This window comes from Streptomyces sp. NPDC051636 (assembly GCF_044453765.1).
Classification (GTDB): domain Bacteria; phylum Actinomycetota; class Actinomycetes; order Streptomycetales; family Streptomycetaceae; genus Streptomyces.
In genome coordinates this window covers 55,477-164,101 of the sequence record NZ_JBITDA010000014.1, presented here as the reverse complement: position 1 = coordinate 164,101, position 108,625 = coordinate 55,477, and the positions used below count along the sequence as shown (strand labels likewise).

Sequence of the window (108,625 nt, the reverse complement as noted above, 5' to 3'; positions counted from 1 at the left end):
CATGCTCTGTCGCCCCTTCTGAGCGGAAGCTCCGACTTCCGCGTTCAGCCCCGCCCTGCTCAGGGCATTCGTGCGCCGGCCCCGCCGGGCCGCGCACCCACGCACTCGCACGCCCCGCCGCACCTGCCCCGGAGGAGAAAGAGCATGAGCCGCAGCGACGTCCTGGTCGACGCCGACTGGCTCCAGGAGCACCTGGACGACCCGACCATCGCCATCGTCGAGGTGGACGAGGACACGTCCGCCTACGAGAAGAACCACATCAAGAACGCGATCCGCATCGACTGGACCAAGGACCTGCAGGACCCCGTCCGCCGTGACTTCATCGACCAGGAGGGCTTCGAGAAGCTCCTGTCGGAGAAGGGCATCGCCAACGACCACACGGTGGTCCTCTACGGCGGCAACAACAACTGGTTCGCCTCGTACGCCTACTGGTACTTCAAGCTCTACGGCCACGAGAACGTCAAGCTCCTCGACGGTGGCCGCAAGAAGTGGGAGCTGGACGCCCGGGAGCTGGTCGACGGCACCGAGGTGCCCGAGCGCGCGAAGACCGAGTACAAGGCCAAGCCGCAGAACACCGCGATCCGCGCCTTCCGCGACGACGTCGTGGCGGCGATCGGCTCGCAGAACCTGGTCGACGTCCGTTCCCCCGACGAGTTCAGCGGCAAGCTGCTCGCGCCTGCCCACCTCCCGCAGGAGCAGTCGCAGCGCCCCGGTCACGTCCCGACCGCCAGGAACATCCCGTGGTCGAAGAACGCCAACGACGACGGCACCTTCAAGTCGGACGAGGAGCTCAAGGAGCTCTACGCCGAGGAGAACGTCGACCTGGCCAAGGACACCATCGCCTACTGCCGCATCGGTGAGCGCTCGGCGCTGACCTGGTTCGTCCTGCACGAGCTGCTCGGTGTGGAGAACGTCAAGAACTACGACGGCTCCTGGACCGAGTACGGCTCCCTCGTCGGTGTGCCGATCGAGCTCGGCGCCAACAAGTAACCCACCCGACCGACCTTCCGGTCAGACCGAGACCCCCTCAGGAGAAAGACATGTGTGGAGCGAAGGCCGGCGGCCCGGACGCCTCGACGATCAAGCCCGGTGAGACCACGATCCAGGGCCAGGTGACCCGCGACGGCGAGCCGGTGGTCGGTTACGTCCGCCTGCTCGACTCGACCGGCGAGTTCACCGCGGAGGTCCCCACCTCCGCCACCGGACAGTTCCGCTTCTACGCGGCCGAGGGCACCTGGACCGTCCGCGCCCTCGTCCCCGGCGCCACCGCCGACCGCACGGTCGTCGCCCAGCAGGGCGGCCTCGCGGAGGTCGCGATCGCGGTCTGAGCCCGCGACAGGGCCGCGCCCCACGGGTTGGACGCCTGGGGTGCGGCCCTTCGCCGTACCCGGGCCCGGGTAGGGCGCCCCGCACTGTTCGCGCTGAGTGGTCGGTGCCGATCTACGCTGGAAGCATGTACGCCCGACGCCGTCACGTGGCCTTTCTTTGATGCGTCCCTGGCACTGCTTCGCAGGCTGCGGGGCGCTGCGCCGGGCTCCGCCCGTCGGGGTGGGTGGGTAGGGGTCGCCGGTTGGGTGCTCCGGTGCTCGCGCTGAGTGGTCGGTGCCGATCTACGCTGGAAGCATGTACGCCCGACGCCGTCACGTGTACTTCGCCATGATGGGCACCTGCATCGTGCTGTTCGTCCTGGCCTGGGGCGTGGTGCGCATCTGGTCGGTGCCCGCCGCGGTCGGCATGTGTGTGGTGGCCATGGTGATCCCGCCGGTGGCCGCGATGATCGCCAACCGGCGCGGCCCCGAGGACCGCTGGTGGGACGATCCCTCCGGCGATCCCCAGTCCGACGAGTGGTGGGACGAGCTGGACGGCAAGAAGCGCAGGTGAGACGGGTGTCTCAGTAGACGAGCGCCTGTGTGTCGTCCCCCAGCGCCTCCTGTACGAAGACCTGCGCGCCCGCGATCCGTACGCCCTCCAGGACGTCGTTCTCCGTGATGTCGCGGCGGGCCGCGCACTGTGTGCACAGGGTGACGCTGCCGCCGGTCAGGATGGAGTCCAGCAGGTCGGGCAGCGGGGCCGCGTGCGGCAGCTCGAACTCGGCGGCCCGGCCCGGCAGCGCGAACCACGCGGACTCGCCGGTCAGCCACAGGGAGACCTGGACCCCGCTGGCCACGGCCACCGCCGCGACCGTGAACGCCTGCGAGCAGCGCTCGGGGGCATCGGCCCCCGCGGTCACCTTGATCACGAGCTTCTTCGCCATGCCGGAAGCGTAGCCCGGGCCGTCACCGGAAGCGCCGGCCGACCCTTGGCCTCCCAGGCGAGGGTCGCGCCTGTTCAGATGTGTGTGCGGAAGAAGGTGACGATGGCCACGACGAGGCCCGTGACGCTGATCGCGGTGAGGACGCCGCTCCAGAAGGCGTCGCCGGATCGGATACGGCGAGTACGGACGCGGCGGCCACGGGCACGTGCGGGAGGGGGTTCTTCCGGCGGTTCGGGCCGGTGACCGGGCGAGAACGGGGGCAGGACGAAGGCCGGGTACTCCCGCACGTCGGCGGGCCGCTGCCGGTCGGTCACGGGCGGTGCTCCTGTCGCTGGTGCTGGCGCAGCAGCACGTTGGCGTCGGTCTCGGCGCTGCGGTCGTGCACCGCCTGCGCGGCCTCCCGTAGGCCGGCCAGTTCCTCGCACGTCGGGCAGCCCCGCACCGGCGCGGGCGGACGGCTGGTGTCGTCGGCCGTCCACGTGCGCTCGTTCGCCGCCCGCACACCGGCGCTCAACAGCTCCCGGGCCGTGGCGGGACGCAGCGCGGCCGGGTCGGCCTGCCACTCCCGCCCGCCGCCGACGGGGCGCAGCAGCGCGTACGGCCCGGATCTGTCCTGGTACTCGCCGACCTTGCGGGTGGCCGGGTCGTAGACGACCGCTCCGCGTTCCAGGGCCTTCGGCTCCATGGGTCTGCTCCTTTCCACCAACACCTGCGCACAGCGCGACGACTGGATTACGCTGCGTGTTCCGACCAGTACGAGCATGGCCCCTGATCAGGGCCATCACGCTGTGGACGAGGTCTCCTTCTCCGCCTCCGGGCAGTAGTTCCACACCTTCCACGGCGTCTTCCACAAAGGAGCGCGATGCCGCCGAGACGGGTGATCACGGGACGGAGCCAGGAGCCGAGGAAGCGGTTCGCGGAGGAGTTACGGCTGCTGCGCACGGAGCGGGGTGAGAGCCTGCGGAAGCTCGGCGAGGTGCTGGGCTGGGACTGGTCCCTGTTCGGGAAGATGGAGAGCGGCCAGACCCTGGGCAGCCCCGAGGTGGTCCAGGCACTGGACCAGCACTACGGGACGCCGGGACTGCTGCTGGCGTTGTGGGAGCTGGCGGTGGGGGATCCGACGCAGTTCAAGGAGCAGTACCGGCGGTACATGCTGCTGGAGGCCGAGGCGGTGAGTCTGTGGCATTACGGGGTGAGTGTCCTGCCTGGATTGCTTCAGACCGAGGGGTACGCGCGTGAGGTTCTGGCACTGGGCGGCGCCAGAGGCAAGGAGCTGGATCAGCAGGTCGAAGCGCGCACAGGACGGCGGCAGCTGCTGGAGGGCGACGATGCGCCGCCGTTCCGTGCCCTTCTGGCGGAGGCGGTGCTGCGTACGCCGCTACGCGACGAGCGTGAGTGGCGGGAGCAGTTGGGGTACCTGCTGGAGGTGTCGGATCGCTCGAACATCACCGTGCAGGTGCTGCCGCAAGGCTCCGGGCTGTACGGGCTGGTGAGCACAGCCGTGATGTTCCTGCGGCTGCTGGACGGGAGAACGGTGGCGTACACGGAGAACGCCCACCGCGGTGAACTGGTGGAGGAGAACGGCTCAGTTGAGCGGCTGCAACGTGCGTACGATGCGATGCGTGACGTGGCTCTGAACCCGGTCGAGTCGCGCAAGTTCGTCCTGCGGATGTTGGAGGAAGTGCCGTGCGAGCGATCGATCTGAGCACCGCGACTTGGCGCAAGAGCTCTTACAGCAATCCGGACGGCGGCGAGTGCGTCGAGGTCGCCGACAACATCCCCTCCGTCCTCCCTGTCCGCGACAGCAAGGACCCCTCCCGCGGAACCCTCCTCTTCGAGCCCGCCGCGTGGACCCGCTTCCTCGACGGAGTCAAGGGCGGCGCACCTCACTGAGAGGGCCGGGTTCCGGCCGCGTAAGCTGGGGCCCGGCTCTGTGTACGCCCACCCTCGCTCAAGGAGCACCCGTGGAGATCTTCTTCGAAACCCTGCTGGTCCTGGTCTGCGTCGGCGTTCTCGCCTTCGCCGGGCTGACCGTGAAGAAGCTGTACCAGGGCCAGCGCTGACCCACACCTAGGAACTGCCGCTCATGATCGAGATCCCGTCCGACCTCCACAAGGACCTGGTACCCCTCGCCTTCCTGCTCGGCAACTGGGCCGGCGCGGGCGTCCACGACTTCCCCGGCTCGGAGAAGTGCAACTTCGGGCAGGAGGTCACCTTCACGCACGACGGCCGGGACTTTCTGGAGTACCGCTCCCACACCTGGGTGCTGGACAACGACGGCAACAAGGTCCGCCCGCTGGAGTCGGAGTCCGGCTTCTGGCGGATCGACGCGGGCCGCAAGGTCGAGGTCACGATGACCCGCGACGACGGCGTCATCGAGATCTGGTACGGCGAACTGGCCGACAAGAAGCCGCAGATCGACCTGGTCACGGACGCCGTGGCCCGCACGGCGGCGTCCCGCCCCTACAGCGGTGGCAAGCGTCTGTACGGCTACGTCAAGAGCGACCTGATGTGGGTCGGCGAGAAGCAGACCCCCGAGGTCGAGCTGCGCCCCTACATGTCGGCCCACCTGAAGAAGGTCGTCACCCCCGAGGAGGTCGAGCGCTGGGCCAAGGCCCTCCCGGACGACCTCCCGGACGACGGGATCGCGTTCTTCAAGTAGCCGAGCGGCGGAAAGCGGCCGGCCACGGTCCTCACCCGGACCGGTACGGTCGGCCGGTGGGCCCTGGTGACCGGGGAGCAGCACCAGTGGCTGTCCACACAGTGGTCAGGCTGCGGCTCGGCACCCCCGACCTGTCTCTGGCGGCGTACCTCACCGGGTATCTGAGCGCGGGCGCCGCCCAGAGATGGATGAAGAGGCGCTCGGCCGGTGCGACGACCCCCTCGATCAGTCTGCGTGACCTGGGCATCTCCCGGTGCTCCGCCCTCCGCTCACCGAGCAGGAAGCCATCGGCGAGACCCTCGCCGCTCTGGACGAAGAGGTCCGCATCCATACCGGGATCGCCCGGGCGGGCGAGTACCGCGCTCTGCTCGCCGACCTGCTGATGGCGGGGCGTGCCGTTCGGACCCGACCCGGGTCCGTGAGGGAGCCCTAGACTGGACGCCGTGGTGAGCACCGACTGGAAGAGTGACCTCAGGCAGCGCGGCTACCGGCTGACGCCGCAGCGGCAACTCGTGCTCGAAGCCGTGGACACCCTGGAGCACGCGACCCCCGACGACATCCTCAGTGAGGTGAGGAAGACGGCGTCGGGGGTCAACATTTCCACCGTGTACCGGACGCTGGAGCTCCTGGAGGAGCTCGGTCTGGTCAGCCACGCCCACCTGGGGCACGGCGCTCCCACCTACCACCTGGCCGACCGGCACCACCACATCCACCTGGTCTGCCGGGACTGCCAGAACGTCATCGAAGCCGATGTGTCGGTGGCCGCCGAGTTCACCGCCAAGCTCCGCGACACGTTCGGGTTCGACACCGACATGAAGCACTTCGCGATCTTCGGCCGCTGCAAGGACTGTACGCTCAAGGACTCTTCGCTCAAGAGTTCAACAACCAGGTCGTAGGCTTACCGGTATGAAGAGCCCCCTGCTGTCCCTGCCCGGCGCCGTCCCTGCCGAGGGCGTGGACGAAGGCGTCGCCGCCCACTACGGCGACCTGTTCCGCGAGCAGCGCGCCCTCGCCGACGGCACCGGATTCGTCGACCTCTCCCATCGCGGAGTCGTCACCGTCACCGGCGAGGACCGCCTGAGCTGGCTGCACCTGCTGCTCACCCAGCACGTCAGCGAACTCCCCGTCGGCCAGGCCACCGAGGCGCTGATCTTGTCCGCGCACGGCCACATCGAGCATGCCCTGTACCTGGTGGACGACGGCCAGACGGTCTGGGCCCACGTGGAGCCCGGCACCCAGGACGCGCTGATCGCCTACCTGGAGTCGATGAAGTTCTTCTACCGGGTCGAGGTCGCCGACCGCACGGCCGACACCGCGGTGGTGCACCTGCCGGCCGGTTCGATCGCGGAGGTGCCCGAGGGTGTCGTGGTACGGCAGACGGCGTACGGGCGTGACCTGTTCCTCCCGCGCGCGGACCTGGAGTCGTACGCCGGGTCCGCCGGCCCGCCGGCCGGGATCCTCGCCCACGAGGCCCTGCGCGTCGAGCGGCACCTGCCGCGCCTCGGCTTCGAGACCGACCACCGCACCATTCCGCACGAGCTGGGCTGGATCGGCACCGCCGTCCACCTGGAGAAGGGCTGTTACCGCGGCCAGGAGACCGTCGCCCGGGTGCAGAACCTGGGCAAGCCCCCGCGCCGGCTGGTCTTCCTCCACCTCGACGGCAGCGAGGTCCACCTGCCGACGCCCGGGACGGAGATCCGGCTCGCCGACGAGGGCCCCGACGGCCGCAGGATCGGCTTCATCACCACGTCCGTACGGCACTACGAGCTCGGCCCGGTGGCCCTGGCCCTGGTGAAGCGCAACGTGCCGGTGGACGCGCGGCTGGTGGCGGGGGAGACGGCGGCGGCGCAGGAGGTCGTCGTAGAGCCCTGAGGCGAGTCCTGGGACGGGCCCTGAAGGACAGGCCCCGGGAGGGGCCTGAGACGCGTCCCGGGTCACATCTCCAGCAGGACGGTGAACGGGCCGTCGTTCGTCAGCGACACCCGCATCCGCGCGCCGAACCGGCCCGTCGCCACCGTCGCGCCCAGCGCGCGCAGCTGGGCGACCACCTCGTCGACGAGTGGCTCGGCCACGTCGCCGGGCGCGGCCGCGTTCCAGGTGGGCCGGCGGCCCTTGCGGGCGTCCCCGTAGAGGGTGAACTGGCTGATGACGAGCAGTGGGGCGTCGATGTCACTGCACGACTTCTCATCCTGCAGCATCCGGACGGACCACAGCTTGCGGGCGAGCTGGGCCGCCTTCTCCTTGGTGTCCTCGTGCGTGACCCCGACGAGGACGCACAGCCCCTCGCCGACGATCTCGCCCACGGTCTGTCCGTCCACGACGACGCTCGCGCCGTCCACCCTCTGCACCACTGCACGCATGCGGACCATGATGCCGGGTGCCAGAGGCATGTTCCCAGCGGGCCCACTTTTGATCATTAACCCACCCATCTGGGGCCGTTCAGGGGTACTCGGGGGTACTCGGTTACATAGCGGCCAGTTGGGGTGGCACGATGCTGCCGTAGCCGGTCGAGGGGACGGTAGAGGCACATGAGCACACCGATTACCGGGGGGCTGGAGTTGCAGGGGATGCAACGCCCGCCCGCACAGCGCAGCGACAGCCCGGCGCTGCCCGCACAGCCGCCCGAGCACGACCTGACCCGGCTGAGCCTGCCGGAGCTGCGCACGCTGCGCCGGGACGCGCAGCGCGACGAGGCGGATCTCAGCTACGTACGGAGGCTGTTGCAGGGCCGTATCGACATCCTGGGCGCCGAACTCGCCCGCCGCGGCCCGGCGTCCGTGGTCGCCTCGGACGGCCCGGAGGGCGCGACCGTGATGACCTCCGTGGTGGCCCGCCTCGCGGAGATCCTCACCGACGCCCCGGCCCGCCACCGCTCCTCGGCCCGCCACGTCACGCTGGGCACCCCGCACAACGAGGAGTACCGCCGCCTGGCCGCCGACATGCTCGCCGAGGTCGAACTCTCCGACCTCCAGGCCCGCACGGACGTCGAACTGGGCACCGCGATGGGCCGCCTCGTCCGGTACGAGCAGGAGGTCTCCCGGCGCCGCCAGCACCTGCAGCGCACGGCGGACGACTGCAGCGCGGAGATCGCCCGGCGGTATCGGGTGGGGGAGGCGCAGGTGGACGACCTGCTGAGGTGAGGCGGCGCCTCGCGCGGTGCGTGCGGGCGGGCGGAAAAGCCCGCGACACCGCTCCGCCGCGCACCTACCGTGGCCCGCATGACCGACGTACGCCCTGTCCGGGAACCCGAGTTGGCCGACTGGCACCGCGCCCTGAACACCGGCTTCCTCAGCCCACCGACCATCGCCCCGGAGCAGCTCGAGGCCCGGCGGAACCACTTCGTCCCGGGCCGCCTCCTCGGAGCCTTCGACGGTGACCGCTGTGTGGCGACCTTCCGCTCCTTCGCGCAGGAAGTCACCGCGGTGGGCGGCGCGGCCGTCCCCGCCGACGCGATCTCCAACGTCACGGTCACTCCGACCCACCGCCGCCGCGGCCTCCTGACCCGCATGATGAGCCAGGACCTCGCCGCGGCGAAGGACCGCGGAGACGTGGTCGCCACACTGATAGCCGCCGAGTACCCGATCTACGGCCGCTACGGCTTCGGCCCGGCCACCTGGATGACCGAGTGGACCGTCGACGTCCCGCGCACGGGCCTCGACCCCCGCCGCCCGGTCCCGGCGGACGGCGGTCGTATCGACCTGGTCGACGCGGAGGACGTACGCAAGCTCGGCCCCGAGCTGCACGACCACGTCCGCCGGGCCCAGCCCGGCGCGGTGAGCCGCGACGAGCTGTGGTGGAAGGTGGACACGGGCGTGGTGCGCTTCCGCGGAGGCGAGTGGACCGAGCCCTTCCACGCCGTCTACCGCGCGGCGTCCGGCGAGGTCGAGGGCATGGTGTCGTACAAGGCGGACGACACCTGGCACGACAAGCTGCCGCACAGCACGGCCGACGTGAGGTGGCTGATCGCCTCCACTCCGGCCGCCGAGCGTGCCCTGTGGCACTACCTCTGCTCGATCGACTGGGTCACGAAGGTCAAGAGCGGCTGGCGCTCCCCCGACGACCTGCTGCCCTTCTTCTTCCCCGACCCCCGGGCGGCCAGGATCACCACGCAGGCGGACTGGCTGTGGGTACGGATCCTGGATGTCGTACGGGCCATGGAGGCGCGGACGTACGAGGGCGAGGGTTCGCTGGTGCTGGAGATCGCCGACCGGCAGGGGCTGGCCGGCGGCCGGTTCCGGCTGGAGGCCTCGCCCGAGGGCGCGTCCTGCACCCCCACGGCCACCGAGAGCGCCGAACTCGCCCTGGACATCGGCGACCTGGCCCGTGTCTGGCTGGGCGACGAGTCGGTGGCGCGGCTCGTGGCGCTCGGCCGGGCCCGGGAAGACCGAGCGGGCGCCGCCCGAGTGGCCGACGCCCTGCTGCGTACGTCCGGGCGACCGTGGTGCCCGGACCTCTTCTGAGGGCTCCCTCCTGCCGGGAACGGTGCTGACTCATCCGTAGCGTGCTTGTTCAGTTGTGGCTGTGCGCATCCGTGTTGAGTTGTCGCTGTTCAGTTGTGGCTGTGCTCGGGCCGGGCTCCCGGCTCCCCTCCGGAAGGGAACCCGGTGGGCCAACCAACCGGGGATTGACCATGTTCTCCAAGTTGGCTGCCAACTCCACAGTACTTATCTCCGCTTGGACGCGTCTCATAACCACCTTTCACTGAACTGCCACAAGATGGCGGGAAGTTGTACTGTTTGACCGTGGACCCGGAACACGCCTCCGCCAGTGGACGGACGAGGTCACCACGGCCACAGAAGTCGCACCGCGAGGTGGCCGACGAACTGCGCGCCCGGATCAGGTCCGGTGTGCTCAGGCCGGGCCAGCGCATGCCCACCCAGGCCAAGCTCGCGGACGAGTTCGGTGTCGAGCGCGGGGCCGTACGCCAGGCCCTGCGCATCCTGCAGTCGGAGCACCTGCTCACCAACGTCACCAAGGGCAGCCCCGCCACCGTGGCCCCCGACCTGGGCCACCGCCGGGTCCCGGCCGGCCCGTCCGCCCCGCCCCAGCCCACCATGGTGGGCCTGGCCCCGCGGATAGCCGCCGCCTTCGCGGCCCCGCACGTCGAGATCGACGCCCTGTGCCTGACCTCGGTCTCGCTCACGCTCGCGATCGGCGAGCCGCTGCGCCAGATTCACGCAGGGCGTATGAAACCGGCCAAGATCGACGTCCGCGTCCTGCTGCCGAGCCGCGACATCGACCTGGCCTTCCCGGCCCCGGTGGACGCCTCGGCCGCGGGCCTGCTGCACCGGCGCTGGCTGGACCAGCGCAACGCCCAGGGCCAGGTGCTCCAGCACAACCTGCTGGCGCTGCGTGCCACGCACGGCATCGACGTGCACGTCTCCTTCCGTGCGCTGCCCTTCACCCCGCCGGTCAAGCTGTATCTGCTCAACGGCGCGGAGGCGCTGTTCGCGTACTACACGCTGACGCGGCGCGAGCGGGAGATCGGTCACGAGCACCTGGAGACGTACGACGCCGAGGGCACGCGGTCGATGCTGTTCGCCTTCGAGCAGGGCGCCGGACTGCGGGACGCGACCTTCGTCGAGCAGTCCCACCTGTGGTTCAACGCCCTGTGGGAGACGATCAGTTCGGACCTCGTGCTCACGGCGTGAGCGGTTCAGGGGGTGGGCCCCGCCAGCAGGACGGCGAGCAGGACGGCCCCGGCCGAGCTGACGGCCGGGCTCTTGGCCTTCAGGCCCACGGTGAGCAGCAGCAGGCCGACGAGGCCGGTGGCGCCGTACTTCCACTGCACGAGCTGTTCGAATCCGACGACGAAGACGGCGGAGAGGAGGGCGAGGGCAGGCACGATGGTTCCCCCTTCAGGTTGCCAGGAAGCAAAACTTCCGCCAACTTGACCAAGTTGGCAACCAACTCTGATTAAGTTGTCCCCACTTGGTACCCATCCATAAACAACCTACGGACAACTGCCATTGGATAGACGCAAGTTGTAGCGTTTGGTCGTGACCCAGGAGAACGTGGCAGTGAACGGCAGCAGAAGACTCACGCCCCAGGAGATCGCCGACGCCCTCCGGGAACGGATCCGGGTCGGAGACCTCAGGGCGGGGGACCGCCTGCCCACCCAGGCCGAGCTCGCCGAGGAGTTCGGCGTGGAGCGCGGCACGGTACGCCAGGCCCTGCGGGCACTCCAGGACGACGGCCTGCTCAGCAACGTGAGCAAGGGCAGCCCCCCGCGCATCGCCGAACCGGCCCCCGCCCGCGACGAGCCCCAGCCGACGATGGTGGGCCTCGCCCCCCGTCTCGCCGAGGCCTTCTCCGCATCCCACGTACGCATCGACGCCGCCTGCCTGACCGCCGAGACCCTCATGCTGGCCCTGAGCGAACCCCTCCGCATGATCCACGAGGGCCGCGCCCGACCCGAGCGCATCGACGTGCGCATCCTGCTGCCGTCCCGGGACATCAGCCTCGCCTTCCCGGTCCCCGTCGACGGCCGCGGCGACGACGACCCGGTGCACCAGCGCTGGCTCGCCATGCGGAACGCCCAGGGCCAGGTCCTCAGGTACAACCTGCACGCCCTGCGCGGCACCCACGACATCGACGTGAACGTCACCTTCCGCGCGCTGCCCTTCACCCCGCCGGTGAAGCTCTACCTCCTCAACGGCACGGAGGCGCTGATCGGCTACTACATGGTCACCCGCCGCGAGGAGTCCACGGACAGCGGAACCCTGGAGATGTACGACACCCTCGGCTCCCAGTCCCTGCTGTTCTCCTTCGAGATGAGGCGGGGCCAGCGGGACGAGGCGTTCATACAGCAGTCGCAGAAGTGGTTCGACGCCCTCTGGGAAACCATCACCTCGGACCTGACACTCTCCTAGTGACTCCTGATACGAAGCGGAATGAGCGGAACGATCCGGGGACCGCCGGGACCGAGGACACGGCGGAAGCGATCCGGGGCGTGATCACCCGGGCGAAAGTGGTGCTGTGGGACTTCGACGGCCCCATCTGCCGCCTGTTCGCGGGACACAAGGCGGAGCGGGTGGCCGGCGAACTGGTGGAGTGGCTGGAGAGCCGCGGCCTGCACGGGCTGCTGACGGAGCGGGAGCGGCAGTCGCTGGATCCGCAGTTCCTGCTGCGCGCCGTGGAACGCCGGCACCCCGGCTCCGACCTGGTGGCGGAACTGGAGGAACGTCTCACCCAGGAGGAGCTGCAGGCCGCCGTCTCCGCGATGCCCACCGCGTACGCCGACCCCCTGATACGCACCTGGTCCGCGGTCGGCTCCCGCCTGGCCATCACCACGAACAACTCCCCCCGCGTGGCGCGCGCCTACCTGGACGGCCGCGGCCTGACCGGGTGCTTCTCCCCCCACATCTACGGCCGCACCCAGGACCTGCGCCGCCTCAAGCCCGACCCGTACTGCCTCACCCGTGCCCTGAGCGCGACCGGGACGGCGCCCGCGGCCGCCCTGATGATCGGCGACTCGCCCACGGACTGGGAGGCCGCCTCCCGGGCCGGCATTCCCTTCCTCGGCTACGCGCGTAACGACCGCAACGAGAAGCGCCTTCGGGCGGCCGGCGCCGAGCACGTCGTCCGCACGCTGGAGACATTGCTGCGAATTGTCCGCCAGCAGGGCACAAGTGTGTGTCCAGGCGCCGTCGAGTGGGACCCGGTTCTATGAACAAAACGCGTCTGGCGCGATGCGGAGCCGGTGGCGGAGTACCGTTCTTCCACTTCTGCATCCTCCGGAAGGGGCCTACGAGAGAAACGGGCAATGTCACCCGAATCGGATTCCCATGCTCGGTTGAACGCGGTCGAGGCGAGTGGTGGCGACGAGAGTGTGGTCGAGGGCCCACTCCACGGATATCACCACGAGACCTACGTCTTTCCGCTGCCCGGCGAGAAAAGCGGACCCGGCCCCCGGCCGCGATGGAAGTGCCGGGAGCCACGCCCCGGCCTCCTCTGGTTCGACCGGCGGTGTTTCGCCTCGGAGGAACAACTGCTGAAGGGGCTCAGCGGCCGCATCGACGGCATTCCGGACATCATCGAGGACGGCGGCCTGAAGCTCCAGCGTTTCATCGAGGGGCGGACGCTCGGATCGGTCTGCGCATCCGGCCTCGCGGTTCCCGAGGAGTTTCTCCGGCAGATCGTCGGCCTCTTCCGCCAGCTGGTCGTGGTGACCCCGGAAACCCTTTCCGTCGACCGGCGGTGCAAAGCCGAGGACCGACCGGACGACGGTGACAGCGACGGGTTCCTGGAGCGGCTCGTCTGCTTCACCGAGGAACAGGTCTACCAGCGCAACCTGACGGGATTCGAAAGGCTCTTCAAGGATCTCGGCGTGGACGCCGAGTCGTTCAAGCACCTGCGGAAGCATGTCTCGGGTCTTCGCGAACGCCCTTTCTGTCTGCTCCACGCCGACCTGCACCGCGAGAACTTCATCGTCGACGACGACCGCGTCCTGTGGACGATCGACTGGGAGCTGGCGATGGTCGGCGACCCGCTCTACGACCTCGCCACCCACCTGCACCTGATGCGGTACCCGGCCCGCCAGGCCCGCGCCGTGGCGGAGCGGTGGGCCGGCGCGGTCGAACGCGCCCGCCCCGGCAGCGCGGCCGGCTGGCGGCACGACGTCCCCCTGCTCCTCGGCTACAAGAGGGCCCAGTCGCTGTTCACCGACGTGATCCGCGTGGCCCTGTCCCTGGACGGCGGGCCGGAACCGCACTGGCGGCAGCTCGTCCAGGCTGCCCTGAAGCTGCGCCGGGTCCTGGCCGACGCCGCCCTGCCGCTGGGGCTCGAGTCGGTTCCGGGCCCCAGGCGGATCGTCACGGCACTCGTGCGCCGGCAGCGCGAGCACGGGAGGACCTCTGCGTAGGCTCGCCGTCATGGATGAGCGGATCGGCCTGCGCGAGCGCAAGAAGCGGCGGATGTACCAGGACGTGTCGGACACCGCCGTACGGCTGTTCCTTCAGAAGGGCTTCGACGCCGTGTCGGTCGCGGAGGTGGCCGCCGCGGCCGGGATCTCCAAGCCGACGCTGTTCCGGTACTTCCCGGCCAAGGAGGACCTCGTCCTGCACCGGATCGCCGACCACGAGGACGAGGCGGCCCGGGTGGCCGCCGGGGCGGCCTCGCCGCTGGCGGCGCTGCGGCGGCACTTCCTGGACGGGCTGGAGCGGTGCGATCCGATCACCGGGCTGAACGACGATCCGGACGTGCTCGCCTTCCACGAGCTGCTGTACGGGACGCCGGCTCTGGTGGCGCGGCTGTACGAGTACCTGGAGCGGTCCGAGGCCGCGCTCGCCGAGGCCCTTGGCGGCGGCCTGGACGCGCGGCTCGCCGCCGGACAGATCGTCGCCGTGCAGCGGATCCTCGCGCAGGAGAACTGGCGGCGGATCGCGGCGGGGGAGCGGGCCGCCGAGGTGCGGCCGGAGGCGGTGACGGTGGCCGAGCGGGCGTTCGGGTGGCTGGAGGCGGGACTGCCACGGCTGGGCCCGTCGACTAAGACTCAGTAAAATATGTAACTGAGTTACGTTTTCTGGGTAGGTTGGGGGCATGACGTCAACCGAGCTCGCCCTCCAGGACTCCCTCCGCAGCGAACGCTCCTTCCACGACGCCTGCCGCGCCGCCCTCGCCGGCATGGCCGCCGGCGCCGACGAGCAGGTCGTCACCGGCGAGGACGTCTCCGCCTCCGGTGCCGACGCCGAAGTCCTCGGGTACCGGCTGCGCAGCCAGGCCAAGGCCCTGCGCGAACTCCCCGAGGGACCGCTGTTCTTCGGACGCCTGGACTTCGGCCCCGCCGATCCCGAGCACGCCGGGCAGCGCTACCACATCGGCCGCCTGCGGATCACCGAGGACCCGGCCGCCCCGCCCCTCGTGGTCGACTGGCGCGCCCCGGTCTCCCGCGCCTTCTACCAGGCGAGCGCCCTCGATCCGCAGGGGGTGGCGGTCCGGCGCCGCTTCGGCTGGTCCCCCGGCAGCCGCGGCGACTCCGCAGACCTGACCGGTCTGGAGGACGAGCACCTGGGCCGCGGCGAGACGGGGAGCGGCGAGATCGTCGCCCGCGAGATCGAACGGCCCCGTGTCGGGCCGATGCGGGACATCGCCGCGACCATCCAGCCCGAGCAGGACGACCTGGTCCGCGGCGGCCTCACCGAGTCGGTCTGCGTGCAGGGCGCTCCCGGCACCGGCAAGACCGCCGTCGGCCTGCACCGCGCCGCCTACCTGCTCTACACCCACCCGCAGCGCATCCAGCGCGCCGGACTGCTGATCCTCGGGCCCAACCGCACCTTCCTCTCCTACATCTCCGAGGTGCTGCCCTCCCTCGGCGAGACCGGCGTACGGCAGTCCACCCTGCGCGACGAGATCGCGCTGCACCCGGTCACCGGCACCGACGCCGAGCGGGCCGCCGTCGTCAAGCACGACGCACGTATGGCGGAGGTGCTGCGCCGGGCGCTGTACGCGCGCGTGTCGGCCGAGGGGGTCGAGTCGCTCGCCGTGGCGGACGGGTCGTACCGGTGGCGGGTTCCGGCCGACGAACTGGTGGAGATCGTCGAAGGGGTGCGGGCCGAGCAGCCGCCGTACGCCGTCGGGCGCGAGCGGGTGCGGACCCGCGTGGTGCGCTGCCTCCAGGCACAGGCCGAGCGGCGGGCCGGGCCGCGGCCGAACGCCTGGGTGCGGAAGATCGAGCGGGCGCGGACCCTGAGCGCGTACGTGGACGCGGTCTGGCCGAAGACCCGGCCGGAGGAGGTCGTCGCCGAACTCCTCACCGACCGTGCGGTCCTGGCCCGGGCCGCGGAGGGGCTCCTCGACCCCGACGAGCAGGAGGCGCTGCGGTGGGCCCGGCCGCCGCGCTCGTACACGTCCGCCCGCTGGTCGGCCGCCGATCTGGTCCTCCTCGACGAGGTCGCCGGGCTCATCGAGCACCCCGAGGGATACGGGCACATCGTCGTCGACGAGGCGCAGGACCTCTCCCCGATGGAGTGCCGGGCGATCGCCCGCCGGGCCGCCTTCGGCTCGCTGACCGTGCTCGGGGACCTGGCCCAGGGCACCACGCCGTGGGCGGCGCGCGCCTGGGACGTGACCCTGCGGCACCTGGGCGAGCCGGACGCGGCCGTGGTGCCGCTGACCACCGGGTTCCGGGTGCCGGCCGCGGTCCTCGGACTCGCCAACCGGCTGCTGGCCCGCCTGGACGTCGCCGTCCCGCCGGCCCGCTCCCTGCGAACGGAGGGTGAACTGCGGATCCGGCGGGCCGACGACGTGCTCGGCGCGACCGTGGCGGCCGTACGGGAGGCGCTCACCCGGGAAGGCTCCGTCGGGGTCGTCACGGCGGACGCGGACCTGGCCCGGGTGCGCGACGCCCTCGCGGCGGCCGGCATCGGGACCGCGGGACCGGACGAACTCGGCGCCCGCGTCACGCTGGTGCCCGCGACCGTCGTCAAGGGCCTGGAGTACGACCACGTCGTCGCCGTCGAACCGGCCGCCGTCGCGGAGGCCGAGGAACGCGGGCTGCACCGGCTGTACGTGGTGCTCACCCGGGCGGTGTCACGGCTGGACGTGGTGCACGCGCGGCCACTGCCCTTCTAGACGGGCGGCGGGCGGCTACCGGGCGGCGCCATCGAGAAGGGGCACCAACTGCTCCTCCTCGTAGGTGAGATGGGCCTCCAGCTCCTCCGTCAGCCGCACGACCTCGGCGCGCGCGTCGGGCGACTCCTCGGCGGCGACCGCCCGGCGCAGCTCGCCGACGAGCGCGGCGATCCGCTCGTGCTCCAGGCGCAGTCGCTCCCGGACCGGGGCGAACTCCGGGTGGCGGGCGGCGAGGAAGGGGAACAGGGCCGTCTCCTCGCCGGCGTGGTGGTTGTCCAGCCCCTGGCAGAAGGTGAGGCAGTTGACGCGCAGCTGCGCGCCGAGGGCGCTGCCGCCGTTCGTCATCTCCTTGCGGATCAGGGCGAGTTCGCGCCGGAAGACGTCGTGCACCAGCCTGATCGCCTCGCCCGGTGAGCGGGCCTCGATGTTCGGCGGGCCGCCGTTGGCGATCTGCTCCAGCGCGACGACCGGTATCACCCGGCCGGCCTTGCGCTGGTACTCCGCCCAGCCGGGGTCGGACTCCACGGCCCGCGCGAAGGCCCGCTCGCGTTCCTCGCCCACCAGGACGACGGCCCGCGCCTCGTACGTGAACACCCCGCTCTCGACGGTCACCCGGGGGTGAGCGAGGAGGTTGTGGTACCAGTCCGGCTGCCGGGGCGAGCCGCCCGCCGAGGCGATGACCAGGACGCGGTCACCGCCGTCGGGGAGGTAGCCGACGGGCGTGGTGTGCGGGGCGCCGGTGCGGGCGCCGGTGGTGGTGAGCAGCAGGAGACGGCCGCCTTCGAAGGGGCCGCCGACGCGGCCGTGGTTCGCGCGGAACTCGTCGATGATGCGTTGGTTGAAGTCGTTGGGCACTCTCTCTGCTTTCTTCCTCTGCTGTCGGTTTTCGCGGACGCAGAGGAAGAGGCGGGCTCCTGGCCCGCCACGGTCTCACTCAGAGGCCGGGCACCCAACTCGCTCACGGCACAAGGCCGACCCGGCAGTCATGGGTGAGACGCTACTGTCCCTCCATGACTGACGCCAGCGCTTTTCCGGGGCGGTGATCCTGGCCGGTGACGCTGCTCTTCCTGGACGTCGACGGGACGCTGCTGCCGTTCGGCGCGGACGACCCCTACCCCGTGTACGACACGGGCGGTGTGCCGCCGGCGGCCGTCGCCGACCACCCCATCCTCACCCGGATCGACCCCGCCCTCGGCCCCCGGCTGACGGCGCTGGGCTGTGACCTGGTGTGGGCCACCACCTGGCTGGACGACGCGAACGCCTATGTCGCCCCCTGGCTCGGCCTGCCCCGCCTGCCCGTCGTGGACTGGCCGGACGAGGACGAGCCGCCCGGCCCCCTGCACTGGAAGACCCGGCCCCTCGTCACCTGGGCGGCCGGCCGCCCCTTCATCTGGCTCGACGACGAACTGACCGACACCGACCGCGCCTGGGTCGCCGCCCACCACCCCGGACGCGCCCTGCTGCACCGGGTCGAGCACCGGTACGGGCTGACCGATGCCGACTTCGGGGTGGTGGAGGGGTGGCTGGGGGGTTCCGGGGCGGGTGTCCGGTCTCGCTGAAGGTGAGGCAGCGTGCGTGCCTGACCTGGGGGGGCCTCAGTCCGAGCGAGACGGGGGCGGGTCGACTGTCTCGCTCAAACCGAGGTCTTCTGCGTAGGGGCAGCGACGATCAGCAGCGCGGCGAACGCGATGGGGGCGGCTGTCTGGTAGCCCATCCAGACTTCGCCACCGGCGCTGCTGCCCTGCCACGCCATCAGTAGGCCAGCCAGGGCCGTCAACACCCAGCCGCTGTCGTAGGCGATCATGAGCCGCGTGTAGGTGCGCATCGACCGGCTGCGCGTGTATCCGATCTCGACGCCGCCGCCGATCAGCAGGGCCACGCCTGAGACGACCATCAGCCAGGCTGGCGCGCCGAGTAACCGGCCGAGCGGGGCAGCGCCGGCGATGTGGACAGCGGCGAGCAACACCTTGAAGGCGCCATCGGCGATGGCCCCCACCGTCTGGCGGGTCACCCGCGGTGCCACGACCTGGGCCATGAGTGTTCCTCCTCGAAGCTCATCCCACTGGTTCTGTAACGAGATTACGGCAATAATCAAACTATGAGAATGACGAGAGCGGAGGCCAAGGAACGCAACCGCCGCGCCTTGCTGGACGCTGCGTTCCAGGTCGTGTCGCGGGACGGGTACCGGGCCAAGCTCGATGAGATCGCCGAACGCGCCGACCTGACCACCGGCGCCATCTACTCACTGTTCGGGAGCAAGAACGGCCTGGTGGTGGCCCTGGTCGCCGACTACCTGCGGCCGTACTACGAGGAGATCGAGCAGGCGGTTCCCGCGGAACTTGATCTGCTGGAAGCGGTCGACGCCTTTGCCCGGCACTACCGGCGCAGTTGTGACACCCCGGATGCGCTGTCCCGCCTGTCGCTCCAGATCACCTTGCTGGACATGGCGCTGCATGACCCAGAGCTGGGGACCCAGCTCGCCACATCCATCCGGTCGCAGGAGGACCATTTGATTGCGCTGTTCACCGGAAGGTCGCACAACGGAAGCGTCGTGACGTCGCAACAGGCACAACGTCTGACCACCGCGCTCAGGGCACTGTTCGTCGGCCTCAGCCAGGGCGTTCCCCTCGGCCTTGCCCCTGGTGCCGACGAGCAGTACTTCGCCGACACTGCCCGCGCTCTGGCATCCGGGATGTCTCTCCTCGATCACGATGCGGGCGGTTCGTAACGGTCACTGCAGGAGAGCCGCGCCAGTTTCACCTTGCGTGAGACGGGGTGTGTCGCAGAAGTCTGCGCATGATGAGCGGAGGCCACCACTCTGGGGCGCCTGGTGCGGCCGACGCGATCCGCATCAGTTGACGTTCCTGTTCGTCCATCCGTTCCTTGATTCTCTCGGCGACCAGCGTGGCTTCGCGTCTGAACCATGGATGGCGGTCGTCCTCAGTTGTCGTTCCGGTGACAACCGCCGCTCGAACGTCCGGAGCGACGAGGTCGAGAAGACGTTCGGTCCTGTTGACGGCGTATCCGTGCTTGGCCAGCTCGTGCCAGAAGCCGACGCATTCCTGGTAGGCAGCGAGAACCGTTCGGGGGGTCCGCCGTCGAAAGCGCCGATGGAGTCTCCACTGCTCGTGGACGAGCTCAGGGGCCCGGTTGAGGCTGAACTGGCCGTCGATGAGGCCGGAGAAGTTGGCATGTAGTGCCCGTGATGGGTGTCCGTCCATCGGCGGTGTTCGACACAGAGGTGATGGTGTCCACTGATGACCCGGATGTCGGTTCCGGGGCGGGTTTGTAGGGCACCCGGCCACGTGGCGCGACACACTATTGCAAGCGGATGCTTGCAATTGTTAGCGGCGGTGGGGCATGGTGGAGGCATGGCATCGCTCAACGTCGGCAATCTCGGTGACTACCTGCGCGAGCAACGGCGCAACGCGCAGTTGTCGCTCAGGCAGCTCGCCGATGCCGCCGGGGTGTCCAATCCGTATCTGAGCCAGATCGAGCGCGGGCTGCGCAAGCCGAGCGCGGAGGTGCTGCAGCAGGTCGCCAAGGCGCTGCGGATCTCCGCCGAGACGCTGTACGTGCGGGCCGGGATTCTCGACGCGGAGCGGGACCGGGACGAGGTGGAGACGCGTGCCGTCATCCTCGCCGATCCCACGCTCAACGAGCGGCAGAAGCAGGTGCTGCTGCAGATCTACGAGTCCTTTCGGAAAGAGAACGGATTCGGGGGCGACACCGCGGACGAGGACATCACGGACGAGGACAGCGTGAGCGACGCCGCCGCCGTGCGCGGCACCCGCACGGCCGGTGGCAGTGACGCCGATGCCGGCACAGATCCGCAGCAGACGGCCAGTTGAACCGGACCAGGGCGCCGGCCGCCCTGCTGCGGACCCCAAAACCCTCAGCCGAACGTGAATCCGGGAGGACCATCACCATGGCCATCACCGACGACCTGCGCAAGACCCTCAGCGACCCGACCCCGCTCTACTTCGCCGCCGGCACCGCCGACCTGGCCTTCCAGCAGGCCAAGAAGGTGCCCGCCCTGGTCGAGCAGCTGCGCGCCGAGGCCCCGGCCCGCATCGAGGCCGTGCGCAACACCGACCCCAAGGCCGTGCAGGAGAAGGCCGCCGCACGGGCCAAGGAGGCCAGTGCCCGGGCCAAGGAGGCGCAGGAGAGCCTCCAGGCCAAGGTCGCCGAGTTCTTCGGCACCATCGACGGCGACCTGAAGAAGTTCGGCGAGTCCGCCCAGGATCTCGCCCTGCGCGGCGTCGGCGTCGCCGCCGAGTACGCCGTGAAGGCCCGCGAGACCTACGAGAAGGTCGCCGAGCACGGCGAGCAGGCCGTGAAGACCTGGCGCGGCGAGGCCGCCGAGGAGATCGAGGAACTCGCCATCGCCGTCGAGCCGAAGGGCGAGACGAAGGCCGAGCCGGCCGCCGCCAGGCCCTCCGAGCAGCGGCCCGCCGAGGCGAAGACCGAGCCCGCCGACGCGAAGAAGCCCGTCGCGAAGAAGGCGCCGGCCCGCAAGACCACCACCCCCCTCAAGAAGACCACGCCGCCCGCCAAGTGACCGACGGCGCGTGCGCGGGCCGGGCACCCCTGGGGTGTCCGGCCCGTTCTACGGGTACGGTGGCCGCGTAGGAATCGGCAGACAACGGGCGGTGGCAGCATGCTGATGTTGGGCTTCGCGGGGTTCTTGGGACTGCTGAAGATCGTCCTGATGGCCCTCGCCGCGTTCGGGCTGTTCGACGCCGCGTTCCGGCGTGAGGACGCCTTCCGCGCGGCGGACAAGCAGAACAAGGTGTTCTGGCTGATCATGCTGGGCATCGCGCTCGTGGTGAGCTACCTGTTCTCGATCCTGTCCATCCTGCCCATCGCCGGCCTGGTCGCGAGCATCGTCTACATCGTCGACGTGCGCCCCGCGCTCCGGCAGGTCTCCGGCGGCAGTGGCTGGGGCCGCCGCCGCGGCAGCAGCAGCGACGGTCCGTACGGGCCGTACAACGGCGGCCGGTGAGGCCCGCGCCGGTTACGGCCCCCGGTCCGTTACGGCACCGGGTCCGTCAGGGCCCCCGGTCCGTTACGGCACCCGGTCCAGCAGGACCACGGCCACGTCGTCCGTCAGCTCCCCGCCGTTGAGGTCGCGGACCTCGTTGACCGCGGTCCGCAGCAGGTCCTCGCCGGTCAGGCCCCGGGCGAGCTGGCGGCGGACCATCTCGACCATGCCCTCCTGGCCGAGGCGTTCCCCGCCCGCGCCGACCCGGCCCTCGATCAGGCCGTCGGTGTAGAGCATCAGGCTCCACTCGGCGCCCAGCTCCACCTGCATCCGCGGCCAGCGGGCGCCGGGGAGCAGGCCGAGAGCGGGGCCGTTGTTGTCGTACGGCAGCAGTTCCGCGGGCCGCCCGGGGCGGGCGATCAGCGGGGACGGGTGGCCGGCCAGGCACAGGCCCGCGCGGCGGCCGTCGGGGGAGATGTCCACCGCGCAGAGCGTCGCGAAGATCTCGTCGTCCGCGCGCTCGTGCTCCAGCACCTGCTGCAGGGTGTTCAGCAGCTCGTCCCCGCACAGGCCGGCCAGCGTCAGCGCCCGCCACGCGATGCGCAGCTCCACGCCGAGCGCCGCCTCGTCCGGCCCGTGGCCGCAGACGTCGCCGATCATGGCGTGCACGGTGCCGTCGGGCGTGCGTACGCAGTCGTAGAAGTCGCCGCCGAGCAGGGCGCGCGAGCGGCCCGGCCGGTAGCGGGCGGCGAAACGCAGCGCGGAGCCCTCCAGCAGGGGCGTGGGCAGCAGGCCCCGCTCCAGGCGGCGGTTCTCCTGGGCCCGTACCCGGCCCTCGGCCAGGCGCCGCTCGGCGGAGTCGGACCGCTTGCGCTCCACCGCGTACCGGATGGCGCGGCTCAGCAGCCGTCCGTCCAGTTCGTCCCGGAAGAGGTAGTCCTGGGCGCCCACGCGTACGGCCTCGGCGCCGCGCTCGGCGTCGCCGGACGCGGTGAGCGCGAGTACGGCGTGCCGGGGCGCGAGCTCGAGCACGTGCCGGAGCACGGCGAGCTCGTCGTCGCCGGCTGTGCCGCCGGGGGCGGGCAGCGCGAGGTCCAGCAGGATGCAGTGGACGTCGTCGGTGAGCAGCCGCTCGGCCTCGGTGAGGTTGCGGGCGGTGCGCACACGGATCGGCTTGCCGGCCGAGTCCAGCAGTTCGGGCACGATCGGCGAGCCGCCGGGGTCGTCCTCGATCAGCAGCAGGGTGAGAGTGGTGCCGGCCGCGGTGGTGTGTGCGGCGGCCGGGTCGCGGTTGGCCTCTTCCTTGAGGGGACCGCCGGCTGTGCGCGCGGCATCCTGCGCCTGACCACTCTCCGCGGCCGGGATCGCTCTCTGCCGCGGTATGGGTGCGGGCATCGTCCTGGGTTCCTTCCCTCCCCCCGAGGGCATGGCGGGGCGAGGGACCTCGACCCACCCGACTGGGGACCATAGCGGTACTCGCCACCACAGCGGAATGGTGTGAGCTGGGCCGCTCGGCAGGCAGCCAGTGTCATATGCCGCGTTCCCTATCGCAGTTGGACAGGCTGGGGCGGGATCGGGGATGACGAAGGTCACGTCCCGCCGGGGTTTGGGCGGCTGTTGGGCGTGCGCTGGGTCACATGGCGTGCATCACGCCACCCTTCGGGGCATCCGGGCCCCGGGGCCTGACGGTCCCCCGGTCTCACGCGTCCGGCCGTACCACCCCGAGGATCGGCATCGAGCCCGCCCCCGCGAGCGTCACCGTCCGTCCCGGGCGCGGGGCGTGGATGACGGCGCCGTCGCCCGCGTACATCCCCACGTGGCTGGCGTCGTCGAAGTAGATGATCAGGTCGCCGGGGCGCATGTCCTTGACGTCGACGTGCCTGAGCTGCTTCCACTGCTCCTGCGAGGTGCGCGGGATGGGGTGCCCGGCGTGCGCCCAGGCCTGCGAGGTCAGGCCGGAGCAGTCGTACGCGTCGGGGCCCTCGGCGCCCCATTCGTACGGCTTGCCCATCTGGTTCGTCGCGAACTCGACCGCCTTCTTGCCCTGCTCGGACGCCTTGCCGCTGACCTCGTCGAGGATGCCGGTGTCCAGCCAGGCGGTCTGCGCCTTGAGGGCGGCCTGCTGCTCCAGCCGGGCGAGGCGCTCCTTCTCCTTCTTCTCCAGCCTGTTCTCGAGCTTCTCGGCGGCCGCGATCTGCTGCTTGATCTTCTTCTTGGCGGCGGCCTTGGCCTTGCGGCCCGCCTCCAGCTTCTTCCACTGGGCGGAGGCGTCCTTCGCGTACTGCTTCAAGTCGGTCTGCGTCTGCGTCATTTCGGTGATCAGGCCCTTGGTGGCCCGCTGGCCCTGGAGCATCCGCCCGGCCCCGTCGAGGAACTGCTCCGGGTCGTCGCTCAGCATCAGCTGGGCCTCGTCGGGCAGTCCGCCGGTGCGGTACTGGGCGCGGGCGGCGGCGCCGGCCCGGTCCTTCAGCTTGTCCAGCTTCTTCTGGCCCTTGACGATCTTCTTCGCCAGCTCGACGATCTCGGCCGACTGCTTCTCGGCCTTCTCCTCGGCGGCGTTGTAGGCGTCGGTGGCGACGGCCGCGTTATGGTAGAGCTTGTCGAGCTTCTCGCGGACCTTCTCAAGGTCCTTGCCCGTCGGGGGAGTCGGGGCCGCGCTGGGGGAGGCCGTCGGTGTCGGGCCGGGGCTCGCGAACGCCGTGCCCGGCGCCGCCAGCACGGTGACCGCGCAGACCACGGTCACGGCAGCCGTGAGCAGACCGCGCTTGCCCGTCCCCATACCCCTGCCCCCAACCTGATTTACCGTCAGTAACTTACGGACGTCTGGGGGATCGTGCCACGGCGCGGCACAAAACGACAGAGGTCGTGCCCGGTGGGGTGCCTACCCCCCTTTCCCTCCCCGGCATGACGATCTCCCCGCCGGTGTGACGAACAACTCACGGAGATCGTTCCCCGGGGTGGGGCGGGGCGGGGCGGCAGAGGCGGGGCTCAGCCCCGCGGCGCCAACGCCCCCCACGCCACGGTCACTTCCCCCTGGCGCCACCGCGCCGGCGAGTCCGTCACCGGCCAGTCGGCGGTCAGGTCCCGCACCGTACGGATCCAGCGCTGACGGGCGCCGTAGGAGGCGTAGGGCGCGGCGGCGGCCCAGGCGCGGTCGAAGTCGCGCAGGAAGGCGTGCACCGGCTCGCCGGACACATTGCGGTGGATGAGCGCCTTCGGCAGCCGCTCGGCCAGATCGGACGGGCGCTGGAGAGAACCCAGCCGGGTCGCGAAGGTGACCGTCCGCGGTCCCTCCGGGCCGAGCGCGACCCACACATGCCGCCGCCCGATCTCGTCGCAGGTCCCCTCGACCAGCAGCCCGCCCCGCGCCTGCCCGTCCGCCGGGGCGAGCCGCGCGCACAGCCGCTCCCAGACGGCGGCCACCTCGTCCTCGTCGTACTGCCTGAGGACGTTGGCGGCCCGGATGAGCTGGGGCCGCCCGGGGACGGGGATCTCGAACCCGCCGTGCCGGAAGCGCAGCCCCTCGCGCTCGTACGGTTTCGCCGCCGTCACCCGGGCGGGCTCGATCTCGACGCCGACGACACGCGCGCGTGGCGCTGCCGCGCGGAGGCGGGTGAGGAGTTCGACCGCGGTCCAGGGCGCGGCCCCGTACCCGAGGTCGACCGCGACCGGTTCGGCGGCCCGGCGGAGTTCGGCGCCGTGGGTCGCGGCGATCCAGCGGTCCATGCGGCGCAGCCGGTTGGGGTTGGTCGTCCCGCGTGTCACCGTTCCCACGGGGCGGGTGGCTGCGCGGGCTGTCATGTGTACGAGGGTAAGCGGGACGGGGTACCCGGTCGGCCGCACGGGCTCACGCGGCCCGAGGTCGAACACGTGATCGACTCCGGGTAATGATTGGGCAAAGCCGCGTGATCGGGAAATGGAGCGGCGCCGGTCGCTGTTGCTCCCCCTGGAGGGTGCCGTCCGTCCTCCGACCGGCATGCCCGCAGCAAGGAGGAACGCCACGTGAGCCAGTACGTCAGCAGGCTCGGGCGTCGCTCTCCGGCGGCTCCCTCGCGGCTCAGGCTGCACCGCAGGCCCCGCCGTGTCGCCATGCTCTCCGTGCACACCTCACCGCTCCACCAGCCCGGCACCGGCGACGCCGGCGGCATGAACGTCTACATCGTGGAGCTGGCCCAGCGCCTCGCCGCCCTCAACATCGAGGTCGAGATATTCACGCGGGCCACCGCCGGAGGCCTCCCGCCCAGCGTCGAGCTGGCCCCCGGCGTCCTCGTCCGGCACATTGACGCCGGCCCCTACGAGGGCCTGGCCAAGGAGGACCTCCCGGCCCAGCTGTGCGCCTTCACGCACGGCGTGATGCAGGCCTGGGCCGGCCACCGCCCCGGCCACTACGACCTCGTGCACTCGCACTACTGGCTCTCCGGTCACGTCGGCTGGCTCGCCGCCCAGCGCTGGGGCGTCCCCCTGGTCCACGCCATGCACACCATGGCCAAGGTCAAGAACGCCAACCTGGCCGACGGCGACACCCCCGAGCCCGCCGCCCGCGTCATCGGCGAGACCCAGATCGTCGCCGCCGCCGACCGGCTGATCGCCAACACCGCCGAGGAGGCCGGCGAACTCGTCCGGCACTACGCCGCCGACCCCGCCAAGGTCGCCGTCGTCCACCCCGGTGTGAACCTCGACCGCTTCCGCCCCGCCGACGGCCGCGCCGCCGCCCGTGCCCGCCTGGACCTCCCGCAGGACGCCGTGATCCCCGTCTTCGCGGGCCGCATCCAGCCGCTGAAGGCCCCCGACGTGCTCCTGCGCGCGGTGGCCGTCCTGCTCGACGAACGCCCCGGGCTGCGCTCCCGCATGGTGGTCCCCATCGTCGGCGGCCCCAGCGGCAGCGGCCTGGCCAAGCCCGAGGGCCTGCAGAAGCTCGCCGCGCGGCTCGGCATCGCCGATGTCGTACGGTTCCGCCCACCCGTCGGCCAGGACCAGCTCGCCGACTGGTTCCGGGCCGCGTCCGTGCTGGTCATGCCCTCCTACAGCGAGTCCTTCGGCCTGGTCGCCATAGAGGCGCAGGCGGCCGGGACGCCGGTGCTGGCGGCGGCGGTCGGCGGGCTCCCGGTGGCCGTGCGGGACGGTGAGACCGGGTTCCTGGTGCGCGGGCACAATCCGGCCGACTACGCGCGCGTGCTGGGCCGTTTCGCCGACGAGCCGGAGCTCCCGGCCCGCATGGGCGCGGCCGCCGCCCGGCACGCGCGATGTTTCGGCTGGGACGCCTCGGCCGCCGCCACCGCGGAGGTGTACACGGCCGCCACCCAGTCCCACCGGCGTCGCGTACGCTCCCACCATGGGTGATGCACAGAAGGCCGCCGCACAGGTCATCGAGGGCGCCCTGAAGGACGCCGAACTGGAGTGGGAGAGCCCCGAGCCCGGCAACTACGTCGTCAAGCTCCCCGGCGCCCGCAAGCTGTCGACGACCGTCTCCCTCCTCGTCGGCCGCCACTCCTTGTCGCTGAACGCCTTCGTCATCCGTCACCCCGACGAGAACGAGGCGGCCGTCCACCGCTGGCTGCTGGAGCGCAACCTCAAGCTGTACGGCGTGAGTTACGCCGTCGACCGGCTCGGCGACATCTACGTCACCGCCCGCCTCCCGCTCGCCGTCGTCACCGCCGACGAGGTCGACCGCCTGCTCGGCCAGGTCCTCGAGGCCGCCGACGGCAGCTTCAACACGCTCCTGGAGCTTGGCTTCGCCTCCGCGATCCGCAAGGAGTACGCGTGGCGGGTGTCCCGGGGCGAGTCCACGCGGAACCTGGACGCGTTCAGTCATATGACCCAACGCCCGGCTGACTGACTCCCTGCCGCCCTCTTCCCCACACCGGGGCTCCATGGCATGCTCGCGCCCAACGTAATTCTGAACGTCGTTCACATCCATGAAAGAGCCCCATGGAAGGACGTACGGAGATGGGCAACGCGCACCTCACCAGACGGGCCCTGCTGGGCGGCGCCACGGCCGTGGCCCTCGGCGCGGTGACCGGCACGACCGCGGCGGCGGCCACCCCCACCGGCGAAGTCCCCGCCCTCTGGCGGGAGTTCACCCGCACCCCCTTCACCCACCCCCAGATCCCCTACGTCGGCCGGGCCGGCTTCCGGACCGGCGCCACCCGCTTCCCCCGCCACCCCGTCGTCGCCGACGTGACCGACTTCGGCGCCGTACCGGACGGCACCACCGACTGCGCCCCCGCGATCAACCGTGCCGTCGCCGCTGCCGGGCGGGCCGGCGGCGGCACGGTCCTCATCCCGCCCGGCGTCTTCCGCATCGACGGCCTGGTCCGCATCGGGTACGACGACGTCGTGCTGCGCGGCGCCGGGAGCTCACGCACCACGCTGTACGCCACCAGAAGCCTCACCGAACTGATCGGCGTCTACGGCTCCCGTTACGGCGGCACCAAGTCGGCCTGGTCATGGGCGGGCGGCCTCATCTGGCTGGCGCCGGCGGCACGTTGGGACTCCCTGGCCGCCGCCGTCAAGGCACAGGCGTGGCCCTTCGAGGGCTGGACCGGGAACAAGCGGGACGAGTGGACGACCCTCACGGCCGTCGCGCCCGCACGGCAGGGCGACTGGACGGTCACCGTCGCCGACGCCTCCCGGCTGCGCCCCGGCGGTCTGGTCCTGCTCCGCATCGCCGACGACGCCGCCCACACCCTCCTGCAGCACATGTCGGGCGGCGGCCCGGGCCCGGCGGCGTACTACTGGGGGGACAAGACGAAGCTGCTGTCCTACATCCCCTACGAATGGCCCGTCCGCATCGCCCACGTCCACGGCCACGAGGTCACCCTGGAACGCCCGCTCCCACTGGACCTGCGACCCGAATGGAACCCGCAGTTCACCACGCATGTACGGGAGTTGACGGGGGCGGGAGTCGAGGGCCTCACCCTGGAGGCGGTGCAGACCCCGCAGTCCCCGCACCTCCTCGACAAGGGCTACAACGGGGTCGTCCTGCAGTGCGCGTACGACTGCTGGGCGGACGACGTCACGGTCCGCAACGTCGACAACGGCTTCGGACTGGTGGCCGCGTCCGCCTGCACCCTGCGCCGCACCCGGGTCGGCGGCCGGGGCGCACACCACCCCTACTTCTGCCGTGAGGGCTCGCACGACAACCTGATCGAGGACTTCACCATCGAACAGCGCACGGTCCCCGCCCCCGCGGACACCCAGCTGCACGGCATCAACGTGGAGGGGTTGTCGTCGTACAACGTCTGGTCGCGCGGCGAGATGCAGATGGGCACCTTCGACTCGCACCGCGGCCTGCCCTTCGCCAACGTCCGCACCGACATCACCGTCGGCAACAACGGCCGACACGGCGGCGACGCGAACGCGGGGCCGCTGTTCGGCGCCCGGTTCACCCACTGGAACATCCGCGTCACCAACCACCGCGCCGGCCTGATGAAGATCGACGGCGTGGCCCCCCACAGCGCCACCGTCGGCCTCGACGAGTGCACCGAGTTCGACCAGACCGACGTACCCGACTTCACCGGGGACCTGCACAGCCGCCTGGAGCTGTACCCCACGACGAACACGGTCCGCCCCCGCAACCTGTACGAGGCTCAGCGCGCCCTGCGCCGGTAGCGCCCCGGCGTCACGCCCACCAACTTCCTGAAGTGCCGGGTGAGATGCGCCTGGTCGTAGAACCCGACCGCCGCCGCCACCTCGCCCGGCGCCAGCCCGTCCAGCAGCAGCCGCCGTGCCCGCTCGACCCGGCGGGACATCAGGTACTGGTGCGGCGCGATGCCGTACGCCCCGCTGAACGCCCGTACGAGATGGGCGGGATGGGCGTGCAGCAGGCCGGCCGCATCCTCCAGCGAGAGCCCGCGCGTGACCCGCTCGTCCAGCAGCTCACGCAGCCGGCGGGCGAGCGCGGGGTCGGGGCGGACCTCATGGGCACCGGCCCGGGACGTCAGGTGCGCGCGCAGCCGCTCGCCGACGAGGCTCAGCCTGCTCTGGGCCTCCAGCTCGTCACCGGGCAGCGCGAGCACGCGGTGCAACTGCCCGACCCGCCGCCGCAGTACGGGATCACGCAGGTCGGGCCCGTCGACCGCGGGACCGATGAGATGGTCCCCGAGGTGGGTGGCGTCCAGGTAGAGGACGCGCTTGCGGAAGCCGTGCGGGGTGGCGGGGGAGCCGTTGTGCGGGACGTGCGGGGGCAGGAGGGAGACCGTGTCGTGCGGGGTGCCGTGCTCGTGCCGGTCCAGGTCGTACCGTACGGCGCCGTCGTCGACGATCAGCAGCGTCCACGCCTCGTGGACGTGCATCGGGTAGGCGTACTCGGTGAAGTGGGCGTGGAAGACCTCCACGACACCCGGGACGCGCGGGCGCCAGGCGGAGACCACGTCGCGCTGGGCGGGCATGCAAAGAACGTACAAGACGGGGGCGCGGGGCGGTCGGCACTCTCGTCGCATGGACAACGAACCGATCTGCTTCGACACGAAGATCGCTGTACTGCTGCGTGAGGACCTGGAGACCTGGCAGCGGCTGAACGTCACCGCGTTCCTGGTCAGCGGCCTCGGTACGCCGGTCCCCGAGGTGATCGGGGAGCCGTACGAGGATGCCGACGGGGTGCCGTACCTGCCGATGTTCCGGCAGCCGGTGCTGGTCTTCGAGGGCGCGAAGGAGACGCTGTCGGCGGCGCACGGGCGGGCACTGTCCCGCGCCCTGCCGCGCGCCGTGTTCACCTCGGACCTCTTCGCCACCGGCAACGACCGGGACAACCGCGCGGCGGTCCGGGCGGTGGGGACCGCCGGCCTCGACCTGGTGGGGCTCGCGGTGTACGGGCCGAGGAACGCGGTGGACAAGGTGGTGAAGGGGGCGCGGCTGCATCCGTGAGGGCGGGGCGGCCTCAGGTTGTGGGCACCTCGCGGTCGGCGCCACAGTCACCCCGCCCCGAGGTGGTCGATCACGGCGCCGGACATCAGGGGCGCGACCAGTGCGGCCACCCACCAGGACAGCGTGTACATCACCTGGTACCGGCCACGCCCGTGCACGGGCGACAGCCGGACGACCAGGCCCGTCTGAACCGGGGCGTCGACGATCTCCGCACGGGTTCACACGCACACCGTGAGGGCGAAGACGCCGACCGGCCCGGCGAAGGCGGTGAGCCCGAAGCCGTACCCGGCGAGGAGGCCCGTGAGGGGAGGCGACCAGACCGGCGTACGAGGCCGAATACCAGCGGTCCGGAGTCAGGTACAACGCCATGAAGGTAGCGTTTTGCTAGACCGTACGCAAAGGGCGGCGTTCGTTGTCCGTGATCTGGCGCTCGGTGCGTTCATGGAAGCGCGGGATTCGATGAACGGACCGAGGGCGCGAAAGCGCCCGCCGGGCCGTAAGCGGGCTCCGACGGGCGTCTCGGGCTTGCGCAGCGAGCGGTGTACTCAGGCGAGCGAGCGATCGGCGATCCGGCCGACGTGTTCAGCGAACGTCTTGTCGGCGTGGGGCGTGATGGTCCTCAGAGCGACCATGCCTGTGAGGATGACGTCGCAGAGTTCGGCCTGCACGTCTTCCCATGTGTGGCTGTTGCCCTTGCGGGGGTTGGACCCGTAGGCGCCGTGAACGGCTTCGGCGACCTCGCCGGCCTCTTCCACGATCTTCAGGACGCGTAGAAGCGGGGCGGTGTCGGCAGGCGCGGCGCTCTTGTCGTCGAGCCACGCGACGAGCCGTTCGACGGTGTCCCAGGTGTCTTGCATGGGTGGTGCTCCGTGTTCTCTTCGGGGTCCGGTGGTCACGAGGTCTGCGGGCGCGGTGCGGGGTTGGTGCGGTTGTCGACGCTACCGGGGGCGGCCGTGAGCTCGTCGGCGATTCGGCGCGCTACGTCCGCAGGGGTGGTGTTGGTCGTGTCGAGCAGCAGCGGGCGGACTTCTATCGTCATGAGGGTCTCGGCGGCCTCGGCGTAGAGCTCGACCTCGCGTGTTGGTCCGGTAGGGTCGTCGTGGAAACGGTGACGCCTGCCGCGCTCAGCGAGACGCGTGGTGATCGCCTTGGGATCGGCGGTAAGAATCACGGCTAGGTCGGGCAGCAGGACGTGCCGGTTCAGCGCAAGCACGAACGGCTCGGGCACGCCGTCGAGCCGTTGCAGCACGAGACTGGATGCGAGGTAGCGGTCGCAGATCACGGTCGTGCCAGACCTGAGCGCCGGTTCGAGCTCGACCTCGATGTGCTCGTACCGGTTCGCTGCGACGAGACAGGCGAGTGCGTGGCCGTGAATGTGGTTCGCCTTGGCTCGGGTGAAGTCGCCGAGCTCGCTCGTCGAGGGCTCGGTCGTCGTGTGGACGTCGAGGCCGCGGTCGTTCAGCAGGCGGCCGAGCTCTGCGACGGTGGTCGACTTGCCGACGGCACTCGGGCCGTCGATGCTGACGAACACTCCCGGGTGCGAGTTCGTCACGCGACCACGCCCATGCGGTTGCGGTCGTGCTGCTCGCGGGTGAGGTTGGCGAGTGTGGCGCGCAGCTTGGGCAGAGGGACCGCGCCGAACTGCACACCGACGGAAAAGTTGAACTCATCCCGGGCGCGCATGCTCTCGTCGGCGCCATCGGCGGTGAGGTCGACGTCGGAGTACGCGAGCAGGCTCTCGGGCTCGTGTCCGGCATCGGTCAGTGTCTTCCAGATGGGTGTTCCGGGGTAGGGGCGAAACTCGAACACGCTCGCACGGAAACGTCCCAGGGTGCGGTCGGCGATCGTCCACAGGTTGTGTATGTGGCGCACGGTGGCGTCGAGGTCTTCCTGCTCCTCCCCGGGGTACCCGAGAATGAAGTAGCCCTTTACACCGATGCCGCGTTCGAGCAGGCGGGCCGCGACCTGCTCGGTCATCTCGGCCGTGATCCGCTTGTCCATCCCAGCGAGCACACGGTCGCTGCCCGACTCGATGCCGAGGGCGACCTCGCGCAGACCGTTCGCCTTGAGGGTGACGAGCATGGCGTCGTCGAGGCGGTGGAATACGTTGATCCGCCCGGTGGCGTCCCACACGAACCGGTCACCGATCCTGTGTCGGGTGAACGCCTCCATCTGCGGAACGATCACCCGCCGCGCGCCGAGAAAGAGGTCATCGACGAACCGGTACGCGGTCGTCCCGTAGGTCTCGTGCAGGTGGTCGAGCTCGTCGACGATGCCCTCGGGCGCGCGGGGCCTGATCTTGATGTCGGGGTTCGCCGACACGGCGGCGCCGCAGAATCCGCAGTCGTACGGGCACCCGCGCGAGCCGACGATGTTCGCCTCGGTTCGGCCGTCGTCGGCGACGTATGGGTCTTGTGGGAGGAACGCCCGGTTCACGAGCGGCAGGGCGTCGATGTCCGGGCTAAGCCACTCGGCGGCTTTCCCGCGCGCGATGCCGGCGGCGTGGGTGCCGAGCAGCCGGTCGCGCCACATGACCCCCGGCAGTTCGGCGCGGCGGCGCTCGTCGTCCAGCAGCGCGGCGACCCGGGACTCGCCCTCGCCGACGACCAGGGCGCGCAGGTTGCCCATGCGGGGGTCATCGAGGATGCGGGCGGGCATCGCGCGGGCGTGGTGCCCCCCGACCATGAGCGCGATCTCGGGGTTGAGGCCGGCGGCGATCCGGGCCGACATCTCGTACGTGGGCGCGAGTAGGTTCATGCCGACCCATCGGGGACGTGCGGCGTTGATGATGCGCACCGCCTGCTCGACGCCGAGGCCGTGAGCTTCGGCGTCGAGAACACCGACGTTGTACCCGCCGACTTTCTGCGCGTAGGTGGCGATGTAGGCCATGCCGAGGACGGGCAGCGTGTAGTCGTTCACACGGGGGCGCAGGCCGTAGTCGCGTAAGGGGGCGTTCACGAACAGGGCGTCGAGGGTCCGGTCGGGGTCGGCGCCGGCGATCAGGTCAGGGGCGGTGCTGGGTTCCTCCGTGCTGAGCGGTGCGGGCATGGCTCCCCCAGGTGAGCGTCATTAGGGTCAGGGTGTGCAGTGAGGTGCGGTCCGGCGCCCAGAGGCGCCACAGGGCCTCGAACTCGCGGTCGGAGCTCGGGAGTTGCAAAGTCGGTGCTGCTTTGCGCGCCCAGGTGCGCACGGCGAGGTCGCCGTGCGGGTAGACGGAGTGGTCGCCTGTGAAGTCCGCGGCTGCTGCCGCCGCGGTCCATTCGCCGACGCCGTGCACGGTAGTGCGCAGTTCCTTCGCGAGGCTTTCGGCATCGAGGGTGCGCCACTGCTCGCCGTGCTGCCTGTATGCCTCGGCTGCGGCTCGCAGCTTCGCCCGGTTGAACGCCGCGCCCACAGCTTTGAACGCCTCGTCGGACAGGCCGAGGACGACGTCGGGGGTCGGCATGAGGGCGAGCGTGCGCTCGCCGGCCTGCACATGGCGCCCGTACGCCCTACAGAACGCCTCGTGAATCTTCCTGGCCTGCCCTGCCCGTACGACTTGGCGCAGGATCGCGGTAGCGATTGCGTCCCAGAGCGAGGGGTTGTTCAGTCGCTGCACGGTGCCCAGCTTGGTCAACTCGTCGACGAGGGGCTGCGCGTCCGGGTGGCGAGGAAGGTTGATGGCGGAGGTGTACGCCACGGGCGGCGTGTCGGCGTCAGACGCGTCGACGGAGTGCAGCATGAGGCCGCCGCCGTTCCAGTGAGCGACCCACGTTGTTCCGCTGTGCTCGACGGCACGCACGGCGCCGGTGGGGGTCGGGTGCCATGCAGGGTGTTCAGTGATCATTGCGGTACTCATGAGATCAATTCCGTTCGCGCGGCAGGGCAGTTGACCGGACACGATATGCCCGGGGCCATGCTGAGATAGCGCAGCGGGCGCACGGACCACTCGGCGACCGCTCCACCGTGGAGTACAACGGTGAACCCGCAGGGATTGCCGGTGTGCAGCAGGGCAAGGGCATGCATCCAGCCGGATTCGACCCACTCGATTGCGCGCATTGTCTCGCGGGGGGTCATGCCGGCAGCGTGTGCCGTGCGGACCTGAATTCGAATGGCACGTACAGCGTCGCGAGCGCAGGGCAGGATGCGCGGTGCGACGACCGGTTCGGGCACTGGCGTGATCGTTGAGGCGTAGCGCAGGACCTCAAGGAGAAAGCCGTGCTCGATGCTGGCCTCGATGGGCGGGGGGATGGGCAACCTTGTTCCGTTGACGCCGGTCGCATTGTCTACGGCGCGCATCGCTTGCCCTCCTGCCGAAGTGTCATGGTTGCCCCCTGGAGGGGCGCAAGGGGGAAGCGCTACCAGGGGGCAACCTCTCGGGGGCGTTCCCCCAAGGGACGCAGGAACGGGGGAACTTGCGCAGGTTTGGGCACGGTCCTGCCGTCGATCGGCCCTCGTCTGCGACGCAGAGCGACGGTACTGCTACGCGGGAGAGGTGGGCAAGTGTGCCCCGGGGCATACTTGCGTACTGGCATATGACAATGCCCCCCGCCCGGATGGGCGGGGGGCATCGTTGGTCCGGTCGCTTAGCCCGACGTCGGGCGACGGTCTTACTCGACGAGGTGGTCGAACTCGCCGGCCTTCACTCCCAGCAGGAACGCTTGCAGCTTTTCACGGCTCGTCACAACGACCCTGCTCGGGTCGTCGCTTTCGCGCATCAAGATGCCGCCGTCATGCTCTGCGAGCTCGACGCAGTTTTCCCCACCGCCCCCGGAGAAAGACGACTTCTGCCACTTAATTTCCGATGCGCTCATTCCCTGTTTCTCACAGTTCCCTTGCGATGTGATGGATGATCTGCCGCGACGCTTCCGGGTCGAGCGATGCGTGCTCGGCAATGTCGAGCAGCGTGCGGTACTTATGCAAATCTGCCTCGGCGTCGAGGAAGCTGCCTCCAAAAGCGCTGTCGATCTGCACCGTGTCCAATTGAGGGACGGGGCCGCTTGCGTAGAGCACGGGCTGCGTTACCTCGATGAACTCTTCACTTGTGAACGGAATAACCCGTACTGTCACGCTGGGCCACTTTGAAACCTCGATCAGGTACTCAAGCTGCTCACGTGCCACCTTGCGACCGCCGAACCGCATCCGTAGGGCCGCCTCATGGATGATCGCGGTGAAGGGTGGTGGATCTTCGCGCTGAAAGATCGTGGCTCGCTTGAGGCGGTGCTCGACGCGAACCTCGACTTCGTCTGAGGGTAGCCTCGGAGTCACGCCCGAGAAAAGGGCGCGAGCGTAGTTCTCCGTTTGGAATAGGCCGGGCAACGTCACGCTTTGAAGAGATCGCATGGCGTGGGCGTGGTGCTCCAGCTCGGCCATGTCCAAGAAACCGGGGGCAAGAATGCCCCGGTAGTCGTCAAACCAGTGTTTCCCTCGGTGTTCCTGAGCTATTTCACATAGAGCCTGAATCAGGGCTTCGTCGGTGCATTGGTAGAAAGTCGCAAGACGTCGAATGCGCTCAGGGCTAACGCCCACTCGGCCAGCCTCAATGTGGCTGATCTTGGCCTGATCGACAGACAGCAGGCCGGCGGACTCACGGGCCGTCTTGTCCGCGCGTTCGCGCAGCTTCCGCAGCTCTTTCCCGAGCCGCGCCTGCCGCGCGGTCGGGTTGTCCCTCGGTGGCATGCGTCCCTTCCCCTTGTCTGCCCTGAGTGTGCCCCGCCACGGTGCCACGGGTCCACCTAAAGGCACCAGCAGAGGGGGGCACCCTTGCTCCGGGGCATGGTTGACCCCTACAGTCCTGGCAGCACCGCGCCACGCCAGTAAGACCGAAGTGCAGCCGCGGGGGCGCGCTGCTGCGCGCCGGTCACGGGAGCGGCCAAGCCACGCATGGCGAGCGCGAGCACAGGACGCGTTGGGAGACGACGACATGAAGAGAACTGCCTTAGCACCTCCCGCACCACCGCCCGTGACGGGCGCGAGCTACCGCTTCACCGCTCCGAACCTGGCCACGACACCGAAGATCGCCCGAGACTGGGTGGCGCTCGTGCTCCGAACCGCGAACCTCGCGCGGCTCGTCGAGCCGGCCCGGGTCTGCACTTCCGAGGTGGTCACCAATGCGCACTGGCACAGCCGCACCCCGTTGATCACCGTCGACGTGACCCTCGCGCGCTGGCTGACGACTGTGATCGTGCGCGACAACAACCCGAACGAGCTGCCGCTGCTCGTTCCCTCCGACCGGTACACACGCGATGAGCACGGGCGCGGCCTGCTGCTGGTGAATGCCCTCGCCGATCACTGGAGCGTCCGAGTTCTGGGCCCTTACGCAAAGGCCGTCTACTTCACGCTCGTCGATCACGAAGGGGTCGCCGCAGATGATTCCCACTGACCGCGTGTTCTGGGGCGTGTTGATCCTCTCCGTGAGCGCGTTACTGCTCGCGTTGCTGATCATGTGGGCGCTGCTGCCCAACCCGCATCGAGGGTTCACACCCCCGCCGCTCGACCGGGACGGCTTTACCTATACCTGCTTCTGCTGGCAGGACACCGTGCGCGTCACGATCCTCGCCGATCCGCCACCCCGGGCGAAGCACGCGCGCCGCGCACGCGCCCCACTGGGTCACCGCCTCCGCCCGAACTCGTCTCCCAACGCGAGGGCGGACGGCGGCAGGAAGGGGAAAGCTCCCATACCCGCGCCTGTGTAAGGGCGCGCGCATGGTGATCCCCTAGAGAGGACCCTCGACGCTCTGCGGCTGTCGGGGGTCCTCTCGCATGCGCAGCAACGACCAAAGGCGCCCCCGCTCACCGGCACAAGGCCGGGGAGCGGGGGCGCGCTGGTGTCTACGTCTCGTCGTCGGGGGCGATACGGCGGGTGCGCTCGTCGACTCGGTCGACGGCGTCGCGCAGCGATGTGCCGCTGTTGGGGTGCAGCTCGTGATTGACGCGTTCGAGCGTGGCCTCGATAGTGCCGAGTCGGCTCATGACTCCGGGGCGGGCCGGAACACCCGGGCGGGCCGGTGTTCCCTGCCAGTCGTCGACGAAGTCCTCGACCTTGCCGGCGATGCGGCGCACGGATCGAGTCGCCCGCCACACGAGGGTGAGTGCACCCGTGATGGCAACGACCGCGCCGCACCAGATCACCGCGGCGTCGAGGGAAGCGACGCCGGTCGTTGCTGGGCTCACTCGGTGGGGTCCTCCTTCTGCGACAGGGCGAGCAGTCGGTCGTCGCTGCTCGGCTCGGCGCGCAGCCATGCGGGCAGCAGGCCCTCGACGACGGGCAGCGCCATCACGCGCGTGATGCCCGCGGCGACGGCGAGTGCGACGCCGACGCCGGCCTCGGTCTGCGGGATTCCGGCGGCGTCGATGATCAGGGGCAGTCCGGCGGCCAGGGCGAGCACGGTCTGCACGACGGTTCGTACGGTGCGGCGGTTGGCATCGGTCATGGGTTGTGCCTCACTTCGTGAAAAGGGGAACGGCCCACCCGCGGCGGGCGGGTGGACCGCGGGGCGGGGCGGTCGGGTCAGACCTTGGGGACCTTCAGCGCGTCCCAGGAAGCGCGGCCGGGCCACCCGTCGGCGTCGTCGCCGCGGTAGCCGAGGTGGCGCTGCCACCGTGCATACGACTGGCGATCGGCCTCGGTCCACTGGGGGCCGGGGCCCTCGCGGTAGGCGGAGCAGCCGACGGCGACGAGTCGCCGCCCCATGGCGGTGACGATCGGCGAGCGGGGGTGCTTCTTGAACCACTCGACGCCGGGGAACGGCTCGTACGCCGGCGGCTTGGGCTTGGGCTGCGTGGTGCCGCCCGGACGCGGGGCGCCCTTCTGCACCCATGCGTACAGCGCCGGTCCGGGGCAGGCGGTCGCGTATCCGTCGCGGTGTCCCTTGATCTCGTTGCCGGCGCCGCCGCTCTTGCGCAGCCACTCGACGGCGTCGCGCAGCCCAGCGAGCTGCTCGTCGGTCGGCGTGGTCAGACCGGAGCTGCCGACCATGGCGCACACGGCGTAGTGCGCGGCGTTGAGCGAGCTGTTCCCGTTGGCGCCGGTCTTCTTGTGGGCACCGCGGCCCTCGTACACGTAGCCGTGCGGGCAGACGATCGCGTTGTACGCAATGTCGCTGTAGTTCTCTTTGGTGTTGGCGAGGTGGCTCGCCTGGATCGCGCGGACGCGGCCGGCGCACTGCCCGTGGTTCTCGGGCTGGGCGAGGGATGCGGGCACGGGTGTGCCCTCGTAATGGATCTTCACCCCGCGCGTGCTGGCTATGTAGGTGAGCTCGTAGCGGGAGGGGCGGGCGCCCCACTGAGAGCGGGAAACGAACTGCAAGGGTGGCCCTCCTCGGGCATGAAAAAAGCCCCGGCCAGTAGGCGCGGGGCGGGATGTGAGGCGGGGCGGTGCTCTACGCGAGCGCGGCCCAAAATCGGTTAGCGCCGTTCTCCATGGCGCTGACAGTGATCGATGCCGGAGCCGAGGCGGCGCCGGTCGAGTAGACGCCGAAGCGGCGCACGGCGCTGTATCCGAAGACATTGGGCGGGGCGCCGGCCCCGGACTCGGCGGCGAGCATCATCGGCCCGTCGCCCGTCGTGGTGTTGTACTGAAGTCGCCAGGCCACGTAGTAGAGGCCGGCCGCGGCGGAGTACGCGGCTGTGAGTGGCGAACTGATCGTCGCCCCGCCCTCGTTGTGGACCTCGGCCGGCTCGTAGGTCGCGGTGGACATGTCGCCGGTCGCAGCCACGCGGGTACCCGACGAGTTGTAGATCGCCGCCCATGACCCTGTGGTGAGCCCGCCGGCGTATCCGGTGGCGAACCAAACGATGCGGTTGACCGTGGCGGCGGTGCGGAGGTTGACGGCAGTGACCCGGATGGGGCCGGACCCCGGGTAGAGACCGGTGGACTGCGCGAGGGCAGGGTCGAATGCCCACGCGAGCAGGCCGTGATCGGCGGGTGACCACTCGCCGGCGAACGCCGCGGCGTCGACGTAGCTCTTTCTCGTGATGTGGTTCGCGCTCGTCGGGGCAGCGGTCGACGAGGGGACCGTGCTGAACGTCTTTGCACCACTGATCGTCTGCGTGCCGGCGAGCAAAACCGCGGTGCCGGCGGCCTCCGCTCCCACGTCCGCGGCCGTGTGGGTGTGCGTGGCCGAGGCCGCGCCCACATCGCCGGCGTTCAGGATGACGTCGCCCTGCTTGCCGTTGACGGACGTCACCGCGCCGCCCCCCGACGTGGCAGGGAGCTGCGCTGCGGGCACCTTGCCGTCGGGGCCGAGGGTGGCGACGCCGCCGGCGGTGCCGGCCGCAGTGCTCGCAATCGCGCCGACGTCGGCGGCGGCGAGGATGATGTCGGCGGCGCTCTTGCCGTTGACGGACTGGACGAGGCCGGCCGGTCCGGTGGGGCCGGTTGGTCCGGTAGCACCGGTGAGGCCGGTCGGCCCCTGGGGGCCGGTGGGCCCGACCGGGCCCTGCTCGCCCCGCGGGCCGGTGGGTCCGGCTGGACCCTGGGGGCCGGTGGGTCCGATCGGGCCCTGATCACCCTTGGCCCCGGTGGGACCGACGAGCGAGGCGAGCCACTGCTGCTCGGTCCCCTGGTACCCCTCGGCGGCGGCGACCTCGTACGCCGAGGCGCCCCGAACGGCGACGTACTGCGGCTTGCTCGGGTCGCGCGGGGCGACGTCGGCGAGGTCGACCTCGTGCTGCTCGGCCGGCAGCAGCAGCGCGTACGAGCGGCCCGGCTGGATGCCGGCGAGCTGCTCGGTCACGGTGTACGACCAGTCGGCCGGGTCCATGCCCGGCGCGTCGGTGGCCGGCAGCGTGATCTCGACGGCGCCCTGCGCGTCGAGCTGCGCGACGACCGGACCGCCGAGGATCACGTCGGCTTGCGGGAACGTGATCTGACTCGGCGCGCGGAACACGATCGACCCCGACAGAGGCCGGCCGTCCGGTGACAGGAAGCGGGCGCGAACGGTAACGGTGGGGATGGACTCAGGCAGCACTACCGGTGGGGCCCTCCTTTTGCTGGTCGGTGGGAGCGTCCGCGCCGAGCTCGAACGAGGCGACCGCCGCGGCGGCAGCACGCACCGGTGCGTCGGGGGCCTCGCTGGTCGAGAAGGTGTTGCGGGTGTACGCCGAGAACATGCGCGTCTCGATGGCGCCGGTGCTGGCGCTGTTGCGGTGCTCGATCTGGAACAGGACGGAGTCGCCCCACTCGGTCCCGTGGAGCGGCTGTGTCACCGTCTGGTTGATCCACTGCGAGCCGCTCGGCACGGTCCATGTGTTGATCGTCTGGACGTTGCCGCTCGGCGGTACGTAGTTGATGCGGACCTGTCCGCCGGCGCTTGAGATCGTCGAGAAGCTGATGACGGCGACCGCGTTCTGCACGGGCATCCGGCCGAGCCATGCGAACTGCCATGACGTCGTGCCTTGCATCGCTGCGTTGGCGGTCGGGTACATAGGGAACGGCAGCCACGGCCGGCCGAGGAAGCGGTCGGAGAAAGCGTCATCCATGACGAGGATGCGGTCGGGGGCGTCCCGGTCGCGGGACCACATGCGAATCATCTGTCGGTCGCCGCCGTTGACGTCGTCGCCCACGGTCAGGGCGGCGCTGCCGTCCTGGCGACCGATGCCGACACCCCAGTCACCTTGCTTGGTGTCGCCGACGATGAACGTCGTCTGCCCGGCGGGCGTCTTGGCCATGAGCTGTCCGCCCTCACCGATGACGATGTCGCCGTGCAGAACCTCGGTCAGGGCCGGCCGGATCTGGGAGCGGCCGGCGAGCTCGCGCACCTTGCGTTCGAGCTCGCGGATTCGGTCGAGCAGGTCTTGCGGGATCGCAGCCACTAGGCAGCCTCCAAGTACAGGCGGGCGGTTTCGGGCCGGCCGCGGAGCGGCGGGGAGATCGCGAGGCCGACGACGCGGTACCGCTCGTCGAGGCCCTCGGCCCACCACAGATCGCGAATGCGGAGTCGGATCGTTGCGCCGAGCAGGGCCGGCGAGAGGGCGACGCGGTCGAGGGCGACGGTCACCTCGGGAATGGTGCGCGGGTGCAGCGAGGCGGCAAGGTCTGCCCGCGCGTGGGCGGCGAGGGTGGCCGGCTCGGTCACGGTGGAGTAGTCCGAGGTTCCGTCCAGCCGCGGCCACCCGGCGGCGAGCTCGTCGTCGTCGACGAGCAGCTCGGACATGATCGGGACCGATTCCGCGGCTTGGTTGCGGTTGTCCGACGCTCCGCGCGACTGCCACACGTTGGCCTGCACGGTGGCGTCGATCGGCCACCCGTAGGCGAGTACGGGCCCGGGGTGGTCGAGCACGATCTCGGATGTGCCGGCCCGGATGGTGGGCGAGCCGAGCTGTAGTCGTTTGACGCGTCGGCCGCTTCCGGGGTCGCGGTGACTGGCGATGCGCCACTCGAAACCGTCCTCGACGGAGCCGAGTTGGTCGATCAGTTCACGGATACGGGGCTGGTCGTAGCGGCTGTACGTGCGGTCGCGCAGCACTCCGGACAACTCGGGGCCGTACTCGATGCCGATGTCGCCGCCGGGCAGGCCGGCGGCGTAGTCGAGCAGCGCGCGGACGAGGTCGAATTGATCGGTTTGCTTGGCCTCTTGGGTGTGGAACACGACGCGGTGATCGAGGTAGCTCGCCCATCCGCCGGCCTGCATCTGTAGGCCGAGGAACCCGCGTTCGTTGCTGGTGAGGTTGGCAGTCCACAGCACGCCGCCCCACCAGATTTCGGACCCCCGCTCGATCCACAAGGCCGTACGGCCGGGGACGACCGCGGCCCGTGCGCGGGCGGCGAGCTGCCGGTTCGGTAGCGGGATGGTTGCCGAGGCGGCGCCTACCTTGCCGATGTAGTCGTCGAGGGACACGTCGGTGAGCGGCAGCGCGTCGAGGACCTGATCGGACCGCAGATCGCACAGCAGCGCCCGGTATGTGGGAGCGGGCAAGGCTCACCCCCTTTACGCGTCGAGCGGGTACTGCACCCCGGACAGAGCGGCCCAGGTGGTCACGCCCGTACTGCCGATCAGGCGCAGTTGTCCCGACGTCTGCGCGTCGAGCTTGATGTCGACACCGCCGGCGGCGATCGGGAGGGAGGTAAGAGCGGCCGGTCGGCAGTTCGCCGGCAGGACCGAGGCCAACAGGTTCCCGCTGTTGGGGATCGTGCCGGACGTCGCCCAGGACACGCCGCCCCGAAGCTGGAGGAACGGAACGCCGGCGATCGTGATGCGCCGGTATCGCAAGGTGCCCTGTGCGTTGCCGTTGTTCGAGAAGCCAGAGGCGAGGGTTACCGCGGTCCAACCCACGGACGGTGTGAGCGGTTGCCACGCTGTACCGTCCCACCGGTCAAGGCCGGTGCCGTTGTCGCGGTACTGGCCTGGGTAGGCGCCGGTGAACGATGTTCCCCACCCGCGGGGGATGATCCCGCCGTACGAGGCGGTGTACCGGCGGCGGTCGGCGAGCGCGCTCGACCATGTGATGCCGCCCGTGCCGGCCGAGATTCCGGCCGGCACGGTGATGTCCCACAGGCGCAGTGCGCCGGTCGGGACCGTCGGCGGGGTCGGCGTCGCGTTCGCTGCTCCCTGCATGATCTCGATGGCGACCGCGGTCTGCTTGTCGGTGTCGTACAGCTCGTCGTACACCCGCAGCACTACCGAGTCGATGCGGGTGTACTGCGCGTGGCCGTCGGCGAGCGTGAGCGTCTCGGGACTGGTGACAGCCACCGGGTATGCCCCCTGCGTGGCGGCCCCTTGCACGATGGCGCGGCCGGTGCCGATCTGCACCTGCATAGGACCGACGCCGGTCGCGGCGAGAGGGTCGCCGCCGGCGATCACGCCGTCGCGGCTCGTCATGGGGGACTCGGGCACCATCGTGCCCAGTGGCACGAGGCGCGTATCTGCGCGGGTCTGCCCCGCCGAGAGCAGCCATCCGGCGCGCACGGTCACAGGCAGGCCACCTCCTTACCAGTAGGCCGAGCGCCACCTGATCGAGCACGAGGCGCGCGGGTCCTCGGACCCCGGGGCGGCGCGGAAGGTGAGCGCGGCCGTGCCGGGGGCGAGGGTGAACGTGTTCTCGGGGACGCTGCGCGCGGTCGCGGTGTAGAGCCGGCTCGCGGTGCGGTTGAGGGTCACCGTGCCGTCGGCGGTATCGACGCGCAGCGTGTCGTCGGCGGCGAGCTCGATGTCGTATTCGAGGACGTCGCCGGTTGCGAGATTGGTGATCGAGGGCAGCGCCACGGGTCCGCGGAAGGCGACGACAGGGTGCGTGCTGGCGTCGCCCTCGTTGAGCGTGACGACCGTGCCAGTGCTGCCCGGTTCGCCGAAATCGAGCGGGTACGCGAGGTGCTCGGGTCCCGGGTCGATGTGCCAGTCGAGGCCGGCCTCGGCCGCGGGCAGGCGGGTCTCGACCTGTTGCTCGACGAGCGCGTATCGACGCGGGTCGGACGCTTCCCACTGGATCGCTGCCCCGGTGATCGTGCCCACCCGGTAGCCGAGGCCGACGGGCACAGCGCGGCGTACGACGCGGGCGCCGGCGAGCAGCGGCCCGCGGTCGTCGAGCCATACGACGAGCGGCAGCTCGTCGTCGACGACCGCGGTCGCGGCGTTGAGCGCGCGCAGCGTGGCTCCGATGGTCGACGCCGGCGCGCGCACGATCACGTCATCAACGGTGATCGTGCGCGGCTGCGCGAGCAGGCGCCCGGGGTAACTCCCATGGCTGTCACTGCGGTTGACGCTTCCGGAATCCAGCGCGGGCAGTTCCTCCCAGCCTGAGAGCGTGCGCCACCGAAACGGGGTGCCGGGGCCGAGCAGCAGCTCGTCGCCGTACTGAATGTGCCCAGGGGCGGTCACGCGGTCGCCCGCGGCCATCTGTCACCCCCTCTGTTTCATGTGCCAGGCGAGTGCGGCGGCGTTCTGCTCGGGCGTGCCGGTGTCTGCTGCGTGCCAGTGCTCGATACGGACCGTGGGGCCGGCCGGCGCGGCGAGGCCGAGTGGCCCCTGCGCGCCGTAGGGCGCGGCGCCAGCCGAGGCAAGGGCCGGCATCCTCGGGGAGGGGATGAGCGTGCGCATGGTGCGGTCGACCGCGCCCTGCCCGGAGCGGATGCCTTTGACGACGCCGGCGGGAATCCAGCGGCCGACGTCACGCGCCATAACTCGCGATGGCGAGCTGATACCGAGTGCCTTTGCAATCGGCCCAGGAATCATGTTCTTGGCGAAAGAGATCAGCTTTCCCTTGAGCCACGATCCCATGGCCTTGACGCCGTTATACAAACCGCGGATCAAATCCGCGCCCTTGTCGTACAACATCGAGCCGAAGTCGCCGAAGTACCCGACGATTTTCCCCGGCAGTCCGCGCACGTACGCGAGCATCTCGCCCGCCTTGGTCTTGGTTCCCTCCTTAATGGACTGCCAATGCTTGATAATCAGCCCGATCAAGGTGAAATTGACAAAAAAAGAGACTAGCTTTCCGGGGAGGGCCTTTACGTATTCGACTGTTCCATCCCAGACGCGCTTAGTTCCCGTCTTGATGGAATCCCAGTGCTTGATGATCAGGCCGACCAAAGTGAAGTTGAGGAAGAACTCGACGAGTTTCTCGCCAACCCACTTGATCTTTTCCCAAACCCAATTCCAGGCCGCGAGCGTTGCGTTCTTGATCGCGTCCCAGTTCGAGACGACCAGTGCGACCAGACCGACTATCGCGGCGATCACGAGCGCGATAGGGCCCATGGCGATCAGCCAGGCAGCGGCCATGCGCGCGGCCTGTATGAGCGACTGTGTGCCCATGAGCACCCACGCGCCCACTACCCGCAGCGCCGTACCGGCGGCGGCTACGCCCTGCGCGATCCAGCCGGCGACGATGATTGCGTTCGTCGCAACGAACCGAGCTGCTGCCGTCACGCCGGCCGCGGTCTGCGTCGCCCAACTCGTCACCGTGGCGACCGACGTCGTGTACGCCTGCACCCCGAGGGCGATCAGGGCCGGCAGCATGACGGCGGTGATGACGCCGGCGACGATGCCGAACGCGACACCGTGCTCGGACACGAACGCGGCGCCGGTAGCAAAGGCAGAGCCGACGGCAATCGCACCATCGGCCGCAGCCGACAGGGCCGGTACGACGAGGTTCCCGACCACGCTTACAAAGCCGTGCTCAAGAGTGCGGGTGAATTCCGTAACGCGCGTCGACGCGTTATCCCGCATCGTGTCGCCGGCCTTTTTCGCTGCCCCATCGACCTTGCCGAGCGATGCAACAGCGGTCGAGGGGTCGAGGGAGAAAAGGGCGCCGGCGAGGTCCTCGGCCTGCGTGCCCAGCAAGGCAACCGCAAGACGCGAGCGTTCCGTCGGGTCCTTCACCGCCCGTAGGCGGTCCATCAATGTATCGAGTGCCGCATTCGCGGTCGGCCCACCCTTGGTGAAAGCCGCGGCCATTTCATCGGCGTTCAGTCCAATGGACTTGAGCGCGTCTGCCGCCTCACCCGACTTGATGCGGATGTTTAGTTCTTTGAACGCGTCCGCGACGATATCGGCGTCTCGGGCACCAGCGGCGAGCCCCTGCTGAATGAGGCCCATTGCTTGCTGTCCCGACATTCCCATGTCGCGGAACTGCGTCGAATACTCATTGAAGGTATCGAGCAGGTCCTCGGACTTATTGAGGCCGTTCTGCGTGCCCTTTACGAGAATGTCGAATGCCTCTTCGGCATTCTTGGCCATTCCCGTCTTGAGCATCTGGCCGACCGCGGCCGAGGTGGGCCCGACCTCCTCGCCCATGATCTGTGCGACCTGCGAGAGCCGGCCGCCGATCTTTTCGAGCTCTTTCTGCGTCGCGTCCGCGGGTACGAGGCCCTGCTGCCACAAGGACTTGAGGGCCTCGTTCGCGTCGGCGACGGAGTCTGTGTACCCCTTGCTGTAGAGGGCGCCGGCCGCCTGGCCGAGCCGCTTTGCCTGTGCCGGGTCGGCGCCGAGCTGCGCGGCGAGCAGGCTGTTCGACTTCTGCTCGTCGAGCGCCTTACTGACGCCGCCGAGCAGAGCGGCGCCGACGGTCGCACCGACGGCGGCCCATCCGAACGCGCTCAGCTTGTCGCGCAGCCCACCGGCGGCCTGCTCGGCTCCGTCCTCGGTCCCCTCGGCGAGTCCCTCGCCGAGCTGCTGCCCGGCGCGGTCGCCGGCGCGGGCGGCCTCGGCGGTGATGGCCTCGGCGGCGGCGACGACGCTCTGCTCGGCGCGGGCGAGGCCCTGCTCGGCGCCCGACTCGTCGACGTCGATCGTCGCGAGCAGCTCGGCCACGGTGAGCGCCACAGCACATCACCCCCCGTCGGTCGGGCCGGCCGGTAGGCCGGTGATTGCTGCGATCTCCGCCGGGTCGTCGACCTCGCGGGGCGTGCGCGACCACGCGCGGGCGAACTTGGCCTCGGCCGGCAGTCCGCCGACGAGGACGAGGAAACGGCGGGTGGACAGGGCGGCGAGCTGCGCGGCGTCGAGGCCGTACTCGCGGGCGAGGTCTGCCTCGACCGCCCCCCAGTGGGTTAGGACCGCGCGCCAGAACGCGCTGGCTTGCCCTTCTTCCTGCTCGCCCGACGGGCCGCTCGATTCGGGCCCTGCGCCGCTTTTCCCTCCTTGGCCGCTTCCTGCTCGTCGTGCAGCTCGGCGGCGCGCTGCATGGTCATCGAGCCGGGCTTGCGGACGTTGGCGGCGGAGTAGATCAGCACGACGCCGAGCTGCCGGTCGGTCATGCCGTGCGCGGCCCACGTGTCGAGGGCGCCCTCGCCGAACAGCGTCGCGAGCATGGCGCGCACGTCGTCGGGGTCTGAGCTGTGCTGTACCTGCTCCATCTTGAGCGTGAACAGCAGCGGCAGGGAGTCGGGCAGGGTGTACTCGCGCCCGTACAGGGTGAACGTCACCCGTGGCCGGGCGGGCGCCTGCTCGGCAAAGAACGCATCGAAGTCCGCGGACTCGACCTCGACGAGCTGCTCGGGGGACTCGGTCACGCGTCACCCCCCGTCTTGGTTGCGAGCGTCGTCGGGGTCGTTCCGCCGGACACGGGGGCCGAGGTGGGCTTGCCGCTCCTCGTGATCGTTGCCGACCACGAGGTCTTGTCGTTGGTCTCGCCGCCCTGCTCGCCCGGGGTCACGGTGGCGTCCCAGATGACCCACTGCGTCTGGCTCTTGTGGCGCCACCGCACCTTGTTGTGCGAGTCGATGCCGAGGCGGTTCGCCCAGACTTCATCGACGTACGCCTGTCCAGCGTCGCGGGTCTTGGTGGTGGGGTCGATGCGGTACTGCCCCTCGATTTCGAGGGTCGCGCCCCTCTGCATCACGTCCTGCTCGTAATAGCCCTCGCTGTCGAACGCGGTCGTCTCGGCGGTCTCCTCGTTTTCCCCAGGGTTGTGGGTAAAGCTGGTGAGTCCGGCGATCGGCAGCCACGTTTCCGGGCTGGTCACGGTGGCGTCGAGGACCTCGAACAGCCAACCGCGGGCGTCAATGGGCCGACTGTTCGCGGCCATGGGGACACCTCCTAGTCGGGTCGGTGGGTGGTGGGGTTGGCCACGTCGAGGCGGACGTTCACCGTGTGCTCGTGCCGGCCCGAGGCGTCGGTGCCGATGGGGGCCGGCGCCTGTGCGGCGGCGAGCACGAGCCATGTCCCGTCGGGAAGTTCGAGGCCGGCGAGTCCGTGCAGCGCGCCGTACAGGGCCTCGGCGCGGCAGCGCGAGGTGCGCGGGTCCGCGGTGCCGCGCACGCGCACCTGTAGTGATCGGGTGTCGTAGCCGTTGCGGGCGTCCTGCTCGCCGGCCCCGTAGAGCCACAGGCCGACCGCTTCGGCCGGCTCGGGTGGCAGGGTCTCGATGAACGTGTCGCCGCCCGTGCCAGCGGGGTCGTAGGCGAGCAGCCCGAGCTCGTCGAGGTAGCGGGCGACGCCGTCGAGCAGGTCAGCCACGCATCGCCCGTCGGACTTCGGCGGCGATCAACTCGCCGATGACGCCGGCCTCGCGGTTGGCCGGGTCCTCAAGGAACTTGGCCTTACGGCCCGGGGAGTGCCGAGCGGTGAGGTCCTCGTGCACGCGCGCGGCGTACGGGGTGTCGTAGCTGACGCCGGCGACGAGGTCGCGCTCGTCGACGGTGGCGGTCCCGGAGCGTTCGAGGGTGCCCTCGGCGATCGGGACCTCGGTTCGGGACTCGGCGAGCAGGTGCTCGGCGCCGAGGCGCAGTCCGCGCGCGGCGCCGGCTCGGGCGCGGCCGAGGACTGCGTCGCCGTTCCATCGGATGCGGGTACGGGCACGGCTCACTCGCAGCTCACCTCCGTACAGGCAGGCACCGGGAGGCCCGGGGCGGTGTGATGGGCGACGGTGAGCGCGGTTGTGGTGCGGCCGTCGGGCAGCGTCACGCGTGAGCCGGGCGGACAGTCGAGCTCGGGGCTGGCGATGAACGTCGCCGTAGCGGTGACGTCGAGCCCCTCCGGGGTGCGCACGAGGCGCGGCGAGGGGTCGACGAGGGCCGGCACGTCCTCGACCGCCGGCCGGTAGGTGGGCCCGTACGCGGCGTCGCCGGCGTACGGCTCGATGCGGATGCGGTGGCGTAGCAGGACCTCGGGAACGCGGGTCACCATGGGAACACCCGCCCTGGGGTGAGGCCGGCCCGTCGCAGCGCGCGCTCGGCGCGCGGGGCCAGGTCGACGCCGGCCGTCGCCGTTGCGCGCCGGCCGCGCCCGGACAGGCTTACGGGCCCGATCGATACCGAGTCCCACTGTCCGGCCGCGCCGGTGCCGTCGTCGCCGGCGGCGAGTTGGTACTCGACCTGTGCGCACGTGGCACTGCTCAGTGCGGCCCGCACGTCCGGGTCGAGTGGGTCGCCGTCCTCGTCGACTGCGTATACGGCGGTGAGCAGAGCCGAGTCGATGTCCTCGCCGGCCCGTGCGAGTAGCCGCTCGGCGTCCGCCGGTGCGGGTCGGCCGAGCCATGCGGCGAGCTGTTCGGGGGTGGCGTAGGGCTGTCGGGCCACGATCACCCCCGCGATTTGTCGCGGGCAGCAGAACGGGCCGTCGGCTTCTTCGCCGGCGGCCCGTCTGTCTGCTCGTCTTCGGTTGTCTGCTGCTCGCCCTCGTCGTCCGAAGGATCGTTTCCGCGGTGATAGCGACGGAGCATCATCACGCCGCACCCTTCGTCTTGAGCACGACGATTCCCTCGTCGTCGAGGCGGTGGCACGCGTAGTGAACGTTGGTCGTGACGACCGTGGTGCGCGCGAGGATGTCGCGGTCTGTCTCGACGATCGGCCGGCGCTTGTAGAGCAGGCCGAGCGAGCCGCGCCGGATCAGCAGCGCGTTATAGGTGGGCGTGGTGCCCGGGGTGACAGTGACGCGGTCAGAAACGTAGATGTTCACGCCGCCTACCTGGCCGATCACGCCGCGGGGGATGACTGCGCCGGTGCCCAGCTTGTCGGCGCTGATGAAGTTCGGGTCACGCAGCAGGGCGGCGCGCTGTACGGAATGGATGACGAGGCCGGCCATGTTCTCCGGGTCCCACTCGTCGCCGAAGCGCTCGATGCCGGACACCATCACGTCCCAGGACAGAGCCTTGGTGGACGCGTCGACGGTGATCACGCCGGTTGCTTCGGCCGCCGCGGTCAGATCCTTGTCGATCTTCCGCGCGATCAGTACGCCGAGCTGCCGCTGCGTCTCGGCGTAGGGGTCGCCGAACGCGACAAGCCTCGACTTGTCGGTGAGCTCGACCGCCTTGCCGGCTTCCTTGATGGTGGCCGAGTTGCCGGGGTTCGTGCCGAGCTGCTCGGGGGTCATCGGCGTACCCTCGGTCAGGTCCTCTGCCTCACCAAGCGCGGTCCACTTGGGGAAGCTGACGGAGTCGCCGGGCTTGCCTTCGAGGGTGTTGTCGTCGACTGCGAGCGTGCCCAGGATGAGCGCGCCCTTGAACTTCGCCTGCACCATGTCGGCCCAGACGTCCGGCACGATCATTTGTGCCGCGGTGGTCTTTCCTGCGGGCATCGGCTGCCCTCCTTACTCGCTTGCGGCGGACAGCCGCGCGTACAGATCGGGGTCGGACTGGTGCAGCTCGACGCGCTGCGCGTAGTTCATGCGGGCGAACTGCTCGGGCGTGACCGTCTGCGGTGCGCCCGGGGTGAAGTCGGCGCCCCCCTTGGGCGGGGCCGGCGCGGTGCCCTCGGCGCGCAGCAGCGGGTTCGCCTCGACCGCGGCGGCGATCACGGTGTCGAGCTGCTCGGCGAACTTGGGGTCGGTCGGGTCGAGGGCGGCGAGCTGCTTCTCGACCGTGCGGGAGTCCAGCAGCCGCGCGGGGTCGGCGCCGGCCTTGTGCGCGGCCTGGTGGGCGGCGAGCTCGACACGGAGCTGCCGAGCCTCGGCGAGCGCCTTGTCGCGCTCGGTGGCGGCCTGCTCGGCGAGCTTGGCCGGGTCCTGCTCACCGGCCGCGCCGCTCGGGTCCAGCACACTGCGCAGTGCGGCGAGCAGCTCGTCGCGCTCGGCCTGTGCGCGCTGCGCTGCCTGCTCGGCCTCGGTGGCGCGCTGCTCGGCCGCCGGGTCGACCGCGGGGGCCGGCGCCGCGGGCGCGGCCGGCGCGGGCGGTGCCGGGGGTGCCGCGGGCGGGGCCGCGGGCGGGTCGGTCGGGGCCGGGGCGGGGGCCGGCGTCGAGGTGGGTTCAGACATGCGTGATCCGTCCTTGGGCGGTGTGCGGGCATGAAAAAAGGGCCCGCCATGTGGCAGGCCCTTACGGGGTGTTGGAGGTGGCCGAGCGTCTAGTCGTCGGACTCGTCGGGGAGCGGTCGCGCGCCGGCGTATCCGCGCACCCATGCCGAGCGGCGTAGGTCACCAGCGGGGAACGGGCACGAGGTGACCGGGTCACCGTTGCGGCCGGCCTCGGCGCCGGCGTTGATGGCTCGGGCGAGCTCGCCCCGACTGCCCACTGCTGCCCCCTCAGAGTCGGTTCTGCTGATCATCGCGCGACTTGCGCGCGGTTTCCGCGGCGGCGTTCCGCACGCCGGTGATCTGCTCTGTGTACTCGGCAAGCGTAAGACGTGGGTGATCCTGCCACCACCGAATCAGGTCCTCGCTCGCCCGGGCGTACGCGATGTGTGCCGGCCCGGTGAACAGGGTTGCCGGGTCGACGCCGGCGGCGCGTGCCTTGCGGTTGAGGAGATAGCCGTTCGTGGCGTCCTCGGCGGCGAGGTACTGCGCCCATACGTGTTCGCGGTACATCTCGCGTATCTGCGTGCGGGTGTAGGCGGTGCGCTGCTGCTCGGCCTCGTACTCGCGCTCGGCGATCCATCGCTCGGTTGCGGTCATGCCGGCGTACGGGTCCTCGTCGACGGCGAGCGACCCCCACTCGTCGGGACCCTCGGCCGGCGCCAGGGCCTCGTCGATCGCGGCCCGGTCGGCGAGCTGCCCCTCGATGGTGTGCGCGCCGGCGGCCTCGGGGAGCGGGGCCGGCGGGTACCGGCGGTCGAGCTCGTCGGCGATCCGCTCGACGTCCTCGGGCGTCGCGTACCGGATCGCCCAGCCGAGGACGTCGTCGCCGACGGTGGACAGGTCCGCGGCGAGCCGGCCGCCGGGGAAGACCTCGGCGAGCAGCCGGCGCCGGTTGGCCTCGGCGGCGATCTCGGCGCGCTCGGCCTCGTCGACGTTGCGGGCCCGTGCGGCGAGCTCGCGGTCGGATAGGCCGATCAGGTCGCGGCGCGCGGCCGGCAGGGCGGCGTCGACGTCGCGCCGGTCGAGCTCGGCCACGACGCGCAGCAGCTCGTCGTCGCCCAGGTGCGCGAACGCGGCGGCGAGCTCGTCGTCGCTGAACTGCGTAAGCGGCTCGGCGAGCCGGCCGTCGGGGCGCAGCCGGGCGAGCAGCGCGGCCTCGTCGCGCCGGTCCGCCTCGGTGCGGATGCGGTCGAGGTCGCGCTGATCGAGGACACCGGGCCGGATGGCGGCGCCGAGCTGCTCGTCGGTGAGCTCAGGCAGCGTGCGCTCGTCGCCGGCGCGCACGCGCGCGGCCTCGAACACATCGGAGCCGGGGCCGGTCGGCGTGCCGGGCCGGCCGGCGGTGCCAGTCTCCGGGGGGAGGTTGCCGGCGCCGAGCTGCTCGCGCTCCCGCCGGCGGATGAGCTCGGGATGATCGGCGAGGTGTCCGCGCATCCGTCCCTGCCACGCGCGCACGCGGGCCTCGGCCGCGCGCTTGGCCTCGGGTGTGAGGGCGGCGGCTGAACGCTTCTTCCACTTCCTGATGTTGCGCTCGATGGCGCGCTGCTTCTGTGTCGCCTCGTACCCGTCGGGGTCCTCGGACGCGTCCTCCGGGACGCGGGTCACACCAGGAAGGTAGGCGGCGACGGAATGCCGGCAGTTGGGATGCTGAAAGCCTCGGGCCCGCGCCCCGTTGAGGGAGCCGACCACGTGCACCTGCACCGTACGGCCGTCCTCGATGGCGTGCTCGACGCTGACCTCGCGCGGCCCGTCGGGGCCATCGATCGACAGCACCTTGCCCTCGAACGGCTTGCAGAGCGGGCACTCGTGCGGGGCGTTGGAGACGATGACGAGGTCGAGGCCGGCCGCGCGCAGTCGGTCGGTGTGTCCCTCGACCGCGGCTCGCCCGAGCGCGGTACGGGTGGCCATCTCGGCGTAGCTCGTCATCTGCCACGCGCGCCCGGAGCGGTCGACGAACGTGCGAAACCCGCGGTCGGCGAACCGCTCCATAGCGCGCTGCGTGGCCTGGCGGCGGGTGTCGATACCGAGCAGCGGCGTTGCCGCTACCTCGGCGATCACCTGCCGGTATCCGTCCTCGACGCCGCGGAGAATGCCGCGGTGCGTCTCGGTGACGAGGTCGACCGTTTCCTGCGCGAGCCGGTCGACGGCGCGCGTCGCCGGCGTCGTCTCGGCGATCCGCCGGGCGTCGTCGTCGTCCAGGGCGCCGAGCTCGGCGAGGCCGGCCTGCGCCCCGACGTTGTACGCCTCGGCGACGACGTCCCACACCTCAAGGTCGACGGCGGTCGAGAGCGCGTCGACGACCTGTTGCGCCGCGCGCCGTAGCGGCTGGATATCGGCGAGCTTGGCCACGGCCCACCCCGGAGCCTCGTACCCGTTGGCGAGCTGCCGTGCGACGATCCCGAGCAGCCGCTGCTCGGCGTCCTCGTACAGGCTGCGGACGCCGGCGGACAGGTCCTCAACGAGACCGGGGTGAATCGGCACGGCGCCCCCTCCTTATGTCAGGCGAGGGCGCCGGCCTGCATGGGGTCGGGCACGGCGGCGCCAGTCTCGACGAGGATGCGGTCGACCTCGGCCCGCACGGCGTCGTCGTCCCAATCGGGGTGCAGGATGCGCACCCGTGTGTCGACGCTCGCGGCCTGCGCCTGTGCGAGCAGCGACAGGGTTTGGGCGACGCTGGTCGGGTCCTCGCTTACCCCGTCGCCGAACGCGACTCGGGGCCGCTCGACGACGAGCCAGGGAGTGAACAGCCGGCGGTCGAGCATGAGCGCCACGTGCAGGATGTCGGCGAGGGCCGGCGCCCAGTATCGCGACTTCTTCTCGCGGGTGGTCATGCTGCGCCGCATCCTCGCCTTGACCTCGGTCGCGGTCACCGCGCCCTGATCGTCCATGCCGAAGGTGGCCGGCGAGTAGCCGGCGGACTGTACGGCCTGGCGCACGATCGCGTCGGACGTCGCCTGATGTTCGGTGACCCTGATCGCGAACTGCGACAGGGTGATGCCGGCGCCCTCGGTGGGCGGGATGGACAGGGCGGCCCAGATTTCCCGGTCGTCGTCGAACGAGGCGCCGCGGCCGGGGCCGTGGTCGCGTAGGTAGGCGTCCGGGACGATCAACCGCGCGCGGGCGAGCCTGATGTCGCGCAGCCAACTCGACCATGTCTCGTCAAGCGCGTCCATGAGGTCATGCAGGGGCGCGTCGTAGTCGGAGCGTCCGAACGGGCTGCCGCGGTGGCGGCGGTTGGGCAACGCGTTGGGCACGTACGCCGCGGTGAGTGCGTCAACGCCGGTCGTGATGGTGTCGCCCTCGGCGTCGAGGGAGTCGACGAGGCCGGCCGTATCGGGGTGCTCAGTGAGCGGCACGCGCGTGCCGACTCGGTCGGACGTCCCCTGATACAGGGCGTGGACGATCCGCCCGCGCTCGTGCCGTTCGAGGTGGCGCCATACGGTGTCGTTGTCGCTGCCGGGCAGCTCGCGCCAGAACGTCACGGCGCGCAGAGTCCCGTACGAGAACTCGGGCACGGCGCGGTCGGGGTGCATGACGGTGATCAGCGGCCGGGCGGCGAGCTCGGCATCCCAGGTAACTCGGAGGAACGTTCCTCCGAGCGCGGCCCCGATCTCGGCGGCCTCAAGCAGGGTGTTCGCCAGTCCGCCGGCCTCGGCGATGTCTTCGAGCCGGCTTTGCGTGCCGGTGTCCGCCACGGTGAGCGCGAGGGGCTCGGCGAACAGCAGCTCGGCCGAGGCGCTCGCGATGTCGCCGGCGAGGGGAATGTGCAGCCGACCGTCGTCACCCTTGGTTCGGTCGGTCGAGCGGTGTCGGGCCCACAGGCGGCGCCGGCCGTCGCTGCGGCGCTGCCGCTCGGTGCGGTAGACCTCGGCGAGCCTCTTTCGGTCGCCCGAGTACCAAGCATCATTGACGGCGATCTCGCGGTACAGGGTGGACAGGTGGGGCGGCGGCCACGGGGCGCCGTTCTCAGGCAGGGACACGCGTCACCCCCTGTCTGCGTCGAGCGCGCTCGCGCGCGGCGGCGCGGCACTTGCGGCACTTCCGGGTGCCGTTGCCGGCCCGGTAGGTGTTGGCTCGGTCGAATGCGTGACCTCGGATGCAGGCGGTTTGCCGCGCCCGAGCGGCGGCGTGCGACTCGCCTCGCAGCACGTTGGTTCGCTGCGTCACGGCGTCGAGGTGATCGGGGTTGACGCACCCGCGGTTGCGGCACAGGTGGTCAATCACGAGGCCCTCGGGTATCGGCCCGACCATGGCCTCGTAGGCGACGCGGTGCGCGTACTGGCGCTCGCCGGCGATCGAGATGCGGGCATACCCGTTCGGCATCAGGTAGCCGGTCCACTGCCAGCAGCCGGCGGGGGTGTCGACGACGCGGGCGAGGAAACGGTCGGTCCAGTCGGCAGACATGCCTCACCCCCCTTCGGCACGCGTGCGGCCCCGAGCGCCATCGAGCGGCGGGGCGGTGGTTGGGGGACTAGGCGGCGAGCGTCAGCAGGTGGCGCCACTCGTGCGCGGTGCTGTGCAGCACATAGCGGGCGGCGTCGACGCTGTGATCGTTTGCCTTGATCGGCTGGTCTTCACCGCGGGCGGCGGCCTCTTCCGACCACGCGTACTCGGGCAGCTCGTCGAGCAGCCCCTCGCACGAGCGATGGATGAGCAGCAGGCCGGCGTCGAGCGCGTTCGACACGCTGCGGATGCCGTCGAGCACGCTGTTATCGGCCCGCGCGACGCCGGGGTGCCCATCGGCCCAGAGCTGCGCCGAAAAGCTCGTCGCGCTCGGGTCCACGAACGTCCACTCGGGCTCGACGCCGAGCTCGGCCAACCAGCCGCGGACGGCGGCGCTGTACTGCGCGTCGGTCATCTGCCGATGCCGCGCGCGGGAGTCGTACCGCCACTCGGCACAGGCGTACAGCCGGTCGTCGTCGCCGAGGCCGAGCAGCACAGCGGAGAAAGGCGCGGTCGTGCCGTAGTCGATGCCGAGCCAGTGCCGGCGCATCGCCGGCAGCTCGTCGACGACGTGCCGCTGCTCGTCATACATGTCGTAGATCGCGCCCTCGGCGACCACCCATGCCCCGTCGATCATGCGGCGGCGCCATAGGCCGGTGTACTCGGCGGACAGGGCGGCGACGTAGGCCGGTGACAAGCTCGGGTTGTCGGCGAGGCGGAAGTGCCATTCGGCGAGGTCCAGTTCGCCGGCCCGGTCAAGGTAGCCCTTACGCAGCCAGTGCCGCGGCGAGTCGGGGTTCGTGGTGCACAGCAGCCTCGCCCCGGGTACGGACAGTCGCGCGAGCAACTGCACGAAGAACGGTTCGGGTACGAGGGTGGCCTCGTCGACGTAGGCCAGGCAGGCAGTCGCACCGCGCAGCCGGCCCTCGGCTCGCGCATCGCTCGCGCCGATCAGGTGCACAGTGCGGCCGAGGATCGTCGCAACGGTCGCGCCGCGGGTGTGGCGGATCTCCGAGGCAACGTCCGCCCCGAACAGCGCGGGGTCGGACAACGGCTCGATGATGTTCCGCTCGATCGTTTGCAGCGATCGGCCGCACAGCAGGATCAACCCGGTTGCCGGTGCCCGCCGGATCGACAGCAGGAAGGCAAGCAAGCTCGCCACGGTCTTTCCCGACCGCACGCTGCCGTGCCATATCGAGATACGGGCGGTGAACGACTCGCGGATCGAGCGCAGTTGCTTGTCGGACAGGGGGAGCGGCGCGGGCATCACACCCCCTCGCGGTCACCCCCGCTCGGCCCGATCAGGGCATCGGCGAGGCGGTCGAGCATCGAGGCGCCGGCGCTGCCGGTACTGGTCTGGCGGGTGAGCTCGGCGACTCGGGCGTGTACCTCGGTGAGCGCGCGGGCGGCGGTTGCACGGTCGCGGGCGTCGCGGGCGGACTCGGCGCCGCCGGCCTGCTCGACCTGGCGCAGTGCCCCGTCGAGGGCCTCGTCGGCGAGCAGCTCGCGGCGCGCGGCAGCATCGGCTCGGCGAGCCTCGGTCGCCGCGGCGACGCGGGCGCCCCCGGTGAAGGTGAGCCCCTCCTCGCGAGCGATCTTGCTTACGGTGGCGGCGCTGCGCCCGATGCTCCGGGCGATCTGGTTACGGGACTTGCCCTCGGCGTGCAGCCGGCGAACTGCCTCGCGATCTCGCTCGCGGATCGGCTCGGCCATGGCGTCACCTCCCCGCGGACATGCGAACGCCCCGCCGCGGAAGGGGGTGCGGCGGGGCGTGATGGGGGTCGTTGTTTCCGGGCATGCCGGAGGCGCCCCCAACATTAGGTCACAGATCGATAACGGCGCAAGCCTGTTCGGGCCCGAGATAGCCTGTGCGCAGCCCGGGCGGGGGTTGCTCCCGCCCACGGTTAGGGCCCTCGTCGTGTGGAGCGATGGGGGCCTGCTTACTTCTCGGTGGCGGCCTTGCGCTCACGCAGAATGCGCGAGGCGTACGAGGGAGAGCAGGCGAGGACGGTCGCGATCTCGGTCGCGTTCATGCCGTCGCGCTCGTGCGCGGTGATGATCAGCCGCGGCGTCATTTCCTCGACGAGCTTGTACGCCTGCCGGATACGACCGGCCTCGGCGAGCGTCAGTTCATCGGCCGCTCGCTCCGGTCCGTGCTGCGCGGCGACGTCGTGCAGTAGAGCGGCGCGCGCCTCGGCGGCCTGCTGCTGCTCGCGTTCGGTCTCGGCCTCGAACGCGTCCACGAGTTCGGCGATACCTGCCAGCAGGCGCCCGCGGGGCGAGTCGTCGCTGAACTGCTGCTCGTCGGTGGTCATCGTGTCTGTGTCTCCGGTCGCGACGTGGTCCGCCCCGGGGATGTCGGGGCGGACCGATCGTGTCAGACGAACAGGGCGCCTTGTTCGACGTCTTCGCCGAGGTCGAACAGCGCATCGCCGGCCGGCGCCTGCTGGGCTGCGATCCACCCCGTACGCCAGGTGCCGGCGGCCTCGGCCGCGGGCTCGTCGACGTCCCGCTCGCCGGTGTCGGTCTCGGTCTGCTCGGGCTGCTTCTCGCCCGTCCAGTGGCACCAGTGGCACCCCTTGCCCGAGCACTCCGGGCACCGGTCCTCGGCCGGTACGGCGTTGCACGTCTCGCAGTCGTCGAGGCCCTGCTCGTCGTGCTCGGGGCACATCGGCCCCCACGAGTACAGCGGGTCGCCGGCCGGCGCCTCGGCCTCGCCGTTCAGCCGCGCGCACTCGTTCGCGGCCTCGACCGCGCAATCGAAACCGTCGACGCATCCTTCGTCGGACCACACCCCGAACCGGCCGCCGGCCGGCTTGCGGGCGCACGCGGTGATCGGGTCACCGTTCACCCCGTCCGCGGGGTAGACCTCGTGCAGGCACCGCGGCTCGCCGAAATCGACGCCGGCGAGGTCCACGTTCGCGGCCCGGGTGTTCTTCTCCAGCGCGGCGGACACCGGGGCGGCGGGCTGCTCGACCTCGTCCTCGGCCGGCCGGTGAGCGAACACGCACTGCGAGCTGCGCAGCATCGGCTCGACGGTCCATCCCGCGCGCTCGAACCGCATCGCGAGGATGTCGAGGCACGGGCCGTGCCATGGGTCGTCATGGCGGACGATGCGGCCCCCTTCGAGCCAGTAGGCGGCGACGCGCCCGCCCCCGCGCGGGTCGAGCATGAACCCGCGCACCTCGACCTCGGCCTCGGTCGGCTCGGTCACGTCGTGGTGATCGGTGAGCGCGGCCGGCTTGAGCTGAGCGAGGGCGGCGCGCGCGGCGACCACGTCGGGGTGGGTGGAGTTGCTCGGGGTGCTGCCCTCGGTGACGCCGGCGTGCTCGACGACGACACCCTCGACGATGCGCTGCTCGGCGGCCGGCACGACGCGGCGCGTGTCGTCGCTGCTCGCCGGGCGACGAATCCACGTCCACGGGTCGACCAGCGCGCCGGGGACCGTCGCCGACTCGACGGCCGGTGTCGCGGGCTGCTCGTGCAGCTTGGCGACGACGAAACCGTGCTCTGCGGCGAGCTGCGCGGCTCGGGCGGCACTCGCGGCGTACCGGCCCTGCTCGTACTCGTGGGCGGGAACGGTCAAGCCATGCAGCTCCCCGCGTGCCTCGGTGATGGCGGTGGGCCACGCGCTACGGAGGAACCCGACGACCTGCTCGCGCTCGATCACGAGCACGTCGCCGTCGCGGATGTGGTCACGGGTCTGCGTGGCGTCGTACGCCTCGCGGGTGGAGTGGAACCGGTGCACGATCGGGCCGACGGCGCGGGCCTCGGCGTGCTCGCGGTTGAGCCGCTCGGCGGTCGCCTCGGCGTCGCTCTGGTCGGTCTGCTCGATGACCCACTCGACGGTGTACGTGTCCATCACGCCGTACTCGTCGCCGAGCTCGTGCACGATGTACCGCTGCTCGACGTCCTGCTCGGCCTCGGCGCGCTCGGCGTCGCCCTGCTCGACGGTCTCGGCGAGGGCGACCGCGGCGGCGGCGAGCGGCGACGCGTCGGCGAGGCGCCGCGCCTCGGCCCGCTTCTCTGCGGCGCGGTGGCAGGGGGCGCACAGCTCGTATCCCTTGGCGAACAGGGCGGCGGCTTCCTCGGCGGACAGGTACGCGGTGATCCCGCGACCGCACAGACCGTCGTCGTTGCTGGGCGAGTAGTGCACGCGCTTGCCCTTGCCGATGACGGCGTACCGCACGTCGGCCTGCTCGGGGAACGTCTGCTCGTGCTCCATGGGGGTTGCTCCCGTGGGTTGTTGGGTGCCGGGTGGAGGCCGGCGGAACGAGGTTCAACCTAGCCAATCTGAACTGAGTTCACAAGAGATGACGTGAACTCAGTTCCAATCGTGTGGTGTGAACCTCGCCCGCCAGCATGGGGAGTTGAGCGCTACGCCGCGGCCGGCCCTACCGCCCCGGGCTGCTCGCCCTCGGTAAGCGCGGCGACGAGCCGCAGCAGGTCGGCCCACTCCCATACGCGCCGGCCGTACCGGTCGACGTCCACGGGCGCCGGGCACTCGGCCCCGGTCGAGCAGGTCACGGTCGGCGCCTGCTCGGGCCCGGTGTGCAGGGTGAGCTCGCCGGCGCACCACGGGCATGGGCGGTCCGGCAGGGGGGTGTGCCGCTCGTCGAGGCCGAGGGCGCGCAGCAGCCGGCCCTCGACGCTCAGGGCGGTACGCCGTGCCTCGTGCAGCAGGTGCTCGGGCAGGGTGCCGAACGGGGCGGCGACGAGGGCGCCGTGCTCGTCGAGCTCGGGCTCGGTGTCCTCGTCGAGCGCGCGTCCCTCGACCCACACGCACGCGAAGTGCAGCCCGTGCGCGCGGCTGCCCGGGCCGCGGTCGGTGGCGGGGCGCCACAGGCGGGGGTCGTCGCCGGCTGCGTGCTGGACGGCGGCGGCGAGGGTGTCGGCGAGGGCGAACACCTGCCGCTCGATGGCGAGGCCGGCGTCGAGCGCGCCGAGGTTGAGCGGGGCGGGATGTTCGCGCAACACCAGGGGCGCGCGGTCCTCGACGACGAGCTGCTCGTCGTCGCTGGCGCGCATGGTGTGTGCGAGCTGCCGCGGGGGCCACACATCGGCCGGCGGGGTCTCGATGGCGAGCAGCAGCTCGCCCCACAGCTCCCGGACGGTGCGCAGCGCGTCGGCGGTCTCGCGACGGGCAATGGCGGCGGGCGTCATCGGTGGTGCTCCCTGGGGGTTGTTCAGTGGGCGGTGTCGTCGAGGGCCTGCTCGGGCGTGAGCTCGCCCTCGCACAGGCGCCGGATCGTTTCGGCGAGGTGCCATCCGTCGCCGGGCAGGTAGTCGCCGAGGGCGCCGGCGAGCTTGGCCGCGGTGGCGAGCCGCTCGGCCTGCTCGTCGCGGTCGGCCTCGGTCTCGACGATCGCCTGCTCGGCGGCCTCGATCCGCTTGTGCAGTCGCATCGCTGCGGCCTGCTGTCCGCCGGCGCTGCGCCGGAAGGTGTCGGACTCGCCGACCTCGGCCTCGACGTCGCTGCGGAGCTGGGCGCAGTCCTCGGGGGTGAGCACTCCGCGGTCGGCGCGGGCGAGCAGCAGCCGGAAGCGGTCGCGGCGGGCGTCGCGCTCGGCGTCGCGGGCGGCGATCCGGCCGCGGCGAGAGTCGGCTCGGGTGCGGGTGGTGCGGGTGTTCATCGGTCCCCCTCGTTCAGTGCGGTGCAGGTGGTGCAGTGCGGCGGGCAGGCGCCGCGGGTGTCGGCCGGGTGCCGGCGCAACGGGCCCGGGTCTCGTCGGCACGCGAGCCGGCCGAGCGGTACGCCCGAGACGACGACGAGCAGCACGACGAGCGCGGCGACGTGGTCGGCGGTCATCGGGCGGTACTCCGTTCTTCGTGCGCAAGACGACGAACGCGAAGTACGCGCCAGGCAAGCAGGTCAGCGACGAGGCGCCGAGCGCGCGAGGTCTCCCGCGCGCGAGGCGCGACCGGTCGCGCGTCCCGGACGACGGTGATCTGCCATCCGTCGCGGGCGAGGCGGTCGAGCAGCTCGGAGGCGGTGAGGGTGGCGAGGTGCGGGTGTACGTCGAGGGCGTCGGTCAGGTGAGCGGCGATCGTGGCCCGGGCGGCGTTCGGGGTCATGCGCGGAGTCCTCCGGTCGTGTGGCGGGCGCGGGCCGTGCGCGGCTGCGGCGGGGTGCTCATGAGGCGGGCGAGGCTCTGCTGCTCGTCCTCGTCGGCCTCGGCGTCCGGGGCCGGTGCGAGGGCGGCACGGATGCGGGCGGGGTGAGGCTCGGGTGTGGTGCACTGCTGGCCTGGGCCGGCGTCGCACTCGGGGCAGGTGGCGTAGGCGGTGGCGTACGCGTCTCGGCGACTCGCGTGCACTCCGGTGCGCAGTTCGGCTCCGCGCGATCCTTTGCACAGGTGTCGACGGCCGGCTCGGCACTGCTCGTTCGGGCAGTCGACGGCGAGCTCGACGAGGGCGGCACGCTTACCGTTCAGCGGGGCGCGTACCTCTGCTCGGCGTTCGGGCGTGATGTACGGGGCCGGCTCGTCGTCGACGGGGCGACCGATGCCGGCGACCAGGGCGAGGACCTCACCGGGCGGGGCAGCGTCGAGTGCCTGCCCGATGGAACGGGCCGGCAGGGTGCCGTCGGCCGCGGCAGCGATCTGCGCGCGGCGACGCTCGGCGAACTCGGCGCCGGTCTCGCCCGGGTTGCCGTCGTAGACCGGGTGGGCGGCGCCGATGCGGTCGGCACGGATGCGGGCCCGGATCTTCCGCACGTGGGCGGGGGTGATCCATTCCTCGGTACGGCCGTAGTGGTCGGCGACGGCGTCGCGGGTGTCGTCGTCGAGGGGGACGTCGCGCAGTGCGTAGGCCCATGCGCGGGCGTCGGCCTCGCCGATGGTGCGGCGGTCGAATGCTGCGCACAGTGTGAGCAGTGCGGCGGCGTCGGCCGGGGTCATGATGTGGCCTCCTGTTCGCGGAGTCGGGCGGCGAGGTCGAGTCCGTCGCGCACGCGCTGATCGGTGGTCGAGGGGCGGCCGGCCTTGAGCGGTACGACGTTGGGGCCGCGGCCGGTGTCCGGGGTGTGGGCGGGCATCGATGGGAGGGAGCGCCAGCCGGCGAGGAAGTACCGAGCCGAGCGGGGGCGGGTCCGGGCGGCCTGCCAGGCGCCGCCGGCGTGGTCGACGAGGACGGCGACGCCGCAGCGTTCGATCAGGGCTTGCAGCAGCACCCACTCGGCCGGCGCGAGCTCCCACGAGACGACCATTCCGGCGGCGCTCATGGCGTCGACGAGGGGCCGCACAGGCTCGGCGATCCGAGGTTCGGCGGAGCTAGCTTGTTTGCCTCCACTTCCGTAGGAAGTGGAGGGGTAAGGCTTGGTGCTGGCTTGGGGGCCTGTGACACCCTCTCCGGCGTCACGCCGTGACACCCCCTCTTGACCTGCGCTCCCGCCCTGAAATGGGGGTTCGTTTCGGTCGGCATTCGGCGTCGAACCGTGCGCGTTTCGCTCACGATCGGCGGCCGATTCGTCGACGGTCCGCGCGCTGTTCGTACGCGTTCGGCTCTTGGCCTTGCGCTCCGCGGCTGCGGCGCGGGCGGCCTCGACCTGGGCCCGGGTGGCGTTGCGACCGGACTCGAAGAAGTCGTGCACCACGTAGTCGCCCGGGGCCGGCTGCGCACAGCGGGGGCAGTCGTGCCCGTGCTCGTGCCACAGTCCGACCGCAACGAGCTTGCGGGCCTGCGGGCCGGTGCCGTACTGCTTGGCGACGGCCCCGGGCACGTGTCCCTCGGTGAGGTGCTGCGCGGAGTAGGCGCCGCAGCGCAACCACAAGCCCAACGCGGCGTTGCCGGCGGCGATGAACTTCGGGTGCATGTGGCTTGAGTCGTCGATCTTGAGCCACGCCACGGCGCCGGCCCTCCTTACGGTGGTGGGGTGTCGGGTTCGGGGCGGCCGGCGAGGGCCGCGGGGGTGTGCAGGGGGCACCGGTAGCCGGTGAGGTAGCGGCGGGCGCCCGGGGCGCCGCAGTAGCGGCGCCTCGTCCCGTCCCAGTGCCGGCACCGGTAGGCGATGGCCGGCCGGCGGATCACTGCGCGGCGGCCTCGGCGACGGCCGGCTCGGCGGCCTCGGGCCAGCCGGCGAACCGTTCCGGTACGTCCTCGACCGTGGCCTGCTCGGCGCCCTCGGTGGCCGGCCGATCGACGACCTCGCCCTCGATGTAGTCGCCGGGGGTGTCGAGGCCCTCGGGCGATGGATCGCGGCGCACGGTCTCGTCGTGCGCCACGGCGCGGGCGAGCTCAGCAGACTTCGGCAGCAGCTTGAACAACTGCCGTACGCACGTCTTGCGCGCCATGGCGTCGTAGTCGGTCGCCCACGGGCCAAAGTCCTTGGCCTTGCTGCGCTTACGGATCGCCTCGACGTCGTCGACGTCCAGCACGACGAACGCCGAGCCGCCGTTCGTGAGCCGAGCAACCGCGTAGTAGTGCGTCGGCTGTCCCTTGGCGCTGCCCCGGGCCGGCCGGTGCTTCAACACCGGGTTGAGGCCGTACTCGTACTCGAACTCGTCGCCCTCGAACACGGTGTGCGTGTCCAGGCCGGCGGCGAGCGGGTGCTGCCAATACAGCTTGATCATGCCCTGATACCCGAGCACGAGCTGCACCTCGTACCCGCGAACCTTCTTGTTCCAGAAGGGCAGCAGGTACGCCTCGCCCGAGACGCCGCCCGGTTCGAGGCCGAGCTGCGCACAAGTCATCAGGGCGCCGGCGAACGACTCGCGGCTGCACTCGGCGAGGTGCTCGACGCGACGCAGCTCGGTAAGCGCGATACGGGCGATCCGGTCGGCGCCCCCGACGTGGGCCGGCAGCGCGCGCTCGATCTCCGGGCGCATCTGCTGCACGAACTGCACGAGGGTGGCCGGCTGTTGTGGGCGGTTGGTCTGGACGGCGGGACGGTTGGCGTGCTTGGCGGCGACTCGCTCGGCGAGGTTGCTCACGCTGCGGCGTTCTCCTTGGGCACAACGAGACGTCGCGCACGGTGGGCGCGGAACTCGTCGGGGTGCTCGGCGGCGAGGCGCTTCGTATCGAGGGCCTCGACGCTGTGCGTGTACTGGGCCGCGAGCTCGGGGTGAGCTGCGGCGAATCGTTTCGTCGAGAGCGGGCCGTTCTGCTTCCACGTGAACGCGACGCGCTCGCGCACCTTGACGACCTCGGCCTCGCCGGCAACGGCCTTGAGCCGGTTGTCGACCTTGCGCAGCTCGTCGGCGACGCGCTGCTCGCGCGCCTTGAGCTCGCGCCGGCGCTCCAATAGCGGCAGGACCTCGGCCGGATCGGCGACCGTCACGGCGCCGGCCTTGACCTCGTAGAGGTGGCCGAGCAGTTCCTCGGTGGCCTCGCTGCCGTCGACCGCGGGCGGGCGGCGGTCGAGCACTCCCTGCCAGAACTCGCCGAGGATCTCGACGAGGTGCTCGACGAGGGCCTCGTCGCGCTCCACCCGGTGAATCATCAGCCGGTTACCGCCGAGCAGCGCGGCGACGTGTGCGTGCGAGTACCCGGTCACCGCGAGGTACCAGTGCGTTTGCAGCGCCGGCCCGTCCGGTACGCCGAGCAGCCACTCGTCGAGCTGAAAGGCCGAGCGAGTCTTGATCTCAAGCAGGCTGGACGGTGTCGACTCGCCCTCGTCCAGCACGTATCGGTCGACGTTGGCGAGCATCCATCGGCGCTCGACGTGGGCCAGGGTTCCCGGGCCCTCGACGACGCCGAGGCCGGATCGCTCGGCGAACACGCGGGCGATCGTCGGCTCGTGCTGGTGTCCCCAGAACGCGGCCTCTTCGAGGTCCGGGTGCTGCGGGCGGTCGAGCGGCAGCTCGCCGACCTTGTCGAGGTAGACCTCAAGCGGCGACGTGTACTTGCTCATACCGAGCACCGCGGCGACTTCCGAGCCGCCGATGCCCGTACGGCGCACCTTGAGCCACTGCTCGCGGTCGAGGCCGGCCGGGGCGACGACGACACCCGTCGGCGTTACGAGTACCGGCTGCGCGGTCGTAGTCGTCACGGCTGCTCGCCCACGTAGCGGGCGTAGACCCGGTGCTCGGTGCGCCCGCCCTCGGTGACCGTGCGAGCGACCGCCTCGAATGATCCCGCCGGGGCGTAGGCCGGCAGACGGGCGTCGCGGATCGCCTGAGCAGCAGAGGCAGCGCGCGGCAGCGTGTCGGGCTTTCGCACGACACCCCACACCTTCGGGTGCGCCCGCAGCTCGCGGGCGATCCGAGCGTGCTTGGTGTTGCGCTGCTTCGGCGGCGGACCGACGAACTCGACGTCGTGACTCACGCTCTGTTCTCTCCTCACGCTGCGGACTGTTGCTCGGCGCGCTCGGCGCGTGCCTTATGGATGCGGGGGGCGAGGATGCGCCGGATCAGCGCGACCTGTTCGGCGGTCGGCTCGGGCCAGTCCTCGGGGTTCGGCCGCTCGGGCGGCGTCTGTGCTGTGGCCACGGCTCCCCCTTCCGTTGTGTTCCACAATTCGAACAGTCAGGGGTGCAAACCGTGCGATAGCCCCCGTCTTGCTGTTGCACATCTCGAACACTCGTAACCGTAAGTCGACCTAATCGGCTCGTCAACGCAGTTCCAGGTGTGCGAATCACGGTGATCGCTGGTTAGATGAGAGTGTTCGAGTTCTGCAACAAGAACGGAGATAAGAGTGTCGGACGCCGGCACCCCCCGCCCCGAGGGCCCCTTCGCGAAGGGCACCCCCTTCGGGGACCTGCTTCGGCAGTGCAAGGCAGAGACGGGGCTCTCGTATCGCGAGCTCGCAAAGCGTGCCATCGACCCAGAGACCGGAACCGCGGTGGGGTACACCACCTTGCACCGGATCGCCACGGACAGGCCGATCATGGTCTTCCCCGGGGTCATAGGGGCTGTGGCGAAAGCCCTCAATCGTCCCGAGCGCGAGGTGCGCATCGCAGCGTCGCAGCAGTACTGCGGCCTCATCGCCGGCGACCCGTTCGGAGCGAGCACCGACGAGACGACCGTCGTCGTCGCCTACGCGCCCGGCATGGGGCGTGAGGACATGCCGAGGGTCGAGGAGCTACTGAGGCGGTACGCCGCCGGCGAGCTGCCCCAGGAACTAACGGATGGTGGTCAAGCGTCGAACTAGTGTGATCACGCGGGGTGGTATGTGCGTGACCTGCGGTTGTGGTGCGGAGTAAGGTGGTCCGGGCCTTTTGCCTCGGGCATATGTTCGAGTCATGGGGTCCGCCATGCCAACAGGGGGGCAACCTTGATCCGCGTAACCCGCACCCAACTGGACACAGGAGCAATCGCAGTCGTTCGAGCCACCCGCGACGGACTGACGATCGACGTAGACGGCCGCCACATCACCCCGACAGGCGCCGCCGGACTGCAAGATGCGCTTAACGGCCTCGCCCCCCACCGTGGCCCAGACGAGCGGACAGACGACGAGGGCAGACCCGAGCAGGACTGAAGGAAACACGCGAGGGCCGCGCGGCAGATTCCGCGCGGCCCTCGTCGCTCGTCTCGCTTGCCTACGCTGCCTTGGCGAGCCGGCGCTGCGGGACAATCTTCCGCTGCTTAACGAGCTGCTTCGGGATCACAGACACAAACTGCTCGGGCGGCAGAACATGCCCCGGGCCCTGGGGCTTGAGCCGCACCTCGACGAGCGTCTCGAAGATCAGGCGCCGTTGCGACAGATCGAGCGTTGGCCAAATCCTCTCGATCTCCTCGACCGACGCACCCACCAAATCACGGACCACCGACGGCACTGAAAGAGACTGCGCCCGCTTCTTGGCCTCCTCGATCTTCGGCAGCTTCTCGGCTTCGACCGCAGCCAACCCGCGCGCCGACAACCGGCCCGCGCCTGCCTCCTCGTAAAACTCGTCGAGCTCGGCCTGCAAGAGCTTGACCTCGGCCTCGGCCTCCTCCATCTCCCGCAGCAGCTCGGCGTCATCCTTCGCGTACGCCCGGGCGAAGGACGGGGAAGCCAACCATTCGAACGTCTTGCGCTGCACGTACGGGTCGACGATGGAGACCTGTGCGCTCGCGTGGTACCCCTTCTCTCCCTCGGGCCCCGGAGTGTTGCACGAGTACCGCGGCAAGCCGTGCTGCTTGTCGGAGCCGACCGGGATCTCGCAGATATCGCAGATCATTACGCCCGAAAGTTGGTGAATCGCCTTCCCTGGCCGCGTGTTGTACTTCCGCTTCTTCTTGCCTGCCTCCACGACAGCAACCGCCTGCACGTGCTCGGCCTTGGTGACGAGCGCGGGCCACGCCTCCTCGTTCGCGACCTTGCCATGATGCTTCCTGTAGCCGAGGTACCGCTCGTCGGTGGCGTACGCCGTGATCGTTGCGGAGATCCAACGAGCCATGAGCATCGGCTCGTCGCGGTCGATGAAGTCGCGGGCGATGTCGACCGCGCTCTCGCCGGCGTCCAGCCGGTCTCTGGCTTCCTGCCGAAGATCGACCGCGGCCTCGATCCGGGCGAGCCAGTCCGGGTGGATCTCTTCGTTCTCCTTCAACCCTGGGCGCCAGGCGGCCAGCCGCTTAACCATGCCCTTTGTCCAGTGACGCGACGGAGGCGTGACACCCCGCAAGTTCAGGCGAACCGCAATCTTGGTCCGATCCTCGGCGGCACCGACCGCCCGAGTGATCTCGCCGACGATCGGGCCCTGCTCCGGATGCGCCACGGTCTCGACGTATGCCCCGGTGCGCTCGTCGTAGATGCGCATGTAGCCGTAACTCGGCTGCCCGTGCGGACGGCCGGACACCGCGTTAGCGAGCAACGTGCGCTTGACGTTGTCGCGCAGTTCGTCGACCTCGCGCTCGCCGAGCAGGGCGTCGAGGCCGGTGCGAAATCTGTCGTCTTTGTTGGTGAGGTCGTAGATTTTGCCGCCGTAGCACCAGAGAACGCCGTTCTTGGCGCACGCCTCGCGCAGGCGTCCGTAGACGAGTAGGTCACGCTGCAACCGGTTCGAGCCGAACGCGATCACGACGTCGAGCTTCTTGCCCTCGATCCACTCGATCATGCGCTCGAAGTCCTCGCGCTCTCTGTCGCGGTAGGCCGAGGCCGAGCGGTCGTCGTCGATGAACTCTTCGACGACGACAGTCCCGAGATCATTGGACGTCGCGTGGCCGACGTCGAGCTGCTCTTTGACCGAGTAGCCCTGTCGCTTCTTCTTGCCGCGGTAGGCGCTCTTGCGCGCGTAGATGCCTGCGCGCTTGCCGGCGAGGCTCTCGCGCAGAGACTTTATGGCCGAAAGGTTCATACGGTGCCCCCTTCTCGAACAACCGTACGACCTTTGGTGATGTTGGTCGTACGGTTTAACGCAGAGGCACCAAGGTGGCGACGAAGACACCGAGCCGGTTGACGAGGGTGCTGGTCCACAGCCAGCAGAACGCGCGGGGCAGGCCGGAGACGGTCTCGCGGGCGGCGCGTCCGAGGCCGGCGGTGGCGACGGTCGTGGGCTCGGGTCGCCCACAGACGTAAGCGGCTCATGAGGTGATCACGACTTACAAGCGCGATGTTCCGAGGGGCCACTCGATTAACGGATGCCGTCGACTGTCCGCCTTCCGGGCAGCCACGCGAGGGTCCGAATGCGTGGATTACGCTCTGGGGCATGGCCGACGCACCGTACAAGCTGATCCTCCTCCGTCACGGCGAGAGCGAGTGGAACGCGAAGAACCTGTTCACCGGCTGGGTGGACGTCAACCTCAACGAGAAGGGCGAGAAGGAGGCGGTCCGCGGCGGTGAGCTGCTGAAGGACGCCGGCCTGCTGCCCGACGTGGTCCACACGTCCCTCCAGAAGCGCGCGATCCGCACCGCGCAGCTCGCGCTGGAGGCCGCGGACCGCCACTGGATCCCCGTCCACCGCTCCTGGCGCCTGAACGAGCGCCACTACGGCGCCCTCCAGGGCAAGGACAAGGCCCAGACCCTCGCCGAGTTCGGCGAGGAGCAGTTCATGCTCTGGCGCCGCTCCTACGACACCCCGCCGCCGCCCCTGGAGGACGGCACGGAGTGGTCCCAGTCGGACGACCCGCGCTACGCGGCCATCCCGCCGGAGCTCCGCCCTCGCACGGAGTGCCTGAAGGACGTCGTCATCCGCATGCTCCCGTACTGGTACGACGGCATCGTCCCCGACCTCCTGGCCGGCCGCACGGTCCTGGTCGCCGCCCACGGCAACAGCCTCCGTGCCCTGGTCAAGCACCTCGACGGCATCTCCGACGCCGACATCGCGGGCCTGAACATCCCGACGGGCATCCCGCTGTACTACGAGCTGGACGCCGACTTCAAGCCGGTCACCTCCGGTGGGAAGTACCTCGACCCCGAGGCGGCCGCGGCTGCTATCGAGGCGGTCAAGAACCAGGGCAAGAAGAAGTAGTTTTCGCGATCATGCCCCTGAGCTGCGCAGACAGCGCGACTCAGGGGCATTTTCACGGCCTGGGCCCTTTCTGGGCCCTCAGGCCCCCGGGTCTTGCGGCCTGAGCGCTCGCCCGAGAGCCTTCCGGGCCCGGTCCCGGCTGCTCGGCATGAGGTGCGCGTACACCTTCAACGTCAGCCCCGGGTCGGAGTGCCCGAGGTACTCCGCGAGGGCCTTGATGCTCTCCCCTGCGTCCAGCAGGACGGACGCGTAGAAGTGCCTCAGGGCGTGCATGCCGTGCTCGCGAGCGGCGGCGTGCTCGCGGCTCTTGGCCTTGGGGATGACGCCCACCTTCGCGAGCGCGGGCTTCCAGTGGTCCTCGTTCAGCGACGTACGCCAGATGTGCCCACCGTTGGGGCCCGTGAAGATGAGCCGCCGGGTCACCGGCTGGCCGTTCGCTCGCATCCACGGGAGTTTGATCTCTACCGGCGGGAACCGCTTCATGTGCTCCTGTAGCGCCTCTGCCACGGGATCAGGCAGTGGTACGTCACGGAGCTTGCCGCCCTTCGGAGGCGCGAACACGGCCTTGCTCTGACTCAGCTTGAGTTGTTGCACCACGTGCAGGGTGCCGCTGTCGAAGTCGATGCTTACCAGTGACCGCTGGTTGGTCAGGGCTACGAGACGTTGAGCGGCAGATCTCGGTGGAAGACGACCATAGCCTGGCCGGGGCCGTTGTAGTCATCGACTGTCTTCGTGTTGAAGCCGAGGCTGCGGTGGAAGGCGATTGAGCCGGTGTTCTCGATTGACGTGATCGCCTTCAACTGCCGTGCACCGTGACGTTCCGCTGCTTCGGCGAGCGCCGTGTACAGACGACGCCCGAGACCGGTGCCACGGGCGTCGTCCCGCGTGGCGATCAGATGCACGTACCCGGTGCCGTCTGGGGTGACGAACCCGAAGATGTACCCACGGATTCCGTCCTCGGCTCGGGCAACCAAGCAGGTGGAACCGAACTCCTGCACTCCCCGCCATCCTCACCAGGCGGGCCGTCAGGTGCGATGAGCGCCGACCACGCTGGACAGGTCGGACATCGCCACCCGCCGACGGCGGGCCTGTTGCTTCGTCAGTCGCCGGTTTCCGCCTTGTCGTAGGTGGTGGCCATGGGAACCCAGCCGGAGGGGTTGCGGTACCAGTAGTGCGGTAGTCCCTTGATGCTGGTGGTGCGGAACGGGCTGCCGTGGTCGTCGATGCGCACCGTGCCGGTCCGGCCCTGTGAGGACCAGTCGAGGTCGAGGTACCAGTCGCAGGTGCAGGACTCGGTGCGCGCGGAGAGGAACAGGACCTCCGGCTCCCGCAGGGACACCCGGTAGGGGAAGTCGATCGCGGGGGTCGGTCTGTCCGGGTCGTTGCCGGGCATCGAACGGGCCAGAGGTCGGTGCGCGTCGAGGTTCACGGAGAAGTAGCGGGGGACGAGGATGGCGCCGCAGCCTTCGTACATGGAGTAGGCGACGCCCCGGTGGGCGGCGGGGGTGGTGCGGTTGACCACGCGCACATGCAGTGCCTCCAGGACGACGGCGGCGGTGCCGCGTCCCTGCACCGAGATCCGCAGATTGGTGGTGCGCCCGTGCACCGCCCGCTGGGACGCGGCCCACACCGCGGCGTCCTGCGGGGTCGGCGGCGGCGGGACCTGCTGCGGTGGCTTGGCGATGACGTAGTCATGGTCGCATTCGAGTTGCCAGAGCTGGGAGTTGGCCGTCCAGGTGAGCGGGACCGTGCCGGCGCCCGCCCGGTTCTTCTGCGGGCTGCCGCCGCTGTGCGTGGCTGACGCTGAGGGGCGTGTGGTGCGGGCGGAGGCCGACGACTCACCGCCACCGGAGGGGGGTCCGGCAGCGGATGTGGTGAGGCCGGCGAGCGCAACGGCGAACGAGGCCGCCAGCACTATCGATCGCACGGGCCGTCGTCGGGGGCGCCGCCGGCCGGCCGGCGAGGTCGGCTCCGGGCGCGGGTTGGCCGGCGAGGTCGGCTCGGGTGCCTCGTCCGCCGGGCTGCTGTGGCTCGCGGATGCGGCCGGTGCCGCGGTGCTCGTGGTGTCGTGGGGCGTCGGTGCCCGCCGGGCATCGGATGGGCGTGGTCGTTGCCGTGCCGCGACTGCCAGGATCCACCGGCGGTGCAACTCCACGCGTTCCTCGGGGGAGGCTCCGCAGAGTGCGGCGAACCGCTCGATCCCGGTGAAGTCCAGGGGAACCGCCTCTCCGGCGCAGTAGCGGTGCAGCGTGGAGGCATTCATGCCCAGACGGCGGGCCAGCGCCGCGTAGCTGCGGTCTGTGTGCTCCTTCAGACGCCTCAGCAGTAACGCGAACTCCGCTACGTCATCGTGGATTGCACCCATGTGGTCCGTACTCGCATCCGTCCGTCGGCCTGTGCAGTCATGTCCCGATCGGGGAAGGCATCCGGGCACTCCTCATACCTGCACGTCAATACGGCTGGGATGGTTCCAGGGTTGCGCCATCCCTCTCCTCGGGACCAGCCTCACCCGCGGCCCTGGGGGGGGCCGCCTTCTGCACCGCCCCCGCCCGATCGCCTCCGCCCTCCGGGGTCGCCACCGCTGCGCCGGCCGGGATGCCCCGCTCACCCGAAGCGGCGCTCCCCGAAGCGTCCGCCACCGCCACCGGCAGCGGGGGCTCTGGGACAGGGCCGTTTGCTCCGTCCCTGGCCCAGGAGGCGGTCGGGTCGGGTCCACCGGGTGTCCGGCCGCCGGCCTCAGGGGGTTTCCCATCCCGGACAGGCATCCCAGGCTTCCTTGTTTCTGCAGGTTGTCGGGGGTGGGATCGCTCCACCGTTGCAGGCTGGGGGGCGGCTGTTGTCCCAGGCCCACGAGGCATCCGATGCTGTGGCTGTCGCACCGGCTGAAGCGGCCGACCGCCTGGCAGCGCCACGACACCCCGACTCACCCGTCCACGGGGACACCCATCTCTTCGCCCCGGCCACCGCGGTCCGGGGAGGAGACGGCTGGTGTGGCGGCGACGGCCCGGCACACCACCTTGATCCGCAGTGCCGGGCCGCGGGCGCGTGCGACCTCGTACCGAGCAGAAAAGGAACACGCATATGAACGTGAAGTCCGTTGCGGCCCGCCGTGTGGCCGTGGCCGCGGGTCTCGTCCTGGCTCTTGGGTGTGGTGTGGCGGCACAGGCCTCCCCCACCGGGGGCACCGTCGCCGCCTGCTCCCAGGAGGTCCTCGGGGTGTCCGCCGTGAAGGAGCCCGCGGACAGCAAGGACGCCAGGCACCTCCTCCTCACCGTCCAGAACGCCGGCGACAAGAAGTGCAACCTCTACCGCTACCCTCTCGTGCGGCTCGGTGCCGGTCGGACCACGGCCCCCGTGATCAAGGAGAGCGACCCCAACCCGGGAGTGCCCGTCACCCTCGCTCCGGGTGAGGAGGCATATGCCGCTCTGCTCGTCAACGGCCCCATGGATGAGTACGAGGCGAAGAGCATCACCCTCAGCCTCCAGGGTCGTAAGCCCGGCAGCAGCGCGGGCAAGCCGATCGATGTCCCCATGCCCGTCGACACGCTGTACGCCAACGACGGTCAGCGCGTCACCTACTGGACGACTGCCCCTGGTTACGCCCTGGATTTCATCATGTCGAAGTGACGGACCTCGGCCGGGACCGCTTCCCGGCGGCTGACAGACCGCGGGTCATGCAGCCGGGCTCGGGCTCGCCGGGGAAGTGCTTGCGCATTCAAGGCGGCTGGGGTCAACCCCGGCGAGGCAGCGATCCGATCCGGCGCACTGACCGAGCGCTTCCCCGCGACGTTCTCCTCCGGCCAGGGCAGCGGCTGCGCCGGTGTCGTGGTCGACACCGGCGCCGAGGTACTCGGCTGGACCTGGGAGCGCGCCAGCCACGCCGAGTACCTCGTCGTCCCCGCCGGCATCGCCCTCCAGCTGCTGCGCCGCGCCGGGGCCACGGTTGTGGCCATCGCCTCCGAGACCAGCCCCGACTGGTTGGCGGGCAAAGGCGCGAACCCCATCGCCCACGGCCTCACGCTCGGCGTACAGGTCGAAGCCGGGCCGGAACACCTCGAAGGTCTCCCGGTGGTCACGCCCCTGAGCGATCACGGGCCCGAGCAGTATGCCGGGGCACACCGAGCCAGTCCGCCCAGGTCCCGTACTCGGTGGTCTCATCCACGAGGCACTCGCCGACGTCGAACATCGGTTCAGGCGGCTCCGTAAGTTATTGGACGGCCCACAAGGGCGGGGTGTGGCTCCAAGGCGGCTTGCCGGATGTGGTTCGGAGCGAGTGGCGCCGCGCCCTTCAAGCCGGTGTTGCGTCACGCCGGTGCTCGTGGGCGAGCCATGTATTCCATTCGTGCCGGGTGTTCGGTACCTCGGGGTGGTCGAGGAGCCGGAGCACGTAACCGGCGTGCCGCTGCGCCCAGGGCCGCTCCGAGCGTTGTGCTCTGGCCAGCGTGTCGCGCAGTTCGGCTCCGTCCACGGCGCGGGCCACGCGTACGTACTCGCGGTCCTTGCACCGGTAGGGGCGCTGGACGATGACGTCCACGAGATCGACGAGCTTCGCCCGCACCCGGGGATCATGGCCTATCGTCGCCACATCCCGTATCAGGGACTGCTTCGTGCCCCACGCCTTCGCATGCGCTGTCCACTCCTGTGGATACCGGGCCTCCCACTCCAGGAAGAGCAGCGCGAAGGGCAGCCCCGGAAACGTGCTCATGTCCCCGGCGTGCGCGTGCCTGGTCCACAGTGCCTCCGGCAGACACCGACTCGCGGCCTCGTCGTACGCCCTTTGCGCAGTTGCCCGGCTTCTGTGTGTGGGACAGAGCCGGAGGGCCGGGCGCCCCCAGGCTTCGTGGAGGCGGTCGCGGGCGGCGCCGACCTCCGAGCGGGCGCGGGCCAGGCGGGCCAGGGCGGCGGCGCGTTCAGCGGGGCTCGGCGATATCAAGTCGTACGCCCATGCCAAACGCTCCGTCCACCCGTGGTCGCCGTCGCCGACGCACGAGCCCGCCTTCTCCGTCATGCGTCCGATCATCCCTCTCCTCGGTACGCCGACGCGATCTCAATTCGGGAGGGTGACTCGGCGGTTGCCAGGTCGGTGACCATGACCGGTGTTCCGGGGCGATGACCGGGGCAGAGGCGGCGCGCAGAACCTGTGAATCGGCTCTGAGGACAGGTCAGGGGCGCGGAACTGTCGCCAGGTGCCCTGCCGGCGAGGAGGGGTGGGGGTAGGCGGTCGCCCGCTTCGGGCGCGACGGATCTTCGCAACTCGGTGCGGGGGACAGAGACTTCGCGCTGTCCCCCGGGGGGCCCCCGGGGGGCGGCCCTCAGATCGACAGGGGTACCTCGTGGACCTCGTCCGCACGGTGGCCGGCGCGTTCGTGGACGCGCTGGACCGCTTCGGCCGACGGGGCCTCCGAGAGGCAGTAGACCGTGCCGGACTCGGGGTCCGCCCAGGCCCTCTTGAAGTGCACGCCCTCGTCCTTCTCGATGTCGAGGTCGGCCTGGTGTGCCTGCTGCAGCTGATCCGCGGTGATGCCGTTCATCCCGTGGTGGACGTCCATGAACTGGGTCATGGCCTCACACCTCCTTGTCCGTTCCCGCCCTCTTCTGCCTCCATGCTCCTCCCGCGACCCCCGGCGGGCGACTCCTGAGCCCGCGCGCCGCCGTGCCGTCCCGCCTGTCCGGGCGGTGAGGGGGCGTGGCATGGGGCGGCGGCGGTGGCTGGTCGGGATCGGGGCCGGGGCGTGAGCCCGTCTGCGGCATGATCCGCCGGTCAGGCCTGACTCGACCACCCGCTGACCGTCCGCGAGCGCGTCGGCGGCCCCCCGAGCCGGTCCTGGCCTCTCCAGCACCGGGACCGCCATGCGTGCCTGCCTGCGCGAGCAACGGATCGTGACCAAGGGGCTCGACGATCTCGACGACGGGCGTTTCGTACTGGGGACGTCGGGTCGGCCCCGGAGAGTGTCGGCCTGTGCGGGGACGTGCCGCAAGAACGCCCATCCGCCGTGGAGATAGCCAAGGAGATGAGCGCGGTGGACGGCAGCGCCGAGAGCGTCCATGTCGACCTGCTGCTGGCCTCGGGTGCCGCCCACGGGCGCATCCGGGACGTCACCGATGTCCTGGTCACGGTGTACGGCGACGGCCCCGGTGATGCCCGATCACATCACCGGGGCCCTCGCCGTCCGAGACAGAAGGTGCCGTCAGCCGCACTGGCACGGGCTGCCGGACTGGCACCCGCACCCGCACCCCGAACCGCAGCCGCAGGAGGCGACGAGCGGGAGGTTCCTGATGTCGGTGGGCTGGTCGGTTTCGCGCTGCTGCGTGGGGTCGGGCGTCGTGCTGGGGGATTCGGCCATGGTTCCTCCCAGTGGTTAGGGCCTGGTGCCTTTGCCCATTTCATGCCCGGTACGGCAGGCGCATCAACGGCGCACAGTGGCGCCCGCACTCCCCGGCGGGCGGCAACCGTGGAGCCCCCCGGCAGGGCTAAGCCCCCTCGACCCCCGTCACCGGCTTGATGTCCGCCTGGATCTCGTCCGCGTGCTCGCCCGTCACCAGGTAGACGACCCGCTTGGCGACCGCGACCGCGTGGTCGGCGTACCGCTCGTAGTAGCGGCCGAGCAGGGTGACGTCCACGGCCGTCTCGATGCCGTGCTTCCAGCGCTCGTCGATCAGGTGCTGGAAGAGGGTGCGGTGCAGCAGGTCCATCGCGTCGTCGTCCGACTCCAGCTGGAGCGCGAGGTCGACGTCCTTGGTCACGATGACCTCGGCCGCCTTCGCCATCAGGCGCTGGGCGAGCTGGCCCATCTCCAGGATGGTGGCGTGCAGGTCATGGGGGACCGCCCGCTCGGGAAAGCGCAGACGCGCGAGCTTCGCCACGTGCTGGGCGAGGTCGCCCGAGCGCTCCAGGTCGGCCGACATGCGCAGGGACGTGACGACGATGCGCAGGTCCGTGGCGACCGGCTGCTGGCGGGCCAGCAGGGCTATGGCCCGCGCCTCCAGGTCGTGCTGCAGTTCGTCGACCTTCTTGTCGGCCTCGATGACACTTTCGGCCAGCTTGAGATCGGCGTCGAGGATGGCCGTCGTGGCGCGCCCGATCGCCGACCCGACCAGCCGGGCCATCTCCACCAGACCGTCGCCGATCGAGTCCAGTTCCTCGTGGTACGCGTCCCGCATCAGGTTCCCTCTCGTACGTGTTCTCTCGGGGCGGTGCGAACCCCACGCTCCCACGTTCCGGCCCGTACGCGTCCGTTTCTGCCACCCCGAATGAACCAATACTGGCTCCAAGGTGAACTCTGGGCGACGAGTGTTCGAGCTCGCACCCAGACGGCTGTGGTCAGGAGGAATCCCGTGCCTAACCTGGACGCATGGACGTGAACGCGGCGGTTGCCGCAGCGGCAGCGATCGCCGGGGTGCTCACCGGTGTCATCGCCATGCTGGCGTTCCGCTGGAGCGAACGCGACCAGAAGCGACCGACCAGGACTTCCTTGCACACTGATCCCGTACTCCCGCCCGGAGTGGACACGGTTCTGTCCGTGCTCCGCTCGTCGGCCGTCGTCCTGGACGAGGCCGACGCCGTCGTCAAAGCCAGCTCCGCCGCGTACGCCCTCGGGCTGGTGCGCGGTGGCAAGCTAGCCGTCGAACCCATGCTCCAGATGGCCCGCGACACCAGACGCGACGGGGAGATACGGCAGGTCGAGCTGGACCTGCCCCGGCGCGGGACCGGGCGGGGGGAGGCCCTCGCCGTCTCCGCGCGCGTGGCGCCGCTCGGCTCCCGGCTGGTGATGCTCCTCGTCGAGGACCTCACCGAGGCCCGCCGTATCGAGGCCGTACGACGTGACTTCGTCGCCAACGTCAGCCACGAGCTGAAGACCCCCGTCGGCGCGCTCTCCCTGCTGTCCGAGGCCGTCATGGACGCCTCCGACGACCCGGAGGCCGTGCAGCGCTTCGCCGGCCGCATGCAGATCGAGGCCACCCGCCTGACCAACCTGGTCCAGGAACTCATCGACCTCTCCCGGGTGCAGAACGACGATCCCCTGGAGGACGCCGAACCCGTCCGCGTCGACGAACTCGTCGCCGAGGCCGTCGACCGCTGCCGCCACCAGGCCGGCGCCAAGCAGATCACCATGGCCTCGAACGTATGGGCGCCCGAAGGGCTCGATCAGGGTGGTGGCGGGGGACGGGCGGGCGGTACGACGGACCTGCACGTCTGGGGGAACCGGGGCCAGCTCGCCGCCGCCCTGGGCAACCTCGTCGAGAACGCCGTCAACTACTCCCCGGCCCGCACCCGCGTCGGCATAGCCGCCCGCCGGATCAGCGTGCCCGGCGGCGACATGATCGAGCTCGCCGTCACCGACCAGGGCATCGGCATCTCCGACAAGGACAAGGAGCGCATCTTCGAGCGCTTCTACCGCGTCGACCCGGCCCGCTCCCGGGCCACCGGCGGCACCGGCCTGGGCCTGGCCATCGTCAAACACGTGGTCGCCTCGCACGGCGGGGAGGTCACGGTGTGGAGCGCCGAAGGCCAGGGCTCCACCTTCACCCTGCGGCTGCCGGAGGCCGGCGCGGTCCGAGACCGCGCCCAGCAGCACCCCGACCTCGACGAAGAGGCCGGACCCTCCCACACTTCCCCCGACTCAACCGCGTACGAAACGCTTCCCGCCCCGGAGGTCCTTCCGTGACCCGAGTGCTCGTCGTCGAGGACGAGGAGTCCTTCTCCGACGCCCTGTCGTACATGCTCCGCAAGGAGGGCTTCGAGGTGGCCGTGGCGGCCACCGGCCCCGACGGACTCGACGAGTTCGAGCGCAACGGCGCCGACCTCGTCCTCCTCGACCTGATGCTGCCGGGCCTGCCCGGCACGGAGGTGTGCCGCCAGCTGCGCGGCCGCTCCAACGTCCCGGTGATCATGGTGACCGCCAAGGACAGCGAGATCGACAAGGTCGTCGGCCTGGAAATAGGAGCCGACGACTACGTCACCAAACCCTTCTCCTCGCGGGAGCTGGTCGCCCGCATCCGGGCGGTGCTGCGCCGCCGCGGCGAGCCGGAGGAGGTCACCCCGGCCGCACTGGAGGCCGGCCCGGTCCGCATGGACGTCGACCGGCACGTGGTGACGGTGTCCGGCTCCAAGGTCGACCTTCCCCTGAAGGAGTTCGACCTCCTGGAGATGCTGCTGCGCAACGCCGGCCGCGTCCTGACCCGCATGCAGCTCATCGACCGTGTCTGGGGCGCCGACTACGTCGGCGACACCAAGACCCTGGACGTCCACGTCAAGCGCCTGCGCGCCAAGATCGAGCCGGACCCGGGGGCGCCGCGGTATCTGGTGACGGTGCGGGGCCTGGGCTACAAGTTCGAGCCCTGAGATCCGGTCGCACGACAGAAGGGCGGCGCCCCCGCAGGGGTGCCGCCCGTCGTGCGTGTGCGGGTGCGACCGCTCAGCGGCCCGCGGCGGACGCCGACGCGGAGTCGCTCGGGGTCGTACCGGCGGCCGGGGACTCCGTCGCGGAGGCGGACGAGTCCTTCGACGGCTTGCCGCTCTCGCTCGCGGTGGCGCCCGCGGCCGGCGACGTGGAGGTCGAGGGGGAGGCCGGGGAGGTCGGGATCTGGCTCGGGCCCCACTTGCTGAAGTAACCCGTGGCCGGGAAGACGAAGGCGCGCAGGCTCACGTCGCCGGTCGAGCTCAGGGTGAAGGTGATCTTCTGGGCGTTGCCGTCCTGGAGGGCCTCGCGGCTGCTCTCCAGCACCGCGGAGGCGTTGCCCTGGCCGCCGAGGATCAGCGAGCCGCCGGCCGGGATGCTCAGGTCCTTGCCCTTGGCCGGGGTGAGCTTGGCGGTCTTGCCGGTGCCGGCGATGGAGATCGACTGCAGGGTCTGCTTGGCCGGGCCGCCGTTGAAGATGGTGGCGGAGATCACGGCGGGGCCCGTCGAACGCTGGTCGGGCTGCGTGATGACCACGGCGTTCTGCACCTTGATGGGGCCCACCGAGACCGCCGCGTTGTCCGGCTTGATCTCCAGGGTCTGGGAGTCGTTGCCGGCCCCGCAGGCGGCGAGCGAGGCGATCGAGAACGCGATGGCGGAGGCGGCGAGGGCGCCGCGTCGAAGGCTGCTGCTCACGGCGGCGGCAACTCCTTGAACGCAGGGGCGGCCTCCTTATAAAGCCGCCCTAAGTGTCTGTCAGCGGCTTCAGGTTACCGAGCCGTTCCCGGGCGGCCGCACCCGACCCTCCCCAACGTCCGCGCTTCCCTCATGCAGGGGGTACCCCGTGCCCCGCGAGTGACCCCCGATCCAGATTGACCGCGGTCTCGTCCCGCATTCACATAACACGGCTCGCAAAATATCCGTGAAGGAATGCGTGGCCACCCGGATATCGATCACCTACCGATCAGTACGTCGATCGCGCGGCCGATCGGCTGGCGCTGCTGATCAATTCCGGATTCGTCTCGTACCCGCCGCAGACGCCGAACGGAGTAGCGGAAGTCGCACGCTTGGGACCGGACAAATGCGGACGTTCAGCCGCTTGGAGGGGCCTCCGGATGTGTGTAACGTACGCGTTTCGCCCCGCCCGGACAGCCGCTCCGACCTGCGAATACCTGCTTCCGCGGACCTTCCGAAGCACGTTCCTGTCGCAGTTGTCAAGCCCCGAGATATGCCCTGACCTGCGAAAACGCCATTCAGAAGACGCCGTATCCGTGTTACCCTGGATAGCCACGGAAGGGGTACCTGTCACATGACGTTCAAGGTTGGCGACACCGTGGTCTATCCCCATCACGGGGCCGCGCTGATCGAGGCCATCGAAACTCGCCAGATCAAAGGCGTGGACAAGACCTACTTGGTGCTGAAGGTCGCCCAGGGTGACCTGACGGTACGTGTGCCAGCGGACAATGCGGAGTTCGTCGGCGTGCGTGATGTGGTCGGTCAGGACGGGCTGGACCGGGTCTTCGAGGTGCTGCGCGCGCCGTACGCCGAGGAGCCCACGAACTGGTCCCGTCGTTACAAGGCAAATCTGGAGAAGCTCGCCTCCGGCGATGTCATCAAGGTCGCGGAAGTCGTGCGTGACCTGTGGCGTCGTGAGCGCGAGCGCGGACTCTCCGCCGGTGAGAAGCGCATGCTCGCCAAGGCTCGCCAGATCCTGGTGAGCGAGCTCGCCCTCGCGGAGAACACCAACGAGGACAAGGCCGAGGCCCTGCTCGACGAGGTCCTCGCGTCCTGACGGACCGGCCTCCGGCAGGCCCTCTCCGGTCAGCACGCTCACAGTGAACTGCCGCGGTGCCCGATGACACACCACCTGTCGCCGGGCGCTGCGGCATGTTCGTACCCGGATGACGTGCGCGATGCCGAATGCCACGGGGGAAGCCCCCGGTACTGGTCGTGCCGCCCAGGCGGCCGGCTCGACCGGTGTCACGGAAGGGTCCGGTCAAGACGCGCGCCCGATGGCACGCTGAGGCCATACCCAAGCAGGCCCCGCCGTCAAACCGGCGTCTGCCGGGTGGCGTCCGGAACGTATTTCCTCACGCTCGGCCTCGCTCGCGCGGGGGACCCCCGTCGCCGCCGCCCGGCCCGCCCTTCGGGCGGACGACGCCGGTCTGAGGGCAGGGCCTCCCGCACACAAACCTGACAGGAACCGATGTCTGACGATTCGCGCCCTTCGCCCGCGCCGGCGCCCGTCGCCGCCGTGATTCCGGCCGCCGGCCGGGGCGTACGCCTCGGTCCGGGCGCCCCCAAGGCGCTCCGCGCGCTGGGCGGCACACCCATGCTCGTCCACGCGGTCCGCGCGATGGCCGCCTCCCGAGCCGTCTCCCTGGTGATCGTCGTGGCCCCGCCCGACGGCGCCGCCGAGGTCAAGTCCCTCCTCGACGCGCACGCCCTGCCCGAGCGGACGGACTTCCTGGTCGTCCCCGGCGGCCAGACCCGCCAGGAGTCCGTCAGGCTCGGCCTCGACGCGGTCCCGCCCGACCACGGCATCGTGCTGGTGCACGACGCCGCCCGCCCCCTGGTCCCCGTGGACACCGTCGACGCCGTCATCGAGGCGGTACGGGACGGAGCCCCGGCCGTCGTCCCCGCACTGCCCCTCGCCGACACCGTCAAGGAGGTCGAGCCGGCCGCCGCCCCCGGCGAGCCGGAACCGGTCGTGGCCACCCCCGAGCGGTCCCGGCTGCGCGCCGTGCAGACCCCCCAGGGCTTCGACCGCGACACCCTCGTCCGCGCCCACGAGACCGTCACCGGCGACGTCACCGACGACGCGAGCATGGTCGAACAGCTCGGCCTGCGCGTGGTGACCGTCCCCGGCCACGAGGAGGCCTTCAAGGTCACCCGCCCGCTCGACCTCGTCCTCGCCGAGGCGGTCCTCGCCCGCAGGAGGCTCAACGATGGCTTCTGAGGCACTGCCGGTCCTGCCCCAGGTCGGCATCGGCACCGACATCCACGCCTTCGAGGACGGCCGCGAGCTGTGGTGCGCCGGCCTGAAGTGGGAGGGCGAGGGCCCCGGCCTTGCCGGACACTCCGACGCCGACGTCGTCGCCCACGCCGCCTGCAACGCCCTCTTCTCGGCCGCCGGCCTCGGCGACCTGGGCCGGCACTTCGGCACCGGACGCCCCGAGTGGTCCGGCGCCTCCGGGATCACCCTGCTGGCCGAGGCCGCCCGCATCGTCCGCGAGGCCGGCTTCCGGATCGGCAACGTCGCCGTCCAGGTGGTCGGCCCCCGCCCGAAGATCGGCAAGCGCCGGGACGAGGCCCAGAAGGTCCTCTCCGAGGCGGTCGGCGCCCCCGTCTCCGTCTCCGGGGCCACCACCGACGGGCTGGGCTTCCCCGGCCGCGAGGAGGGCCTCATGGCGGTGGCGACCGCGCTCGTGGCGCGGGTGAGCTGAGTGCGTGTGCGGGTACCCGGCAGTGGCCAGTGACCTAAGGTCCCGGAGGTACCCCCATGCCCGCCGCTCTCTCCGACCGCCTCAAGGCCCTGCTCGACAGCCCGGTCTTCGTCGTCCTCGGCACCGTCCAGCCCGACGGCAGCGCCCAGCTCTCCCCGGTGTGGGTGAAGCGCGACGGCGACCAGCTCCTGATCTCCACCACCGTCGACCGCCGCAAGAAGAAGAACCTCGACCGGGACCCCCGGGTCAGCGTCGTCGTCCAGGACCCCGAGTCCCCGTACGAGTACGCCGAGATCCGGGGCGGCGCGGAGCTGACCACCGAGGGCGGCGGGGAACTGATCGACGAGCTGTCGCTGAAGTACACCGGCAAGAAGTACGCCGAGTTCAACCCGGCCTCCTCCCAGGACGCCGAGCGGGTCGTCGTCCGGATCACACCCCGCAAGGTCCTCGGCAGCCTCTGACAGACCTCGCGATGCCACACACCGGTGTCACGAAAACGCGGCCCTTCGGCACAAGGGTCGCAAGGCACTGCCCCACGCCCACTACCCTGGAGTGGTGACCATTCGCCTGTACGACACCAGCGCCCGGCAGATCCGTGACTTCACCCCGCTCACGCCGGGCTGTGTCTCGATCTACCTGTGTGGTGCCACCGTGCAGGCACCGCCGCACATCGGGCACATCAGGTCCGGGCTGAACTTCGACATCATGCGCCGCTGGTTCGAATACCGCGGCTACGACGTCACGTTCATCCGCAACGTCACCGACATCGACGACAAGATCATCACCAAGGCCCACGAGCAGAACCGGCCCTGGTGGGCGATCGGGTACGAGAACGAGCGCGCCTTCAACGACGGTTACGCCGCACTCGGCTGCCTCCCGCCGACGTACGAACCCCGCGCCACCGGCCACGTGCCCGAGATGATCGAGATGATGCGGACGCTCATCGAGCGGGGGCACGCCTACGAGGCCGACGGCAACGTCTACTTCGACGTACGCTCCTTCCCCGGCTACCTCCAGCTGTCCCGGCAGGAACTGGACAACCTCCAGCAGCCTTCCGGCACCGGCGAGACCGGCAAGCGCGACCCCCGGGACTTCGCCATGTGGAAGACCGCCAAGCCCGGCGAGCCGACCTGGCCGACCCCCTGGGGCCCCGGCCGTCCCGGCTGGCACCTGGAGTGCTCGGCCATGGCCCACAAGTACCTGGGCTCCGCCTTCGACATCCACGGCGGCGGCATCGATCTGATCTTCCCGCACCACGAGAACGAGATCGCCCAGGCCAAGGCCTTCGGCGACGACTTCGCCCGGTACTGGCTGCACAACGCCTGGGTCACGATCGCCGGCGAGAAGATGGCCAAGTCCCTCGGCAACTCCGTCCTCGTCTCCGAGATGGTCAAGCAGTGGCGCCCCATCGTCCTGCGCTACTACCTCGGCACTCCGCACTACCGCTCGATGATCGAGTACAGCGAGGAGTCCCTGCGCGAGGCCGAGTCCGCGTTCGCCCGCATCGAGGGCTTCGTACAGCGCGTGGTGGAGAAGGCCGGGGGAGCCGTCGAGCCCGCCGCCCAGGTCCCGCCAGCCTTCGCCGAGGCCATGGACGACGACTTCGGCGTCCCCCAGGCCCTCGCCGTCGTGCACACCACCGTCCGGCAGGGCAACTCCGCCCTCGCCGCCGACGACAAGGAAGCAGCCGTCGCCCGGCTCGCCGAAGTACGCGCCATGCTCGGCGTCCTCGGCCTCGACCCGCTCGACGAGCACTGGGCCGGCGAGGGCGGCGACAGAGGCGAAGACCTGCACGGAGTGGTCGACACCCTGGTCCGTATGGTCCTCGACCAGCGCGAGGCCGCCCGCTCCCGCAAGGACTGGGCCACCGCCGACGCCCTCCGAGACCAGCTCAACCAGTCCGGCCTCACCATCGAGGACAGCCCCTCGGGACCCCGCTGGAGCCTCGGCCCGCGCTGATCCTTTCTTGATCGATTGTGCCGCCCGGCGCTCCGGGCGGCACACTGCAAAGACGTACATCCGCACGCCTCACACAGACAGGTAGGTCATGGCCGCTCACAACCGCCGCATGTCCGGCAAGAAGGGCGCGCAGGTCGGCAGTGGCGGCCAGCGGCGCAAGGGCCTGGAGGGCAGGGGGCCGACCCCGCCCGCCGAGATGCGCAAGGGCCACAAGAAGAACCGCATCGCCAACGCCAAGGCGAAGCAGGCCGTGCGCCGTCCCACGGCCCGGGGCCGTGGCGGCAGGTCCGCCTCCGAACTGGTCGTCGGCCGCAACCCCGTCGTCGAGGCACTGCGCGAGGGCGTCCCCGCCTCCACGCTCTACGTCCAGCAGTTCATCGACAACGACGAGCGCGTGCGGGAGGCGCTGCAGCTCGCCGCCGAGCGCGGCGGCATCAACCTCATGGAGGCCCCCCGCCCCGAGCTCGACCGGATGACCAACGGGCTCAACCACCAGGGCCTCGTCCTCCAGGTCCCGCCCTACGAGTACGCCCACCCCCAGGACCTCGCCGACGCCGCCTACGACGAGGGCGAGGACCCCCTCATCGTCGCCCTCGACGGCGTCACCGACCCGCGCAACCTCGGCGCCGTCGTCCGCTCCGTCTCCGCCTTCGGCGGCCACGGCGTCGTCGTACCCGAACGGCGCGCCGCCGGCATGTCCGCCGGCGCCTGGAAGACCTCGGCCGGCACCGCCGCCCGTACACCGGTCGCCCGCGCCACCAACCTCACCCGCGCCCTCGAGGCCTACAGGAAGGCCGGCATCGTGGTCGTCGGCCTCGCCGCCGACGGCGACGTCGAACTCGGCGACCTCGAAGCCCTCGGCGGCCCGGTCGCCATCGTCGTCGGCAGCGAGGGCAAGGGCCTGTCCCGGCTGGTCGGGGAGACCTGCGACTTCCGGGTCCGCATCCCGATGCCGGGCGGCGCGGAGTCGCTGAACGCGGGCGTGGCGGCGGGGATCGTCCTGTACGAGGCGGCCCGCAGGCGCGCCTGAACAGACGTGCCCGGGGTCACCCTGTGCGGGGCAATCCGGGCGGCACGTGCGGGCTTGACGCGGTCCGGACACTTCCGACCGGCCAAAGCAGTGTCCTAACACCGCGTCACTCGGTTAGATGAGTGTGGACACCAGAACACCCCGCACACCCACGGGGGACCGCTCGTCGGGATTCGACGACGCTCCCGCGCTGAGCATGGTGAAGGTGCCGAGCGATCCGGCGCAGGTCATCGTCAATCACGCGAGCTTCCGCGTGCAGCTGGGCGCCTCGACACGGCGAACCCAATCACAACGGATCGCCCGGTACTCGAGCGCCACCGAGGACACCGCCCGCATCCCGGCCGTGGGCGCCGCCGCCCGCCGCCGCCCCGTCGTCTGGAGCGGCCGCTCCGCCCCCGACGACACCGGCGCCCACCGGCTGCTCCAGGCCGTGCGGGGCGGCAGCGTCCGCCACGCCGAAGAAGCCACCGCCGACGCCGGAGACACCCAGGTCATCCCGCGCGTCGCCGACAGCGGCGGCTACAACCCCGGCTACGGCGACACCTACGGCGACACCTACGGCGACACTTACGACGAGCTGGAACAGACCGTCGAAACCCCCGTCGTCGGCCACCAGCGCCTCCCCGCCGCCGGAGAGACCCGCCTCCTGCCCCACATGCGCACCGCGGGCAGCGCCTACGACGAACCCGCCCACCCCGACGACCACTTCGCGGACCCGGCCGAGGACGAACCGGCCGAGCCCCCCGCCAAACGCCACGGCGACGACCCGGCCCGGCACGCCTACTTCCCCGGCCGCCGTATGAACCTCGGCGTCGTCCTGCTCCCCCTGCGCATCTTCCTCGGCTTCATCTCCATCTACGCCGGCATGGGCAAGCTCTGCGACCCCGTCTACTTCGACGGCGGCGAACGCGGCTCCATGGTCAAGTGGCTCAACACCCTGCACCCCTGGGAAGTCGCCGAACCCCTCCGTCAGTTCGCCCTCCAGCACCCCATCGGCGCCGGACTCGTCATCGCCTTCCTCCAGGTCATCGTCGGCGTCCTCACCATCCTCGGCTGCTGGCAGCGCGTCGCCGCCGCCGTCGGCGCCATGCTCTCCGCCGCCCTCATCGTCACCGTCAGCTGGAAGAGCGTCGCCGCCTACGACGCCCCCGACATCATCTACCTCGCCGCCTGGTCCCCCCTGATCATCGCCGGCGCCCCCGTCTACTCCATCGACGGCCGCCTCGCCGGCCGGGCCTGGCGCACCCTCGGCCCCCGCTCCGACATCTGGGAACTGCGCCGCTACGTCCTGCGCCGCGGCGCCCCCATCACCGCCATCACCATCGGCCTCACCTTCCTCGTCGGCTCCCTCCTCGGCGGCGCCGTCCGCGACGCCGACCGCGTGGTCGTCCCCGGCCCCGGCGAAGCCCCCCGCAACAACCTGCCCGGCTCCCCGCTCGCCCAGGACCCCGGCAAACGGCACAAGAAGACACCGGCTGCCTCCACCTCGCCCAGCGACGGCGCCACCGCCGGTGCCAGTCCGTCCGGCACCGCCACCACCCCCGGCGCCACCCGCACCGTCACCGGCGGCACCCCCAGCCAGACCCAGGGCACCGCGGGCCAGGCCCCGCCGCAGCACACCTCCCCGGCCCAGCAGGCGCCCAGCACCAGCGCCGGCCCGACCTCCGGCGGCACCGCGACCGGCGGCAGCGGCGGCGGCTCCACCGGCGGCGACAGCTCCTCCTCGGGCCAGCCGGGCCTGGTGGGCGGCCTTCTCGGATAACCCGCACCGGCTCCCGGTACGACAACGGGGTCCCGCACAGTCGATGTGCGGGACCCCGTCCACGTACCCCCAAGGGCCGCGTACCCCGGGGCCGGTCAACGCCCCAGCGCCGCCAGCTCCTTCGCCGCCTCCGTCAGGTCCTTCGCCGTGTCGATGGCGCGCCAGTACGCGCCCTGCGGAATCGGGAAACCGGCCAGCCGGCGCTCACGGGCCAGATGCGGGAACGTGGTGCGCTCATGGTCACCGCGCTCGGGCAGCAGACCGGCGAACTCAGGCGCGAAGACGTAGACACCCGCGTTGATCTCGAAGGTCGACGGCGGGGCCTCGATGAAGTCAGTGATGTGCCCGAAGCCGTCCGTCTTCACCGCACCCCACGGAATGCGCGGCCGGGCCAGCGCGAGCGTCGCGACGGCGTCGCGCTCGGTGTGGAAGTCCGCCATGTCGCGGAGCGAGAAACGGGTCCAGATGTCGCCGTTGGTGGCGTACCAGGCACGGTCCGGGTGCGGGAGGCGTGCGGCCGCGTACTTCAGACCGCCACCGCGGCCGAGGGGCTCGGACTCCACGACGGTGGTCACGTTGACGGGCAGATCGGCCGTGTCCAGCCACTTCTGCAGTACGTCGGCGAGGTGGCCGCAGGAGACCACCACGTCCGTCACGCCCTCCTCGGCGAGCCAGGACAACTGATGGCCGATGATCGGACTGCCCGTGCCGGGAATCTCGACCATCGGCTTGGGCCGGTCGTCGGTGTACGGACGCAGCCGGGAACCCTGGCCACCTGCCAGGACAACGGCTTGAGTGGGGCGCGACGCGGCATTCGGATCGGTCATGACCGAACTGTACGCGGCGCCCCACGCGCGGTTCGTGGCCGCAACGGGCTCCTTAAGCAGCCGTTACCTGCTTACTCTTCCTTCCGGGGTCAGCTGTGCGACGCGGCCAGCACCCCCGAGGCGAAGGACGTGTCGCACACCGGGCGGGCGTACGACTGCGCGTGCGAGGCGCCGTAGATGCGCACCGCGGCCCTGCCCAGGGCACGGGCGATCGAGGTGCAGTGCCTGGCCAGCGCCGGGTGCCCGTTGACGGCCTGCTGGAGGTGGGTGAGGACGACGCCCGGGTTCTTCTCCTGCAGCTCGCCCATCAGCTGGTCGCGCAGCACGTCCTGAGGGGCGCGCGTGACGGTCCGGGAGGACACGCCCGCGGAGGAGACGTCCGAGGCGGTCAGCACCGAGTTCGAGGGATTCCCCGACCAGTTGACCCGGGTGACCGCGAGGGTCCCGGAAAGCACCAGGACGACGGGCAGGACGAGGGCGAGGGTGCGGCCGATCCGGCGGGCAGGGCCCCGGTGGCCGCGTCGCGTCTGTTGGTTGGTGGAGTGCTTCACGCGTGTGAGGGTAGCGTGTGGTAATGATTTGGCGACATTCAGTCACCGGTTCGGGGGATGGGGAGGCGCCCCTTTTCGGGTAGGGCGTTGACGCACGCTGCTCGAAAAGACCCCCTTGCCGGGGTATTCGCCGGCACCGAAGAGGGCCCCGCAGCAGGCTGCGGGGCCCTCTTCGGCAACCTGGGTGATGTCACCCGGGACGGGGGTTTGTCTCAGGCGACCGGTGGACGCCGGATCAGTCGGAGAGCCGCTCACCCGTGGAGGTCGAGAACACGTGGGTCTCGCCCGGCCGCGGCACGACGTGCAGCTGCGCGCCCTTCTCCGGCACCTGACGCCCGTTGACGCGGACCACCAGGTCCTTCGGCTCGCCGCCGACCTCGGCGGTGCCGTAGACGTAACCGTCGGCGCCGAGCTCCTCCACGACGTTCACGGAGACCGCGAGACCGGCCGGCGCGTCCTCGGTGTCCTTGGACAGGGAGGCGGCGGCGGCGCCGTTGTGCTCGACCACGTCGAAGTGCTCGGGCCGGACACCCACCGTCACCGTACGGTCACCCTTGTCGGCGGCGGCCTTCAGCGCGTCCCGGTTGACGGGCACGACGCTGTTGCCGAACTTCACACCGCCGTCGGTGATCGGGACCTCGACCAGGTTCATCGCCGGGGAGCCGATGAAGCCCGCGACGAAGAGGTTGGCGGGGCGGTCGTACATGCTCCGCGGTGAGTCCACCTGCTGGAGGATGCCGTCCTTGAGCACGGCCACCCGGTCGCCCATCGTCATGGCCTCGACCTGGTCGTGGGTGACGTAGACGGTGGTGATGCCGAGACGGCGCTGCAGCGACGCGATCTGCGTACGGGTGGAGACACGGAGCTTGGCGTCCAGGTTGGACAGCGGCTCGTCCATGAGGAACACCTGCGGCTCACGCACGATCGCGCGACCCATCGCGACACGCTGGCGCTGTCCGCCGGAGAGCGCCTTCGGCTTGCGGTCCAGATACTCCGTGAGGTCGAGGATCTTCGCGGCCTCCTCGACCTTCTGCCGGATCTCCGCCTTGTTGACGCCCGCGATCTTGAGCGCGAAGCCCATGTTGTCGGCGACCGTCATGTGCGGGTAGAGCGCGTAGTTCTGGAACACCATGGCGATGTCCCGGTCCTTCGGCGGCAGGTGTGTGACGTCGCGGTCACCGATGCGGATGGCGCCGGCGTTCACGTCCTCGAGCCCCGCGAGCATCCGGAGCGAGGTGGACTTGCCGCAACCCGACGGGCCGACCAGGACGAGAAACTCGCCGTCCTCGATGTCGATCTCGAGCGCGTCGACGGCGGGCTTGGTGGAACCCGGGTAGATCCGGGTCGCCTTGTCGAACGAGACAGTGGCCATGGTGAATGGGCCCCCTTCTACCGGCAGGAACGTGCCGGACGATCCGAGTAGGAAGGTGGTTGGTTGGTGTAGTCCACCGGGGTGAACTGGGTCAGGACGGTACCTGGGGTTCACCTGGTCTGTCAGTAGTCCGGGGGGTGTGAACTTCGCGGAAGATTTCGGAGGTGGCAGAGCGCCCCACTTTTGACCTTGCCCCAACGCTTCCTGCTTCACCGTCCACCGCCGATCACGCACAGCCCTGGCGAGCTGTACCTGACCGGCTCTTACGCGGACTCCACAGGCTTTCCGGCCGACGGCCCGTCGGTCCGTACCGCAGCAGCCGCTCCCAGCGATGGTCACGCACGGTGTTGATGCCGCAAGCAGTGGAGAACTTCGTGGCTTGAGGAAAGCGGCTCTGTGTAGAGTGGAGCGGCCTTCACGCAGCGACGTGATCGGATGCCGTGCCGCCTTAGCTCAGTTGGCAGAGCGGGTGCCTTGTAAGCTCCAGGTCGTCGGTTCGATTCCGACAGGCGGCTCAAGAAAGCCCAGGTCAGACCCCGTCTGACCTGGGCTTCGCAGGTTACTGCATTCGCTTCAGCGAACCACGTGTCGCTCAGTGCCGCCCCGCCACCCGATCAGCCACCCGGGCCAACCGCGACGACTCCCCGCTCGGCCGCGACCGCTCCCGCCGGTCCGCCGCCCGATAAGTCGCGTACATCCCCTGAACGCCCAGCCACCGCAACGGCTCCGGCTCCCACTTGCGCACCTTGTGGTTCACCCACGGCAGTTCCGTCAGCTCCGTCCGGCCGCCCTGCCCGGAGTCCTGCTGCACCAGGTCCCGCAACGTCCGCGCGGCGAGATTCGTCGTGGTCACGCCCGAACCGACGTACCCGCCCGCCCAGCCGAGCCCCGTCGCACGGTCCAGGGTGACCGTCGCACACCAGTCGCGCGGCACCCCGAGCACTCCCGACCAGGCGTGCTCGACCCGCACCCCGGCCAGCGACGGGAAGAAGCGCACCAGGATGTCCCGCAGCGCCTCGACGGTCGCGTCCTGGGTGCGGCCGCCGTTGTCGGTCCGCGAGCCGAAGCGGTACGGCACCCCGCGTCCGCCCAGCGCGATCCGCCCGTCCGCGGTGCGCTGCGCGTACATGTAGGCGTGCGCCATGTCGCCCAGCGTCTCCCGCCCGTCCCAGCCGATCGCCGCCCACTGCTCCTCCGTCAGCGGCTCGGTGGCGATCATGGAGGAGTTCATGGGGAGCCAGGTGCGCCGCTGCCCCTTGAGTGAGGCCGTGAAGCCCTCGGTGCACCGCAGGACGTAGGGTGCGCGGACCGTGCCGTACGGCGTCACCGCGTGCTTGGGCCGGATCTGCGTCACCGGCGTCGACTCGTGGATGGTCACCCCGAGCGCCTCCACGGCCGCTGTGAGGCCCTTCACCAGTTTCACCGGGTGCAGCCGTGCCCCGTGCGGCGTCCACGTCGACCCGACCGCGTCCGCGACCCGGATCCGCTCGGCGGTCTCGCGGGCGCCGTACAGCTCGCGGTCCTTCTCCCCGTAGGACAGCTCGTGCTCGTGGAAGGCCTTCAGGCGCGCCAACTGGGCGGGGGTGGTGGCGACTTCGAGTACGCCGCCCTTGTGCACGTCCGCGTCGACGCCCTCCGTCCCGGCGACCGCGACCACCTCGTCGACGGTGTCGTTCATCGCCTTCTGCAGGCGCACCGCGGCGTCGCGGCCGTGCAGCTTGGCGTACCGGTCGCGGCCCGCGATGCCGTTGTACAGCCAGCCGCCGTTGCGGCCCGAGGCGCCGTACCCGCAGAACTTCCGCTCCAGGACGGTGATGCGCAGGAAGGGGGCCGCCTTCTTGAGGTAGTAGGCGGTCCACAGTCCCGTGTACCCGCCCCCGACGATCACGACATCGGCGGAGGCGTCGCCGTCCAGCGGCTCCCGCGCCGCCGGGAGACCGTCGTCCGCGTACCAGAAGGAGATGCCGCCGTTCACGACATTGCTTGCCGAGCTGCTCATGCGCGGACGTTAACCCCTGGGAGCGGCCAGTGTCTGCTTCGGATTCCGTGCTTTTTCCCGCCCTCTGACCAGCGGATAACAGGCGAGTCCGATGAGTACGGAGACGAAGTGTCCGAGGTCGGTGAAGGTGGGGCCGGTGGTCAGCGGTGCCAGGAAGACGACCACCACGACCGCCAGGTACGGGTACCGCCACGGCGCCGCGATCCGGTACGTGAGCACGGCGACCACCCCGGCCAGCGCGTAACTCACGCCCACATCGAGCGTGTTGACCGCCGAGTGCGGCGCCATCCCGTCCCGGATCGCCTTCAGCAGGGCGCCCTCGCTGATCAGGGTCGCCAGCACGTGCGCGGCCACGCACACCACCAGCCAGCGGGCGGTGCCCAGCCAGCGTTCGGCCGGCGCGTGGAAGACGGTGTACAGGGCCGCGTACGGCAGCCAGTGCCCGCTTTCCGTCCACATCGCGCTGGCGATGAGCACCCGCACCGGGTTCTGCGACAGCTCGTGGATGTTCGTCGACCGCTGCCGCAGGAAGTGCTGCTCGAACTCCGGTGACATGTGGTGCAGGGCGACTGTCGTGAAGAACAGGATCCCTAGCCAGACATATGTGCCGGGAGCCCTGCGGACCCATGCCCACACCCTGTTCGCAACCCCGTTAACTCGCATGAGCCGATTCACGCAGACCAGTATCGTCCGGCGGATGATCGACATTCCGGGCGAGCTGGCGGCGGCACAGGAGAAGTACAACGGGGCGGCCGGACGGGCCTTCGTCACCCGGCTGCCGGATCTGGCGGCCGCCTCCCTCGAACGCTGGGGGCTGCGTCTGGACGGCCCGTCGACGTACGGCGTCAGCGCCCTGGTGCTGCCGGTCGTCGCCCGCGTCGACGGCACCCCGGCGGTGCTGAAGCTCCGGTTTACGGGGCTGGAGGAACGCCAACTGGAGATCGGGCGGCGCTTGCTGGGACCGCGGGGTTAGCCTCGCCCCATGATTCGTGCCGCGACCCCCGCCGACGTCCCCGTCATCCATGCCCTGATCCGTGAGCTGGCCGAGTACGAGAAGGCCCCGCAGGAGGCGAAGGCGTCCCCGGAGCAGTTGCGGGAGGCGTTGTTCGGCGAGCGGCCCGCGGTGTTCGCGCACATGGCTGTGGACGATTCGACCGGGGAGACGGCCGGGTTCGCGCTGTGGTTCCTGAACTTCTCGACGTGGCGGGGTGTGCACGGCCTCTATTTGGAGGATCTGTATGTCCGTCCGCAGGCGCGGGGCGGCGGGCACGGGAGGGCGTTGCTGGCCGAGTTGGCCCGTATCTGTGTGGAGCGGGGGTACGGGCGGCTGGAGTGGTCGGTGCTGGACTGGAACCGGCCGGCGATCGGGTTCTACGAGTCCTTGGGGGCGCGTCCGCAGGACGAGTGGACGGTGTACCGGCTGACGGGCGAGGCGCTGGCGGCGCTGGGCGGGGCGGCGTCAGGTCACTGACTCGGATACCGGTGTCTGTGCCGGTGCTCCGTGTTCGGGGGGTTTCGCGGTGACCATGAGGCCGGCGACGAGGCCGGCCAGGAGCATGACGCCGGCGGCCCACCAGATGGCGACGGTGTAGCCGTGGACGACGCCGGCGGGGATCACGGTGGCTTTCTGGGCGGGGGTGTGGAGGTGGGCGGTGATGTAGGCGGCGCTGCTGGTGGTGGCGATGGTGTTGAGCAGGGCCGTGCCGATGGAGCCGCCGACCTGCTGGGAGGTGTTGACGGTGGCGGAGGTGACGCCGGAGTCCTGGGGGCCGACGCCTGCGGTGGCGGTGGCGAAGACGGGCATGAAGGTGAGGCCCATGCCGAGGCCTATGAGGAGGAGGGCGGGGAGGATCTCGGTGGCGTAGGCGGAGTGGACCGTCATGCGGGTGAGGACGAGCATGCCGCCGGCGGCGAGGACCATGCCGGGGACCATGAGGGCGCGGGGGGCGGCGCGCTGCAGGAGCCGGGCGGATATCTGGGTCGAGCCGATGATGATGGCGGCGGTCAGGGGGAGGAAGGCGAGGCCTGTTCTGACCGGTGAGTAGCCGAGGATGACCTGGAGGTAGTAGGTCATGAACAGGAACAGGCCGAACATGCCGATGGTGGCCAGGGCCATGGTGAGGCAGCAGCCGGCGCGGTTGCGGTCCTTGAGGATGTGCAGGGGGAGCAGGGGCATCGGGGCCCGGGTCTGCCACCGGACGAAGGTGGTGAGCAGGAGGACGCCGGCCGCGAAGAGGGTGAGGACGAGGGGGTCGGTCCAGCCGCGTGGTTCGGCTTCGCTGAAGCCGTGGACGAGGGCGACGAGTCCGCCGCAGCCGAGCAGGACGCCGGGTACGTCGAGGCGGGCGCCGGTGTGGCCGGGGCGGTCGTGGAGGAGGGCGAAGGCGCCGAGTACCGCGATGACGGCGATGGGGACGTTGACGTACAGGCACCAGCGCCAGTTGAGGTATTCGGTGAGCAGACCGCCGACGATGAAGCCGATGGCGGCGCCGTTGCCGGCGAGGGCGCCGTAGATGCCGAAGGCTTTTCCGCGTTCCTTGCGGTCGGTGAAGGTGGTGGTGAGCAGGCTGAGCGCGGAGGGGGCGAGTACGGCGGCGAAGGCGCCCTGGAGGGCGCGGGCGCCGAAGAGCATGCCGGAGGTGGTGGCGGCGCCGCCGAGTGCGGAGGCGCCGGCGAAGCCGATGAGTCCGGTGACGAAGGTGCGTTTGCGGCCGACGAGGTCGGCGATGCGGCCGCCGAGCAGGAGCAGGCCGCCGAAGGCCAGGGTGTAGGCGGTGATGACCCACTGGCGGTTGCCGTCGGACATGTTCAGGTCGTGCTGGGCGGAGGGAAGGGCGATGTTCACGATCGTCGCGTCCAGCACCACCATCAGCTGCGCCGTCGCGATGATCACCAGGCCCCACCAGCGGCGGGGGTCGGCGTCCGGGGTGGCTTCGCCCTTTCGGGTGACACTCACTCGGTCAGAAGACCACGGATCGGCAGGTGTCGCATCTGCGCGGGCGGGCCGGTTGGTCATGGTTCCAGCACCACCTTTCCTGTCGTCCGGCGTGTCTCGAGGGCCCGGTGCGCGGCTGCTGCCTCGGCGAGCGGGAAGCGGGTCACGGCGGGCTTGAGGCGGCCTTCGGCGGCTTCGGTGAGGGCGCGCAGTTCGAGGGTGCGCAGGGGGTCGGGGCCGCCGGCGCGGCCGAGCATCGCCGGACCGAGGACCTGCTCGGAGACGCCTTCCACCAGGTATGCGTGTCCGTCGCGGATGCCTTCGGCGGACCAGCCGAAGACCAGGTGCTGACCGCCGGGGCCGAGCAGGGCGACGGCCTCGCGGGCGATGTCGCCGCCGACGCCGTCGAGGACGACGGTGGCGTGCCGTCCGCCCAGGTGGGCGCGGACCTTCTCGGGCCAGGCCGGGTCGGTGCAGTCGACGGCGAGGTCGGCGCCGTGCGTCCGGGCGAGGGCGGTCTTCTCCGGTCCGCCCGCGAGTGCGATCACGGTGGCGCCGGCGTGCTTGGCGTACTGGACGAGGAGGGTGCCGATGCCGCCGGCGGCGGCCGGGACGACGGCCACGGAATCCGGGTGGAGGTCGGTGAACTGCAGGATGCCCAGGGCCGTCCGTCCGGTGCCGATCATGGCGACGGCGCCGGCGAAGTCCAGGCCGGCGGGGATGTCGTGGAGGCGGGCGGCGTCGGTGACGGCGAGTTCGGCGTAACCGGCGGGTGCGGAGCCGAGGTGGGCGACCACGCGCCTGCCCAGCCACCGCGTGTCGGCCCCGGCGCCGAGGGCGTCGACGACGCCGGCGACCTCGCGGCCGGAGACGGTGGGCAGGACGGGTGGCTCCGGCAGTGGTCCCTGGGCGCCTTCACGGAGGGCGGCGTCGAGGAGGTGTACTCCGGCGGCGGCGACGGCGATGCGGACCTGGCCGGGGCCGGGGGTGGGGTCGTCGACCTCCTCGTAGGTGAGGATCGCGCTGCTCGAGCCAGGTCGAGTGGGCGCCGCCGTTGCAGCGGGCGTGCGGGCCCTCGTCGGTCCGGGACATGGGCGGTGTTTTCACAGGTCGGGACGATTGTCAGTGGCGGGGTGCAGCATGGGGGCATGGTGAGGAAGGCGACCGGCGGGGCCGGTGGGAGCAGCGCGGTACGGGCGGCACGGCGTCCGGAGTTGCGGCTGCCGCCGCTGGAGCCCTGGGGCGGCGGCGAGCTGGAGCCGGACGGGGACTACGACGGGGTGGAGTTCCGCGACGCGGACCTCACCGGTCAGGACGGCGCGGGCGCGCGGTTCATGGACTGCGCGCTGACGGGGTGCGCCCTGGACGAGACGCGGCTGCACCACGCACGCGTCCTGGACACGGTCCTTTCCGGCATACGGGGTGTCGGCACCGACCTCGGCGAGTCGACCCTCCGTGACGTCGAACTCCTCGACGCCCGCCTCGGCGGGACGCAACTGCACGGCGCCGTCCTGGAACGCGTCCTGATCCGAGGCGGCAAGATCGACTACCTCAACCTGCGCAAGGCCGGGCTCACAGACGTCGTCTTCGAAAACTGCGTCCTCGTCGAACCCGACTTCGGCGACGCCCGCTTGGAGCGCGTGGAGTTCACCGACTGCGTCGTGAAGGCCGCCGACTTCAACGGTGTGACCCTGACGGACGTGGACCTGCGCGGGGTCGCCTCGCTGGAGATCGCGCGGGGGGTGGGGCGGTTGGCGGGGGCGGTGATCAGCCCGGGGCAACTGGTCGACCTGGCGCCGGTGTTGGCGGGAGAGCTGGGGATTCGGGTGGAGGCATCCAGCCCGTCCGGCGACTGAGGACGAGGCCGTTCAGGGCGCCCTACGGCACCCTCGGAAAGCGGGCCTGAAGTGTCCAGATCGCCGGGTTGTCCGACAGGTCCTCGTGGAGGTCGGTCAGGTCGGCGATGAGGTCGTGGAGGAAGTCACGGGCCTCGCGGCGGAGTTCGGCGTGGGAGAAGGTGAGGGGTGGTTCCTCGGCCGGCATCCAGTCGGACTCGATGTCCACCCAGCCGAAGCGGCGCTCGAAGAGCATGCGGTCGGTGGACTCGGTGAAGTCCAGTTCGGCCCGCTGCGGGCGGGAGGCGCGGGAGCCCGCCGGATCCTGGTCGAGGCGCTCGACGATGTCGCACAGGGCCCAGGCGAAGTCGAGCACCGGCACCCATCCCCAGGCTGTGGACAGCTCGCGGTCCGTCTCGGTGTCGGCGAGGTAGACGTCTCCGCAGAACAGGTCGTGGCGGAGGGCGTGGACGTCCGCGCGCCGGTAGTCGGTCTGGGGCGGGTCGGGGAAGCGGGTAGAGAGGGCGTAGCCGATGTCGAGCACGTACGTGATGGTGTCACGCCGGTACGGGCCCGCCGCACGGTCCCGTACCGCACCCCACTGCGCGCGTCCCCCATAAGATCGCCGACATGTCCAGATCCGCGCGCCTTGTCCCGCTCACCGCCGCCCTCCTGGCCCTCGCGCTCCCCCTCACCGCGTGCGACGGCGGCGTACACGGCGCCCCCGGCGGCTCCGGCCTGCGCGATCCGTACTTCCCGAAGGCGGGCAACGGCGGCTACGACGTCACCCACTACGGCCTGACCCTCTCCTTCGACCCCGCCCGCCACCACCTCACCGGAAAGGCGGTGATCACCGCCCGCGCCACCAAGGACCTGTCCGCCTTCGACCTCGACCTGAAGGGCCTGCGCGTCGAGGCGGTCACCGTCGAGGGCCGGGACGCCCGCTGGAGCCGGGCCGGCCAGGAGCTGACCGTCCGCCCGCACGACGACCTGGACGAGGGGGAGACGTTCGACACCACGGTGCGCTACTCGGGCACCCCGGAGACGATCACCGACGCCGACAGCGCCAAGGAGGGCTGGCTGCGCACCGCCGACGGCGCGCTCGCCCTCGGCGAACCCACCGGTTCCATGACCTGGTTCCCCGGCAACCACCACCCCTCCGACAAGGCGTCGTACGCCATCACGGTCACCGTCCCCAAGGGCCTGCGGGCCGTGTCCAACGGCGAGTTGACGCGAGAGAGCACTACCGGCGGCCGTACGACGTTCGCGTGGCACGCCGCCGAGCCGATGGCGAGCTACGTCGCCACGGTCGCGATAGGCCGTTACGACATCACGCGCACCACCACCGAGGACGGCCTGCCCGTGTACGTGGCCGTCGACCCCACCCAGGCCAAGGCGAGCCGCGACGTGCTGGCGAAGATCCCCGAGGTCATGGAGTGGGCGGAGTACAACTTCGGCCCGTACCCCTTCTCCTCCACCGGCGCGGTCGTCGACCGCCCGGAGGACGCGGGCTACGCGCTGGAGACGCAGACCCGCCCGGTCTACCCCGGCGCCCCCGACACCGAGACCCTCGTCCACGAACTGGCCCACCAGTGGTACGGCGACTCGGTCACCCCGAAGAGCTGGCGGGACATGTGGCTGAACGAGGCGTTCGCGACGTACGCGGAGTGGCTGTGGCAGGAGGACCACGGCGGCGACTCCGTGCAGCAGACCTTCACCGCGTTCTACGACGGCACCTCCGGCGACCTCGACGACCCCGACGCCATCTGGGCCTTCCCGCCCGCGAAACCGGCCAGTGCCGCGCACGTCTCCGAACCGCCCGTCTACCAGCGCGGCGCGATGGTCCTGCACAAGATCCGCCAGAAGGCCGGCGACGAAACCTTCTACGACATCCTCCAGGGCTGGGCCGCCACCCATCGCCACGGCACCGCGGACACCGCCGACTTCACGGCGTATGTGGAGAAGCAGGTCCCGGACGAGGACTTCGACGCGATCTGGGCGGACTGGCTGTACGGGGACGGCAAACCGGCGCATCCGTGACGCGGGCGCCCGGCTGTCGGCTCCCCCGCCCGGCTTCAGGCCTCCCGCTCCCGCAGCAGCCGCGCCAGCCCCGGCGGCCACACCGGCTCGGCCTCCTCGGCGAGTTCCCGCCTGCTCCACCAGCGCGGGCTGAGGACGCCGTCCTCGGCGCGCGCGGCGGCCAGGTGCGCACCGGCCGGGTCCCGGCGCGGGCCCCGGGTGACGTAGACGTGCTCGTGCCGGCGGACGGGGATCCCCGAGTGCGTGAAGTCGTGCTCCCACGCGCACAGCAGCCCTGCGGGTCGACCACGGCGATACGGGCCGCGCGGCGCGGGGTGCGCAGCACCTTGCGCAGGACCGCGCAGGCGGTCCACGACCTCGTAGCCGAGGGCCGTCCAGAAGACGAGCCCTCTGGGGTTGCTGTCGAGGACGGCGAGACGCACGGCGCTCCGGCCGTCGCTCCGGAAGCGGTCCTCGAGCAACCGTGCGATCCGTCGCCCGTACCCCTTCCCGTGCACGCGCGCATCCACGGTCAGCAGCCCTGTCCAGGGGTCCGGGTCGGCCGGGCCGGGATGACGGGCGAGTGTCGCGGCGACCCCCACGAGCCGCCCACCGCTGCGCGCCGGCAGCACCTCCGCGTCCGGATGCGCCCGGTCACCAGGCGTAGAGGGCGGTGAGTTCGGTGAGGAGGGGAGCTGGGAGGCCGGGGGCGGGAGGCAGGGGCCCGAGGATCACGACGGGCAAGCTGTCGCGGGGGCACGGCGGAGCCCCGGCCGCTCGGCGACCGCGGCCGGGGTCTCCGTCAACACGCCGGTGCTCCTCAGACGTTGACGCCGAAGTCCTGCGCGATGCCCACCAGGCCCGAGGCGTAGCCCTGGCCGACCGCGCGGAACTTCCATTCGGCGCCGTTGCGGTAGAGCTCGCCGAAGACCATGGCGGTTTCGGTGGCCGCGTCCTCGGAGAGGTCGTAGCGGGCGATCTCGGCGCCGCCGGCCTGGTTGACGATGCGGATGTAGGCGTTGCGGACCTGCCCGAAGTTCTGGTTGCGGTTCTCGGCGTCGTAGATGGAGACCGGGAAGACGACCTTGTCGACGTCGGCCGGGAGCGCGGCGAGGTTGACGTTGATGGCCTCGTCGTCGCCGGAGCCCTCGCCGGTGCGGTTGTCGCCGGTGTGGACGATGGTGTTGTCCGGGGTCTGCTTGTTGTTGAAGAAGACGAAGTGGGCGTCCGAGTAGACCTTGCCCTGCGTGTTGACCGCGATCGCGGAGGCGTCCAGGTCGAAGTCAGTGCCGGTGGTGGTGCGGACGTCCCAGCCGAGGCCCACGGTGACGGCGGTCAGGCCCGGGGCTTCCTTGGTGAGCGAGACGTTGCCGCCCTTGGACAGGCTTACAGCCATGGTTTGGGAGTCCCTTCCCTCGTTTTGTCAGTACGGGCTTCGCACTGGGGACGAAGCTACCGTCCCCCCGGAGAACGCCGCGGGGGGTCCCCATGGTTCCGGGTCCCTTTACCTTTTTTACCCAAGGGGAAATCCGGGTGACGTGGACCGGGTGGAGACGGGAACATGGACGGCATGTCCGGTCCCTACGTCATCCGCGGCTCCGTCTCGCTGCCCGAGGCCGAGCTCATGTGGCGTTTCTCGCGTTCCTCCGGACCGGGCGGGCAGCATGTCAACACCAGTGACTCGCAGGTCGAGCTGCGCTTCGACCTGGAGAAGACCGAGGCCCTGCCGCAGGTGTGGAAGCGGCGGGCGCTGGAGCGGCTCGGCGGGCGGCTGGTCGACGGTGTCGTCACCGTCCGCGCCTCCGAGCACCGCTCCCAGTGGCGCAACCGCGAGGCCGCCGTGGTACGCCTCGCGGCTCTCCTCGCCGAGGCCACCGCACCCCCGCCCAAGCCGCGCAGGCCCACGCGTATCCCCCGGGGGATCAACGAGCGGCGGCTGCGGGAGAAGAAGGCGCGGTCGGAGACCAAGCGGGGCAGGTCGGGACGGAACTGGGGCTGACACGCCCCGCTGTCGCCGGGCCGGGGAGGGCCGCATTCCCAGCGCAGCTCCAGCACCCCGCGGAAGGCCGTCAAAGCACCATGAGCACGCCCTTCGCAAAGCCGTCGTCGAAATTCCGCGGTTCCGATTACCCCAACTTCCGGTAACGGCCCCGGAAATACAGCAACGGACCGCTCTCCGCACTCGGCAGCCGGGCGGTCAGCACCCGGCCGATGACCAGGGTGTGGTCGCCGGCCGTCACCCGCTGCTCGGTGCGGCACTCCAGGGTCGCCAGGGCGCCGCCGACCAGGGGCGCGCCGGTGACCTCACCGCGGGTGACGGGGAGGTCCGCGAAGAGCAGGCGGTCGCTGACGCGGCCCTTCATGGCGAAGCGGCCCGCGACCTGGCGCTGGTTGTCGCCGAGGACGGAGACGGCCCACAGGGGCTGCTCGGCGAGCAGGTCGTCCATGCGGGAGCCCTCGCGCAGGCTGACCAGGACCAGCGGCGGGTCCAGCGAGACCGACATGAAGGCGGTCGCGGTCATGCCGACGTCCTCGCCGGCCGGCGCCCCGGGGTCGTCCGGGTCGAGCGGCGGTTCCTGCGCGGTCACCAGGACCACGCCCGCGGCCAGCCGGGACATCGCGGCCCGGAACTCGTCGTTGCTCACCCCCTCAGCATGCCCGGAGGCGGTGGGGGCAGGGGGCAGGGTCGGGGCTGGGGGAGTGTTCGGCACGCCGGAAACGCTAATCTCCCTCCCGGGCGAGCCGCATCGGGCCTCCGGCCGAACGGAGGCCGGGAGAAAGGTCCTAGGACCCGCAGTGCCTGGCCGCGACTCCCGAGGCGGACTCTTCGTGCATCATGTCCACACACCCGCAAAGCCTGCGTTCAGATAAAGCACGGGGAAAACGCATAAACTCCACTCAATTGTTCACGTTCCCCTGTGACTTGAGTCACAAGAGGCAGGAATTGTTGACCCTGTGTACCGAGTGGGGAGCGCGCTGTGATTCAGTGGCGATAAGAAGCGCCGAAGAGTACGCCGAAGAGAACCCTTGATTCGCTGCGAGGTCTCGGGGGGAGGGCGAGCATGGAGACCGAGTCGGAGCCGTATGTCCGCCTTGCGTCCCTGCGACAGCTGCACCAGGTCATGGCCGACATGAACACGGCACGCAGCCTGGCGGACACACTGCAGACCGTCGCGGACGGCGTGGTCAACGCCCTCGGATACGAGATGGCGTGCGTGAACCTCGTACGCCCCGACGGCGACCTCGTGGTCGCCGCCTTCTCCGGCAACTCCGCCGCCGAGGCCCTGATCACCGGCCGCGTCGGCTCCCGCGCCTCCTGGGAGCGCCGCCTGAGCATGGGCGAGGCCTGGGGCGACCTGCGGTTCATACCGCACACCGAGGGCTGGGTGCTCGACGACGACGACGTACCCCAGTGGTTCACCGACGGCCCCGCCCCCCGCTTCGAGGACGAGTGGCACCCCTCCGACCGGCTCTTCGCCCCCATGTACACGCCCGGCGGGCCGGGCGGCTCCTGCGGTGAGCTGCTCGGGGTGATCTCCGTGGACCGGCCGCGAAACGGCCGCCGGCCCGGCGCCTGGGGCCGCGAGGCGCTGCAGATGTACGCCTTCCAGGCGGCCATCGCGATCAGTAACGCCCGCCTCAGGGCCAACATGCAGCGCGCCCTGCTCCGCCTGGAGCGGGAGCAGCAGGCCCTGCGAGCCAGTGAGGAAAGCTTCCGCCAGGCCTTCGAGTACGCCCCCTCCGGCATGGCGATCGCCGAGATGGGCGGCGACCAGCACGGCCGGATCCTGCGCACCAACGACGCCCTGTGCCGCCTGCTGGGCCGCCCCGCCTCCGCGATGCGCCGCTACTCCTTCTCCGACCTCGTCCACCCCGAGGACATAGGCACCCTGCTCAGGACCTCCGCCGAGGGCGGCCGGGCCGAGCTGCGCCTCGGCCGCCGGGACGGTACGTACGTCTGGGTCTCCCTGCGCAACAGCGTCGTCGCGGACGCCGCCGACGGCCCCCGCTTCCTGCTCACCCACGTCGAGGACATCGAGGAGCGCAAGCGCCGCGAGCTCCAGCTCGCCCACCGCGCCTCCCACGACTCCCTCACCGGCCTTCCGAACTCCGCCGAGCTGCGCTCGCGCCTGTCGGCCCGGCTCTGTCAGCGGGCCACCCAGCCCGGTGCCCTGGAGTCGCTGGACGCGGCCTACGGCCACCCCGCCTTCGACGCCGGCGGTCACGGCTTCGACTTCGCCACGGGCGCGGAGGCGTTCGACGGCTACGACCACCATGTGCACACCGTCGCCCCGGAGGGCGACCTGGACGACGGCACCAAGGGCCTCGCGGTCCTCTTCTGCGACCTCGACGGCTTCAAGTCGATCAACGACCGGTTCGGGCACAACGCGGGCGACGCGGTCCTCATCGAGGTCGCCCGGCGGCTCAGCGGGGGCGTGCGGGACGGTGACACGGTGGCCCGGCTCGGCGGCGACGAGTTCGTGATCCTCGCCGACGGGCTCGGCAAGGCCGACGCCCAGGACCTCGCCGTACGCCTGCGCAACGAGATCATCCAGCCGATCCGGGCCGAGGGCCGGGCCGTGCGGGTGGGTGCGAGTTTCGGCATCGGATGGGCACACTGTGGAATGACGGCGGACGAAGTGTTGAAATCCGCTGACGAACGCATGTACGTCGAGAAACGATCTCGTCCCAAACAGCACCGCAGGGCCGGATGATCCCCAGCTCAGCGCTGTGATGCGGTCTGAGTCACCCGTTTGGGTCACGCGGAGCGGGTAGGCTCGCCATTCTCACCACGTATCGCATCCACCCGCACCTGTTGAGGAGTACCAAGGGATGACGCCCGGCGAAAACGGCCCGAGCACGCCCGAGGACGACGACCCGTTCGGCTATCTGTACGCCGATGGGCAGGCGAGGGGCGCCCAGCCGCCGTCCGGCGGTTACGGCTACCCGGGCTCGGTCAACAGGAGCAGGACGCGCGCGGTCGGCGAGCGCACATACGGCGGCCAGCAGACGCAGTACGGCCAGACCGTCCAGCAGCAGGGCGTCCCCTACGGGCAGCCCAACGCCCACTATCAGGCGCCGGAGACCTTCCCCGGCGGCGCGCCGACCACCCAGCAGCCGATGCCCGGCAGCGGTGGCGGTGGCGGCCGGGGGCGCGGCCCGAACACCAAGGGACTGCTGATCGGCGCGATCGCGGTGGTCGCGGCGGTCGTCATCGGCATCGGCGTCGCCATGCTCAACGGCAACTCGGACGACGACAAGAACGGCAACCAGGCGGGCGCCTCCCCGACCCAGTCGCACAGCGCCTCACCGACCCCGTCCAGCACCAGCTCGGTCTCCAGCTCGGGCGAGCTCCCGAAGATCGACGCGAAGGCGCTGCGCCTGGACGGCGGGACCACCACCGCGTCCGACTTCAAGGGCGCCAAGGCCGACGGGGGCGTTTATGTGACGGGCTTCAACCATGTCGGGGCGAAGGTCATCTGGACCGTGAACGGCATCCAGAAGGCCGGTACCTACCGGCTGAACGTCACCTACGGCGTCCCGGGTGCGGACGCGAACGCGACGCTGGTCGTCAACGACAAGGCCAACACGCAGCCGTTGAACATGCAGAACTTCGGCAACACGCCCGCAGGCGACTGGGAAAAGGGCTGGAAGACCACTTGGGCCAACGTCAGCCTGAACCAGGGCACCAACACGATCGAGATCGCCTGCAACGAGGGCAACCAATGCAACGCCGTCCTGGATCAGTTGTCGCTCAGCAAGTAGCCGACGGCAGTGCGAAGGCGGCCCCTCCCACTGGGCACGGGAGAGGCCGCCTTCGCGTATCGCAGGGTGTCGCGGAACGATTCGGCCCAGGGTGACGGGACTCTCTCGCCCATGGCGAGCGCCGTGCGGGGCCGCGGCGCTCTGTGTGCGCGGGGACGGCAATCCAGGGAGGCGGATCCGCCCGCCCCCGCTTGGAAGGCCGTCGCGGGAGCCTTCCAAGGGGAAGGCGGCAGCCGTGGTAGGCGCCGTCGGGCCCCTCCCGGACGGCTCTTAGTAGCAGCCGGGCGTTACAGAGAGGACGGTCCTGGTTCCGGTCCTGTTCGTCCCCGACCCATCCGCAGACCTTCCCTTGCAGGCAGGTAGGGGGATCAGCCGCCGCAGCCGGTGTGGCAAAGGCGCCGCCCAGCAACGCGCCGGCCACAGCCACCGTCGCCAGGCCTTTCCTGAGTTACGCGGCGCTGACCGCGCAGGTCACCGCCACCCGCCCCACCAACTCCTCATAAGCCCCCCGGTCGAACTCCCCCGCCGCAGTCGCCCGTACCGTCGCCGCCGACAGGGCGACCGCGCGGGCCAGCCGCTCCGGCCAGGGCAGCCGCTCCACCAGTCCCGACAGCAGGCCCGCGACCGCCGAGTCGCCGGCGCCGGTCGGGTTGCCGTGGACACGGGCGGGCGGGGCGGCGCGCCAGCGGCCCTCCGGGGTGTGCGCCAGCAGGCCGTCGGCGCCCAGGGAGGCGACGACCGCGTGGGCGCCGCGCCGCCGGGTGTCCTGGGCGGCGCGCAGCGGCTCGTGCGAGCCGGTGAGCTCGGCGAGTTCCTCGGTGTTGGGCTTGACGATGTCCGGGCGGGCCGCCACCCCGCGTCTGAGCGGCTCCCCGCTGGTGTCGAGCAGGACGGGGACCTCTGCGGCCCGCGCGGCTCGTATCAGCCCCGCGTACGCCCCCACCGGCACCCCCGGCGGCAGGCTGCCGCACAGCGCCACCGCCGACGCCCCACCCAGCAGCCGCCCGTACGTCTCCTGGAACGCGGCCCACTCGGCCGGGGTGACCTGCGGGCCGGGCTCGTTCAGCTGGGTGGTGTCGCCGGTCAGTTCGTCGACGACGGCTATGGTGCGCCGGGTGGCGCCGGCGACCCCGACCAGCGCGTCCCGCACCGCTGCCACGGCGGCCAGCCGCTCCCGCACGGCCCGCCCGGTCGCGCCGCCCGCGAACCCGGTGACCGTCACCTCGTGCCCGAGGGCGGCGAGCACCCGGGCCACGTTCACGCCCTTGCCGCCCGGCCGTTCGACGACCTCCTGGACGCGGTGGGAGGCGTGGGGCCGCAGGGACCGTACGCGATAGGTGATGTCGAGAGCGGTGTTCAGTGTGACCGTGAGGATCACTTGGGCCGGCCTCCCCTCGGGCGTGACACGTGTCTTGCCGTTTCCGGAGCCTGATCATGCCAAAGAGACGGCGACCGGCCCAGACGGCGGAACCGGTCACCGCCCTCGACTCGGGGACGGATCAGCCCAGTTGGGGATCGACCACCCATGCGCCCCGGCGCATCACGCCCTTGAGGTCGAACGCCTCGTCCAGCAGCACCAGGTCGGCGTCCTTGCCGGGCTCCAGGGAGCCGACGCGGTCGTCCATGCCCAGCAGGCGGGCCGGGTTGGCGGACAGCGCGGCCACCACGTCCTCAACCGGCAGCCGGTCGATGGTCACCGCCCGTTTGAAGGCGCGGTCCAGGGTCAGCGTCGAGCCCGCGATGGAACCGCCCTCCACCAGGCGGGCCACGCCCTCGCTGACCTCGACCTCCAGGGGGCCCAGCATGTAGCGGCCGTCGCCGATGCCGGCCGCGTCCATCGCGTCCGTGATGAACGCCACCCGCTCCGCGCCCGCGTGATGGAACGCCAGTTCCAGGGCGGCCGGGTGCAGGTGCGTGCCGTCGTTGATCAGCTCGACCGTGACCCGCTCGTCCTGGAGGAGGGCGGCGATCGGGCCGGGCGAGCGGTGGCCGAGCGCGGGCATGGCGTTGAAGAGGTGGGTGGCGACGGTGGCGCCCGCGTCGATCGCGGCGACCGTCTGCTCGTACGTCGCGTCCGTGTGCCCGACCGCCGCGATCACCCCGTGCTCGGCCAGCAGCCGTACGGAGTCGATGCCGCCCGGCAGTTCGGTGGCGAGGGTGACCATCCTGGCCTGCCCGCGCGCCGCGTCGATGAGCTTGCGCACCTCCGCCGGGTCCGGGTCGCGCAGCAGCTCCTCGGAGTGCGCGCCCTTGCGGCACGGCGAGATGAACGGGCCCTCGAAGTGGATGCCGGCCAGGTCGCCCTGCTCGGCCAGCTCCGACAGCAGGCCGGCCTGCCGGGCCAGGAAGTCCATGTCGTCGGTGACGGTGGAGGCGACCAGCGTGGTCGTGCCGTGCCGGCGGTGGGTGCGGATGGCCTTGAGGACGTCGTCCACCGGGCCGGAGAAGGAGGCGCCGCCGCCACCGTGGTTGTGGAGGTCGACGAAGCCGGGGACCACCCAGTGGCCGGTGACGTCGATGACCTCGGCGTCGGCGGGAGCGGTGGGCGCGATCCGCGTGCCGTCGACGATCACGCGTCCGTCCTGCACGACTCCGGTGGGCAGTACCACCCGGGCACCGGCGAGAACCATGGTGGGGGCCATCAGGCGGTTACCTCCGAAGAGTCAGTGGGGTCGAGGAGATCCCGGGCGAGCAGCCCCGCGCCCAGGCACCCGGCGGTGTCCCCGAGGGCCGCGGGGACGACGGTGGGCGGTTTCTGGAAGGTGACGCGCCGCCGGACGGCCTCCCTGAGCGGCGTGAACAAGGTTTCCCCCGCTTCGGCGAGCCCGCCACCGATGAGCAGCGTGCGCGGGTCCAGCAGGGTGAGCGCGGTGACCAGGCCGTCGGCCAGCGCGTCCACCGCCTCCTGCCAGACCCGGACGGCGTTCGGGTCACCGGACACGACGGACTTCGCGCAGTCGGCGGCGTCCGCGTCCGGGTTCCCGGCGGCGGCCGCCCATGCCTCGCTCACGGCGGCCGCGGACGCGTACCGCTCCAGGCAGCCGCGCTGTCCGCACGGACAGGGGATGCCGCCGGGCCGTACGACGATGTGGCCGATCTCGCCCGCGAAGCCGTGCGCGCCCGCCTCGACCCGGCCGTCGAGGCCGATGGCGCCCGCGATGCCGGTGCCCAGCGCCACGAACAGGAACCGGTCGGTGCCCTTGCCCGCGCCGATGCGGCCCTCGGCGAGTCCGCCGGTGCGCACGTCGTGGCCGAGGGCGACCGGGACGCCGAGCCGTTGGGCGAGCAGGGCGCGCAGGGGTACGTCGCGCCAGCCGAGGTTGGCCGCGTAGACGGCGATCCCGCGGTCCTCGTCGACGATGCCGGGCACGGCCAGGCCGGCCGCGGCGGCCGGTTCGCCGAGGCGCTCCTCGCCGTGGGCGCGCAGGTCGGCGGCGAAGCCGAGGATCCCCTCGACCACGGCGTCCGGTCCGCGCTCGCGGCCGGTCGCGCGGCGGGCCTGGTGCAGCAGCTCGCCGTCCGGCCCGATGAGGGCGGCCTTCATCCCGGTGCCGCCCACGTCGAGGGCGATGACATGTCTCACGGAACACAGTGTGGCCCGCGGACCCGCAAGAGGTCTAGTCCACTCACGTGGTGTAGACCTTATGGGGTTCACTTATTGAATGACGAGACAGCAGGGTTTGGGGCGTAGAGCAGTGGCACGTCGTACGGCAGGAACGATCGCGGTGGTCGCCGCGCTGGGCATGACCGCGGTCCTCGGCGGCTGCGGGAGCACCGGATCGTCCGACGTGACCCTGAGACTCGTGGCCGCCGACTACGGCGACTCGGCGGGCAACAGCTCCGAGAAGTACTGGGACGAGCTGGTCAAGGAGTACGAGGCCGAGCACCCCGGCGTGAAGATCGACGTCACCGTCTACTCGTGGAACGACGTCGACCGCAAGGTCAAGGAGATGGTCACCGCCGGCAAGGCACCCGA

The 108,625-nt window shown here is 70.8% G+C and carries 122 protein-coding genes, 1 tRNA gene and 6 pseudogenes (2 of these 129 running past the window's edge); 51 read left to right on the top strand and 78 right to left on the bottom strand.

Features of this window, described 5'->3' with window-relative positions; translation table 11 throughout:
- The 4 genes from ACIBBH_RS24495 to ACIBBH_RS24480 form a co-directional block, all read left to right on the top strand.
- Positions 1-22 carry the 3' end of an Ms5788A family Cys-rich leader peptide gene (locus ACIBBH_RS24495; RefSeq protein ID WP_350751515.1) on the top strand. Its footprint begins 59 nt before the window's first position, so only the last 22 of its 81 coding nucleotides appear in the window; the start codon falls outside the window, past its left edge; the stop codon is at positions 20-22.
- 122 nt (positions 23-144) lie between these two features.
- Positions 145-990, top strand: a complete 846-nt coding sequence (locus ACIBBH_RS24490) for a sulfurtransferase (RefSeq protein ID WP_399407930.1) — start codon at positions 145-147, stop codon at positions 988-990.
- 50 nt (positions 991-1,040) lie between these two features.
- On the top strand, positions 1,041-1,328 hold the full coding sequence (locus ACIBBH_RS24485) for a DUF1416 domain-containing protein (protein ID WP_020122955.1): 288 nt from the start codon (positions 1,041-1,043) through the stop codon (positions 1,326-1,328).
- Between the two features lie 295 nt (positions 1,329-1,623).
- Positions 1,624-1,881 carry a DUF3099 domain-containing protein gene (locus ACIBBH_RS24480; RefSeq protein WP_399407928.1) on the top strand — a complete coding sequence of 86 codons (258 nt, stop codon included), beginning with the start codon at positions 1,624-1,626 and terminating at the stop codon, positions 1,879-1,881.
- A gap of 10 nt (positions 1,882-1,891) precedes the next feature.
- Here the strand turns inward: ACIBBH_RS24480 and ACIBBH_RS24475 are convergent, their stop codons facing one another.
- The 3 genes from ACIBBH_RS24475 to ACIBBH_RS24465 all read right to left on the bottom strand — a co-directional run bounded on the left by ACIBBH_RS24475 (position 1,892) and on the right by ACIBBH_RS24465 (position 2,939).
- Positions 1,892-2,254 (bottom strand): DsrE family protein, encoded by a 363-nt coding sequence (locus ACIBBH_RS24475; protein WP_399407926.1) that lies wholly within the window; start codon positions 2,252-2,254, stop codon positions 1,892-1,894.
- A gap of 74 nt (positions 2,255-2,328) precedes the next feature.
- Positions 2,329-2,568 carry a hypothetical protein gene (locus tag ACIBBH_RS24470; protein ID WP_399407924.1) on the bottom strand — a complete coding sequence of 80 codons (240 nt, stop codon included), beginning with the start codon at positions 2,566-2,568 and terminating at the stop codon, positions 2,329-2,331.
- Positions 2,565-2,939 (bottom strand): hypothetical protein, encoded by a 375-nt coding sequence (locus ACIBBH_RS24465; RefSeq protein ID WP_399407923.1) that lies wholly within the window; start codon positions 2,937-2,939, stop codon positions 2,565-2,567. The genes ACIBBH_RS24470 and ACIBBH_RS24465 overlap by 4 nt, the downstream gene beginning before the upstream one ends.
- Before the next feature lie 177 nt (positions 2,940-3,116).
- Between ACIBBH_RS24465 and ACIBBH_RS24460 the strand changes: the two genes are divergently transcribed.
- From ACIBBH_RS24460 to ACIBBH_RS24435, 6 genes are all read left to right on the top strand, one after another.
- Positions 3,117-3,959: a helix-turn-helix domain-containing protein gene (locus tag ACIBBH_RS24460; RefSeq protein ID WP_399407921.1), complete on the top strand. Its 843-nt coding sequence runs from the start codon at positions 3,117-3,119 to the stop codon at positions 3,957-3,959.
- Positions 3,941-4,147, top strand: a complete 207-nt coding sequence (locus ACIBBH_RS24455) for a DUF397 domain-containing protein (protein ID WP_399407919.1) — start codon at positions 3,941-3,943, stop codon at positions 4,145-4,147. The genes ACIBBH_RS24460 and ACIBBH_RS24455 overlap by 19 nt, the downstream gene beginning before the upstream one ends.
- Before the next feature lie 193 nt (positions 4,148-4,340).
- On the top strand, positions 4,341-4,916 hold the full coding sequence (locus ACIBBH_RS24450; RefSeq protein ID WP_399407917.1) for an FABP family protein: 576 nt from the start codon (positions 4,341-4,343) through the stop codon (positions 4,914-4,916).
- A 253-nt stretch (positions 4,917-5,169) separates the two neighbouring features.
- On the top strand, positions 5,170-5,349 hold the full coding sequence (locus ACIBBH_RS24445) for a hypothetical protein (RefSeq protein WP_399407915.1): 180 nt from the start codon (positions 5,170-5,172) through the stop codon (positions 5,347-5,349).
- Between the two features lie 10 nt (positions 5,350-5,359).
- Positions 5,360-5,812 (top strand): Fur family transcriptional regulator, encoded by a 453-nt coding sequence (locus ACIBBH_RS24440; RefSeq protein WP_399407913.1) that lies wholly within the window; start codon positions 5,360-5,362, stop codon positions 5,810-5,812.
- 10 nt (positions 5,813-5,822) lie between these two features.
- On the top strand, positions 5,823-6,788 hold the full coding sequence (locus ACIBBH_RS24435) for a YgfZ/GcvT domain-containing protein (protein ID WP_399407911.1): 966 nt from the start codon (positions 5,823-5,825) through the stop codon (positions 6,786-6,788).
- A gap of 62 nt (positions 6,789-6,850) precedes the next feature.
- Here the strand turns inward: ACIBBH_RS24435 and dtd are convergent, their stop codons facing one another.
- Positions 6,851-7,276, bottom strand: coding sequence for a D-aminoacyl-tRNA deacylase (dtd, locus tag ACIBBH_RS24430; protein ID WP_399407909.1), 426 nt, complete (start codon positions 7,274-7,276; stop codon positions 6,851-6,853).
- Positions 7,277-7,444: 168 nt separating this feature from the next.
- On the opposite strand from dtd, the gene ACIBBH_RS24425 reads away from it, so the two are divergent.
- From ACIBBH_RS24425 to ACIBBH_RS24415, 3 genes are all read left to right on the top strand, one after another.
- A complete protein-coding gene (locus tag ACIBBH_RS24425) occupies positions 7,445-8,056 on the top strand; it encodes an aerial mycelium formation protein (RefSeq protein ID WP_399407907.1) in 612 nt (203 codons plus the stop codon).
- 78 nt (positions 8,057-8,134) lie between these two features.
- Positions 8,135-9,376, top strand: coding sequence for a GNAT family N-acetyltransferase (locus ACIBBH_RS24420; protein ID WP_399407905.1), 1,242 nt, complete (start codon positions 8,135-8,137; stop codon positions 9,374-9,376).
- A gap of 276 nt (positions 9,377-9,652) precedes the next feature.
- Positions 9,653-10,567 carry a winged helix-turn-helix domain-containing protein gene (locus ACIBBH_RS24415; protein WP_399407903.1) on the top strand — a complete coding sequence of 305 codons (915 nt, stop codon included), beginning with the start codon at positions 9,653-9,655 and terminating at the stop codon, positions 10,565-10,567.
- A gap of 5 nt (positions 10,568-10,572) precedes the next feature.
- Here the strand turns inward: ACIBBH_RS24415 and ACIBBH_RS24410 are convergent, their stop codons facing one another.
- The gene (locus ACIBBH_RS24410) at positions 10,573-10,761 is read right to left on the bottom strand and encodes a hypothetical protein (protein WP_399407901.1); all 189 of its coding nucleotides are present in this window, start codon (positions 10,759-10,761) and stop codon (positions 10,573-10,575) included.
- Positions 10,762-10,909: 148 nt separating this feature from the next.
- Here ACIBBH_RS24410 and ACIBBH_RS24405 point away from each other — a divergent pair, with 148 nt between their 5' ends.
- The 5 genes from ACIBBH_RS24405 (at position 10,910) to ACIBBH_RS24385 (ending at position 16,487) form a co-directional block, all read left to right on the top strand.
- A complete protein-coding gene (locus ACIBBH_RS24405) occupies positions 10,910-11,788 on the top strand; it encodes a winged helix-turn-helix domain-containing protein (protein ID WP_399407899.1) in 879 nt (292 codons plus the stop codon).
- Positions 11,788-12,588, top strand: a complete 801-nt coding sequence (locus tag ACIBBH_RS24400) for an HAD family hydrolase (RefSeq protein WP_399407897.1) — start codon at positions 11,788-11,790, stop codon at positions 12,586-12,588. Before ACIBBH_RS24405 ends, ACIBBH_RS24400 begins: the two co-directional genes overlap by 1 nt.
- Positions 12,589-12,681: 93 nt before the next feature.
- On the top strand, positions 12,682-13,779 hold the full coding sequence (locus ACIBBH_RS24395) for a phosphotransferase (protein WP_399407895.1): 1,098 nt from the start codon (positions 12,682-12,684) through the stop codon (positions 13,777-13,779).
- 10 nt (positions 13,780-13,789) lie between these two features.
- Complete coding sequence (locus tag ACIBBH_RS24390) at positions 13,790-14,416, top strand: TetR/AcrR family transcriptional regulator (protein ID WP_399407893.1); 627 nt, start codon at positions 13,790-13,792, stop codon at positions 14,414-14,416.
- A 40-nt stretch (positions 14,417-14,456) separates the two neighbouring features.
- Positions 14,457-16,487 carry a HelD family protein gene (locus ACIBBH_RS24385; protein ID WP_399407891.1) on the top strand — a complete coding sequence of 677 codons (2,031 nt, stop codon included), beginning with the start codon at positions 14,457-14,459 and terminating at the stop codon, positions 16,485-16,487.
- A 15-nt stretch (positions 16,488-16,502) separates the two neighbouring features.
- On the opposite strand, the gene ACIBBH_RS24380 is transcribed toward ACIBBH_RS24385, so the two are convergent.
- Positions 16,503-17,342: a nitroreductase/quinone reductase family protein gene (locus ACIBBH_RS24380; RefSeq protein WP_399407890.1), complete on the bottom strand. Its 840-nt coding sequence runs from the start codon at positions 17,340-17,342 to the stop codon at positions 16,503-16,505.
- Between the two features lie 197 nt (positions 17,343-17,539).
- Between ACIBBH_RS24380 and ACIBBH_RS24375 the strand changes: the two genes are divergently transcribed.
- Complete coding sequence (locus ACIBBH_RS24375; protein ID WP_399407888.1) at positions 17,540-18,046, top strand: HAD domain-containing protein; 507 nt, start codon at positions 17,540-17,542, stop codon at positions 18,044-18,046.
- A 74-nt stretch (positions 18,047-18,120) separates the two neighbouring features.
- On the opposite strand, the gene ACIBBH_RS24370 is transcribed toward ACIBBH_RS24375, so the two are convergent.
- Positions 18,121-18,522: a hypothetical protein gene (locus tag ACIBBH_RS24370; protein WP_399407886.1), complete on the bottom strand. Its 402-nt coding sequence runs from the start codon at positions 18,520-18,522 to the stop codon at positions 18,121-18,123.
- Between the two features lie 69 nt (positions 18,523-18,591).
- On the opposite strand from ACIBBH_RS24370, the gene ACIBBH_RS24365 reads away from it, so the two are divergent.
- From ACIBBH_RS24365 to ACIBBH_RS24345, 5 genes are all read left to right on the top strand, one after another.
- The gene (locus ACIBBH_RS24365; protein WP_399407884.1) at positions 18,592-19,215 is read left to right on the top strand and encodes a TetR/AcrR family transcriptional regulator; all 624 of its coding nucleotides are present in this window, start codon (positions 18,592-18,594) and stop codon (positions 19,213-19,215) included.
- A 127-nt stretch (positions 19,216-19,342) separates the two neighbouring features.
- Positions 19,343-19,684 carry a hypothetical protein gene (locus ACIBBH_RS24360; RefSeq protein ID WP_399407882.1) on the top strand — a complete coding sequence of 114 codons (342 nt, stop codon included), beginning with the start codon at positions 19,343-19,345 and terminating at the stop codon, positions 19,682-19,684.
- A 174-nt stretch (positions 19,685-19,858) separates the two neighbouring features.
- The gene (locus ACIBBH_RS24355) at positions 19,859-20,338 is read left to right on the top strand and encodes a helix-turn-helix domain-containing protein (RefSeq protein ID WP_399407880.1); all 480 of its coding nucleotides are present in this window, start codon (positions 19,859-19,861) and stop codon (positions 20,336-20,338) included.
- 77 nt (positions 20,339-20,415) lie between these two features.
- Positions 20,416-21,048, top strand: coding sequence for a hypothetical protein (locus tag ACIBBH_RS24350; protein ID WP_399407878.1), 633 nt, complete (start codon positions 20,416-20,418; stop codon positions 21,046-21,048).
- Positions 21,049-21,147: 99 nt separating this feature from the next.
- A complete protein-coding gene (locus tag ACIBBH_RS24345; protein WP_399407876.1) occupies positions 21,148-21,492 on the top strand; it encodes a DUF2516 family protein in 345 nt (114 codons plus the stop codon).
- A 63-nt stretch (positions 21,493-21,555) separates the two neighbouring features.
- Here the strand turns inward: ACIBBH_RS24345 and ACIBBH_RS24340 are convergent, their stop codons facing one another.
- From ACIBBH_RS24340 to ACIBBH_RS24330, 3 genes are all read right to left on the bottom strand, one after another.
- Positions 21,556-22,866 carry a PP2C family protein-serine/threonine phosphatase gene (locus ACIBBH_RS24340; RefSeq protein ID WP_399407874.1) on the bottom strand — a complete coding sequence of 437 codons (1,311 nt, stop codon included), beginning with the start codon at positions 22,864-22,866 and terminating at the stop codon, positions 21,556-21,558.
- A 304-nt stretch (positions 22,867-23,170) separates the two neighbouring features.
- Positions 23,171-24,250 (bottom strand): NlpC/P60 family protein, encoded by a 1,080-nt coding sequence (locus ACIBBH_RS24335; RefSeq protein ID WP_399407872.1) that lies wholly within the window; start codon positions 24,248-24,250, stop codon positions 23,171-23,173.
- 209 nt (positions 24,251-24,459) lie between these two features.
- Entirely contained in the window at positions 24,460-25,272 is an 813-nt protein-coding gene (locus tag ACIBBH_RS24330) for a class I SAM-dependent methyltransferase (protein WP_399407870.1), read from the bottom strand.
- A gap of 201 nt (positions 25,273-25,473) precedes the next feature.
- Here ACIBBH_RS24330 and mshA point away from each other — a divergent pair, with 201 nt between their 5' ends.
- From mshA to ACIBBH_RS24315, 3 genes are all read left to right on the top strand, one after another.
- A complete protein-coding gene (gene mshA / locus ACIBBH_RS24325; RefSeq protein ID WP_399407868.1) occupies positions 25,474-26,811 on the top strand; it encodes a D-inositol-3-phosphate glycosyltransferase in 1,338 nt (445 codons plus the stop codon).
- Positions 26,804-27,307, top strand: a complete 504-nt coding sequence (locus tag ACIBBH_RS24320) for a YbjN domain-containing protein (protein ID WP_399407866.1) — start codon at positions 26,804-26,806, stop codon at positions 27,305-27,307. Before mshA ends, ACIBBH_RS24320 begins: the two co-directional genes overlap by 8 nt.
- A gap of 92 nt (positions 27,308-27,399) precedes the next feature.
- Positions 27,400-29,082 (top strand): glycosyl hydrolase family 28-related protein, encoded by a 1,683-nt coding sequence (locus ACIBBH_RS24315; protein WP_399407864.1) that lies wholly within the window; start codon positions 27,400-27,402, stop codon positions 29,080-29,082.
- On the opposite strand, the gene ACIBBH_RS24310 is transcribed toward ACIBBH_RS24315, so the two are convergent.
- Complete coding sequence (locus tag ACIBBH_RS24310; RefSeq protein ID WP_399407862.1) at positions 29,061-29,861, bottom strand: AraC family transcriptional regulator; 801 nt, start codon at positions 29,859-29,861, stop codon at positions 29,061-29,063. The two genes, ACIBBH_RS24315 and ACIBBH_RS24310, sit on opposite strands and share 22 nt — an antisense overlap.
- 49 nt (positions 29,862-29,910) lie before the next feature.
- On the opposite strand from ACIBBH_RS24310, the gene ACIBBH_RS24305 reads away from it, so the two are divergent.
- A complete protein-coding gene (locus tag ACIBBH_RS24305; RefSeq protein ID WP_399407860.1) occupies positions 29,911-30,336 on the top strand; it encodes a DUF2000 family protein in 426 nt (141 codons plus the stop codon).
- Positions 30,337-30,389: 53 nt separating this feature from the next.
- Here the strand turns inward: ACIBBH_RS24305 and ACIBBH_RS24300 are convergent.
- The 8 genes and pseudogenes from ACIBBH_RS24300 to ACIBBH_RS24265 all read right to left on the bottom strand — a co-directional run.
- Positions 30,390-30,635 (bottom strand): annotated as a pseudogene (locus ACIBBH_RS24300) (MFS transporter); the annotation flags it as partial.
- A gap of 246 nt (positions 30,636-30,881) precedes the next feature.
- Positions 30,882-31,193, bottom strand: coding sequence for a MazG-like family protein (locus ACIBBH_RS24295; protein WP_399407858.1), 312 nt, complete (start codon positions 31,191-31,193; stop codon positions 30,882-30,884).
- A gap of 35 nt (positions 31,194-31,228) precedes the next feature.
- Positions 31,229-31,888, bottom strand: a complete 660-nt coding sequence (gene tmk / locus ACIBBH_RS24290; RefSeq protein ID WP_399407856.1) for a dTMP kinase — start codon at positions 31,886-31,888, stop codon at positions 31,229-31,231.
- Complete coding sequence (locus ACIBBH_RS24285; protein WP_399407854.1) at positions 31,885-33,384, bottom strand: B12-binding domain-containing radical SAM protein; 1,500 nt, start codon at positions 33,382-33,384, stop codon at positions 31,885-31,887. The genes tmk and ACIBBH_RS24285 overlap by 4 nt, the downstream gene beginning before the upstream one ends.
- A complete protein-coding gene (locus ACIBBH_RS24280; RefSeq protein WP_399407852.1) occupies positions 33,341-34,174 on the bottom strand; it encodes a hypothetical protein in 834 nt (277 codons plus the stop codon). The genes ACIBBH_RS24285 and ACIBBH_RS24280 overlap by 44 nt, the downstream gene beginning before the upstream one ends.
- Positions 34,171-34,614, bottom strand: coding sequence for a hypothetical protein (locus tag ACIBBH_RS24275; RefSeq protein WP_399407850.1), 444 nt, complete (start codon positions 34,612-34,614; stop codon positions 34,171-34,173). Before ACIBBH_RS24275 ends, ACIBBH_RS24280 begins: the two co-directional genes overlap by 4 nt.
- 311 nt (positions 34,615-34,925) lie before the next feature.
- Positions 34,926-35,129 (bottom strand): DUF397 domain-containing protein, encoded by a 204-nt coding sequence (locus tag ACIBBH_RS24270; protein WP_399407849.1) that lies wholly within the window; start codon positions 35,127-35,129, stop codon positions 34,926-34,928.
- Between the two features lie 10 nt (positions 35,130-35,139).
- A complete protein-coding gene (locus tag ACIBBH_RS24265; protein WP_399407847.1) occupies positions 35,140-35,994 on the bottom strand; it encodes a helix-turn-helix domain-containing protein in 855 nt (284 codons plus the stop codon).
- Positions 35,995-36,277: 283 nt separating this feature from the next.
- Here ACIBBH_RS24265 and ACIBBH_RS24260 point away from each other — a divergent pair, with 283 nt between their 5' ends.
- Both ACIBBH_RS24260 and ACIBBH_RS24255 read left to right on the top strand, forming a co-directional pair.
- The gene (locus ACIBBH_RS24260; RefSeq protein WP_399407845.1) at positions 36,278-36,697 is read left to right on the top strand and encodes an ATP-binding protein; all 420 of its coding nucleotides are present in this window, start codon (positions 36,278-36,280) and stop codon (positions 36,695-36,697) included.
- Complete coding sequence (locus ACIBBH_RS24255) at positions 36,684-37,010, top strand: hypothetical protein (RefSeq protein ID WP_399407843.1); 327 nt, start codon at positions 36,684-36,686, stop codon at positions 37,008-37,010. The genes ACIBBH_RS24260 and ACIBBH_RS24255 overlap by 14 nt, the downstream gene beginning before the upstream one ends.
- Positions 37,011-37,146: 136 nt before the next feature.
- Here the strand turns inward: ACIBBH_RS24255 and ACIBBH_RS24250 are convergent, their stop codons facing one another.
- From ACIBBH_RS24250 to ACIBBH_RS24075, 36 genes are all read right to left on the bottom strand, one after another.
- Positions 37,147-37,488, bottom strand: coding sequence for a hypothetical protein (locus ACIBBH_RS24250; RefSeq protein WP_399407842.1), 342 nt, complete (start codon positions 37,486-37,488; stop codon positions 37,147-37,149).
- Entirely contained in the window at positions 37,485-37,748 is a 264-nt protein-coding gene (locus tag ACIBBH_RS24245; protein WP_399407840.1) for a hypothetical protein, read from the bottom strand. Before ACIBBH_RS24245 ends, ACIBBH_RS24250 begins: the two co-directional genes overlap by 4 nt.
- A 77-nt stretch (positions 37,749-37,825) precedes the next feature.
- Complete coding sequence (locus ACIBBH_RS24240; RefSeq protein ID WP_399407838.1) at positions 37,826-38,623, bottom strand: peptidoglycan-binding protein; 798 nt, start codon at positions 38,621-38,623, stop codon at positions 37,826-37,828.
- A 73-nt stretch (positions 38,624-38,696) separates the two neighbouring features.
- Positions 38,697-40,286, bottom strand: coding sequence for a phage tail protein (locus ACIBBH_RS24235; RefSeq protein WP_399407836.1), 1,590 nt, complete (start codon positions 40,284-40,286; stop codon positions 38,697-38,699).
- Entirely contained in the window at positions 40,276-41,130 is an 855-nt protein-coding gene (locus tag ACIBBH_RS24230; RefSeq protein ID WP_399407834.1) for a hypothetical protein, read from the bottom strand. The genes ACIBBH_RS24235 and ACIBBH_RS24230 overlap by 11 nt, the downstream gene beginning before the upstream one ends.
- Positions 41,130-42,233 carry a hypothetical protein gene (locus ACIBBH_RS24225; RefSeq protein ID WP_399407832.1) on the bottom strand — a complete coding sequence of 368 codons (1,104 nt, stop codon included), beginning with the start codon at positions 42,231-42,233 and terminating at the stop codon, positions 41,130-41,132. The genes ACIBBH_RS24230 and ACIBBH_RS24225 overlap by 1 nt, the downstream gene beginning before the upstream one ends.
- 12 nt (positions 42,234-42,245) lie before the next feature.
- Positions 42,246-43,229, bottom strand: coding sequence for a hypothetical protein (locus tag ACIBBH_RS24220; RefSeq protein ID WP_399407831.1), 984 nt, complete (start codon positions 43,227-43,229; stop codon positions 42,246-42,248).
- A 15-nt stretch (positions 43,230-43,244) separates the two neighbouring features.
- A complete protein-coding gene (locus tag ACIBBH_RS24215) occupies positions 43,245-44,150 on the bottom strand; it encodes a phage distal tail protein (RefSeq protein WP_399407829.1) in 906 nt (301 codons plus the stop codon).
- A 3-nt stretch (positions 44,151-44,153) separates the two neighbouring features.
- Positions 44,154-46,574 (bottom strand): phage tail tape measure protein, encoded by a 2,421-nt coding sequence (locus ACIBBH_RS24210; protein WP_399407827.1) that lies wholly within the window; start codon positions 46,572-46,574, stop codon positions 44,154-44,156.
- Between the two features lie 227 nt (positions 46,575-46,801).
- Positions 46,802-47,263 (bottom strand): hypothetical protein, encoded by a 462-nt coding sequence (locus ACIBBH_RS24205; protein ID WP_399407825.1) that lies wholly within the window; start codon positions 47,261-47,263, stop codon positions 46,802-46,804.
- The gene (locus ACIBBH_RS24200) at positions 47,260-47,778 is read right to left on the bottom strand and encodes a phage tail tube protein (protein WP_399407823.1); all 519 of its coding nucleotides are present in this window, start codon (positions 47,776-47,778) and stop codon (positions 47,260-47,262) included. Before ACIBBH_RS24200 ends, ACIBBH_RS24205 begins: the two co-directional genes overlap by 4 nt.
- Before the next feature lie 11 nt (positions 47,779-47,789).
- Positions 47,790-48,209, bottom strand: coding sequence for a minor capsid protein (locus ACIBBH_RS24195; protein ID WP_399407821.1), 420 nt, complete (start codon positions 48,207-48,209; stop codon positions 47,790-47,792).
- The gene (locus tag ACIBBH_RS24190) at positions 48,202-48,558 is read right to left on the bottom strand and encodes a hypothetical protein (protein WP_399407819.1); all 357 of its coding nucleotides are present in this window, start codon (positions 48,556-48,558) and stop codon (positions 48,202-48,204) included. The genes ACIBBH_RS24195 and ACIBBH_RS24190 overlap by 8 nt, the downstream gene beginning before the upstream one ends.
- Positions 48,555-48,878, bottom strand: coding sequence for a hypothetical protein (locus tag ACIBBH_RS24185; RefSeq protein ID WP_399407818.1), 324 nt, complete (start codon positions 48,876-48,878; stop codon positions 48,555-48,557). Before ACIBBH_RS24185 ends, ACIBBH_RS24190 begins: the two co-directional genes overlap by 4 nt.
- On the bottom strand, positions 48,872-49,270 hold the full coding sequence (locus tag ACIBBH_RS24180; protein ID WP_399407816.1) for a hypothetical protein: 399 nt from the start codon (positions 49,268-49,270) through the stop codon (positions 48,872-48,874). The genes ACIBBH_RS24185 and ACIBBH_RS24180 overlap by 7 nt, the downstream gene beginning before the upstream one ends.
- A gap of 145 nt (positions 49,271-49,415) precedes the next feature.
- Positions 49,416-50,267 carry a N4-gp56 family major capsid protein gene (locus ACIBBH_RS24175; RefSeq protein ID WP_399407814.1) on the bottom strand — a complete coding sequence of 284 codons (852 nt, stop codon included), beginning with the start codon at positions 50,265-50,267 and terminating at the stop codon, positions 49,416-49,418.
- 12 nt (positions 50,268-50,279) lie between these two features.
- Positions 50,280-50,942: a hypothetical protein gene (locus tag ACIBBH_RS24170; protein WP_399407812.1), complete on the bottom strand. Its 663-nt coding sequence runs from the start codon at positions 50,940-50,942 to the stop codon at positions 50,280-50,282.
- 89 nt (positions 50,943-51,031) lie between these two features.
- On the bottom strand, positions 51,032-51,232 hold the full coding sequence (locus ACIBBH_RS24165) for an Rmf/CrpP fold protein (protein ID WP_399407810.1): 201 nt from the start codon (positions 51,230-51,232) through the stop codon (positions 51,032-51,034).
- On the bottom strand, positions 51,210-53,462 hold the full coding sequence (locus ACIBBH_RS24160) for a phage minor capsid protein (RefSeq protein WP_399407808.1): 2,253 nt from the start codon (positions 53,460-53,462) through the stop codon (positions 51,210-51,212). Before ACIBBH_RS24160 ends, ACIBBH_RS24165 begins: the two co-directional genes overlap by 23 nt.
- 17 nt (positions 53,463-53,479) lie before the next feature.
- A complete protein-coding gene (locus ACIBBH_RS24155) occupies positions 53,480-54,961 on the bottom strand; it encodes a phage portal protein (protein WP_399407805.1) in 1,482 nt (493 codons plus the stop codon).
- On the bottom strand, positions 54,948-55,385 hold the full coding sequence (locus ACIBBH_RS24150; protein WP_399407803.1) for an HNH endonuclease signature motif containing protein: 438 nt from the start codon (positions 55,383-55,385) through the stop codon (positions 54,948-54,950). Before ACIBBH_RS24150 ends, ACIBBH_RS24155 begins: the two co-directional genes overlap by 14 nt.
- Before the next feature lie 67 nt (positions 55,386-55,452).
- Positions 55,453-56,691, bottom strand: a complete 1,239-nt coding sequence (locus ACIBBH_RS24145; protein ID WP_399407801.1) for a PBSX family phage terminase large subunit — start codon at positions 56,689-56,691, stop codon at positions 55,453-55,455.
- Positions 56,691-57,137 (bottom strand): helix-turn-helix domain-containing protein, encoded by a 447-nt coding sequence (locus ACIBBH_RS24140; RefSeq protein ID WP_399407799.1) that lies wholly within the window; start codon positions 57,135-57,137, stop codon positions 56,691-56,693. Before ACIBBH_RS24140 ends, ACIBBH_RS24145 begins: the two co-directional genes overlap by 1 nt.
- 227 nt (positions 57,138-57,364) lie before the next feature.
- Positions 57,365-57,739, bottom strand: a complete 375-nt coding sequence (locus tag ACIBBH_RS24135) for a hypothetical protein (RefSeq protein WP_399407797.1) — start codon at positions 57,737-57,739, stop codon at positions 57,365-57,367.
- A 62-nt stretch (positions 57,740-57,801) separates the two neighbouring features.
- Positions 57,802-59,649 (bottom strand): hypothetical protein, encoded by a 1,848-nt coding sequence (locus tag ACIBBH_RS24130; protein ID WP_399407795.1) that lies wholly within the window; start codon positions 59,647-59,649, stop codon positions 57,802-57,804.
- Positions 59,650-59,801: 152 nt separating this feature from the next.
- Complete coding sequence (locus ACIBBH_RS24125; protein WP_399407793.1) at positions 59,802-60,587, bottom strand: hypothetical protein; 786 nt, start codon at positions 60,585-60,587, stop codon at positions 59,802-59,804.
- Between the two features lie 23 nt (positions 60,588-60,610).
- The gene (locus ACIBBH_RS24120) at positions 60,611-61,057 is read right to left on the bottom strand and encodes a hypothetical protein (protein WP_399407791.1); all 447 of its coding nucleotides are present in this window, start codon (positions 61,055-61,057) and stop codon (positions 60,611-60,613) included.
- On the bottom strand, positions 61,054-61,233 hold the full coding sequence (locus tag ACIBBH_RS24115) for a hypothetical protein (protein WP_399407789.1): 180 nt from the start codon (positions 61,231-61,233) through the stop codon (positions 61,054-61,056). The genes ACIBBH_RS24120 and ACIBBH_RS24115 overlap by 4 nt, the downstream gene beginning before the upstream one ends.
- Positions 61,230-61,499: a hypothetical protein gene (locus ACIBBH_RS24110; RefSeq protein ID WP_399407787.1), complete on the bottom strand. Its 270-nt coding sequence runs from the start codon at positions 61,497-61,499 to the stop codon at positions 61,230-61,232. The genes ACIBBH_RS24115 and ACIBBH_RS24110 overlap by 4 nt, the downstream gene beginning before the upstream one ends.
- On the bottom strand, positions 61,496-62,323 hold the full coding sequence (locus tag ACIBBH_RS24105) for a hypothetical protein (protein ID WP_399407785.1): 828 nt from the start codon (positions 62,321-62,323) through the stop codon (positions 61,496-61,498). The genes ACIBBH_RS24110 and ACIBBH_RS24105 overlap by 4 nt, the downstream gene beginning before the upstream one ends.
- Entirely contained in the window at positions 62,320-63,270 is a 951-nt protein-coding gene (locus ACIBBH_RS24100) for a mucin-2 (protein ID WP_399407783.1), read from the bottom strand. The genes ACIBBH_RS24105 and ACIBBH_RS24100 overlap by 4 nt, the downstream gene beginning before the upstream one ends.
- Before the next feature lie 14 nt (positions 63,271-63,284).
- Positions 63,285-63,452, bottom strand: a complete 168-nt coding sequence (locus ACIBBH_RS24095) for a hypothetical protein (RefSeq protein WP_399407781.1) — start codon at positions 63,450-63,452, stop codon at positions 63,285-63,287.
- The gene (locus ACIBBH_RS24090; RefSeq protein ID WP_399407779.1) at positions 63,449-64,354 is read right to left on the bottom strand and encodes a recombinase RecT; all 906 of its coding nucleotides are present in this window, start codon (positions 64,352-64,354) and stop codon (positions 63,449-63,451) included. The genes ACIBBH_RS24095 and ACIBBH_RS24090 overlap by 4 nt, the downstream gene beginning before the upstream one ends.
- Positions 64,351-65,412 carry a YqaJ viral recombinase family protein gene (locus ACIBBH_RS24085; RefSeq protein ID WP_399407777.1) on the bottom strand — a complete coding sequence of 354 codons (1,062 nt, stop codon included), beginning with the start codon at positions 65,410-65,412 and terminating at the stop codon, positions 64,351-64,353. The genes ACIBBH_RS24090 and ACIBBH_RS24085 overlap by 4 nt, the downstream gene beginning before the upstream one ends.
- Complete coding sequence (locus tag ACIBBH_RS24080; protein ID WP_399407776.1) at positions 65,409-65,687, bottom strand: hypothetical protein; 279 nt, start codon at positions 65,685-65,687, stop codon at positions 65,409-65,411. Before ACIBBH_RS24080 ends, ACIBBH_RS24085 begins: the two co-directional genes overlap by 4 nt.
- Positions 65,688-65,701: 14 nt before the next feature.
- Positions 65,702-65,851: a hypothetical protein gene (locus tag ACIBBH_RS24075; protein ID WP_399407774.1), complete on the bottom strand. Its 150-nt coding sequence runs from the start codon at positions 65,849-65,851 to the stop codon at positions 65,702-65,704.
- Between the two features lie 205 nt (positions 65,852-66,056).
- On the opposite strand from ACIBBH_RS24075, the gene ACIBBH_RS24070 reads away from it, so the two are divergent.
- Positions 66,057-66,512 (top strand): helix-turn-helix domain-containing protein, encoded by a 456-nt coding sequence (locus ACIBBH_RS24070; RefSeq protein ID WP_399407772.1) that lies wholly within the window; start codon positions 66,057-66,059, stop codon positions 66,510-66,512.
- A gap of 388 nt (positions 66,513-66,900) precedes the next feature.
- Here ACIBBH_RS24070 and ACIBBH_RS24065 read toward each other — a convergent pair whose 3' ends face one another.
- On the bottom strand, positions 66,901-68,637 hold the full coding sequence (locus ACIBBH_RS24065) for a recombinase family protein (RefSeq protein ID WP_399407770.1): 1,737 nt from the start codon (positions 68,635-68,637) through the stop codon (positions 66,901-66,903).
- A 351-nt stretch (positions 68,638-68,988) separates the two neighbouring features.
- Between ACIBBH_RS24065 and ACIBBH_RS24060 the strand changes: the two genes are divergently transcribed.
- The gene (locus ACIBBH_RS24060) at positions 68,989-69,750 is read left to right on the top strand and encodes a phosphoglyceromutase (RefSeq protein ID WP_399407768.1); all 762 of its coding nucleotides are present in this window, start codon (positions 68,989-68,991) and stop codon (positions 69,748-69,750) included.
- Between the two features lie 78 nt (positions 69,751-69,828).
- Here the strand turns inward: ACIBBH_RS24060 and ACIBBH_RS24055 are convergent.
- From ACIBBH_RS24055 to ACIBBH_RS24045, 3 genes and pseudogenes are all read right to left on the bottom strand, one after another.
- Positions 69,829-70,377: pseudogene (locus ACIBBH_RS24055) on the bottom strand (tyrosine-type recombinase/integrase); the annotation flags it as partial.
- Between the two features lie 26 nt (positions 70,378-70,403).
- A pseudogene (locus ACIBBH_RS24050) lies at positions 70,404-70,748 on the bottom strand (GNAT family N-acetyltransferase); the annotation flags it as partial.
- A gap of 101 nt (positions 70,749-70,849) precedes the next feature.
- Entirely contained in the window at positions 70,850-72,115 is a 1,266-nt protein-coding gene (locus ACIBBH_RS24045; protein ID WP_399407766.1) for a helix-turn-helix domain-containing protein, read from the bottom strand.
- A 716-nt stretch (positions 72,116-72,831) separates the two neighbouring features.
- On the opposite strand from ACIBBH_RS24045, the gene ACIBBH_RS24040 reads away from it, so the two are divergent.
- The gene (locus tag ACIBBH_RS24040; protein ID WP_399407764.1) at positions 72,832-73,377 is read left to right on the top strand and encodes a DUF4232 domain-containing protein; all 546 of its coding nucleotides are present in this window, start codon (positions 72,832-72,834) and stop codon (positions 73,375-73,377) included.
- 348 nt (positions 73,378-73,725) lie between these two features.
- On the opposite strand, the pseudogene ACIBBH_RS24035 reads toward ACIBBH_RS24040, so the two are convergent.
- From ACIBBH_RS24035 to phoU, 4 genes and pseudogenes are all read right to left on the bottom strand, one after another.
- Positions 73,726-73,936 (bottom strand): annotated as a pseudogene (locus tag ACIBBH_RS24035) (haloacid dehalogenase); the annotation flags it as partial.
- Between the two features lie 102 nt (positions 73,937-74,038).
- Positions 74,039-74,455 (bottom strand): hypothetical protein, encoded by a 417-nt coding sequence (locus tag ACIBBH_RS24030; protein WP_399407762.1) that lies wholly within the window; start codon positions 74,453-74,455, stop codon positions 74,039-74,041.
- Between the two features lie 607 nt (positions 74,456-75,062).
- On the bottom strand, positions 75,063-75,311 hold the full coding sequence (locus tag ACIBBH_RS24025; RefSeq protein ID WP_399407760.1) for an SCO4226 family nickel-binding protein: 249 nt from the start codon (positions 75,309-75,311) through the stop codon (positions 75,063-75,065).
- A 910-nt stretch (positions 75,312-76,221) separates the two neighbouring features.
- A complete protein-coding gene (phoU, locus tag ACIBBH_RS24020; protein WP_399407758.1) occupies positions 76,222-76,911 on the bottom strand; it encodes a phosphate signaling complex protein PhoU in 690 nt (229 codons plus the stop codon).
- A gap of 191 nt (positions 76,912-77,102) precedes the next feature.
- Here phoU and ACIBBH_RS24015 point away from each other — a divergent pair, with 191 nt between their 5' ends.
- Positions 77,103-78,416: a sensor histidine kinase gene (locus ACIBBH_RS24015; RefSeq protein WP_399407756.1), complete on the top strand. Its 1,314-nt coding sequence runs from the start codon at positions 77,103-77,105 to the stop codon at positions 78,414-78,416.
- The gene (locus tag ACIBBH_RS24010; RefSeq protein WP_010358452.1) at positions 78,413-79,093 is read left to right on the top strand and encodes a response regulator transcription factor; all 681 of its coding nucleotides are present in this window, start codon (positions 78,413-78,415) and stop codon (positions 79,091-79,093) included. Before ACIBBH_RS24015 ends, ACIBBH_RS24010 begins: the two co-directional genes overlap by 4 nt.
- 73 nt (positions 79,094-79,166) lie before the next feature.
- On the opposite strand, the gene ACIBBH_RS24005 is transcribed toward ACIBBH_RS24010, so the two are convergent.
- Positions 79,167-79,844 carry a DUF461 domain-containing protein gene (locus ACIBBH_RS24005; RefSeq protein WP_399407754.1) on the bottom strand — a complete coding sequence of 226 codons (678 nt, stop codon included), beginning with the start codon at positions 79,842-79,844 and terminating at the stop codon, positions 79,167-79,169.
- 613 nt (positions 79,845-80,457) lie between these two features.
- Here ACIBBH_RS24005 and ACIBBH_RS24000 point away from each other — a divergent pair.
- The 7 genes from ACIBBH_RS24000 to ACIBBH_RS23970 all read left to right on the top strand — a co-directional run bounded on the left by ACIBBH_RS24000 (position 80,458) and on the right by ACIBBH_RS23970 (position 87,345).
- Positions 80,458-80,940, top strand: a complete 483-nt coding sequence (locus tag ACIBBH_RS24000) for a CarD family transcriptional regulator (protein WP_003953493.1) — start codon at positions 80,458-80,460, stop codon at positions 80,938-80,940.
- A gap of 414 nt (positions 80,941-81,354) precedes the next feature.
- On the top strand, positions 81,355-82,107 hold the full coding sequence (gene ispD, locus ACIBBH_RS23995) for a 2-C-methyl-D-erythritol 4-phosphate cytidylyltransferase (protein WP_399407752.1): 753 nt from the start codon (positions 81,355-81,357) through the stop codon (positions 82,105-82,107).
- Complete coding sequence (gene ispF / locus ACIBBH_RS23990; RefSeq protein ID WP_399407750.1) at positions 82,097-82,594, top strand: 2-C-methyl-D-erythritol 2,4-cyclodiphosphate synthase; 498 nt, start codon at positions 82,097-82,099, stop codon at positions 82,592-82,594. Before ispD ends, ispF begins: the two co-directional genes overlap by 11 nt.
- A 56-nt stretch (positions 82,595-82,650) precedes the next feature.
- The gene (locus ACIBBH_RS23985) at positions 82,651-83,055 is read left to right on the top strand and encodes a PPOX class F420-dependent oxidoreductase (protein WP_399407748.1); all 405 of its coding nucleotides are present in this window, start codon (positions 82,651-82,653) and stop codon (positions 83,053-83,055) included.
- Positions 83,056-83,149: 94 nt separating this feature from the next.
- Positions 83,150-84,553, top strand: a complete 1,404-nt coding sequence (cysS, locus tag ACIBBH_RS23980; RefSeq protein WP_399407746.1) for a cysteine--tRNA ligase — start codon at positions 83,150-83,152, stop codon at positions 84,551-84,553.
- A gap of 88 nt (positions 84,554-84,641) precedes the next feature.
- On the top strand, positions 84,642-85,583 hold the full coding sequence (gene rlmB, locus ACIBBH_RS23975) for a 23S rRNA (guanosine(2251)-2'-O)-methyltransferase RlmB (protein ID WP_399407744.1): 942 nt from the start codon (positions 84,642-84,644) through the stop codon (positions 85,581-85,583).
- A 118-nt stretch (positions 85,584-85,701) separates the two neighbouring features.
- Positions 85,702-87,345, top strand: coding sequence for a DoxX family membrane protein (locus ACIBBH_RS23970; RefSeq protein WP_399407742.1), 1,644 nt, complete (start codon positions 85,702-85,704; stop codon positions 87,343-87,345).
- A gap of 95 nt (positions 87,346-87,440) precedes the next feature.
- Here the strand turns inward: ACIBBH_RS23970 and ACIBBH_RS23965 are convergent, their stop codons facing one another.
- The 3 genes from ACIBBH_RS23965 to ACIBBH_RS23955 form a co-directional block, all read right to left on the bottom strand.
- Positions 87,441-88,172, bottom strand: coding sequence for an NDP-sugar synthase (locus ACIBBH_RS23965; protein ID WP_399407740.1), 732 nt, complete (start codon positions 88,170-88,172; stop codon positions 87,441-87,443).
- Positions 88,173-88,261: 89 nt separating this feature from the next.
- Positions 88,262-88,723 (bottom strand): hypothetical protein, encoded by a 462-nt coding sequence (locus ACIBBH_RS23960; RefSeq protein ID WP_399407738.1) that lies wholly within the window; start codon positions 88,721-88,723, stop codon positions 88,262-88,264.
- Between the two features lie 235 nt (positions 88,724-88,958).
- Complete coding sequence (locus ACIBBH_RS23955; protein WP_399407736.1) at positions 88,959-90,095, bottom strand: ABC transporter ATP-binding protein; 1,137 nt, start codon at positions 90,093-90,095, stop codon at positions 88,959-88,961.
- 442 nt (positions 90,096-90,537) lie between these two features.
- On the opposite strand from ACIBBH_RS23955, the gene ACIBBH_RS23950 reads away from it, so the two are divergent.
- A tRNA-Thr gene (locus ACIBBH_RS23950) sits at positions 90,538-90,610 on the top strand.
- Between the two features lie 77 nt (positions 90,611-90,687).
- Here ACIBBH_RS23950 and ACIBBH_RS23945 read toward each other — a convergent pair.
- Complete coding sequence (locus tag ACIBBH_RS23945) at positions 90,688-92,094, bottom strand: NAD(P)/FAD-dependent oxidoreductase (RefSeq protein ID WP_399407734.1); 1,407 nt, start codon at positions 92,092-92,094, stop codon at positions 90,688-90,690.
- A 9-nt stretch (positions 92,095-92,103) separates the two neighbouring features.
- Entirely contained in the window at positions 92,104-92,757 is a 654-nt protein-coding gene (locus ACIBBH_RS23940) for a rhomboid-like protein (RefSeq protein WP_399407993.1), read from the bottom strand.
- Positions 92,758-92,791: 34 nt separating this feature from the next.
- Here ACIBBH_RS23940 and ACIBBH_RS23935 point away from each other — a divergent pair.
- Both ACIBBH_RS23935 and ACIBBH_RS23930 read left to right on the top strand, forming a co-directional pair.
- Positions 92,792-93,019: pseudogene (locus ACIBBH_RS23935) on the top strand (hydroxyurea phosphotransferase); the annotation flags it as partial.
- A 57-nt stretch (positions 93,020-93,076) separates the two neighbouring features.
- The gene (locus ACIBBH_RS23930; protein WP_399407732.1) at positions 93,077-93,565 is read left to right on the top strand and encodes a GNAT family N-acetyltransferase; all 489 of its coding nucleotides are present in this window, start codon (positions 93,077-93,079) and stop codon (positions 93,563-93,565) included.
- Here ACIBBH_RS23930 and ACIBBH_RS23925 read toward each other — a convergent pair.
- Both ACIBBH_RS23925 and ACIBBH_RS23920 read right to left on the bottom strand, forming a co-directional pair.
- Positions 93,554-95,050, bottom strand: a complete 1,497-nt coding sequence (locus tag ACIBBH_RS23925) for an MFS transporter (RefSeq protein WP_399407730.1) — start codon at positions 95,048-95,050, stop codon at positions 93,554-93,556. The two genes, ACIBBH_RS23930 and ACIBBH_RS23925, sit on opposite strands and share 12 nt — an antisense overlap.
- A gap of 56 nt (positions 95,051-95,106) precedes the next feature.
- On the bottom strand, positions 95,107-96,048 hold the full coding sequence (locus ACIBBH_RS23920; RefSeq protein ID WP_399407991.1) for a zinc-binding dehydrogenase: 942 nt from the start codon (positions 96,046-96,048) through the stop codon (positions 95,107-95,109).
- Between the two features lie 129 nt (positions 96,049-96,177).
- Between ACIBBH_RS23920 and ACIBBH_RS23915 the strand changes: the two genes are divergently transcribed.
- Positions 96,178-96,885, top strand: coding sequence for a pentapeptide repeat-containing protein (locus tag ACIBBH_RS23915; RefSeq protein ID WP_399407728.1), 708 nt, complete (start codon positions 96,178-96,180; stop codon positions 96,883-96,885).
- A gap of 22 nt (positions 96,886-96,907) precedes the next feature.
- Here the strand turns inward: ACIBBH_RS23915 and ACIBBH_RS23910 are convergent, their stop codons facing one another.
- A complete protein-coding gene (locus ACIBBH_RS23910; RefSeq protein ID WP_399407726.1) occupies positions 96,908-97,408 on the bottom strand; it encodes a hypothetical protein in 501 nt (166 codons plus the stop codon).
- Between the two features lie 86 nt (positions 97,409-97,494).
- Between ACIBBH_RS23910 and ACIBBH_RS23905 the strand changes: the two genes are divergently transcribed.
- A complete protein-coding gene (locus ACIBBH_RS23905; protein WP_399407724.1) occupies positions 97,495-98,904 on the top strand; it encodes a M1 family metallopeptidase in 1,410 nt (469 codons plus the stop codon).
- Between the two features lie 35 nt (positions 98,905-98,939).
- On the opposite strand, the pseudogene ACIBBH_RS23900 reads toward ACIBBH_RS23905, so the two are convergent.
- Together ACIBBH_RS23900 and ACIBBH_RS23895 are read right to left on the bottom strand one after the other, a co-directional pair.
- Positions 98,940-99,618: pseudogene (locus tag ACIBBH_RS23900) on the bottom strand (GNAT family N-acetyltransferase).
- Positions 99,619-99,703: 85 nt separating this feature from the next.
- Positions 99,704-100,279 carry a TerD family protein gene (locus tag ACIBBH_RS23895; RefSeq protein WP_399407722.1) on the bottom strand — a complete coding sequence of 192 codons (576 nt, stop codon included), beginning with the start codon at positions 100,277-100,279 and terminating at the stop codon, positions 99,704-99,706.
- Between the two features lie 165 nt (positions 100,280-100,444).
- Between ACIBBH_RS23895 and arfB the strand changes: the two genes are divergently transcribed.
- On the top strand, positions 100,445-100,882 hold the full coding sequence (gene arfB, locus ACIBBH_RS23890; protein ID WP_399407720.1) for an alternative ribosome rescue aminoacyl-tRNA hydrolase ArfB: 438 nt from the start codon (positions 100,445-100,447) through the stop codon (positions 100,880-100,882).
- A gap of 127 nt (positions 100,883-101,009) precedes the next feature.
- On the opposite strand, the gene ACIBBH_RS23885 is transcribed toward arfB, so the two are convergent.
- Positions 101,010-101,594 (bottom strand): flavin reductase family protein, encoded by a 585-nt coding sequence (locus ACIBBH_RS23885; RefSeq protein WP_399407718.1) that lies wholly within the window; start codon positions 101,592-101,594, stop codon positions 101,010-101,012.
- Positions 101,595-101,945: 351 nt separating this feature from the next.
- Between ACIBBH_RS23885 and cdgB the strand changes: the two genes are divergently transcribed.
- The gene (gene cdgB / locus ACIBBH_RS23880) at positions 101,946-103,598 is read left to right on the top strand and encodes a diguanylate cyclase CdgB (RefSeq protein ID WP_399407716.1); all 1,653 of its coding nucleotides are present in this window, start codon (positions 101,946-101,948) and stop codon (positions 103,596-103,598) included.
- A gap of 118 nt (positions 103,599-103,716) precedes the next feature.
- Positions 103,717-104,649: a CBM35 domain-containing protein gene (locus tag ACIBBH_RS23875; protein ID WP_399407714.1), complete on the top strand. Its 933-nt coding sequence runs from the start codon at positions 103,717-103,719 to the stop codon at positions 104,647-104,649.
- A gap of 448 nt (positions 104,650-105,097) precedes the next feature.
- Here the strand turns inward: ACIBBH_RS23875 and ACIBBH_RS23870 are convergent, their stop codons facing one another.
- From ACIBBH_RS23870 to ACIBBH_RS23860, 3 genes are all read right to left on the bottom strand, one after another.
- Positions 105,098-106,027: a 1-phosphofructokinase family hexose kinase gene (locus ACIBBH_RS23870; RefSeq protein WP_399407712.1), complete on the bottom strand. Its 930-nt coding sequence runs from the start codon at positions 106,025-106,027 to the stop codon at positions 105,098-105,100.
- Positions 106,028-106,148: 121 nt separating this feature from the next.
- On the bottom strand, positions 106,149-107,291 hold the full coding sequence (gene nagA / locus ACIBBH_RS23865; protein WP_399407710.1) for an N-acetylglucosamine-6-phosphate deacetylase: 1,143 nt from the start codon (positions 107,289-107,291) through the stop codon (positions 106,149-106,151).
- A complete protein-coding gene (locus ACIBBH_RS23860; protein WP_399407708.1) occupies positions 107,291-108,232 on the bottom strand; it encodes an ROK family protein in 942 nt (313 codons plus the stop codon). The genes nagA and ACIBBH_RS23860 overlap by 1 nt, the downstream gene beginning before the upstream one ends.
- A 160-nt stretch (positions 108,233-108,392) precedes the next feature.
- Between ACIBBH_RS23860 and ACIBBH_RS23855 the strand changes: the two genes are divergently transcribed.
- On the top strand, positions 108,393-108,625 hold the beginning of the coding sequence (locus ACIBBH_RS23855) for an extracellular solute-binding protein (RefSeq protein ID WP_399407989.1). It continues 988 nt past the right edge of the window; only the first 233 of its 1,221 coding nucleotides appear in the window; it begins with the start codon at positions 108,393-108,395; its stop codon lies off the right edge, out of view.

Bases quoted from the DNA above. Each gene is read 5' to 3' on its own strand.
- ACIBBH_RS24490 (WP_399407930.1), top strand. From the start codon at position 145: ATGAGCCGCAGCGACGTCCTGGTCGACGCCGACTGGCTCCAGGAGCAC.
- ACIBBH_RS24485 (WP_020122955.1), top strand. From the start codon at position 1,041: ATGTGTGGAGCGAAGGCCGGCGGCCCGGACGCCTCGACGATCAAGCCC.
- ACIBBH_RS24480 (WP_399407928.1), top strand. From the start codon at position 1,624: ATGTACGCCCGACGCCGTCACGTGTACTTCGCCATGATGGGCACCTGC.
- ACIBBH_RS24475 (WP_399407926.1), bottom strand. From the start codon at position 2,254: ATGGCGAAGAAGCTCGTGATCAAGGTGACCGCGGGGGCCGATGCCCCC.
- ACIBBH_RS24465 (WP_399407923.1), bottom strand. From the start codon at position 2,939: ATGGAGCCGAAGGCCCTGGAACGCGGAGCGGTCGTCTACGACCCGGCC.
- ACIBBH_RS24460 (WP_399407921.1), top strand. From the start codon at position 3,117: ATGCCGCCGAGACGGGTGATCACGGGACGGAGCCAGGAGCCGAGGAAG.
- ACIBBH_RS24450 (WP_399407917.1), top strand. From the start codon at position 4,341: ATGATCGAGATCCCGTCCGACCTCCACAAGGACCTGGTACCCCTCGCC.
- ACIBBH_RS24435 (WP_399407911.1), top strand. From the start codon at position 5,823: ATGAAGAGCCCCCTGCTGTCCCTGCCCGGCGCCGTCCCTGCCGAGGGC.
- dtd (WP_399407909.1), bottom strand. From the start codon at position 7,276: ATGCGTGCAGTGGTGCAGAGGGTGGACGGCGCGAGCGTCGTCGTGGAC.
- ACIBBH_RS24425 (WP_399407907.1), top strand. From the start codon at position 7,445: ATGAGCACACCGATTACCGGGGGGCTGGAGTTGCAGGGGATGCAACGC.
- ACIBBH_RS24420 (WP_399407905.1), top strand. From the start codon at position 8,135: ATGACCGACGTACGCCCTGTCCGGGAACCCGAGTTGGCCGACTGGCAC.
- ACIBBH_RS24395 (WP_399407895.1), top strand. From the start codon at position 12,682: ATGTCACCCGAATCGGATTCCCATGCTCGGTTGAACGCGGTCGAGGCG.
- ACIBBH_RS24390 (WP_399407893.1), top strand. From the start codon at position 13,790: ATGGATGAGCGGATCGGCCTGCGCGAGCGCAAGAAGCGGCGGATGTAC.
- ACIBBH_RS24385 (WP_399407891.1), top strand. From the start codon at position 14,457: ATGACGTCAACCGAGCTCGCCCTCCAGGACTCCCTCCGCAGCGAACGC.
- ACIBBH_RS24370 (WP_399407886.1), bottom strand. From the start codon at position 18,522: ATGGCCCAGGTCGTGGCACCGCGGGTGACCCGCCAGACGGTGGGGGCC.
- ACIBBH_RS24365 (WP_399407884.1), top strand. From the start codon at position 18,592: ATGACGAGAGCGGAGGCCAAGGAACGCAACCGCCGCGCCTTGCTGGAC.
- ACIBBH_RS24355 (WP_399407880.1), top strand. From the start codon at position 19,859: ATGGCATCGCTCAACGTCGGCAATCTCGGTGACTACCTGCGCGAGCAA.
- ACIBBH_RS24350 (WP_399407878.1), top strand. From the start codon at position 20,416: ATGGCCATCACCGACGACCTGCGCAAGACCCTCAGCGACCCGACCCCG.
- ACIBBH_RS24345 (WP_399407876.1), top strand. From the start codon at position 21,148: ATGCTGATGTTGGGCTTCGCGGGGTTCTTGGGACTGCTGAAGATCGTC.
- ACIBBH_RS24340 (WP_399407874.1), bottom strand. From the start codon at position 22,866: ATGCCCGCACCCATACCGCGGCAGAGAGCGATCCCGGCCGCGGAGAGT.
- ACIBBH_RS24335 (WP_399407872.1), bottom strand. From the start codon at position 24,250: ATGGGGACGGGCAAGCGCGGTCTGCTCACGGCTGCCGTGACCGTGGTC.
- ACIBBH_RS24330 (WP_399407870.1), bottom strand. From the start codon at position 25,272: ATGACAGCCCGCGCAGCCACCCGCCCCGTGGGAACGGTGACACGCGGG.
- ACIBBH_RS24320 (WP_399407866.1), top strand. From the start codon at position 26,804: ATGGGTGATGCACAGAAGGCCGCCGCACAGGTCATCGAGGGCGCCCTG.
- ACIBBH_RS24315 (WP_399407864.1), top strand. From the start codon at position 27,400: ATGGAAGGACGTACGGAGATGGGCAACGCGCACCTCACCAGACGGGCC.
- ACIBBH_RS24310 (WP_399407862.1), bottom strand. From the start codon at position 29,861: ATGCCCGCCCAGCGCGACGTGGTCTCCGCCTGGCGCCCGCGCGTCCCG.
- ACIBBH_RS24305 (WP_399407860.1), top strand. From the start codon at position 29,911: ATGGACAACGAACCGATCTGCTTCGACACGAAGATCGCTGTACTGCTG.
- ACIBBH_RS24295 (WP_399407858.1), bottom strand. From the start codon at position 31,193: ATGCAAGACACCTGGGACACCGTCGAACGGCTCGTCGCGTGGCTCGAC.
- ACIBBH_RS24285 (WP_399407854.1), bottom strand. From the start codon at position 33,384: ATGCCCGCACCGCTCAGCACGGAGGAACCCAGCACCGCCCCTGACCTG.
- ACIBBH_RS24280 (WP_399407852.1), bottom strand. From the start codon at position 34,174: ATGAGTACCGCAATGATCACTGAACACCCTGCATGGCACCCGACCCCC.
- ACIBBH_RS24275 (WP_399407850.1), bottom strand. From the start codon at position 34,614: ATGCGCGCCGTAGACAATGCGACCGGCGTCAACGGAACAAGGTTGCCC.
- ACIBBH_RS24270 (WP_399407849.1), bottom strand. From the start codon at position 35,129: ATGAGCGCATCGGAAATTAAGTGGCAGAAGTCGTCTTTCTCCGGGGGC.
- ACIBBH_RS24265 (WP_399407847.1), bottom strand. From the start codon at position 35,994: ATGCCACCGAGGGACAACCCGACCGCGCGGCAGGCGCGGCTCGGGAAA.
- ACIBBH_RS24255 (WP_399407843.1), top strand. From the start codon at position 36,684: ATGATTCCCACTGACCGCGTGTTCTGGGGCGTGTTGATCCTCTCCGTG.
- ACIBBH_RS24245 (WP_399407840.1), bottom strand. From the start codon at position 37,748: ATGACCGATGCCAACCGCCGCACCGTACGAACCGTCGTGCAGACCGTG.
- ACIBBH_RS24215 (WP_399407829.1), bottom strand. From the start codon at position 44,150: ATGGCCGCGGGCGACCGCGTGACCGCCCCTGGGCACATTCAGTACGGC.
- ACIBBH_RS24200 (WP_399407823.1), bottom strand. From the start codon at position 47,778: ATGGCCGCGAACAGTCGGCCCATTGACGCCCGCGGTTGGCTGTTCGAG.
- ACIBBH_RS24185 (WP_399407818.1), bottom strand. From the start codon at position 48,878: ATGGTGACCCGCGTTCCCGAGGTCCTGCTACGCCACCGCATCCGCATC.
- ACIBBH_RS24175 (WP_399407814.1), bottom strand. From the start codon at position 50,267: ATGCCCGCAGGAAAGACCACCGCGGCACAAATGATCGTGCCGGACGTC.
- ACIBBH_RS24170 (WP_399407812.1), bottom strand. From the start codon at position 50,942: ATGTCTGAACCCACCTCGACGCCGGCCCCCGCCCCGGCCCCGACCGAC.
- ACIBBH_RS24165 (WP_399407810.1), bottom strand. From the start codon at position 51,232: ATGATCAGCAGAACCGACTCTGAGGGGGCAGCAGTGGGCAGTCGGGGC.
- ACIBBH_RS24150 (WP_399407803.1), bottom strand. From the start codon at position 55,385: ATGTCTGCCGACTGGACCGACCGTTTCCTCGCCCGCGTCGTCGACACC.
- ACIBBH_RS24145 (WP_399407801.1), bottom strand. From the start codon at position 56,691: ATGCCCGCGCCGCTCCCCCTGTCCGACAAGCAACTGCGCTCGATCCGC.
- ACIBBH_RS24140 (WP_399407799.1), bottom strand. From the start codon at position 57,137: ATGGCCGAGCCGATCCGCGAGCGAGATCGCGAGGCAGTTCGCCGGCTG.
- ACIBBH_RS24135 (WP_399407797.1), bottom strand. From the start codon at position 57,739: ATGACCACCGACGAGCAGCAGTTCAGCGACGACTCGCCCCGCGGGCGC.
- ACIBBH_RS24130 (WP_399407795.1), bottom strand. From the start codon at position 59,649: ATGGAGCACGAGCAGACGTTCCCCGAGCAGGCCGACGTGCGGTACGCC.
- ACIBBH_RS24125 (WP_399407793.1), bottom strand. From the start codon at position 60,587: ATGACGCCCGCCGCCATTGCCCGTCGCGAGACCGCCGACGCGCTGCGC.
- ACIBBH_RS24120 (WP_399407791.1), bottom strand. From the start codon at position 61,057: ATGAACACCCGCACCACCCGCACCCGAGCCGACTCTCGCCGCGGCCGG.
- ACIBBH_RS24115 (WP_399407789.1), bottom strand. From the start codon at position 61,233: ATGACCGCCGACCACGTCGCCGCGCTCGTCGTGCTGCTCGTCGTCGTC.
- ACIBBH_RS24110 (WP_399407787.1), bottom strand. From the start codon at position 61,499: ATGACCCCGAACGCCGCCCGGGCCACGATCGCCGCTCACCTGACCGAC.
- ACIBBH_RS24105 (WP_399407785.1), bottom strand. From the start codon at position 62,323: ATGACCCCGGCCGACGCCGCCGCACTGCTCACACTGTGCGCAGCATTC.
- ACIBBH_RS24065 (WP_399407770.1), bottom strand. From the start codon at position 68,637: ATGAACCTTTCGGCCATAAAGTCTCTGCGCGAGAGCCTCGCCGGCAAG.
- ACIBBH_RS24060 (WP_399407768.1), top strand. From the start codon at position 68,989: ATGGCCGACGCACCGTACAAGCTGATCCTCCTCCGTCACGGCGAGAGC.
- ACIBBH_RS24045 (WP_399407766.1), bottom strand. From the start codon at position 72,115: ATGGGTGCAATCCACGATGACGTAGCGGAGTTCGCGTTACTGCTGAGG.
- ACIBBH_RS24040 (WP_399407764.1), top strand. From the start codon at position 72,832: ATGAACGTGAAGTCCGTTGCGGCCCGCCGTGTGGCCGTGGCCGCGGGT.
- ACIBBH_RS24030 (WP_399407762.1), bottom strand. From the start codon at position 74,455: ATGAGCACGTTTCCGGGGCTGCCCTTCGCGCTGCTCTTCCTGGAGTGG.
- ACIBBH_RS24025 (WP_399407760.1), bottom strand. From the start codon at position 75,311: ATGACCCAGTTCATGGACGTCCACCACGGGATGAACGGCATCACCGCG.
- phoU (WP_399407758.1), bottom strand. From the start codon at position 76,911: ATGCGGGACGCGTACCACGAGGAACTGGACTCGATCGGCGACGGTCTG.
- ACIBBH_RS24015 (WP_399407756.1), top strand. From the start codon at position 77,103: ATGGACGTGAACGCGGCGGTTGCCGCAGCGGCAGCGATCGCCGGGGTG.
- ACIBBH_RS24000 (WP_003953493.1), top strand. From the start codon at position 80,458: ATGACGTTCAAGGTTGGCGACACCGTGGTCTATCCCCATCACGGGGCC.
- ispD (WP_399407752.1), top strand. From the start codon at position 81,355: ATGTCTGACGATTCGCGCCCTTCGCCCGCGCCGGCGCCCGTCGCCGCC.
- ispF (WP_399407750.1), top strand. From the start codon at position 82,097: ATGGCTTCTGAGGCACTGCCGGTCCTGCCCCAGGTCGGCATCGGCACC.
- ACIBBH_RS23985 (WP_399407748.1), top strand. From the start codon at position 82,651: ATGCCCGCCGCTCTCTCCGACCGCCTCAAGGCCCTGCTCGACAGCCCG.
- rlmB (WP_399407744.1), top strand. From the start codon at position 84,642: ATGGCCGCTCACAACCGCCGCATGTCCGGCAAGAAGGGCGCGCAGGTC.
- ACIBBH_RS23970 (WP_399407742.1), top strand. From the start codon at position 85,702: ATGAGTGTGGACACCAGAACACCCCGCACACCCACGGGGGACCGCTCG.
- ACIBBH_RS23965 (WP_399407740.1), bottom strand. From the start codon at position 88,172: ATGACCGATCCGAATGCCGCGTCGCGCCCCACTCAAGCCGTTGTCCTG.
- ACIBBH_RS23955 (WP_399407736.1), bottom strand. From the start codon at position 90,095: ATGGCCACTGTCTCGTTCGACAAGGCGACCCGGATCTACCCGGGTTCC.
- ACIBBH_RS23945 (WP_399407734.1), bottom strand. From the start codon at position 92,094: ATGAGCAGCTCGGCAAGCAATGTCGTGAACGGCGGCATCTCCTTCTGG.
- ACIBBH_RS23940 (WP_399407993.1), bottom strand. From the start codon at position 92,757: ATGCGAGTTAACGGGGTTGCGAACAGGGTGTGGGCATGGGTCCGCAGG.
- ACIBBH_RS23930 (WP_399407732.1), top strand. From the start codon at position 93,077: ATGATTCGTGCCGCGACCCCCGCCGACGTCCCCGTCATCCATGCCCTG.
- ACIBBH_RS23915 (WP_399407728.1), top strand. From the start codon at position 96,178: ATGGTGAGGAAGGCGACCGGCGGGGCCGGTGGGAGCAGCGCGGTACGG.
- ACIBBH_RS23905 (WP_399407724.1), top strand. From the start codon at position 97,495: ATGTCCAGATCCGCGCGCCTTGTCCCGCTCACCGCCGCCCTCCTGGCC.
- ACIBBH_RS23895 (WP_399407722.1), bottom strand. From the start codon at position 100,279: ATGGCTGTAAGCCTGTCCAAGGGCGGCAACGTCTCGCTCACCAAGGAA.
- arfB (WP_399407720.1), top strand. From the start codon at position 100,445: ATGGACGGCATGTCCGGTCCCTACGTCATCCGCGGCTCCGTCTCGCTG.
- cdgB (WP_399407716.1), top strand. From the start codon at position 101,946: ATGGAGACCGAGTCGGAGCCGTATGTCCGCCTTGCGTCCCTGCGACAG.
- ACIBBH_RS23875 (WP_399407714.1), top strand. From the start codon at position 103,717: ATGACGCCCGGCGAAAACGGCCCGAGCACGCCCGAGGACGACGACCCG.
- nagA (WP_399407710.1), bottom strand. From the start codon at position 107,291: ATGGCCCCCACCATGGTTCTCGCCGGTGCCCGGGTGGTACTGCCCACC.